The organism is Methylomonas sp. Kb3, from assembly GCF_002834115.1.
Taxonomy (GTDB): domain Bacteria; phylum Pseudomonadota; class Gammaproteobacteria; order Methylococcales; family Methylomonadaceae; genus Methylomonas; species Methylomonas defluvii.
This window is the reverse complement of record NZ_PIZT01000069.1, coordinates 229,443-344,785: the sequence shown is the minus strand read 5'-3', so window position 1 is coordinate 344,785 and position 115,343 is coordinate 229,443. Positions and strand designations below refer to the sequence as shown.

Annotated in this window: 103 protein-coding genes (1 of these 103 only partly in view); 32 read left to right on the top strand and 71 right to left on the bottom strand. The window is 49.7% G+C overall.

Going from position 1 to position 115,343, the window contains the following annotated elements; all coding sequences use genetic code 11:
* From CWO84_RS22695 to CWO84_RS22455, 49 genes are all read right to left on the bottom strand, one after another.
* Window positions 1-472 carry the 5' portion of an OmpH family outer membrane protein gene (locus CWO84_RS22695; protein WP_020485707.1) on the bottom strand. Its footprint begins 29 nt before the window's first position, so the window shows 472 of its 501 coding nt (coding positions 1-472); the start codon lies at window positions 470-472; its stop codon lies beyond the left edge, outside the window.
* An 83-nt stretch (window positions 473-555) separates the two neighbouring features.
* Window positions 556-2,904 carry an outer membrane protein assembly factor BamA gene (gene bamA / locus CWO84_RS22690; protein ID WP_101055411.1) on the bottom strand — a complete coding sequence of 783 codons (2,349 nt, stop codon included), beginning with the start codon at window positions 2,902-2,904 and terminating at the stop codon, window positions 556-558.
* 191 nt (window positions 2,905-3,095) lie between these two features.
* The gene (locus tag CWO84_RS22685; protein WP_101055409.1) at window positions 3,096-4,394 is read right to left on the bottom strand and encodes an NAD(P)/FAD-dependent oxidoreductase; all 1,299 of its coding nucleotides are present in this window, start codon (window positions 4,392-4,394) and stop codon (window positions 3,096-3,098) included.
* On the bottom strand, window positions 4,394-4,690 hold the full coding sequence (locus CWO84_RS22680) for a c-type cytochrome (RefSeq protein WP_051669598.1): 297 nt from the start codon (window positions 4,688-4,690) through the stop codon (window positions 4,394-4,396). The genes CWO84_RS22685 and CWO84_RS22680 overlap by 1 nt, the downstream gene beginning before the upstream one ends.
* Window positions 4,691-4,695: 5 nt before the next feature.
* Complete coding sequence (rlmB, locus tag CWO84_RS22675) at window positions 4,696-5,439, bottom strand: 23S rRNA (guanosine(2251)-2'-O)-methyltransferase RlmB (RefSeq protein WP_033155213.1); 744 nt, start codon at window positions 5,437-5,439, stop codon at window positions 4,696-4,698.
* Window positions 5,436-7,760, bottom strand: coding sequence for a ribonuclease R (gene rnr, locus CWO84_RS22670; RefSeq protein WP_101055407.1), 2,325 nt, complete (start codon window positions 7,758-7,760; stop codon window positions 5,436-5,438). Before rnr ends, rlmB begins: the two co-directional genes overlap by 4 nt.
* A 62-nt stretch (window positions 7,761-7,822) precedes the next feature.
* On the bottom strand, window positions 7,823-9,415 hold the full coding sequence (locus CWO84_RS22665; protein ID WP_101055405.1) for a hypothetical protein: 1,593 nt from the start codon (window positions 9,413-9,415) through the stop codon (window positions 7,823-7,825).
* A gap of 110 nt (window positions 9,416-9,525) precedes the next feature.
* Complete coding sequence (locus CWO84_RS22660; protein WP_240618130.1) at window positions 9,526-9,813, bottom strand: hypothetical protein; 288 nt, start codon at window positions 9,811-9,813, stop codon at window positions 9,526-9,528.
* Window positions 9,814-9,921: 108 nt separating this feature from the next.
* Window positions 9,922-10,368 (bottom strand): hypothetical protein, encoded by a 447-nt coding sequence (locus CWO84_RS22655; protein ID WP_101055401.1) that lies wholly within the window; start codon window positions 10,366-10,368, stop codon window positions 9,922-9,924.
* 94 nt (window positions 10,369-10,462) lie between these two features.
* Window positions 10,463-13,405, bottom strand: coding sequence for a DUF748 domain-containing protein (locus CWO84_RS22650; RefSeq protein WP_240618129.1), 2,943 nt, complete (start codon window positions 13,403-13,405; stop codon window positions 10,463-10,465).
* Window positions 13,406-13,427: 22 nt separating this feature from the next.
* Window positions 13,428-15,218 carry a hypothetical protein gene (locus CWO84_RS22645; protein WP_101055397.1) on the bottom strand — a complete coding sequence of 597 codons (1,791 nt, stop codon included), beginning with the start codon at window positions 15,216-15,218 and terminating at the stop codon, window positions 13,428-13,430.
* Window positions 15,219-15,452: 234 nt separating this feature from the next.
* Window positions 15,453-15,851: a S4 domain-containing protein gene (locus CWO84_RS22640; protein WP_101055395.1), complete on the bottom strand. Its 399-nt coding sequence runs from the start codon at window positions 15,849-15,851 to the stop codon at window positions 15,453-15,455.
* A complete protein-coding gene (locus CWO84_RS22635; protein WP_101055393.1) occupies window positions 15,844-16,200 on the bottom strand; it encodes a rhodanese-like domain-containing protein in 357 nt (118 codons plus the stop codon). Before CWO84_RS22635 ends, CWO84_RS22640 begins: the two co-directional genes overlap by 8 nt.
* Window positions 16,201-16,224: 24 nt before the next feature.
* A complete protein-coding gene (ispH, locus tag CWO84_RS22630) occupies window positions 16,225-17,181 on the bottom strand; it encodes a 4-hydroxy-3-methylbut-2-enyl diphosphate reductase (RefSeq protein WP_033155221.1) in 957 nt (318 codons plus the stop codon).
* 37 nt (window positions 17,182-17,218) lie between these two features.
* Window positions 17,219-17,704, bottom strand: a complete 486-nt coding sequence (rraA, locus tag CWO84_RS22625; RefSeq protein WP_033155222.1) for a ribonuclease E activity regulator RraA — start codon at window positions 17,702-17,704, stop codon at window positions 17,219-17,221.
* Window positions 17,705-17,718: 14 nt separating this feature from the next.
* The gene (gene yegQ / locus CWO84_RS22620) at window positions 17,719-19,074 is read right to left on the bottom strand and encodes a tRNA 5-hydroxyuridine modification protein YegQ (protein WP_033155223.1); all 1,356 of its coding nucleotides are present in this window, start codon (window positions 19,072-19,074) and stop codon (window positions 17,719-17,721) included.
* Window positions 19,075-19,185: 111 nt separating this feature from the next.
* Window positions 19,186-19,956 carry a glycosyltransferase family 2 protein gene (locus tag CWO84_RS22615; protein ID WP_033155224.1) on the bottom strand — a complete coding sequence of 257 codons (771 nt, stop codon included), beginning with the start codon at window positions 19,954-19,956 and terminating at the stop codon, window positions 19,186-19,188.
* Between the two features lie 136 nt (window positions 19,957-20,092).
* Window positions 20,093-21,124, bottom strand: a complete 1,032-nt coding sequence (locus CWO84_RS22610) for a glycosyltransferase family 2 protein (protein ID WP_101055391.1) — start codon at window positions 21,122-21,124, stop codon at window positions 20,093-20,095.
* A 7-nt stretch (window positions 21,125-21,131) separates the two neighbouring features.
* A complete protein-coding gene (locus tag CWO84_RS22605) occupies window positions 21,132-22,433 on the bottom strand; it encodes a hypothetical protein (RefSeq protein ID WP_101055389.1) in 1,302 nt (433 codons plus the stop codon).
* 71 nt (window positions 22,434-22,504) lie between these two features.
* Window positions 22,505-23,518: a glycosyltransferase gene (locus tag CWO84_RS22600; RefSeq protein WP_101055387.1), complete on the bottom strand. Its 1,014-nt coding sequence runs from the start codon at window positions 23,516-23,518 to the stop codon at window positions 22,505-22,507.
* A 51-nt stretch (window positions 23,519-23,569) separates the two neighbouring features.
* Window positions 23,570-24,721, bottom strand: coding sequence for a dTDP-4-amino-4,6-dideoxygalactose transaminase (gene rffA / locus CWO84_RS22595; RefSeq protein ID WP_240618128.1), 1,152 nt, complete (start codon window positions 24,719-24,721; stop codon window positions 23,570-23,572).
* A gap of 3 nt (window positions 24,722-24,724) precedes the next feature.
* Window positions 24,725-25,594 carry a class I SAM-dependent methyltransferase gene (locus CWO84_RS22590; protein ID WP_084153193.1) on the bottom strand — a complete coding sequence of 290 codons (870 nt, stop codon included), beginning with the start codon at window positions 25,592-25,594 and terminating at the stop codon, window positions 24,725-24,727.
* Window positions 25,591-26,016, bottom strand: a complete 426-nt coding sequence (locus CWO84_RS22585; RefSeq protein WP_033155741.1) for a GtrA family protein — start codon at window positions 26,014-26,016, stop codon at window positions 25,591-25,593. The genes CWO84_RS22590 and CWO84_RS22585 overlap by 4 nt, the downstream gene beginning before the upstream one ends.
* 1 nt (window position 26,017) lies before the next feature.
* Window positions 26,018-26,938 (bottom strand): hypothetical protein, encoded by a 921-nt coding sequence (locus CWO84_RS22580; protein ID WP_033155228.1) that lies wholly within the window; start codon window positions 26,936-26,938, stop codon window positions 26,018-26,020.
* A complete protein-coding gene (locus CWO84_RS22575) occupies window positions 26,935-27,372 on the bottom strand; it encodes an acetyltransferase (protein WP_205800450.1) in 438 nt (145 codons plus the stop codon). The genes CWO84_RS22580 and CWO84_RS22575 overlap by 4 nt, the downstream gene beginning before the upstream one ends.
* Before the next feature lie 228 nt (window positions 27,373-27,600).
* Complete coding sequence (locus tag CWO84_RS22570) at window positions 27,601-28,230, bottom strand: methyltransferase domain-containing protein (RefSeq protein ID WP_033155230.1); 630 nt, start codon at window positions 28,228-28,230, stop codon at window positions 27,601-27,603.
* A gap of 95 nt (window positions 28,231-28,325) precedes the next feature.
* The gene (locus CWO84_RS22565; protein WP_101055385.1) at window positions 28,326-29,318 is read right to left on the bottom strand and encodes a methyltransferase domain-containing protein; all 993 of its coding nucleotides are present in this window, start codon (window positions 29,316-29,318) and stop codon (window positions 28,326-28,328) included.
* Between the two features lie 30 nt (window positions 29,319-29,348).
* Entirely contained in the window at window positions 29,349-30,179 is an 831-nt protein-coding gene (locus tag CWO84_RS22560) for a phytanoyl-CoA dioxygenase family protein (RefSeq protein ID WP_101055383.1), read from the bottom strand.
* Window positions 30,176-31,120, bottom strand: a complete 945-nt coding sequence (locus tag CWO84_RS22555) for a glycosyltransferase family 2 protein (RefSeq protein WP_101055381.1) — start codon at window positions 31,118-31,120, stop codon at window positions 30,176-30,178. The genes CWO84_RS22560 and CWO84_RS22555 overlap by 4 nt, the downstream gene beginning before the upstream one ends.
* Window positions 31,117-31,812 carry a WbqC family protein gene (locus CWO84_RS22550; RefSeq protein WP_033155233.1) on the bottom strand — a complete coding sequence of 232 codons (696 nt, stop codon included), beginning with the start codon at window positions 31,810-31,812 and terminating at the stop codon, window positions 31,117-31,119. Before CWO84_RS22550 ends, CWO84_RS22555 begins: the two co-directional genes overlap by 4 nt.
* Before the next feature lie 129 nt (window positions 31,813-31,941).
* Window positions 31,942-33,561 (bottom strand): hypothetical protein, encoded by a 1,620-nt coding sequence (locus CWO84_RS22545; protein ID WP_101055379.1) that lies wholly within the window; start codon window positions 33,559-33,561, stop codon window positions 31,942-31,944.
* Window positions 33,562-33,603: 42 nt separating this feature from the next.
* A complete protein-coding gene (locus CWO84_RS22540) occupies window positions 33,604-34,257 on the bottom strand; it encodes a hypothetical protein (RefSeq protein WP_101055378.1) in 654 nt (217 codons plus the stop codon).
* The gene (locus CWO84_RS22535; RefSeq protein ID WP_101055376.1) at window positions 34,254-35,525 is read right to left on the bottom strand and encodes a hypothetical protein; all 1,272 of its coding nucleotides are present in this window, start codon (window positions 35,523-35,525) and stop codon (window positions 34,254-34,256) included. Before CWO84_RS22535 ends, CWO84_RS22540 begins: the two co-directional genes overlap by 4 nt.
* A gap of 30 nt (window positions 35,526-35,555) precedes the next feature.
* Entirely contained in the window at window positions 35,556-35,981 is a 426-nt protein-coding gene (locus CWO84_RS22530; protein WP_084153194.1) for a GtrA family protein, read from the bottom strand.
* The gene (locus CWO84_RS22525) at window positions 35,965-36,906 is read right to left on the bottom strand and encodes a glycosyltransferase family 2 protein (protein ID WP_101055374.1); all 942 of its coding nucleotides are present in this window, start codon (window positions 36,904-36,906) and stop codon (window positions 35,965-35,967) included. Before CWO84_RS22525 ends, CWO84_RS22530 begins: the two co-directional genes overlap by 17 nt.
* An 11-nt stretch (window positions 36,907-36,917) precedes the next feature.
* Window positions 36,918-38,699, bottom strand: a complete 1,782-nt coding sequence (locus CWO84_RS22520; RefSeq protein ID WP_205800446.1) for a thiamine pyrophosphate-binding protein — start codon at window positions 38,697-38,699, stop codon at window positions 36,918-36,920.
* 15 nt (window positions 38,700-38,714) lie between these two features.
* Complete coding sequence (gene rfbH / locus CWO84_RS22515) at window positions 38,715-40,028, bottom strand: lipopolysaccharide biosynthesis protein RfbH (protein ID WP_033155238.1); 1,314 nt, start codon at window positions 40,026-40,028, stop codon at window positions 38,715-38,717.
* 25 nt (window positions 40,029-40,053) lie between these two features.
* Window positions 40,054-41,166, bottom strand: coding sequence for a CDP-glucose 4,6-dehydratase (rfbG, locus tag CWO84_RS22510; protein ID WP_240618127.1), 1,113 nt, complete (start codon window positions 41,164-41,166; stop codon window positions 40,054-40,056).
* Entirely contained in the window at window positions 41,130-41,897 is a 768-nt protein-coding gene (gene rfbF, locus CWO84_RS22505; RefSeq protein WP_101055370.1) for a glucose-1-phosphate cytidylyltransferase, read from the bottom strand. Before rfbF ends, rfbG begins: the two co-directional genes overlap by 37 nt.
* A 32-nt stretch (window positions 41,898-41,929) precedes the next feature.
* Window positions 41,930-42,931, bottom strand: coding sequence for an NAD(P)-dependent oxidoreductase (locus tag CWO84_RS22500; RefSeq protein ID WP_101055368.1), 1,002 nt, complete (start codon window positions 42,929-42,931; stop codon window positions 41,930-41,932).
* A complete protein-coding gene (locus CWO84_RS22495; RefSeq protein WP_101055366.1) occupies window positions 42,931-44,007 on the bottom strand; it encodes a 3-dehydroquinate synthase family protein in 1,077 nt (358 codons plus the stop codon). Before CWO84_RS22495 ends, CWO84_RS22500 begins: the two co-directional genes overlap by 1 nt.
* On the bottom strand, window positions 43,991-44,683 hold the full coding sequence (locus CWO84_RS22490) for an SDR family oxidoreductase (protein ID WP_101055364.1): 693 nt from the start codon (window positions 44,681-44,683) through the stop codon (window positions 43,991-43,993). The genes CWO84_RS22495 and CWO84_RS22490 overlap by 17 nt, the downstream gene beginning before the upstream one ends.
* Before the next feature lie 13 nt (window positions 44,684-44,696).
* Window positions 44,697-45,500 (bottom strand): aldolase/citrate lyase family protein, encoded by an 804-nt coding sequence (locus tag CWO84_RS22485; RefSeq protein WP_101055739.1) that lies wholly within the window; start codon window positions 45,498-45,500, stop codon window positions 44,697-44,699.
* A 95-nt stretch (window positions 45,501-45,595) separates the two neighbouring features.
* Window positions 45,596-46,135, bottom strand: coding sequence for a dTDP-4-dehydrorhamnose 3,5-epimerase (gene rfbC, locus CWO84_RS22480; RefSeq protein ID WP_033155244.1), 540 nt, complete (start codon window positions 46,133-46,135; stop codon window positions 45,596-45,598).
* Entirely contained in the window at window positions 46,135-47,019 is an 885-nt protein-coding gene (gene rfbA, locus CWO84_RS22475) for a glucose-1-phosphate thymidylyltransferase RfbA (RefSeq protein ID WP_101055362.1), read from the bottom strand. Before rfbA ends, rfbC begins: the two co-directional genes overlap by 1 nt.
* A gap of 2 nt (window positions 47,020-47,021) precedes the next feature.
* On the bottom strand, window positions 47,022-47,918 hold the full coding sequence (rfbD, locus tag CWO84_RS22470; RefSeq protein WP_101055360.1) for a dTDP-4-dehydrorhamnose reductase: 897 nt from the start codon (window positions 47,916-47,918) through the stop codon (window positions 47,022-47,024).
* A 24-nt stretch (window positions 47,919-47,942) separates the two neighbouring features.
* On the bottom strand, window positions 47,943-49,013 hold the full coding sequence (rfbB, locus tag CWO84_RS22465; RefSeq protein WP_033155745.1) for a dTDP-glucose 4,6-dehydratase: 1,071 nt from the start codon (window positions 49,011-49,013) through the stop codon (window positions 47,943-47,945).
* 110 nt (window positions 49,014-49,123) lie between these two features.
* On the bottom strand, window positions 49,124-49,807 hold the full coding sequence (locus tag CWO84_RS22460) for a HAMP domain-containing sensor histidine kinase (RefSeq protein WP_101055358.1): 684 nt from the start codon (window positions 49,805-49,807) through the stop codon (window positions 49,124-49,126).
* 4 nt (window positions 49,808-49,811) lie between these two features.
* Window positions 49,812-51,440, bottom strand: coding sequence for a tetratricopeptide repeat-containing response regulator (locus CWO84_RS22455; RefSeq protein ID WP_101055356.1), 1,629 nt, complete (start codon window positions 51,438-51,440; stop codon window positions 49,812-49,814).
* Between the two features lie 126 nt (window positions 51,441-51,566).
* On the opposite strand from CWO84_RS22455, the gene htpG reads away from it, so the two are divergent.
* The 5 genes from htpG to recN all read left to right on the top strand — a co-directional run bounded on the left by htpG (window position 51,567) and on the right by recN (window position 58,393).
* Window positions 51,567-53,504 (top strand): molecular chaperone HtpG, encoded by a 1,938-nt coding sequence (gene htpG / locus CWO84_RS22450; protein ID WP_101055354.1) that lies wholly within the window; start codon window positions 51,567-51,569, stop codon window positions 53,502-53,504.
* Between the two features lie 131 nt (window positions 53,505-53,635).
* Entirely contained in the window at window positions 53,636-54,208 is a 573-nt protein-coding gene (locus tag CWO84_RS22445) for a hypothetical protein (protein WP_101055352.1), read from the top strand.
* A gap of 179 nt (window positions 54,209-54,387) precedes the next feature.
* The gene (locus tag CWO84_RS22440) at window positions 54,388-54,939 is read left to right on the top strand and encodes a transposase (RefSeq protein WP_101055350.1); all 552 of its coding nucleotides are present in this window, start codon (window positions 54,388-54,390) and stop codon (window positions 54,937-54,939) included.
* A gap of 885 nt (window positions 54,940-55,824) precedes the next feature.
* Window positions 55,825-56,706 carry an NAD(+) kinase gene (locus CWO84_RS22430; protein WP_101055348.1) on the top strand — a complete coding sequence of 294 codons (882 nt, stop codon included), beginning with the start codon at window positions 55,825-55,827 and terminating at the stop codon, window positions 56,704-56,706.
* A 4-nt stretch (window positions 56,707-56,710) separates the two neighbouring features.
* The gene (gene recN / locus CWO84_RS22425; protein ID WP_101055346.1) at window positions 56,711-58,393 is read left to right on the top strand and encodes a DNA repair protein RecN; all 1,683 of its coding nucleotides are present in this window, start codon (window positions 56,711-56,713) and stop codon (window positions 58,391-58,393) included.
* 7 nt (window positions 58,394-58,400) lie between these two features.
* Here recN and CWO84_RS22420 read toward each other — a convergent pair whose 3' ends face one another.
* Both CWO84_RS22420 and CWO84_RS22415 read right to left on the bottom strand, forming a co-directional pair.
* Window positions 58,401-59,312 (bottom strand): DMT family transporter, encoded by a 912-nt coding sequence (locus CWO84_RS22420; protein ID WP_101055344.1) that lies wholly within the window; start codon window positions 59,310-59,312, stop codon window positions 58,401-58,403.
* A 208-nt stretch (window positions 59,313-59,520) separates the two neighbouring features.
* On the bottom strand, window positions 59,521-61,128 hold the full coding sequence (locus CWO84_RS22415) for a methyl-accepting chemotaxis protein (RefSeq protein WP_101055342.1): 1,608 nt from the start codon (window positions 61,126-61,128) through the stop codon (window positions 59,521-59,523).
* A 323-nt stretch (window positions 61,129-61,451) separates the two neighbouring features.
* Here CWO84_RS22415 and CWO84_RS22410 point away from each other — a divergent pair, with 323 nt between their 5' ends.
* Together CWO84_RS22410 and CWO84_RS22405 are read left to right on the top strand one after the other, a co-directional pair.
* Complete coding sequence (locus CWO84_RS22410) at window positions 61,452-63,965, top strand: DUF2339 domain-containing protein (RefSeq protein ID WP_101055340.1); 2,514 nt, start codon at window positions 61,452-61,454, stop codon at window positions 63,963-63,965.
* Between the two features lie 2 nt (window positions 63,966-63,967).
* Window positions 63,968-65,350, top strand: a complete 1,383-nt coding sequence (locus CWO84_RS22405) for a DUF3999 family protein (RefSeq protein WP_033155746.1) — start codon at window positions 63,968-63,970, stop codon at window positions 65,348-65,350.
* Window positions 65,351-65,464: 114 nt separating this feature from the next.
* Here the strand turns inward: CWO84_RS22405 and CWO84_RS22400 are convergent, their stop codons facing one another.
* From CWO84_RS22400 to CWO84_RS22385, 3 genes are all read right to left on the bottom strand, one after another.
* Window positions 65,465-68,359: a hypothetical protein gene (locus tag CWO84_RS22400; RefSeq protein WP_033155256.1), complete on the bottom strand. Its 2,895-nt coding sequence runs from the start codon at window positions 68,357-68,359 to the stop codon at window positions 65,465-65,467.
* 428 nt (window positions 68,360-68,787) lie between these two features.
* The gene (locus CWO84_RS22390; protein ID WP_033155747.1) at window positions 68,788-69,144 is read right to left on the bottom strand and encodes a hypothetical protein; all 357 of its coding nucleotides are present in this window, start codon (window positions 69,142-69,144) and stop codon (window positions 68,788-68,790) included.
* 32 nt (window positions 69,145-69,176) lie between these two features.
* On the bottom strand, window positions 69,177-69,626 hold the full coding sequence (locus CWO84_RS22385; protein ID WP_033155748.1) for a TerB family tellurite resistance protein: 450 nt from the start codon (window positions 69,624-69,626) through the stop codon (window positions 69,177-69,179).
* A gap of 181 nt (window positions 69,627-69,807) precedes the next feature.
* Between CWO84_RS22385 and CWO84_RS22380 the strand changes: the two genes are divergently transcribed.
* Window positions 69,808-69,993 (top strand): hypothetical protein, encoded by a 186-nt coding sequence (locus CWO84_RS22380; protein ID WP_033155258.1) that lies wholly within the window; start codon window positions 69,808-69,810, stop codon window positions 69,991-69,993.
* Between the two features lie 257 nt (window positions 69,994-70,250).
* On the opposite strand, the gene CWO84_RS22375 is transcribed toward CWO84_RS22380, so the two are convergent.
* Window positions 70,251-71,141, bottom strand: a complete 891-nt coding sequence (locus CWO84_RS22375; RefSeq protein ID WP_101055338.1) for a LysR family transcriptional regulator — start codon at window positions 71,139-71,141, stop codon at window positions 70,251-70,253.
* Between the two features lie 165 nt (window positions 71,142-71,306).
* On the opposite strand from CWO84_RS22375, the gene CWO84_RS22370 reads away from it, so the two are divergent.
* The 8 genes from CWO84_RS22370 (at window position 71,307) to CWO84_RS25080 (ending at window position 79,605) form a co-directional block, all read left to right on the top strand.
* A complete protein-coding gene (locus CWO84_RS22370; protein ID WP_101055336.1) occupies window positions 71,307-72,026 on the top strand; it encodes a pirin family protein in 720 nt (239 codons plus the stop codon).
* A gap of 6 nt (window positions 72,027-72,032) precedes the next feature.
* The gene (locus CWO84_RS22365; RefSeq protein ID WP_033155261.1) at window positions 72,033-72,611 is read left to right on the top strand and encodes an antibiotic biosynthesis monooxygenase; all 579 of its coding nucleotides are present in this window, start codon (window positions 72,033-72,035) and stop codon (window positions 72,609-72,611) included.
* A gap of 110 nt (window positions 72,612-72,721) precedes the next feature.
* Window positions 72,722-73,546 (top strand): AraC family transcriptional regulator, encoded by an 825-nt coding sequence (locus tag CWO84_RS22360; protein WP_051669601.1) that lies wholly within the window; start codon window positions 72,722-72,724, stop codon window positions 73,544-73,546.
* A 250-nt stretch (window positions 73,547-73,796) separates the two neighbouring features.
* Entirely contained in the window at window positions 73,797-74,462 is a 666-nt protein-coding gene (locus CWO84_RS22355) for a hydrolase (RefSeq protein ID WP_101055334.1), read from the top strand.
* 42 nt (window positions 74,463-74,504) lie between these two features.
* Window positions 74,505-76,382: an amidohydrolase gene (locus CWO84_RS22350; protein WP_033155264.1), complete on the top strand. Its 1,878-nt coding sequence runs from the start codon at window positions 74,505-74,507 to the stop codon at window positions 76,380-76,382.
* A gap of 44 nt (window positions 76,383-76,426) precedes the next feature.
* Window positions 76,427-77,785, top strand: a complete 1,359-nt coding sequence (locus CWO84_RS22345; protein WP_084153196.1) for an alginate export family protein — start codon at window positions 76,427-76,429, stop codon at window positions 77,783-77,785.
* Between the two features lie 93 nt (window positions 77,786-77,878).
* A complete protein-coding gene (locus CWO84_RS22340; protein ID WP_101055332.1) occupies window positions 77,879-79,300 on the top strand; it encodes a mechanosensitive ion channel domain-containing protein in 1,422 nt (473 codons plus the stop codon).
* Between the two features lie 62 nt (window positions 79,301-79,362).
* Complete coding sequence (locus CWO84_RS25080; RefSeq protein ID WP_051669603.1) at window positions 79,363-79,605, top strand: hypothetical protein; 243 nt, start codon at window positions 79,363-79,365, stop codon at window positions 79,603-79,605.
* A gap of 73 nt (window positions 79,606-79,678) precedes the next feature.
* On the opposite strand, the gene CWO84_RS25075 is transcribed toward CWO84_RS25080, so the two are convergent.
* Both CWO84_RS25075 and CWO84_RS22330 read right to left on the bottom strand, forming a co-directional pair.
* Complete coding sequence (locus CWO84_RS25075) at window positions 79,679-79,981, bottom strand: hypothetical protein (protein ID WP_240618126.1); 303 nt, start codon at window positions 79,979-79,981, stop codon at window positions 79,679-79,681.
* A gap of 147 nt (window positions 79,982-80,128) precedes the next feature.
* Complete coding sequence (locus CWO84_RS22330; protein WP_033155266.1) at window positions 80,129-81,676, bottom strand: cation:proton antiporter; 1,548 nt, start codon at window positions 81,674-81,676, stop codon at window positions 80,129-80,131.
* A gap of 257 nt (window positions 81,677-81,933) precedes the next feature.
* Here CWO84_RS22330 and CWO84_RS22325 point away from each other — a divergent pair, with 257 nt between their 5' ends.
* Window positions 81,934-83,061, top strand: coding sequence for an aminotransferase class V-fold PLP-dependent enzyme (locus CWO84_RS22325; RefSeq protein ID WP_033155267.1), 1,128 nt, complete (start codon window positions 81,934-81,936; stop codon window positions 83,059-83,061).
* Between the two features lie 106 nt (window positions 83,062-83,167).
* On the opposite strand, the gene CWO84_RS22320 is transcribed toward CWO84_RS22325, so the two are convergent.
* Window positions 83,168-84,568, bottom strand: a complete 1,401-nt coding sequence (locus CWO84_RS22320; protein ID WP_101055330.1) for a hypothetical protein — start codon at window positions 84,566-84,568, stop codon at window positions 83,168-83,170.
* Window positions 84,569-84,924: 356 nt separating this feature from the next.
* Here CWO84_RS22320 and CWO84_RS22315 point away from each other — a divergent pair, with 356 nt between their 5' ends.
* From CWO84_RS22315 to CWO84_RS22290, 6 genes are read left to right on the top strand one after another with little or no spacing between them, the layout of a single operon-like run.
* Window positions 84,925-85,014 (top strand): potassium-transporting ATPase subunit F, encoded by a 90-nt coding sequence (locus CWO84_RS22315; RefSeq protein ID WP_033155269.1) that lies wholly within the window; start codon window positions 84,925-84,927, stop codon window positions 85,012-85,014.
* On the top strand, window positions 85,014-86,822 hold the full coding sequence (gene kdpA, locus CWO84_RS22310) for a potassium-transporting ATPase subunit KdpA (RefSeq protein WP_101055328.1): 1,809 nt from the start codon (window positions 85,014-85,016) through the stop codon (window positions 86,820-86,822). Before CWO84_RS22315 ends, kdpA begins: the two co-directional genes overlap by 1 nt.
* Window positions 86,823-86,841: 19 nt before the next feature.
* On the top strand, window positions 86,842-88,953 hold the full coding sequence (gene kdpB / locus CWO84_RS22305; RefSeq protein ID WP_101055325.1) for a potassium-transporting ATPase subunit KdpB: 2,112 nt from the start codon (window positions 86,842-86,844) through the stop codon (window positions 88,951-88,953).
* Window positions 88,954-88,963: 10 nt separating this feature from the next.
* The gene (gene kdpC, locus CWO84_RS22300; RefSeq protein WP_101055324.1) at window positions 88,964-89,554 is read left to right on the top strand and encodes a potassium-transporting ATPase subunit KdpC; all 591 of its coding nucleotides are present in this window, start codon (window positions 88,964-88,966) and stop codon (window positions 89,552-89,554) included.
* Window positions 89,551-92,289 (top strand): sensor histidine kinase KdpD, encoded by a 2,739-nt coding sequence (locus tag CWO84_RS22295; RefSeq protein WP_101055322.1) that lies wholly within the window; start codon window positions 89,551-89,553, stop codon window positions 92,287-92,289. The genes kdpC and CWO84_RS22295 overlap by 4 nt, the downstream gene beginning before the upstream one ends.
* 24 nt (window positions 92,290-92,313) lie before the next feature.
* Complete coding sequence (locus tag CWO84_RS22290; RefSeq protein WP_101055320.1) at window positions 92,314-93,012, top strand: response regulator; 699 nt, start codon at window positions 92,314-92,316, stop codon at window positions 93,010-93,012.
* A gap of 40 nt (window positions 93,013-93,052) precedes the next feature.
* On the opposite strand, the gene CWO84_RS22285 is transcribed toward CWO84_RS22290, so the two are convergent.
* The 6 genes from CWO84_RS22285 to CWO84_RS22260 form a co-directional block, all read right to left on the bottom strand.
* Window positions 93,053-93,940, bottom strand: a complete 888-nt coding sequence (locus CWO84_RS22285; protein WP_033155275.1) for a GGDEF domain-containing protein — start codon at window positions 93,938-93,940, stop codon at window positions 93,053-93,055.
* A 167-nt stretch (window positions 93,941-94,107) separates the two neighbouring features.
* Window positions 94,108-94,656: a putative Fe-S cluster assembly protein SufT gene (gene sufT, locus CWO84_RS22280; protein ID WP_033155276.1), complete on the bottom strand. Its 549-nt coding sequence runs from the start codon at window positions 94,654-94,656 to the stop codon at window positions 94,108-94,110.
* 7 nt (window positions 94,657-94,663) lie between these two features.
* Window positions 94,664-95,392 carry an SDR family NAD(P)-dependent oxidoreductase gene (locus tag CWO84_RS22275; RefSeq protein WP_033155277.1) on the bottom strand — a complete coding sequence of 243 codons (729 nt, stop codon included), beginning with the start codon at window positions 95,390-95,392 and terminating at the stop codon, window positions 94,664-94,666.
* Window positions 95,383-96,054, bottom strand: coding sequence for an HAD-IA family hydrolase (locus CWO84_RS22270; protein WP_033155278.1), 672 nt, complete (start codon window positions 96,052-96,054; stop codon window positions 95,383-95,385). The genes CWO84_RS22275 and CWO84_RS22270 overlap by 10 nt, the downstream gene beginning before the upstream one ends.
* A gap of 6 nt (window positions 96,055-96,060) precedes the next feature.
* A complete protein-coding gene (ubiG, locus tag CWO84_RS22265) occupies window positions 96,061-96,768 on the bottom strand; it encodes a bifunctional 2-polyprenyl-6-hydroxyphenol methylase/3-demethylubiquinol 3-O-methyltransferase UbiG (RefSeq protein ID WP_084153198.1) in 708 nt (235 codons plus the stop codon).
* A gap of 142 nt (window positions 96,769-96,910) precedes the next feature.
* A complete protein-coding gene (locus CWO84_RS22260) occupies window positions 96,911-98,233 on the bottom strand; it encodes a TRZ/ATZ family hydrolase (protein WP_101055318.1) in 1,323 nt (440 codons plus the stop codon).
* Between the two features lie 400 nt (window positions 98,234-98,633).
* On the opposite strand from CWO84_RS22260, the gene mtnA reads away from it, so the two are divergent.
* From mtnA to CWO84_RS22240, 4 genes are all read left to right on the top strand, one after another.
* Window positions 98,634-99,671, top strand: coding sequence for an S-methyl-5-thioribose-1-phosphate isomerase (mtnA, locus tag CWO84_RS22255; protein WP_101055316.1), 1,038 nt, complete (start codon window positions 98,634-98,636; stop codon window positions 99,669-99,671).
* Window positions 99,665-100,387, top strand: coding sequence for a sulfate transporter CysZ (cysZ, locus tag CWO84_RS22250; protein ID WP_101055314.1), 723 nt, complete (start codon window positions 99,665-99,667; stop codon window positions 100,385-100,387). Before mtnA ends, cysZ begins: the two co-directional genes overlap by 7 nt.
* 338 nt (window positions 100,388-100,725) lie before the next feature.
* The gene (locus CWO84_RS22245) at window positions 100,726-101,265 is read left to right on the top strand and encodes a hypothetical protein (protein ID WP_101055312.1); all 540 of its coding nucleotides are present in this window, start codon (window positions 100,726-100,728) and stop codon (window positions 101,263-101,265) included.
* Window positions 101,258-101,818: a hypothetical protein gene (locus tag CWO84_RS22240; protein ID WP_101055310.1), complete on the top strand. Its 561-nt coding sequence runs from the start codon at window positions 101,258-101,260 to the stop codon at window positions 101,816-101,818. The genes CWO84_RS22245 and CWO84_RS22240 overlap by 8 nt, the downstream gene beginning before the upstream one ends.
* A 298-nt stretch (window positions 101,819-102,116) precedes the next feature.
* On the opposite strand, the gene CWO84_RS22235 is transcribed toward CWO84_RS22240, so the two are convergent.
* Window positions 102,117-104,516, bottom strand: coding sequence for a TonB-dependent receptor (locus CWO84_RS22235; protein WP_240618125.1), 2,400 nt, complete (start codon window positions 104,514-104,516; stop codon window positions 102,117-102,119).
* Window positions 104,517-104,936: 420 nt separating this feature from the next.
* Between CWO84_RS22235 and CWO84_RS22230 the strand changes: the two genes are divergently transcribed.
* Window positions 104,937-105,143: a DUF1289 domain-containing protein gene (locus tag CWO84_RS22230; RefSeq protein WP_101055306.1), complete on the top strand. Its 207-nt coding sequence runs from the start codon at window positions 104,937-104,939 to the stop codon at window positions 105,141-105,143.
* Between the two features lie 98 nt (window positions 105,144-105,241).
* Here the strand turns inward: CWO84_RS22230 and CWO84_RS22225 are convergent, their stop codons facing one another.
* Both CWO84_RS22225 and CWO84_RS22220 read right to left on the bottom strand, forming a co-directional pair.
* On the bottom strand, window positions 105,242-105,802 hold the full coding sequence (locus tag CWO84_RS22225) for a hypothetical protein (RefSeq protein ID WP_101055304.1): 561 nt from the start codon (window positions 105,800-105,802) through the stop codon (window positions 105,242-105,244).
* A gap of 12 nt (window positions 105,803-105,814) precedes the next feature.
* The gene (locus CWO84_RS22220) at window positions 105,815-106,273 is read right to left on the bottom strand and encodes a hypothetical protein (RefSeq protein ID WP_101055302.1); all 459 of its coding nucleotides are present in this window, start codon (window positions 106,271-106,273) and stop codon (window positions 105,815-105,817) included.
* A gap of 318 nt (window positions 106,274-106,591) precedes the next feature.
* Here CWO84_RS22220 and CWO84_RS22215 point away from each other — a divergent pair, with 318 nt between their 5' ends.
* Together CWO84_RS22215 and CWO84_RS22210 are read left to right on the top strand one after the other, a co-directional pair.
* Window positions 106,592-107,554, top strand: coding sequence for an AraC family transcriptional regulator (locus CWO84_RS22215; RefSeq protein ID WP_101055300.1), 963 nt, complete (start codon window positions 106,592-106,594; stop codon window positions 107,552-107,554).
* A gap of 121 nt (window positions 107,555-107,675) precedes the next feature.
* The gene (locus CWO84_RS22210; protein WP_240618124.1) at window positions 107,676-109,097 is read left to right on the top strand and encodes an Nramp family divalent metal transporter; all 1,422 of its coding nucleotides are present in this window, start codon (window positions 107,676-107,678) and stop codon (window positions 109,095-109,097) included.
* A 9-nt stretch (window positions 109,098-109,106) separates the two neighbouring features.
* Here CWO84_RS22210 and CWO84_RS22205 read toward each other — a convergent pair whose 3' ends face one another.
* Both CWO84_RS22205 and CWO84_RS22200 read right to left on the bottom strand, forming a co-directional pair.
* Complete coding sequence (locus tag CWO84_RS22205; RefSeq protein WP_101055298.1) at window positions 109,107-109,505, bottom strand: PIN domain-containing protein; 399 nt, start codon at window positions 109,503-109,505, stop codon at window positions 109,107-109,109.
* The gene (locus CWO84_RS22200) at window positions 109,505-109,747 is read right to left on the bottom strand and encodes a DUF2281 domain-containing protein (RefSeq protein WP_033155290.1); all 243 of its coding nucleotides are present in this window, start codon (window positions 109,745-109,747) and stop codon (window positions 109,505-109,507) included. Before CWO84_RS22200 ends, CWO84_RS22205 begins: the two co-directional genes overlap by 1 nt.
* A 300-nt stretch (window positions 109,748-110,047) precedes the next feature.
* Here CWO84_RS22200 and CWO84_RS22195 point away from each other — a divergent pair, with 300 nt between their 5' ends.
* Window positions 110,048-110,320, top strand: coding sequence for a type II toxin-antitoxin system ParD family antitoxin (locus CWO84_RS22195; protein WP_033155291.1), 273 nt, complete (start codon window positions 110,048-110,050; stop codon window positions 110,318-110,320).
* A 15-nt stretch (window positions 110,321-110,335) separates the two neighbouring features.
* Entirely contained in the window at window positions 110,336-110,623 is a 288-nt protein-coding gene (locus tag CWO84_RS22190) for a type II toxin-antitoxin system RelE/ParE family toxin (protein WP_033155292.1), read from the top strand.
* 581 nt (window positions 110,624-111,204) lie between these two features.
* Here the strand turns inward: CWO84_RS22190 and CWO84_RS22185 are convergent.
* Window positions 111,205-113,652 (bottom strand): TonB-dependent receptor, encoded by a 2,448-nt coding sequence (locus CWO84_RS22185; protein WP_033155293.1) that lies wholly within the window; start codon window positions 113,650-113,652, stop codon window positions 111,205-111,207.
* Between the two features lie 358 nt (window positions 113,653-114,010).
* Window positions 114,011-115,282: a FecR family protein gene (locus tag CWO84_RS25070; protein ID WP_240618123.1), complete on the bottom strand. Its 1,272-nt coding sequence runs from the start codon at window positions 115,280-115,282 to the stop codon at window positions 114,011-114,013.
* Window positions 115,283-115,343: the final 61 nt, after the last annotated feature.

The following is a 115,343-nucleotide window of genomic DNA, read 5'->3' as shown; positions in this document are numbered from 1 at the left end:
GAACGCGGCTGGTAACATCAATCTGATCGTTGGCGTAAATAACACCGTCGGTCAGCAACAGATCAAAAGACTCTTCTTTGGCTAACGCTCTTACTGCTTCTACGATGCGTTTTTGCAGATTGCCCAACTCTTCGTTTCTACGCATGTTGAAATCTTCGCTGAACTCTTGTTGCGCACGAGCGGCGTCGCGTTTTTTATCCAGAATGTCTTTTTCGATTCTATGACGTTCTTCTTCGCCCATTACCGCAGTGTCACGGCCTAACTTCTCTTCCAGCGATTTGATTTCTTTTTGCTGAGAAACCAGCGCTTTGTCTCTTGGTGAAAATTCAGTTTCCAAGCGAGTTTTTGCTTTGGCGGCTTGTGGCGCTTTTTCCAAAACCTTCGCCACATTGACAAAACCGATTTTCAGCTCTGCGTGACTCACGCCAGCAAAAATCATCAGCATTAGAAACAAAGAAATTCTATTTTTCATGGTCAAAACCATCTCCGGTTAATTTTTTTGAGTTTAAGACAGAACGCAAAAGCGATTATAGGGCAAAACAGGCTCAAACTAAACTAAAATCCCGAGCCGAAGGTGAACTGGAAGGCTTGAGTTCTGTCGGTACTTTCCGAATTTAGGGGCTGGGCAACACTCACTGCCAAGGCACCAAATGGCGACAACCATTCCCCAGACAAGCCCACCGAATAGCGGAAATACTTGCGCAAATCGCCGGAATTAAGTCCAGGGGCCAGCGTGCCGGCGTCAACAAACGAGCCAATCCTAACCGATTTCATATCGCTTAAGAACGGCACAGGGAAAAACAGCTCGGCCTTGCCAATCAGCTTGGTGGAGCCCCCGATGGGTCGATTGTAGGTATTGGCGGTATTGATTTCGTTTTGGTCAATGACACCCAAGGTATTTTGCATAAAACCGCGAACGTCACCGGTACCACCGGCAAAATAGTTTTCAAAAAACGGCAAGCCGGAACTACCACCGTAGCTACCGCCATGCGCCACCTCACCTAACAAGCGGAAGGTAAAGTCGTTGGACAAGGGAAAATAATGCTGATGCTTATAGCCGACTTTGAAATATTCCAAATCACTACCGGGTACGGTAATCAATCCGGAAAGCCTTTGCTGACCACCGCTATGTGCGAATGTGGCTCTGTCTAAAGTATCGTGAGTCCAGCCCGCAGAAGTTGACAACGTATCAAAGCTTTTCGACCGGATTGCAGAAATGTCGTCGCCCTTTTTAAACCCTAGGAATTTTAGAATCGTGTCCGAAGACAAGGTGGTGTTTTCGATCTCGGTACGCTTTAGATCAATATCAAAACCGATTCTGTCGAACTCGTTCAACGGGATACCAAAGTTGATACCGGCGTTTGTAATGGTTGTATTGTAAGCCGCCAAGTTAGCCGCGTAGGCATTTCGAGAGGTGTAACCAAGGTTGTAGCCCATCGCCACGCCATCCAACGTGTAATAAGGATCTGAAAAGCCCAGGTTGTAACGTGTCAAAATACTGCTGTTGTTGAACGCGAAATCCACCCGCTTACCGGTACCGAAGATATTGTCTTGCGACACGTTGGCGTTAAAGATAATTCCTTGCACCTGGGAATAACCGACACCGGCCTGCAAGTTACCGGAGGCTTTCTCCTTGATCGTGTAATTGACGTCGATCTGATCGGCCGAACCGACCACAGGCGGCGTTTCCACGCCCACTTCCTCAAAATAACCCAATCTATCCAGACGGGTCTTGGTCCGTTCAATCTTGCTGCTGGCCGCCCAACTGGACTCCATTTGCCGGGCTTCCCGGCGAATCACTTCGTCACGGGTCTTGGTGTTACCTTTGACGTTGATGCGCCGCACATACACACGCTTGCCCGGATCAACAAAAAAGGTCATCGCCACGGTTTTTTGCTGCTCGTTAATCTCCGGCACCATATTCACGTTGGCAAAGGTATAACCTTCGTCACCCAGGCGATCAGAAATGGATTTGGAGGTTTCCGTAGCGTTCTTCCGGGAGAAAATCTCGCCTGGGCCAACCTTAACCAACTTGATCAACTCTTCAGGCGGCACGATCAATTCACCGGACAATTTGACCTTTTCCAAGGTGTACACGTCGCCTTCCTTGACGTTGATGGTGATGTAAATTTCCTTCTTATCGGCCGTAATATCAACCTGAGTGGATTCAATGGAGAAATTGATATAACCGCGATCCAGATAAAATGAACGCAGCTTTTCCAAATCAGCAGACAGCTTTTGTTTGGAATATTGGTCGTCTTTGGAATAAAAAGACAGGAAGTTGGTGGTGCTTAATTCGAACTCTTTCCGCAAGACATCGTTAGCAAAGGATTTGCTGCCGACGATATTGATTTGCTTGATCTTGGCAACCCGGCCCTCGGAAATATCGATATGAATGCCGACCCGGTTGCGCGTCAATTCCGAAACTTCGGTTTTAATTTTCAGGCCGTATTTACCATGGCTGAAATATTGCCGCCTTAGCTCTTGTTCGACCTTGTCCAGGATTTGCTTGTTGTAAACCTTGCCTTCCGCCAGCCCGATTTTTTTCAAGGCTTCGGTCAAATCTTCCTTTTTAATGTCTTTGTTGCCTTCGATAACCACTTTCGCTACCGAAGGCCGCTCGACCACATTCACCACCAGCGTGCCACCATCGCGTTCCAGCGATATATCCTTGAAAAATCCGGTATTGAATAAAGCCCTGATCGCCGCGGCTTGCTTGTCTTCGGAAAAGGTTTCGCCAACATTAACCGGCAAATAGTTGTAGACGGTACCGGCGGAAATTCTTTGTAAGCCCTTAACCTGAATATCCTCAACTACAAAGCTGCTTGCATGAGCGGCCTTGCCGGACAGCATACTCAGCAACAGTATTTGTAATAGTGGGTTTTTCTTCACGCAGTCAACCATGGAAAATGAACAGGCGCGATTGTAACACGCTGTTTTCGGATTCCCGCGCCTTCAATGGTAAATACTCGTAAATACTGGCCGAAAAATTGCTTTCTTATTCAGTTTCAATTGCAAGGAAAAACAATTCAAAAAAAATTACAAAAATCCAATGCAAGCTATTGAAATAAAATATTTTTGATCAAAACATCAAGTTAACCAAACGTATCGGCAATCAAGTTCCGATAAACGGCTCGCGTGTAATCCGCTTCCGCAGCGGCAACTTGGGCATCGACTCGCGCACTTACTCCACCGGCGCCTTTCACCGGAGCAATCGCATCGGCTGCATCCAGCTTGTAAACACCGGCCACGGAGATACCGTGGTCAGGCGCGATTAGGCTATAGCAGGTATTCAGCCAATGTGCTTCGGGGACTGGGGTCTGATTAAGCAAGCTCGTCACCGCCAGCGCACACGCTTTAGCTTCGGAATTAGCGGCAAAAGCAGACTTAGGGATAGGTGCATAATGCGCAGCGTCGCCAATGACATGGATAAAGTCGTCAAATAACGATTGGCCGGTCAGCGGCCGAACCGGACACCAACCGGTGCTATCGGCCAAGCCCTGCTGCAAAGCGATATGCGCAGCCGTTTGCGGCGGAATGATGTTCAACACGTCGCCTCGGAATCGGTCGCCGAATTCGCTAGTTAACACCCTATTCGGCTTATCCAGTTCAAGTAAAGGATTATCTGCCAAGCTATGCCACTCGATCAGGCTATTGGCGGTGCCGTAACCGTAATGCTTAGTCCAGCCGGCTTCGAATAGAGCCTGCTTGGAAAAGCTGCGTTTGGCATCGAGGATGAGTATTTTCGAACGCGGTTTATGCTTTTTCAGCCAATACGCCATCATACTGGCTCGCTCGTAAGGGCCAGGCGGACATCGATAAGGATCGGCAGGCACCGCTAGTAACACTACCCCACCGTCCGGCATCGCTTGCAGTTGCCGCGCCAGCATTAAGGTCTGCGGACCGGCCTGCCAGGCATGCGGAAATTGCTCCGCGGCGGCCTGATCGTAACCAGCCATCGTATCCCAACGAAAATCGATGCCGGGCGACATGATTAACCTGTCATAGCTCACACTCTGCCCGCCGGCCAATCGCAATCGCCGTTGCCCAGCATCTAAACTGCTGACGCGATCAATTAACAGTTTGATTCCATATTTGTCTTGCAAAGCCTGGTAATCGACCGTCAACTGGTCGAGGCCCGCCAAACCGGCAAACAGCCAATTACTGCCGGGGCAAGTGATATATTTGGCTTTAGGTTCGATCAGCGTGACTTGAATATTCGCATCCAGCAAGCGCAGATATTTCGCCGCCGTCGCACCGCCAAAGCCACCACCGACCACTACGACATGCGCTTTGGCACCCGAAAAGAACGGCAATCCGCCACAACCGCTAAGAACACCAGCCCCAACTCCGGCAAAGCCTTGTAAAAAACGTCTGCGGGATAATCCGGTCATTAATGGCGACTCAAATACTCGGCAACCGCCGCCAGCTCGGTGTCGCTGTAACCTTTAGCCAAACGCGGCATCAATGTGGCCGGCCTTTTGTCGTATTTAAAATCCAGCAAGGCCTGCTGGATCTGCTGAGCGGATAAATTTTTTAGCGAAGGGATTGAGCTTTGGGCATCTAAGTTTGAATCGGTGTGACAATTCCAGCAATTAAAGGCCATTGCTCTCGCATCGATTTCAGCATAAGCCATCGAGCTCAATGCGCTGGCAAGCAACGCCGCCGAAACATAGCCCATGCGCTTCATGCCGCTTAAGCAAGCAGTTTCTGCCGAAACACTTCGTACAACAATACGCCAGCAGCCACCGATACGTTCAGGCTTTCCACCTGTCCAGCCATAGGAATTTTCACCAGAAAATCGCAATGCTGACGGGTCAGATGGCGCATGCCAGTACCTTCCGTACCCATCACCACCGCCAAAGGCATATCGAGTTCCATCTGAAACACAGTTTGTTCAGCTTCGCCGGCCGCGCCCATGATCCAGATATTCTGCTCTTTCAACCAGCGCAGAACTCTGGCCAGATTGGTGACCTGATACACCGGCACCGTTTCCGCTGCACCGCTGGCTACTTTACAAACCGTCGGCGTGATACCGGCGGCATTATCTTTAGTAACGATCACACCGTGCGCGCCCACGGCATCTGCGGTACGCAGACAAGCGCCGAGATTGTGCGGATCTTGCACTTGATCCAGCACCAGATAAAACGGCGTCTGGGTTAGCGCTTCAACATCTTGTTTGAGCTGGTCTTCGCTGCGCATCGCCGGCAATTCCACGGCCACCACAATCCCTTGATGATTTTTGCCGTCGGCCATTTTTTCCAGCTTTTTACGCTCGGTTTTTTCCGGGTTGATACCCAACTTGACGAGATCGTCTATCACTTGCTTCAGGCGTACATCCTGGCGTTGGCTATCCACCCAGGCACGGCGAATTTTTTGCGGTGAATAATCCAGCGCGGCTTGTACCGCGTGAATACCAAACAATTGGGTTAAATTCATGAGCGACGGCGTTTTTTGGCTTTTGGCTTACTTGAGGATTTTTTATCTTTATTCGACTTCGTCGCTTTAGCGCCGGCTTCGGCTTTTTTGCGGCCCGAAGAGGATTTGGTTTTAGCGATTTTTTTACCTGATTGTAGCAACTCAAAATCGATTTTCTTGTCGTCCAGATTAACCCGCACCACGCGAATTTTCACCATATCGCCCAAGCGGTAACGTACGCCGGTGCGCTCGCCGTACAACTGATGTTTACTGGCGTCGAAAGCAAAATAATCCTGTACCAGGGAGGCGATATGCACCAAGCCTTCCACGTAAATGGATTGCAATTCAACGAAAAAGCCAAAACCGGTCACGGCGGAAATCACGCCGTCGAACTCTTCGCCGATCTTGTCCATCATATACTCGCATTTCAGCCAGCTCACCACATCGCGGGTGGCGTCGTCGGCGCGGCGCTCGTTCGCCGAACAATGCTCACCCAACAACACCATGTCAGGATGCGTGTAATAAAAACTATCAACCGACTTACCGGCCAGACAATGCCTGATCGCCCTATGCACCAACAAATCTGGATAACGGCGAATCGGCGAGGTGAAATGCGCGTAAGCATCCAGCGCCAAACCGAAATGGCCTTTGGTTTCCGGGCTGTAAACGGCTTGCGACATGGAGCGCAGCAAAATAGTCTGAATCAAATGCGCGTCGGGACGTTCCTTTACCGACTCCAGCAGATGCATGTAATCCAATGGCGTGGGTTGCGCCTTACCCCCCAGAAACAGGCCCAGTTCGCCCAGAAAGGTTTTCAGTGCCAGTAATTTTTCCGGGCCGGGGCCATCGTGGATCCGCAGCAGGCGCGGCATTTTTTTCTTGTTCAGAAACTTCGCCGCTGCCGTGTTGGCGGTAATCATAAATTCTTCGATCAGCTTATGGGCATCGTTGCGCTGCAAAGGCACGATTTCAGCGATTTTGCGCTCCGGCCCAAAGACGATTTTGGTCTCCTGGGTGTCGAAATCCATCGCCCCGCGCAACTCGCGCTGCTTACGCATCACCTTGTACAAGTCGTACAGAGTCTGTAAATGTGGCAGCAAAGCGGCGTGTTTTTTTGCCAACTTCTGATCGCCATCCACCAGCATTTTTGCTACGTCGGTATAGGTCAAACGCGCATGGGAGCGCATCACCGCTTCAAAAAACCTCGAACGTAGGACATTTCCTTCATCGTTGATCAGTAATTCGCAGACCATGCATAAACGATCCACTTCCGGGTTCAACGAACACAAACCGTTAGACAGTATCTCCGGCAGCATCGGAATGACTTTTTCCGGAAAATATACCGAGGTACTGCGATTTTTGGCTTCGGCATCCAAGGCCGTATCGACTTTTACATAATGTGAGACGTCGGCAATCGCCACCAATAACTTCCAGCCTTTTGGGGTCTTCTGCGCGTAGACGGCATCGTCGAAATCCCGGGCATCTTCGCCGTCTATGGTGACCAAGGGCAACTTGCGAATATCTTCCCTGCCCTGCTTGGCGGACTCAGGCACTTGCGGCGTAAGCTCCTTGATTTCTTCCAATAATGGGTCCGGCCACTGATTGGGCAAGTCGTGCGAGCGAATCGCCATTTCGATTTCCATGCCCGGCGCCATATGCGCGCCCAGTACTTCGATGATGCGGCCCAAGGGCTGGCAATGCTGGCTAGGTTGCTGAATTATCTCTGCGACCACGATCTGGCCTTGTTTGGCATGGCCGACGTCTTCCTTGGCAATCAGTACTTCGTGGGCAATCTTTTTGTTATCCGGCACCACATAAGCCACGCGGCCCTCGGTAAAAAACCGACCGACCACTTGATGCGTATTGCGTTCGCTGATTTCAATCACTGCCGCTTCACGGCGGCCACGCCTATCAATGCCAGCCACGCGCGCGATGACTCGGTCATTGGGCATCAGCGGCTTCATTTCCCGCGGCGACAAAAACAGGTCCTCGCTACCGTCATCGGGTTTCAAGAAACCGAAGCCTTCCGGATGGCCAAGCACCCGTCCGGCGATAGTGTTGCCGCCGGAGCCCAGGCAATATTTTTGCCGGCTGTTAAAACTTAGCTGGCCGTCGCGCTCCATGGCGCGCAGCCTGCGGCGCAGCGCCTCCAGGGCATCAGGTGTTTCCAGGGCAAATTGTTGGGCGATTTGTTGGCGGCGTAGCGGCTTGCCGGCTTCTTGAATAAGCTGGAGGATCAGCTCGCGACTGGGGATGGGATTCTCGTATTTTTCGGCCTCACGCTGGGCGTGCGGATCGACGAGGGCGTTAAAATCAGATGTCTGATCGGTATTTGCTGTCATTGAGTCTGTTTGCTGGGTTCTGCCGCCTGTTCCCTATCGGAACCGGGCGGCAATCGTCTTTGTTATATAAAATCATAGCCTTTCTTCTTGTTCTGCGTGGGAACGACGTCGTCCAGAATACGCCGGCATTCGAACTGCCAATAGCCCAAGCCGATATTTCTACGGCCGTTCAAAATAATCGGAAAATTCTCATGCCCCATGAACATTCGCAATAAATCGCCGTCTTTCAAGCGAAAAGAATCCATGATGATAAAGCTCTTTTCGCCTTCATTATCTCTTATGCCATAGATCAAGGCTTTCTTGCGCTCCGCATCGGTATCCGCCTCAAGCGCCTGATAAGCCACCGGGAAAGCTTGCGCGGCGATGACCATCACCTCGAATATCAGCTTGGAATCCTGCTTGGGGAGCAGTATTTTGCAAACCACGCCGAGCGAACGTTGTTGCGGCATCGCGTCTATCTTACGAAAACTCACCAAGCTGCCGATAGACAGCACGCCTTCCTTGTGGAAATTACAGGACAAGGCGCGTTCGGAGTCAGTCTCGGCCCGAATTTCCAGACCGGTTTCCAGACCGGGTCTACCGGTTTCCAATAGATCATAGGTCGTTTCCAAACCAATAGCCACATATCTATCCAGCCTATCGGCAAAATAGACCGTCCCTTGCGGCTCCTTCCCTTGCCAGCGCTGCATCAGATAGTCGAACAGTTCCGCGGATAACTTTTGATGATTATTCTTATCGATCTCCAGCGAGCTAAAGCGCGCTTCCTCCTTGCTGCACAACTTGTCGGCCTGCTTGATGACTTTACCCAATTTGGTCAGATTCAGGTACAGCATGGCCGAGTCCGACCGGCGATCTGTCTGTGTGCCACCGAGCAAAAAAGCCGGCGGCAGGTCTTCGTCCATTAAAATCGCGCATTGCACGGCTTGTTCGGCTACCGGTTTGGTTTCGATTTGCAGAAAATCGCTGATTTTCTCCAGAAACTCATAAACCAGTTGAAACTCTTTCTGCATCAAGCCGGATGGATAAGCCAAACTTAACAGCAATATTTGTTTATAGCTGTCTTCGACTGACGACAGTTTACTGAATATACCGCCCTGGTCGGCCACCTTGGAGCCCGCCTTATCCAGCTTCACGGCGAGTTTATATAACGAATGCAAATCGATCCAGATCCAATCCGGTACCGGATAGCTCATCATGTAGTGACTTATCACGATGCGGCTCAAGCCCCGGATAGTCCGCTGTATCGCCAAGGCCGTGGATTTACCCTGCAACCAACCGATTTCGCGGCGGGTCAAATCCTTGACCACGCTCCAATAGCCGATGGTAAATTGTCTTTCGATTGCGCAGGCCAAGCCGAAGATTTTTTTTTCGCTTTCGCCCTTTGGAAAACCGAACTTGATCAGCCGCGAGCGCAAATAATCGTCAATCAAGTAAAAGCTGTCTCTGAGTAACTCCAAGGCATGCAAGCGTTTCGCCGCCGGCATTTCCACCGAAATTAATTCACCTAACAACTCGTAAAACAGCCGCGCCGCCAGACCGGGATTGGCAGTCGGCAGTTCCGCGATCCATTGCCGTAGCGCATCGTCGGTAAACGACGCCGACAATTGGGGATCATTTTTTTGCTGGGGTATGACCAGAAAAAACGAGTTTTTCACAGAGCATCCATTATTGATGAACGTGCTGCGAATCGCTCACTATTCAGGATGACATCCCAATAGGCGACAAAACCAACAGCGCGCTGTGTTGCTAAGCCCTCAACCATTGCCTAGAACAACCCTTCATCGTCTACCATCAAATTTTGCAAGGCATTCACATCCTTTCTGAGTTGCTTCCTTGCCAACAACTTGGTTTGCACGCGCTCAGGAAGCTCGGTAAAAATCAACACCTGATTGGCTACCAGTAAATCCACCAAGTCGTCTATGACCCTGACCATATCGTTATCGGTAGCTGACAAGGCTTCCCTTGCCTTATCACTTGGGACCTGCTGCAAGAATGCCGCTACTTCCGGGTGGTCGACATCGAGCCACTCATCGCCGCTGTCGCACAGCTGCACAATTGCCCCCGTCTGATCTCGGACTACAAACGGCACGGGTCACCTACCATCGACATAATCAGCAAAATCCCAGACCTTATCGGTAAGCACCGGCAACGCAAAAACCGATCATCTAGGTGAGATAGTCAAAGCGCCCAAGGTCACGCCAATGTCTATACCGCGACCCTTGCCGGACAGCGCCAAAGAAATTTCGCCTCGGGTTAACAATTGCCCGTCTATCGACTTGGTGGCGCCGGCATGGCCTTCGAAGGCGACAAAGCTGCCGTAGATTTCATTCAGATTTCTAACTTCGGAAAACACCCCGGTCCCCTCGATTTCCGATTTACCGATGGTAAAACCTATGCTCTTGGACGCCAGTGCAACTTGCGCCCGCTGTCCGTTACTGCAGCTGATATTACCCAGGCCATCGTATTGCTTATAAACGAGTGACCAACCGCTCAACTTGTAAGTCATCGTGCAGGATGTTAGCGATTGCGCAGCCGCCGGAGACACGAAAAACAGTCCGCCTAGGCTTAGCGCCAACAGCGGAATAAATCGAAAGAACTGGGTTGCCATTTGAATCTCCATTTTTATAAAACCTTAAACACAAATCGAAGCGCTACCGTCACTGCGGAAACACCATTATATTACAAACAGTGTAAGCTTCCGTTTACTGTGAAACGCTCAACGATAGCACCGATTTAATCCCATCGGCTGTTTCAGCCTGATTCAACTCGGTCGCCATCAGATACAGCCTATCTTTGCTAATCCCGCCAGGTTCGGCCAGATACTGCGCGATATGATTGGCTCTGGCAATCGCCAGATCGTTAAGGCGCTGAGGATCGGGTGGAAAAATGCCTTCCAGTTTCTGTTGCGCCAACGGGTAAAAATCAGAGTCCGGATTAGCCTTGATCCGCGGCTTGCCTAATAAGGATCTATCCATCTCCTGCGGGAAGACTTCGCCAAAAAACTTGGCCAGCAAGCGTTTGTAGTCATCGTCGGTCAATTCAATGTATTCGTGCCGAACTTTCTCACCTTTGTCGCGCAACTCGCCGGACTTCATTTTTTTCAATACATCCTTTACTGCTTCAAAGCGCATCGCCGGCCAATCCATGTTTTGGTAGGCAATACCTTTGATTTCCAGGGTCAACTCGGGTTTGCTGAGCAAGGCTTTATTAAGCTGATCCAGTTTGGCGGATTCTTCGACAGCCAATTCAGCACTACCCGGTGCGAAAGCCACCGCGCTAAAATCCTTGTCATCATCGAGCAGCGAACCCAGCGCTTTGAACGGCGACATCGCCACTTTGGTCACCAGATTAACCAACACATCGGCCAGCAAGGAACCAATACTGAATTTCGGATCTTCCAGACTGCCGGTGATGGGAAAATCCAGATTAATTTTGCCGTCCGCATCTTTCAGCAAGGCAATCGCCAAATGCAAAGGCAAGGACACCGCATTCGGATTTTCCACATGCTCACCCAAGGTCAACTGATCGATGAGCAATTTATTCTGGACTGCCAACTGCGCCTGCTTGATGGTGTATCGCAAATCCAACGCCATTTGGCCTTTTTCAATCCGGTAGCCGGCAAACTCAGCCATATAAGGCGTAATCAACGGCAAAGGCATGTTAGTAAAATTTAGGGCAATGTCCGAATCCCCCGTATCGAATTGATATTTGCCTTTGATACCGACCGAGGCCATCTCGTAAACCTTGCCTTTTAAAGCCAACTTGGCCTCGGCATCTTTGTCCGAGGAAAAACCGCTGACTTCGCCGTTGAGACTGTTCATGGCCGCTACGAACGGTAATATCAAGGAGTAGTCGGAGAAATCCGACTTACCCTCTTTCAGTTCGATTTTACCGATACTGACCCGCGGCTCGGTGGATTTGCCGGCCGCCGGTTTTGCAGGAGGTTTAGCTGCCGGCGCTGGTTTTGCGGGTGTTTGCGGCAGCATTAGATCGTCGATATTGGTTTTACCATCCTTTTTGATATTAAACCGCAGGTAAGGACGGTCAAACATTACCTTGGCGAATTTGAAATCCTGTTTCGCCAAATCGATGTCTATTCCCGACACCTCCAGATTGGACCATTTCAAGAAATCCACATTTTTGAGCTGATCCCGAGTCACCAAACCTTCTAAATTCGCGTCCCCTTGAAACGTGAGTTGCAGCTGTTCGGCCACCGCTAATTGCAAATTACCCTTCCCGCTGAAATCGCCATCCACCAATTCCAGTTTTAAAAAGGGGTCCAGATAAGATTGGAACACTTTCAGGTTAATATCGTGAATATACAGCGCCCAAGACCCCGCAAAAGGCTGCAAACTCATCTCGCCGTCCACTTTCAACCCGCCGGTATTATTGAACTTGCAGCTCAATTGCACCGGCAATTTACCACTGTCCTGCGTGCTAAATTTTTGCACCTTGCCACTCAACTCGCTCAGTTGCAGCTCCAGCGGCTTCGGCAAACTGTAATCGGTGAAATGAACGTTGTAGTTGTTGAATGCCAGCTCATCCACTTTAACCAGCCAGGGCTTGCTTTCCTCGGCAACCGCCGGCGGTGCAGTTGGTTGATTAACGTCTTGAGCCGCGGCATCTCCGGCAAACAAAGCCTGATAATTGACAACACCGTCCGCTTGCAACCATGCGCTAATCCCCGCATCGCTGCTGGATACCGCACCAATCTCAACTTGCTGCTGATTAACATCGACCGTAATGCCGTTGACCGCCAAGGCCGGCAGACTAACTAAGGGCTTACCGTGATTGTTCTCGGTGATCTCCAGCTGTTTGATCTCGACATTGCCGTTGCTTAGTTTTGTGAGCATCCCATCCGCTGCTTGGGCAAGCGTGTAATCGACTTGCAAACCCAGCACGCCGTTGACGATTTCCACCGGCAGGATTTGTTGCAAAAATAATTGCCAGCTTCTGGCGAGACCTATTTTTTCCAACTGCAACTGCCCCTTAGAAGCCAGCGGTGCAATCGAGAAATCGCCATGCCATTGGATAGTACCGCCCGATTCCAAACCCACACTCAATTCGCCCGGCGCACTGCTTGCCGCCTGAGTGCTGAATTCGTTGAGTGATAGATTAAGCGGTAACAGGTTTTCCGATAGCACTTGACCGCTGGTAGCATCCTGCCAGCCTATGCGTCCTTCTGTGATCGCGATTTGATGAACCAACAGCGCCAAGCTTTCGCCGTCACTGTCTGTTGTGTCAGGCTGCGACTCTGATTGCTTGGTTTTTATATCCGCAAAATTGAATGCGCCGTCGGCGCGACGTTCGATATTGACTTGTGGATTATGCAACTCAATGACATCTAAAACCACACCGCCCAGCTTTGCCGATTCCACTGCGTCCAAATCGACAAATAAACGCTCGAAACCCGCTAGATCTTTGCCGTCTTTCGCCGCCAGGGCAAAGCCTTCCAAGGTCAGTGTGAATTTGAAGGGGTTAAAGCGAATCGCCGAAAGCCGGGCTTGCTGTCCGGTTTCTTCCTGAATTAAAGCCGGCAGTTTTTTTAAGGCCAGTGCCGGCACCAGGTAAAACCCCAAGAAGGCGTAGATCGCCAAAAGCGCAATAAGCCCCAATCCTGCGATCAAGCCTTTTTTTCGATTCATTGTCACCACCACACGCTGGAAATTAGTGCAGCTTATTCAACAAATCGGCATCTATCCGGCATCCGCCGAGATCCGGATAATCGGCCAGGTTTTGTTCGAAATCTCGAAAGGACGGATGTTGAAAAGCCAAACGGGCAATCTTGCCTTGCACTAACTCAAACTCCAAAGCCCCGCCTTTTTCACGCGGGCTGCCGGGTTTGGTGACAAACAGCATGATGCCGATATTCGCCAAAGGCTGGCCTTGATCTTGAGCCGGACGCGCACAAGTGTAAGTCTCGACATTGAGCCCGCTAAACACACCCGCCAGCTGGCTGGCGTTGATCAGCACGCCTTCGTCAGCAACCGTCGGCACTTGCAGTAGCGCTTCCAAACCAAAGTTGCCCAAATGGTTTTGCAGTAGCACCGTGCCGTTCCCGCCTTTTTCGGTATTTAATAAAGGGTATAGCTGCCGAGCGGCTTCGTCTTTGTTGGGATTTTGCAAAGCCGACAAAAATTGCCGCGCCGCCGATTGAATTGGGTTGATGACGCCTTCTTTTTTCTGCCGGGAGTTGGTCAGCGCCTCCCAATCCTGCTCAGTGTTAACCGCCAGCTTCATGCTCTTCATGACGGCGTAGTCTTCGCTCGCCAGACAGCCGGCGAAGTCCTTAGCCCGATATTGTTCCAGCAACTTGGGGCGGATTTCGTCGGTCATGGCCCGCTGCGCGGAGATATTAAAGTTTTTCCAATCCGGCGAGGTTTTGCTCAGGAAATAGTACAACACCGCATTGCGATCAAATTTATTGAAGCCCAAATCTTTCATCGCCAGCTTCAAGCGCCGGCATTGGCTTTCCACATCCGGGTAATTCTGCCAATCCGGTTGCAGATTGGGTTTCGCGGCCGGGTCGACTTGGTCGATCAACTGCCGCAAACTGACTTCGCCATTGGCCGTTTGAATCGGTATCCGCCACCACTCATCAAGTGACAAATCATGCGCGTCGGGCGGCAGGTCACCCGAGGTTTTCAACAGTAATGAGGAGACTATTTCCGGGTATACCCGCAATTCGCCCAACAATTTGCTTTCGGAAGACCAAGCACTCAAACCACCTTCAACCACTTCATAAACGCCCAGACGGATTTGATTGAAACTACTACTGTCCCCCGCAAGTACCACACTGGCAGGCAAAGAATGCGTCTCGGAACTGTATTTACCGTTACCAGAAGTACCGGCTGCGGGAGTTTTGGCCACCACTTGCGGATTGCTCTCCACCCAGTTGCCGGCCAGCTTGCCCATCACCGCCATACCCGCGCCGACACCGGTGAATGCGAACAAACTGCTGGCGGCATTCACGTCGTTAATTAATTGGGAAAGATTGGCTTCGTGGCTGTTACTGGTCAGAAAGTTGTATTCGATCAGAGTGTCTTTGCTGGAATCGAGCCTTAACCAAGGGGTCAGATAAGATTTTTTGGTTTCCAGCTTGAAATTGCATTTGCCGGTCGTGGCTTGGTACAAAAAGCCGCTGGCTTCGCGCTTCAGTTTTAAGGCATCGTTATGCACACTGAATACCAGCGCCGCGGACAGGTCGCCGTTTTCGTAATGACCACCGACATCGCTGCAACCGCCTTTCAGGGCGTTATCCCCTTTGAAATCAAAGTCGGAGACCAATTGTACATAGTAGTCGTCACCGCTCACCATGGATTGACCGCGTAGCGGCTTGATCGGTAAAGACTCGGTTTTGGGATAATCGACGGCAATTTGCCGGGTTGTGGCGCAACCGGCCAGCAAACCGCTGGTTAGCAATGCAGTAGTCAGGACTGAAAAACAACGTATCGACATTAAATATCCTATGGTGTCGCGAAAGCCAGGCAGGCATGTGCCCGATGCAGTATCGTTTAAATGTAGAATCGAGTTCTTAGGCGCCGCTTAATCGTGACGCGATAAAATTTATCGTAAGGCATCTTGATGCCGCGGATAGACGCTATTCAAGCACTAATTCCATGCAAGTTAGCCGGGAATGATAAATTGAAGTGTGTTTTGTGGCTATTGTTTTGTTCGACGCGCCAATAGTGCTTAGAGCGCGTCCTGTTTGAAGCGATGGATTTGCCGGCGTTGTTTTTTGTTGGGTTTATGCTCGCGCTCTGACGGATGCAGCAAGGCTTGCTGCTGCTTGTGTAGCTCGATTTGCTTAAGCCGCTTATCGATACTGGCTTGGTCTTCGCTGTAAAGCGCCACAGCCTCTTTAGCCGGACGGCGTTGATTATTCAGATCAGTCACCGTAAGCTCCCAAGTGTATTGGTCTTTGGTAACGCTAATCAAATCGCCGACTTTCACTTCCTTGCCCGGCTTGCAGCGCTGGCCGTTGACGTGCACCTTGCCGCCATTGACCGCATCGGAGGCCAGACCGCGCGTTTTGAAAAAACGCGCGGCCCACAGCCACTTATCGATGCGGACTTGATTTAACTCACTCAACGCTTAAACCGCTCTCCGTCCAGGCTTTAAACCCGCCCGCCATGCTAACCGCACCGCTATAACCCATTTGATTCAAGACCTGAGTAGCCAGTGCCGAACGTCCGCCAGTCTGGCAATAAACCACTATGTCCGCCTGTTGCCGGCCTTGGAAATCCGGATGACTGTCGATCTTGAACTCCAGCAAGCCGCGAGGAATATTGACAGCCCCCGGCAAATGCCCGGCGGCGTATTCGGCTGGCTCGCGCACATCGAGCAATAAACTGCTCAAGCGCGTTTGCGCAGTCGCCACGTCGATTTCGGTAATCTGTTGTTTGGCGGCAGCTACCAGTGCTTGCGCAGTAAGGCTCATAAAATTCTCCAGTCGGAAACGGAATTAAGCTTCCATGTGTTTTTTCAATTCTTTCGGAATCGAGAAGACTACTTTTTCTTCGATACCTTTGTTTTCACGAACCTGGGTGGTTTCGCCGCCCCACTCTTTGAGTTGATTAATGACTTCCTGTACCAACACTTCAGGCGCGGACGCCCCAGCAGTGACGCCGACTACGTTGATGCCCTCCAGCCACTCTTGTTTCAAATCTTTGTAAGTATCGATCAAAAACGCCTGCTTACCCAGCTGTTCGGCGATTTCCCGCAAGCGGTTGGAGTTGGAACTGTTTGGCGAACCCACCACCAAAATCAAATCCGAAATCTTTGCCAGATCGTGGACCGCGTCTTGGCGGTTTTGGGTGGCGTAGCAAATATCGTCTTTTTTCTGTTCCTTGATCGACGGAAACTGTTCACGCAAGGCGTCGACCATTATTTTAGTGTCGGTCATAGACAACGTGGTTTGCGTCACATAGGCCAGGTTATCCGGGTTGTTGACCCTCAGGTTTTTCACATCATCCGGGGTTTCAACCAGATAGATATCGCCATGCTCGGTGCACTTATCGTACTGCCCCATAGTGCCTTCAACTTCAGGATGGCCGGCATGGCCAATCAGAATCACTTCCCTATCCTGTTTGGCATGTTTGGCTACTTGCATGTGCACTTTGGTAACCAACGGACAAGTCGCGTCGAATACCGTTAACTTGCGCTCTTCCGCTTCTTTTTGGACCTGCTTGGACACACCGTGGGCACTAAAAATCAGGTAGGACCCCACCGGCACGTCACTGAGTTCTTCGATAAAAATCGCGCCTTTTTCCTTCAAGCCGTCAACTACCGTACGGTTATGCACCACTTCGTGCCGCACATAAATCGGTGCACCGAAGGTATCGATCGCTTGATCGACAATTTCAATAGCCCGGTCTACGCCGGCACAGAATCCACGAGGGTTTGCGAGTACGATTTGCATATTCTTGAGTATTTTACTTGGTTAAGACAAAACGATTTTAATCCAATTTTGTTTCCGAGACGATAATTCCGTCGCTATCGGCATAAAGATAGTGATCTTTTTTGAAATTGACGCCGGCAAAAGTGATCATCGAATCCCGATGTCCATGTCCGTGCTTACTGCTGCAAAGCGGGTGAGTGTTCAGAGCCACCACACCAATCGGCATTTTGTTGATCGCTTCCGAACCGCGAATACTGCCGTAAACGACGATACCCTGCCAGCCATTTTCGACCGCCAAAGCAGTCAAGGTATCCCCCAACAAGGCGCAACGCTTTGAGCCGCCGCCGTCGATAACCAGCACCCGATCAGTGACTTTTTCTTCCAGCACGGTCCGCACCAAAGTGTTGTCTTCGAACACTTTTAAAGTCGTGATTTGCCCGCTGAACTGGGTTTTACCGCCGAAATACCGGAACAAAGGCTCGGCAATTTGAAAGTTTTCTTGGGCAGAAAAGCGGTCACATAAAGCGCCGGTAAGAAATGACATACAGCCTCCAAAGGCTAGAAATAACGCGCCAGCAGTCCGTACTGGCAATCAGCATCAGGCAGTGGAATTTTCACTTCATAACCGCCCCCAGAGGCTTCCTGCATGGGCTGACCGTATTTATCGACCATATTCTCCACGGTTATATCCCGATTGCCGTGCGGCAGGATCAATTCCAGCTTATCGCCCAGCGAAAACTTGTTTTTGACGCTAATGTCCGCCCAACCCGTTTCGGTGTCGTAATGGGTAATTTCGCCGCAAAATTGCTGCTGATGACTTTTGGAATAACCGGATAGGTAGTTTTGATGTTCGTGGGTATGGTGGCGCTGATAAAAACCGTCTGTATAACCGCGATTCGCCAAGTTATCCAAAATCCCCAACAACTCGGGCTGAAACGGCCGGCCCGCCAATGCGTCGTCTATCGCTTGCCGATAAGTCTGCGCAGTGCGCGCTACGTAAAAATGCGATTTGGTACGGCCTTCGATCTTCAGGCTGTCGATACCGATTTCCACCAAGCGCTGCACGTGCTCTATCGCCCGCAAGTCTTTGGAATTCATGATGTACGTACCGTTTTCGTCTTCCATCACCGGTAACAACTCTCCCGGACGTCCCTCTTCTTCCAGGAAATAGATATTGTCGGCCAAAGGATGCCGGTCGGCGCCGCCGCAACTGGCGGTATTGAGCCCGGCATTCAAATCATTCATCGAAATGACCGCACTATCAGCCAGCAAATAATCGCCTTCCGCATTTTCCACAGCCGGCTTAGTATCGTATTTCCACCGGCAGGAATTGGTGCAGGTACCTTGATTCGGATCGCGATGATTGAAGTAACCGGACAGCAAGCAGCGACCGGAATAGGCAATACACAACGCACCATGTACAAATACTTCGAGCTCCATATCCGGACATTGTTGGCGGATTTCGGCAATCTCATCCAGCGATAACTCCCGCGACAAAATCACCCGCTCCACACCCATACTTTTCCAGAATCTGACACTGGCATAATTCACCGTGTTGGCTTGCACCGACAAATGAATCGGCATCTCCGGCCATTGTTCCCGCGTCATCATGATCAAGCCAGGATCGGCCATGATCAACGCATCCGGCTGCATCGCAATGATCGGCACCATGTCTTTCAAGAACGTTTTAATCTTGGCATTATGCGGAATGACATTGGCGGCCAGAAAGAATTTCTTACCCAACTGATGCGCTTCGGCTATGCCTTTGGCTAGGTTGTCGGCCATAAAATCGTTGTTGCGCACACGCAGGCTATAACGCGGCTGCCCGGCATAAACCGCATCAGCGCCAAACGCAAAGGCGTACCGCATATTACGAATGGTGCCGGCGGGGGAGAGAAGTTCGATGTGTTTCATGTCTGTACTAAAAAATGAGCTAACAGGCATTCTAGCAAATTATCAACGGCTCCAGGGTATCGGAAGCATTGACCAAAGAACCCGTAAATCTTGGCCTGAACGAACGCGGAATTACTTAACGGGGACAGTCGGTCTATTAAAAAACTGCGGCATCCGGGAAAGAACCTTACGTAAAATAAACATCGGCATTCGCACGGGCAGGTTATTCTTTCGGCAAGCGTAATAAGCTTCTATGTTTCCTTTGATAATGCCGATCAGACTATTATTGGAAATACCGCCGATCCGCATTTTTATCCAGATTTTGGGAATATAAACAGCCTTAACCTTATTCACGGCTAGAAATCGCATAGTCAACTCAAAGTCTGCTTGTCTGGAAAACTGTAAATCGAATCCGCCCAACTGCTCATAGAGGCGGCGACGCACAAAAAAAGTGGGATGCGCCGGCATCCAACCTTTTTCGAATAAACCGCTACGATAGTTACAAGAAGTCCAATATCGAACAATTTTTGAAGCATCGTACCTATCGACATACAACAAATCTGCGTAGCAGACGTCTACAGTAGGGTCAGAAAAAATGTCGGCGACTTGGGATAATATCGTGTCATCCGCATACACATCGTCGGCGTTCAGTGTACCTATGACATCACCGGACGCCAGAAAAATACCTTTATTCATCGCATCGTAAATACCGTGATCAGGTTCGGAAATAAACTTGGCCAGATGCTGACCGTATTTACACACCATATCGACGGTGCCATCGGTTGAGCCACCATCAATGACGATATGCTCGATGTTATTAAAATTCTGCCTCGATACTGACTGCAAATTATCGTGAATAAACTCAGCCGCATTATAAGATACGGTGACAATTGATATTTTCATTGACTTGAGATAAATACTTAAGAATCTTGAAACAATTAATAGCCGTCTCCACCTTTAGCAAAAAGAAATCATCGGTATGTTAATAAGGTGAACTTTATCAATCTTTAATAAAAACAATTGCTCATAAGCCAGAACACTAATGCCTAATAAATTTACCTAACCGTACCCAAACAAAAGCGCAACCACGTCTGAAGTCGCCAGTCAACACTCTTCCGATAAAAACCGATATGGCACCGTAAATTATTGCCAATCCTTTTGGCAGCTTAAAAATTGGCGCGACAAAACAATGAAAAGTCCAATGCCGAGAAAATCTGGCATTAAATCGTGAATAGGCAATGCTCAAATCTTCAGTTCCCTGCAACCGTAACCTTAACACGTAGTATGGATAATAGCCTATCAGCATATCCGACTCGAGTTTATATTTGGTATCGACGGATAATCCACTATCAATATATTTATCAACAATAGCGCCAAACTTATCAACGAACACGTCGGAAAAGGAGTAGCCGCCGCTATTATTACGCTTATAAGCCACCAAATAGCTGTCTACATATAGATTAACAGGCGCCTTTAAAGCAGCACTGTAAATTAAATCAATGTGTACCAGATTGGTTCCGCAGTAATCGTTAGCATCGACACCTTGCAAATAATCCTTGGATATTATATTCACGGAAATCAACGTCGAAAACTTACCTAACTTGATAATAAACTCGTTTGAGTTTGCAAATTCGTACAACTTCTCGCTACCGCCAGGGTATTCAGCCCTAAAGTCGAAGTCGTAACCATATGCTCGGACTGACACCACACCATAATTTTTACGCGCCAATAAACTTTCCAGATGTTTTAACGAGCCATCTATCAGTAAGTCATCATCGCCAAAAATTAAAACGTATTGCCCAGCCGCCTGATTAAAGCATTGTGCAATATTTAGATCTGGACCTATGTTCTCCGAGTTTCTTATATATCGTATCGGAAGTCCTTTGTTTAAAAACTCGTCGACGCAGTCTTTAGTATTATCGCTGGAACAGTTGTCGGATACTAAAATCTCTATTGGATAAGTTAATTCACCAAGCTGAGATACAATTTGTTCGATATTCTTAACTAAATAATTTGCCCTATTCCAAGTTGGAATGGCAATAGTTAGCAAGGGCCTATTCTCTTTATTCATATTTTTATTATATTATCGCGTGCCACTTTTTACGAAGCATTACCCACATCACCAGCGATGTCGGAAAACCGAACCCAACATTCACTAAAAACAACACCAGCACAATACCCGCCGAACCCCAACTCGGCGCCAACCAAACCGAGCCACCAACGGTCAACAACGCTCCTGACAAGGACAACCAAAGAAAGGGCTCCTTACGATGCGCCCTGAGATAGATAGCTAACAGTCCGGAAATATGGGCAAACAAAATTGCACCGATGAGAACAAAAGTTTCCCAAAACGGTAAAAATCTTACGCCATACACCGTGTAATCGGCCGCATAGCGAATCAAAACAAAAAACACCGCCCCCAGGACAAATACCGCAAGTGAACGTTTAAAACCCTTTTTGAATTCCTTGTCCAGTAAATCCCAATCCTGTTGACCGGCAGCTTTCGCTAACACGGGGATTCGGCTCGTCATCCAAGCTAAACTTAACAAACCCAACATGTTGCAAACGGTCATGGTGACACCCATTTGCCCTGCAACCACAGCATTCTGAGTTTGAAACAATAGCGGAGTATGCATCTGCGTTAAAAAATATCCGCAGAGCCAACTGATTCCCAAACGCCATTGCATCGGCCAAAGCTCTCGCCACCAACCGAAGTCTCCGGAAATTCCAAACAACGCTGACACCCATAGTTTCGGATAGCGAAATAGTGCCCATACCAAAGCAATCAAGGCAGCCGATGCGGGCATCATAGCGACCGCATAAAGACCGCCCCCCTGCATTAGGGTGCACCAAATGGCGATAGCGCCAACAATACCTTGCACCAAGCGCAGCGAATAGACCTCCACAACTTTACCGCTGCCTTCCACTATAGCCAAAACCGGTAATAAGGCCAAACCTACTGCGGTACTGACAACTAGAACCAACCAAGGTTGCTGCCAGGCTAAATCCGACTCCTGGGGCCGATGACTAAAGAAATACAAACCGCCCGGATAAACCAACAAAAACAGCAACCCTGAAGCACCATACCAATACAACGCTTTTTTAGTCAGAGCCAGATAGCGGCCGACATTTTTACCAACGACCGCCCCGTGCGGCAACCAAGTCAATTCGGCAAATTCATGAGCCGCCTGCTGCACCAGTATGGTGGATAGACCCATATCCAATAACGCCTGCAAGCCGGCGAGACTGGCAAAGGTGTAGTAGTAGCCCTGTTCAGCAGGCGATAAATATCGTGCAATGCAAAACAGCGTAATCAGGCCAGCACCAGCCTGCCAGCCGCGTTGCGCTAAAACTGCTAACGTTTTCTTATCGACCTGCATATAGTTTTGCCTCGGGTTCCCTGTATCCAATGAATGGATTGGCTAGTTATAAATTCAATTCGGCAAAAAAATCAAAGCCTGGATCGATCAATAGATAAAGTTCTCTCGGGTAAATTAAAAAGCTTACGATAAAATCGCCGCAAGCCTCCTGCCAAACGGCCGGGCATTAAGCAATAGACCAGCAATACGATTAGGATGCGACCGCGCCAACCATCACCATATGCCAGCATAGACAACAAATAATTGAATTGATTTATACCTTGGGCTTTATAGTTTAAAGCGACTTTAACCAACCATAAGCAGCCGTTCTTACTATTCCTGTCCCTTGTCATATACCGAGTGATTTCCCCAATAAATTTTATACGGAGTTTTGTGTCCGTTAGAAACCTACTGGTTCTGAACCAAGCAGCATACCATTCCAAATCACCGAAATAATATCCTGGGCCGGTATTTGGAGTATGTGTCATTAAGTTATTTTTGGTACTATAAACAAGGAGAGGTGTTTGTTGCACGGCAAGGATGGCTGGTACTAATTGAGGGTAAGCATCGCCAATATTCATGTAAGAATTTGGCAAATAAGCCGCCAAAATAGAACGCCTAGTTATTGTTGCGGAAATCATGCTAATACTAGCAAAAAACAACGATTCATTTTGAGCCAAATCCAGTGCACTGATAAGTTGACCTCTATGCTTATCCTCTACCAGCCAACCCAAACGAATAATATCGGCATCGCTATTTTTCAGTGCAAAAATTAACTCTAAAATAAATTCTAGATGCCAGTCATCATCATCGCCGATAATCCAGCAATATTTTGAATCAGTTATTTCCACCGCTCGCAAAATATTACCGTTACCGCCAATATTATATTTGTTACGATGATATTGCAGATTAGGCCATTGCTCCTGATATGCAGCCACAACATCACCTGTCTCATCTGTCGATGCATTATCCAGAACATGCAGACGCATCTCGGTCAGACCGGCATCGAGAAAAGTTTGCAATGTTTCTTTTAAGCACGAGGCCCTATTATAGGTAATCAATACTGGCTCCAGTAGTTGATTATTCCATTGCCCAAAGTTGGTCATGCTTGCCTCATCAATTAATTTTCAATGAAGTAAACACATAGCAGGCAAAATCTACCCCTTGCTCGTAACATATTCCAGCACATCCACAACTCGTCTTTGCTGCTCCGAAGTAAGTCCAACCCAAAGCGGCAAACGTATCAATTTTTCTGAGCGCGAATTGGTAACTTCAAGTTCGCCGTGAACTCTTCCATATCGTTCCCCAGCCGGCGAAGAATGCAACGGAACATAGTGAAACACTGACGTGATGTCATTACGCTTGAACTCATTCAATACTTGTTGCCGATCAATATCAGAAGCCAATAGCACGTAGTACATATGGGCATTATGTTGACAACTATCAGGGACAATAGGTCGGCGTAGAACACCTTTCGATTCGAGAGGCTCCAATATCTCATGGTAACGCTGCCAGCTTACCAGCCGCTCATGTGTTATGCGCTCAGAATCTTCAAGCTGAGCCCAGAGAAAAGCAGCGATCAATTCACCAGGCAAAAATGATGAGCCAACTTCTTGCCAGGTATATTTATCAACTTCACCACGGAAAAAACGACTGCGATCAGTACCCTTTTCTCGAACAATTTCGGCACGCAATGCTAGGTCAGGATCGTTTACTAATATAGCTCCACCCTCTCCAGATATAACATTCTTGGTTTCATGAAAACTATATGTCCCAAGATCACCGATGCTTCCTAACATGCTCCCTTTATAACTGGCCATGACACCTTGCGCGGCATCCTCTACAACCTTAAGATCATGGCGCTTAGAAATAGCCATAATTGTGTCCATTTCGCACCCAACCCCAGCGTAATGAACTGGTACAATCGCCTTCGTTCGCGGCGTAATAGCTGATTCGATCAATCGCTCGTCCAGATTCAAGGTATCCTCTCGGATATCCACAAAAACTGGCACGCCACCACGTAACACAAAGGCATTGGCCGTTGAAACAAAGGTATAAGACGGCATAATGATCTCGTCACCAGGCTGAATATCCAATAGTAATGCAGCCATCTCCAGCGCAGCCGTGCATGAGTGAGTTAATAAAGCTTTACTACAATGGGTACGCTCCTCTATCCAGCCATGACATCTCTTGGTAAAAGGCCCATCACCAGCCAAGCTTCCATTGAAATGAGCTTCGGCTATATAGTACAACTCCTTGCCTGTCATATAAGGCCAATTAAAAGGAATAGTATTATGCATATTTTTCATACTTTAAATCTTCGTAGCAACTATAAGTCGGGATCCACCTAAGGGATAATTCATTCCAAACTTTATCCCTGCAAGCTCAATCCTTAACAAGCTAGCGAATAATATATTCAACCAAGGATCAATTTTAAGCTCAGATGTGGGATCAAATTTCTCGTCCTTATTCTTTTTAAAAAACCTAGAAAATATCATCGCAGGCAAAATCAAAGACACAAAAGACGTACTTCTGACGATTCTAAACCCCGCCATCTCTACCTTTTTATAAATCTCTATAGCAGAATAACGACGTTCATGAAGTGCATATTCGTCAGCAACGCTCCATAACCACGCATGCTGAGGCACAGTGAGCAATAGCACTCCTTTGGACTTCAATGCCTTATGAATCTGACTAAGAACAAGCTCATCTTCTTTGATGTGTTCGAGTACATCGAAAGCTCCAATAGCATCAAATTCATCCATAAAGGGAATTTGCCGAGCATCCATTTGCATGAGATTAGCTGAAGGAACTCGCTTCGCAGCAAATCCTAGCCCTTCGACGAAAATTTCGCTTCCATTAACTGCCACATCTGGAAAAGAATTTTGAATTGCGCTCAACACAAAACCAGTACCACAACCTATTTCAAGAAAATCTCTTAGGCTTGGAGAGTATTTTTTCAACGCCCACAAAATTATTTTATTTCTCGATTGGAACCAGAAATTAGATGATTCAAGACAAGCTAACTCCGAAAAATAACTTGCCTTAAAGCCTCCGCCACCACGAGCATAATCAGGCGCGTAAGAATCAAAACCGTCTATATTGCAGGGGCTAAATCCACAACTTAAACAGTTAGAGTTTTTAGTATCATATTGCGAGTTACAAGCTAAGCAATGTCTCATACCTTACCCGCATTAACACTTCCAGAAGCCGTAAAAACGAAAAACTTGAATGTAAAAAAAAGGAACAAAGCCACGATAAAAATCGCCGCCGCTTGAACTAACTCATGTGGGTATCCAAGCTTATCAACCATTACGATAAGTATCCCAAGGTTAATAAAATATCCTACGCAATGTACAATTGCGTAACGGACTCCAGCTCCAAGCAAACTTCCCGAGTGCGCGAATGTCAGTTTACGGTTGCCAATAAAGCCAATAACAGCCCCAACAGCATATAGACAAGTCATGGTTATCTTAGGAGCCCCTCCAAAATAAGTAACCAGTAAATAAACCATATAACCCACCGAGTTACTGAAAACTCCAACAACTCCGTAGCGAAATAATTGTTTTACTGAACTTCGACTTCTCTTTTGTGGCAAAGACATATTACCCATAAGTTAAAACAGCCAATCCAAACCCTGTCTTGCCAAAGCCATTGCCGTTATAGAGCATATATCGATGGCCTTTGTGCTCAAAAACAAATGGATACTCAATCATTTCAGAATCCCATCCATAAATAGAAACATCAATGCCCGCGTCTGCCAAGGATAACTCCCACTGCTTTCCATCATTACTAAAAGAATATCCAATTCGGTATTTACCTCCAATATCGCTTCGATAGGAGAACCACATCTTAAATCCGTTTTCTGAATCACCTATAACTGTGGGCCTAGAAAAGGCTTGCGCTCTTCCAATTTCGTAAGGTATTGCTAACCCTTTACGATTCCATTTGTGTCCGTCATGAGAAGAAGCGTATTTGATCGGAGCTAACATTTCTCCATTGCCAATATCCCAAGTTGTAACTGAGCTATACCACATGCTATAACCGTTCTCATCCTTTTGGACCCAAGGATAAGAAAGACTTATGGGATCAACATCATCAGATCCCATTAGAGGAATATCAGAATCTAGCTCTAAACTCCAATCCGGCTTTAAAATCAATCTACCAATATCGCCCCGCCAATGCCCCTGTTTAGGCGTCTGCCAACCCATAAAAAGCATATAGGTTATCCCATTAACCTCATAGCAATTACCGATGCTAACGCCGTCAGCATAAAAACAACCCTCAGGTCCATGTACAAAAAAGGGTTCACTATGCTCACAAACAAGTTCGCGTGTTAGGATATCGATATCAACTGCACCAACCGAAGAGCGATTATTCGCATCTCTGCCGCTAAAAAAAATACGGTATACATCATCTTTCAGTAACACGGGCAGAGGATTTGAAGCATGGGTCATGAGTTTGGGATGAAGCCCGTTACTAGGGGTACTGTAGAGCAGTCCTAGCTTTTGCCATTTGCTATTCATATTCCCCTTAATCTGGTACTTGGAATTTTTGATCGATCTGTTGCCATTCCCATGTAAACACCTTCGGGTTCAGCATTCACGAGCAACAATGCTCCAGCTCCAATAACGCATTTTTCGCCAATTTTAATGTGATCTCTGATTGTCGCGTTAACACCAACGAAACATTGCTCCCCAATTTCGACCCCTCCAGAAATAACGACATGAGAGGCGATGAAGCAATGATCTTTAATAGTAGAGTGATGACCGATGTGATTGCCGCTCCAAAGTGTTACGTTATTACCAATCGTAACGTAAGGCTGAATTGTGTTGTCTTCAAAAATAAAACAGTTATCACCAATTCGCCCTTCGTTTAAAATTGTAGCCCTGCTACTAACATAACTTGCTAACTGGTATCCTTTTGCTTTGGCCGACGAATACTTCTTTACGAACTGCATTTAGTTTCGAGTAACTAAGTGCGATAAAACACTCATACTCTTCTGGGCTATACTGCAGAATAATATCTTCAAATGCCACGACTGGAAGACCGCAAAAAAATGAGTCCGTTATATATGCTCTGTCAACTGTAAAAGCCACGACTTCATAATCTGAGTCATTACTGAAATAAAAATAGGCAAGCTGTGCTATTTCACCGCAACCGAAAATTACAAGCCGATTCTTCATAATTATTTCCTTACCAATATCGTGAACTCATACAGCCCATAATCATGCAGCAAAGCCACATTTCGCGAATAGCGGCGCTTACACAAATCAAACAAGGCACACGGGTCCGCATAATAGAGGTAATCGCGCATCTTATCTGCGTCCGAATAAGCGGTAAGACAATTAAACGCAAATCCTCGACTGGCATATTGGGACATAGCATCCAAAGTCGTATGAATATAATCAATCCAAGTATCGTCTGAATACTCAAGCTTGACGTTAAAAACGCCGCTTGCCAAACAATAATCTGTGACTTCTAGCATTTGACTTCCAACATTAAACCTAACATTTGACTGATCGCAATGCTCTATCCTCGCAGCATCGATCATTTCAGCGGAGACATCGTATCCGAGGTACTCAAATTTTTCGAAACGAGCTGCCAAATAGTCCGCCAATGCGGCATAACCACAACCATAATCGGTTATAGAAAACTCATCGCAGGCACCCGCGTCAAGCAATTTACATAATTGACTGAACCGCAAAACTTGGCTAGCCTCTCCATTCCAGTCCACACCCTTAGGACTTACCCCATGCTCGACAATCTTTCTACCGTAGTAATTCCCTATGTCTTTAATTAGTTTTTCAGCAGTCATGATATCGGGCAATCTAAACTATTAAACAAATGTATGAATCAAAAATAACCGCATCGTTGCGAGCAGGAGTCACGCCATAGCTATTAAACATTATGTTATATGCTAGACAGTTTATCATTAATAATTTCTTCCATTAAATCATGAATTGATATACCCCTTTTTTTTGCTTCACTTATTAATCTGTTTTTTGACAATTCAGTAACACCTTCAAGCATTCCAAAATACCTGGTCCTCGCCGTACCTCCACGCAATCCTTTATGAATAACATCTATATTCATTTTTGGAAACCCAATATACGGAGAAAAAGAAATAAGATAAAAGCAATTTCCTAAAACATAGGTTATCTCAATATTATCTGCATTGTATGGAAGCGCGTCCAAGGGAGCATTAGAGGCCCACAATCTATTATTATTAATTGCTATTTCTGCATACGGAGTACCTCTTAAATGTGATGCAATCCCTTCATCACCAAACAGCACTTTACCGCCAATCTTGCATACACGCTCCATCTCAGAAATAGCCTTCCCAATATCTCCAAATAAATTAATACCACCAAAATGATAAACCGCATCAAAATACCTAGATGCATAAGGAAGAGATTTGGCATTTGAAACAGAAAAACATAAATTATTAAATTTATTTATGTCACTGCTTTTTTTAACCATTGCCAAACTAAAATCCTGAGCATGTAATTCACCTTCTTCGCCAATAATATTCATAATCAGCGGAATATCCTCACCCAGGCCACACCCAGTAACTAAAACCTTCATACCTTTAGCAAGGTTTAAACGATTTATAGTTTTAACTCTGAAAAAGGACTCTTGCTCATCAAATGTTTCGAAAAGCCAGTTTAAAAAATTACGATAAATTTCGGTAGATCCCTCTGAATTATACATTTTCAGATTAATATCATCAGTTTCTGTTAAAGAATACGGCTCAATAAAATCGATAACCAACGGGTTGGAGTTTACAAATTTATACAATACACCGTTACTATTAACTAATCCGTTGCAGCCATCAAGCTTAAGCTCACTTTGTACAACAGGATCAGAAAATGCCTTATATAAGGAAATATTTTTGTTAACCATTTAGTTTTTCCTAAAATAGCGAGCCAATAATCAGTAATATTTATTTTTACGCATTGCGAAATATTGCCCAACGGAACTCGCTTCCATGTAATCATATCCAAGAATTTCTTTTGCCTCTTGAGATAATGTATTATCATTTATATTGTTTGGTATACTAATCTGTTGTTTAAAAAACGGGATATTATAGAGATGATTAACCGCGCGACGCTCATAATTTGTTTTATTAAACCCACCGGAATGAAACAGCATACAATCGAGCACAATAAATGAACCAGCTTTTGCCTCTACTTGTATAGCATTACGTTGAATATAACTTAACGAAGGAAATGGTTCTGATAAATGCGATGCAGGAAGTACAAATGTTGCCCCATTTTCAAATGTAAAATCGTCAACACAGAATAAGGCATTGATAGCGAGAGGTTTTGTAGACACAAAGTGCTGATAAGGCAAATCCCGATGCCAAGCTCCTTGATTATAAGTCTCTAGCGGAGGATTGATAACTCCATTTTGCTGATTAAGCACAAACTTTCCTGAAATCAAGCGCCGTAGCACTAACAGAAGATTTTCATTCAAAGCAAGACCAATAAAAACGTCAACTCCTCCATTATGAGTTAAAGGCGACCGAATAGTGTGATATTCATTTATATCTCTAAGCAATTGTTCTCCGTACATCGAAATATATCTCTTTCGAATACGATTAAATTCATCCGAAATGTCCTTCAGCTCAGATAACGAATAGCCCCCGTCAACAACTGCATAACCAACCCTTGTAACTTGCTCAACAACCTCATCAATCACTGACTCCACTTGACACTGCTGCCAAACTCCATATGAACCACTAGGTATACTATTAACTGTCATTTTGCACCTCGCGATTGTTGAACATGTCTATAAACATGCCGAATTATCGTATATGGCCGTTGTTTGACCTCGGAAAATACCTTTGATATGTAAATACCTTGCACGCCAATAAAAAAAATAATCAATCCAGAAAACAACCATATTGATGCAATAATTGAAGTGTATCCACTAGGCGGCGAAGCGATGAAAAAAAACCTGAAAGAAAGATAGGCAATGTAGATCAATGCGGAAATCGAGATAACGAATCCTGAGTAGAATGTGAATACTAATGGAAGACTACTAAAAGATGTTACCGCGTTGACGAAATGACTAAATCTTCGAGAGATAGAGTATGTCGAGGGGCTACTTGAGTGTTTTTTGACAATTGATTGACATTGTTTAAACCCAGTGATAATCCAAAGTCCGCCAATATTAATTTCCCGTTCCTGATGTAACAGCAAGGCTTCAACGTACCTTCGTGACATTAGCCGGGCAGTGACGATATTATTTGGCTGAGCTATTCCAGTAAAAACTCGAAATAAACCATAAAACAAAACACCAGTGATTCTTTCAAAAAAACCTCCTTTGCGTTTGGATTGAATGCCGTATACAACATCGCATGCCTCCGATTCCATTTGCCTTATGAAAGGTAGCAACCATTCTGGTTCTTCCTCAAGATCGCTATCAATCAAAAACACTCGCTCACCTTGCGCTATCGATAAACCGGTCATCATCGCTTTGTGATGGCCGAAATTACGCGACAGATCGACAACAATCACATGGGGGTCTCGCTCACTAAGCTTTACAGCAAGATCGAGACTGTTATCCGGAGAACCGTCGTTAACTAGTATTATTTCGTATTCACCACCTGTTAATTCAATCGCGGCAGCGGTTGCCCTAGCATGGAACTCATTAATATATAGTGCCGATTGATAAAGAGTGGCAACAATTGAAAGCTTCATGGGCTAACATACCTCATATAACTACGCGAATCTTTACCGCAATTGAACAAAAGATCCAGTATGGTAACACCATGCGTGAAATCACCCCAAAGTTGCGGGTACTCAGGATATCCAGCATAATCGAACCAAGTAAGCTTGATACCTATTTCTCCAAATACGTGTTCGTCAATATAGCCTTTAGCGGATGGACCTGAAATATATTCTGAACCACCAGCTTGAACACAAAGATTTGCAAGGCGTTCTGTTTTACCATCAATAAGATGGTAATCCCATGAATTAGATATTACAGTTTGTATACCTAAATATTTACAAACAACCTCAATAAACCTCCGGTTCAACTGGGAGATATATATGAAAGATTCGCCTTTATAGATAGGTTCAATAAGTGAGGCGATCTCATCAAAATAAGGAGTTCGACGATAGTTCTGCTCAAGTGCTTTCCAATGCATTCCCGACCAGTCATTGCCATCAATTTGGGTTTCTCGAATCTTCTGAAGATACTTACCTTTCACTTGCACGGGAATTGTTAACCATTGAAGACCTTGAGGCGTCTTAATTTGATTGCGATTCCGCCAATCTCGACGAGTATATTGCATATCGTCATATAGAATAAACTCATCTACTGCAGCAATAATGTCAAAATAGCCTTTCCAAGGGATATAATTTGATTGAAGGATGGCTACCTTTTTCATATTAACAAAATTCCTTATAAGCCAGATAAGCCTGCATGTTATAAATCAAACTATTTTAAATACTTATGAGCACAAGATATAAAACACGAAATAAACACCTACAAAACTAAGTTACCAAATAATTTATTTTTATAGATAGCTATAGTTTGCACAACACAACCCGTTATTTTTATGTTCATATACTAGCCCTGCGTGCTCAACATAACTACACCTAGCAATAACCCCTCTAGGCTTAGCAACATCAAGCACTCTTTTAGTGCCCAAGCCAGTCAACTGCCCCTGCAAGTCGAGATAGGTAATTGGAAATAGTATAGAAAAACGCTTCATGCTTTCATAGGTTAAATCGTCGACAATAATTCTGCCCTTATCCATATTCAGTTTACATGCACTAGCCAACTCCAAAATATCATCATTAACTGCGCCGAGACTATTCAACGCAATTGATGGACCCACAAAGCCTTCCTTTAAATATTTGTTGAATAATACAAAATTCACAAGTAGGGATGAAGCAACTACACAAATACAGACTAACGCATATATATTTATAAGATGCTTAAAGTATCCAGACCTAAAACCAGCAAGAGATAGACAAACAACAACAACAATTACATAATTTAGAAAAAAAGTCCTATAAAAATTATGAGCCGCGTCATAAACATACAAAAAAACAATCGGAGAAACAATCAAACACAGAAGCAAATATCTTATATCAAAATATTTTTTACAGGTGTATTTCGCCTTAAAATAACAAAATAACCCATTAATCACCTTAAAAACGCTAAAAAATAAAACTCCAAAAAATATAACAAGATTAAAAAACAGAATAATCCGTATAAACCAATTTAAAAACCTTAGTTTAATAAAATAAACTATAGACTCAGGTTCGACGGAGGGCAAGTAACCAATCGCATATTCATTATTATAAAGAAACGACTGAGAATAACCGACAAAGTTATTATTAACCCAGCTAAAGAATCCCTGCAATACAACTGCATGTATATCAACTGTCATAGAAGACAAATAACTCTGTATACCAGGGTAATTGTCGCATGACATGCCCCGACTAAACCCAATAATAGCTGCAATTGACATACCGAACAAATATGCAACAGATAATATCGTGGGAATAATTTTATACGTAAATGATCGACATAGTAATATTGCAAGAACTATAGACAGCGGAACAAATAACACCCCTTGAATATGCACATAAACCGACAATGATGCACTAGCCAGCAAACCAACCAATACAAAAATACCGATATAAAGCTTACGAACTTCAGAATTATCCCAATAAACAAATGAGAGTAAGCAGAAAAGCAAATTAAGCAAATGAATAAATTCAGGACGAGCCATCGTTAGCCCGGAGCCAGCAACCCCAATAAATCCTGTTGAAATAATTAGTACCGCAAGTGGATTTACACCCTTGACAGCCTTCTTAGCCACATATAATGCTATCGTCAAAGTAACCAGTAATGGAAAAATACGAAACTGTACGGGATTTACCAAAAGCATAGTTTTAGACAATAACCACGCTGGTAATGCAAGCAGCATCGGGACTTTCAGCCCCCAAGACGAGCAAAGTGCAAACAACCCGTGAGAAACGCCCTTATCCTGAATAAACCTTCCTGCATAGAATTGCAATGCAACTTCATCAGGATAATAAGGCATGTCACGCCAAACAATTAAAGACAGAATACACAAACCACTGACAGCGATTGCCAAATAGTTTTTTTGAGAAATCACCATGATTTGAATAGATTATCCGACTATAAAATACAACCTATAGACTCACGACCTATGATATTCAACAATTAGCAAACTTGAAAACATCCACATAAATAACGCCACCAAATATACCGTTATATAATCGATAGATACAATATCAAATGACTTTGACGCGGGAGCCACGATTTCTGTTGGCCTCATGCTCAAAATAATCAATTTTAGCTGGGAAATTGTTTCAACGACCTGACTATTGCATTCTTTCTTGTCTAAAATTTTCTCCCAATAAAGTATTTCACTTTTGACACTATTGAGTTCTTTGTTTAATTTTTGCTGATGATGATCGACAATTTTCTGAGCTAAAGCAGAAACTAAGCGTTCAGCATCGTCAACAGAATCCCAATGGACTAGTATCTTTATTGCTTTATTATTATCGATAGGATGCGTCCTAATTCTCTTTGAAAGGCCCGTAGGAGATACGTTATTAGCAGTCGCCACCGAAATTAAGGTTTCTGAGTTACGTAAATATTCGATGGATTCCGCCGCGCCAGCAATGGGCGTATTGTTATCAAATTGACCTAATTTAATTATAACTTGCGCCTCATATTTAACAGGCATTACTTCCAGTAAAATAAAGGCCATCAAAACCCACAATAGGAGATTTAAACCTATATATCCTTTATTTTGTATCAGCGCATCAACTAGGCTTTTAAATGTCATGAAAATTTCCTTAAAGATACTAAAACCGGGTAACTCATGATTATCAACATGAAAAGCAGACAAAATGGACGAATATACGCACCAAATGTCAATCCGGTTGATACATCCACGTAATGCTGCGAAAGAAAACTAAATTGATTGAACTCAATTATCGGACCAACCACAAAATCCAGAGGAATCAACAGCACAAACATGATTATCCTTCTATATTTATTAGCATAACTTCCAATTAAAATTGCACTTAAATATGGCAGTAACAAAATAACTGCATACCCACCTGGGGAATCAGTAGCGACCATCATAGAAAGCAAAACAACTACGCTTAATTGCTCCCAAGTAAAAAAATGAGCTTTTCGCGCCGATAAAAATAAAATAGACGCCGCAACAAAAAGAACAAACCACCTTAAAAAGTGCGCAGTCAAATAGAGGATTACCGGAATCCTGTCCTGATAGTAAAAGACAGCTTTCGACCATGAACTAAGCGAAGTTGTGTACCAAACTTTCTGAAAAAAATCCGAATTAACAGCGCCGGAAAAAGAAAACATATTTTCGAAAATTTGCCTATAGTTTCCATCTTCCAAGACAATCATACTTATTTGATTAATCAATAATGATGCAAAAAAACTTATCAGAAAGTATGTATATTCTCTTTTAAAAAACGGCACGAACCAGAGCACTATTAAATACTGCTTAATATTTATAGCCAACGCAAGAAATACTGCGCCTTTCCAATTGGCGCCAAAAGCCCGAGAAAAAGCCAACAACATAAAAGCAACTATAATATAGTTGCCTCTTTCTAACGCATAAAGCCCGGGAAATTGCATCAGCAACGCAAGAAATATAACAATCTCAACCGAAATATATTTTATACCCACCTGCTTTACGATTAATTTTGTACATACAAAAATTGCACAAAAATAAAACAAAAATAGCCAAGCGATAGAATATGGCGAGCAATCTCGTAACTCTGCCGGTAAAACAACGGAAGCACAATAATCCGGCACTAACATTTGCGCCAATGCAAATACGCTTATCGGATAAATTGATTGCCATATGTCATAACGCCCATCATTTAGACTCCAATAATTTGTATTATAGAAGTCCATAAATGTATCTAAAGGCGCAAAGAAAAATGGCGGCATTGCATAACCGCTGGATTCAAAATACTTGACAAAAAAGATCAAAAAAACCAACTCTGAAAAGATTATCCAGACAAACCACCAATGAATATTTTTATTTTTTACACAAACACTATCAGCTGAAGTCATTCAATATGCCATCCATACTAGATAGTAAATTTAAGATAACTTACTTTGCGCACCATTCTTTTTAAAAGAAAATCGGCGATGCAAGATATAACTGCTTATCACAGTAATAGATACTATAATTGCTTGGGCAATCAATGTATGTAGATTAAGTCTCTCGACCAAAAGAGGTAATGCTATTAAATTAAAACCAAAAGCACCAAGGTAAACCATATTAAACCTAAAAAATTCTTTCAACCACCGCCCTTTCACGCGAAACACATAAATCCTATAACCCAAATATGCATTAATCACCGATACAAAATGACTTATGATTAAAAGCCACACATAATGTAAATCATGGTGTAGGAAAAACCAAATAACTGCAAAAAAACCATACCCAAAAGCGGTATTGTACAAACCTACAAATAAATAACGAATTTTTTCGTTACCCCAAAAACGTTTAGTTATTGAACCCAACTTCCTTTCTCACGATAAAATTAGGGCGATTCTTCACTTCCTCGTATATCAAACCAATATATTCTGCAACAATACCCAACATAGTAAATAATATTCCGAACATCAAGAACATAACGGTCATAATGGTCCCATATCCAGCAAACGGCACACCCCAGAATATTGCTTTTACTATTGTCCATACTAATAGGATAAAAGACGCCGCAGATATGGTTATTCCCAATATTGTAATAAGCTTTAAAGGCACATAAGAATGGGCCAATATGCCTTTTAACGCCAGTTCGATAACCTTGAAAGTGTGAGCTCCCGATACGCCGGCAAAGCGTTCAGCCCGCTCATGCTCAATACCTATGGATTTATAACCCACCCAGGCAAATAGTCCACGAATAAAACGGTTACGTTCGTGTATGGAATTGATGGTTTCGTATACCTTTCTATCGATCAGCCTGAAGTCGCTAACATTTCTGGGAACCATGCCGTTGGTCAAACCGTTGGCCACCCAATAAAACAATTGCGAGTTAAAACGGCGAATTAAGCCCGTGCCATTACGTTTGGTAACAATACCGTAAACGTTTTCATATCCCTCTTCCCATTTTTTGATGAACTGAGTTATTAAATGTGGTGGATCTTGCAAATCCGCAGTCATGATCACGGCAGCATCACCAGACGCATAATTCAGTCCAGCGGTAATGCCGCCATCCATTCTAAAATTACGCGCCAGTTGCACAATTTTAAACCGCGGGTCTTTCTCATGTACCGCGCAGAGCTTTTCGTAGGTATTATCTTGAGAACCGTTCTCTACGATAATAGCTTCAAAATCGTAAGCGCTATTTTCCGCAAATACTGCTGTTAATTGTTTAGCCAATTCATCAACATTGTCCTGCTCGTTATAGGCAGGAATTACCACTGAGATTAGTTTTCTATTCATACTGGATATGTTTATTGCAAATATTGCGCTACTACGGAATATAGATTCTCATCCAAGTCCGGAGTCATTTGGTGCAAGGGATTTGATTGCATCGAACCTGTTTCCGTTACCCTACTGTTAATTTTGGGAAAATAGGTTTGTTCCGGATCTATCGGTACAACAAACCCAGCAGGTTCATCGCTTGCGAATAGGCGTTGGAATTCCGGGTCTTGCTCGAAATTGGCATCGAGTTTGATACAAGGCAGATTAAAGGCTTTAAATAAGGTTAGCCAATCCGGTAAACCCAATCCCGAGGACTGGTCGCAACCAATATAGGCACCATTAAAATAATTTCTTTGCGTCATGCGAATGGATGCATAGCCATTATCGTTAAAAATGAAAATTTTCAGATTTAACTTATTGACAGCAACCGTGCCCAACTCCTGTAAATTTTGGGCAAATCCACCATCGCCTTCCACTAGAACTGTCCTGCGCTGCGGATAGGCGAAAGCCGCGCCTATTGCTCCGCTCAAACCGTACCCCATCGATGCCAAGCCCTTGTTTGTCACAATGTGTTGGCCGCGCTGTTGGGCGAAGGTTTGCATCATCACGGTAAAGGCTCCGCCACTACTGCAAGGAATGACATTATCCGTGTCTCGGCAGTGTACCGACAAACGGCTGACAAAATCGTACGGCGATAAATAATGCTCTGCCGTGTTATTAATTGGCTCGATCAACGGCAATTGGGCTTTCACTTTTTGGCAAAAAGCCACCCATTCGGCATGATCGCCAAGGCTTGCTGCCGCCAATGCTTGTAACACTTGATTGGCATCGCCTTGCAAACCGCTATCGACGCGGGGATGGCCTTTGTTAAGCTCGGTTGGGTCGCATTCCACTTGCACTACTCTGCCGTTAGGTACGAACTCCTGCCAGTTAAACCCGGTTTGTTGCAGACCCAAACGGGTTCCCAGTGCGATCAGCAAATCGGCTTGTTGCATCAATAAATTGCTGTAACGTTGCCCCCAGGTATTGGGGCGGCCAAAATACAAGGGGTGATCCGCTGCCACCCTATCCGCGCCATTCCATGTGGTTGCCAAAGGAATACCCATAGGCTCCAAAGCCTCGTATATCTTTTCTACCGTCTGTCTGGCAACACCGGCTCCAATCAATAAAAACGGCCGTTTTGCCGTGCGAACATCGTCGATTAGACGTTGGATTTCGGCTGAATGTATAGGTGGGATAGCTTGCTTTGCGGCTGGAGCAAATTCGCATATTGGATCGCTTACGTCGACCGGTGCACCTTGAATATCCAACGGAATTTCAAGAAACACCGGGCCTTTGCGGCCTGTAACCCCGGCGTCGATAATCCGATTAAATGCCTCACAGGAAATCAAGCTATCCATCAGCACCGATTTTGAGGTGATCGGCTTGACTATATCGACACCATCAATCTCTTGAATGCCGCGCTGGCGTACTTGTTGCCGGCAAAGATCGGCGGTCTTTACTTGCCCACCTATCACCAATAATTCCCGGCTCTCCAAATAGGCACCCGCCACTGCGGTGACAATATTGGTTAAGCCGGGACCGGCGGTTACCAAAGCAAAGGCTTTACCATCGGTGCTTATTTCATTGAAATATTCCGCTGCGATTCCGGCCGCCACCTCATGCACCACGCTAACGCAGTTGAAATGACGATTTACGCTCGCGAGAATATGCATGATATTGCCGCCGGCCACGTAAAAGCAGTGGGTATATCCTCTTTCTTTTAACCAATCGGCCAATAGATCGCTATATTTTATGGTCTTGTTTTGCATTGCTTGTTTGCCAGCTTATTGACGGATACCAAAAAAGATTTCTATTTTTTCGGCAACGAATTCCAGCATCTCTGTGGTCAAGGCTGGATAAATACCGATCCAAAAAGTTTGCCGCATAATTCTATCGGTTACATCCAATGAGCCGGAAATTCGATATTGTCTGCCTTTCATATAGGGCTGACGGGTCAAGTTTCCGGCAAACAGCAAGCGGGAGCCGATTTTGTATTTATCCAGATATTTCAACAATTCCACGCGCTCGTGACCTGAGTCTTCCTTCAGCGTGATAGGAAACCCAAACCATGAGGGATCCGATCCCGGTGTGGCTTCCGGCAGAATCAAATACTGCTCGCAAGTAGCCAAGCGTTGCTTCAGGAATTTAAAATTACGTTTTCTGATTTCAATCAATTCCGGCGCACGCTCTAACTGCGCTAAGCCACAGGCCGCCTGCATATCGGTAATTTTTAAGTTATAACCCAAGTGCGAATAGGTGTATTTGTGGTCGTAGCCAGCCGGCAAATCGCCTAACTGCCAACCGAAGCGCTTTTTACAGGTATTATCTACGCCGGGGGCGCAGTAACAATCTCTTCCCCAATCCCGAAACGACTCGATGATAGTTTTCAGGCGGCGACTGCTGGTAAATACCGCGCCACCCTCGCCCATCGTGATGTGGTGAGCAGGGTAAAAACTGAGCGTACCAATATCGCCGAAGGTACCAACATTACGGCCCTTGTAGGTTGTACCCAACGCATCGCAGCAATCTTCTATCAACCAGAGATTGTATTTTTTTGCGATTTCGACGACTTTATCCAGGTCAAACGGATTGCCCAGCGTGTGGGCAATCATAATTGCTTTGGTTTTAGGCGTGATGGCCGCCTCGATTTTACTGGGATCGATGTTGTAGGTTGGTATTTCCACATCGACAAATACCGGGACCAGATCGTAAAGCAAGATAGGATTAACCGTCGTCGGAAAACCAGCCGCCACGGAAATGACTTCATCGCCTTTCTGTAAGGCACGATCACCCAGTTTTTCGGATGTCAAACAGGCAAAAGCCAGCAGATTCGCAGAGGAACCGGAATTGACCGTCAACGCGCTGCTAACCCCGATAAACTCTGCCAATTGCTTTTCAAACTGGTCGTTAAATCGTCCGGTAGTCAACCAACCGTCCAGCGAGGCTTCGACCATATAACTAAGTTCTTTAGCGCCGAGAATTTTACCCGAAGGCGGCACTACGGACTGTTCCGGAACGAAAGCTTTTTCGGCATAACGTTCGGCGGCGTATTGTTCAACCAAATCCAAAATCTGCGCTTTTAATGTATTTTCTGTCACTGTCTTATCTTTGTGTTCAATAAAATTAATGTTGATCAGCCGTCAAAAACTGCTCTAACTGCTCCGCGCAGACTTGCCGCATATCCTTGCCTTGTTGATAGGCCAGGTTCCAGTCGACAATCATCGCCAACGCTTGGGCCAGAGTCCAACGCGGTACCCAACCCAGAAGGGTCTTGGCTTTGGAGCAATCAAGCTTCAAATAGTGCGCTTCATGCGGCTGCTCACTACCATCGATTTGCCAACTTGCGCCATTGCCCCATAAATCCGCCAGTTTTTCCAATATCCACGATACGGGTTGCGCATCTGCTTCGCCAGGCCCGAAATTCCAGCCCTCCGCATATCGGCCACCTTGTTTATACAGTTGTTCTGCCAGCAGGACATAGCCGGTCACCGGCTCCAGTACATGCTGCCAAGGCCTGATGGCCGTAGGGTTACGAATCGTGACAGCCTCCCCTGCCATGAAAGCCCTCATAATATCGGGGATTAAACGATCTTGAGCCCAATCCCCGCCCCCGATCACATTACCGGCACGCACCGACGCCACCGCCACACCGTGCTCAGCGTAGCGTTCGCTGGGAAAAAAGGAATTACGATAGCTGGCAGTCACCAACTCTGAGCAGCCTTTGCTGTTGCTGTAAGGATCGAAGCCGCCCATCGGCTCGTTTTCACGGTAGCCCCACAACCATTCCTTGTTTTCATAGCATTTGTCGCTGGTGACTATAACAACTGACTTTACCGACGCAGTGTGCCTGACCGCCTCCAGTAAATTAACCGTACCCATCACATTGGTGGCATAGGTTTCCACCGGCTGTTGATAGGAATAACGAACAAGCGGTTGCGCGGCCAAATGAAACACAATCTCAGGTTGAAAACTTTGCATTTCCGCCATCACGCTGGCTAAATCGCGAATATCGCCTTCAACATGCTGCAGTACCGAAGCCACATCAGCCACTTGGAATAAACTGGGCGCAGTAGGCGCCGGTAACGCATACCCTTTGATCTCCGCACCTAACCGGTGCAGATATAACGCCAACCAACCGCCTTTAAATCCGGTATGCCCGGTTATAAAAACCCTTTTGCCTCGCCAAAAATCGCTATGCTCTACCATATTTTCCACGGTGCTTTTTGCTGTTGCCAAAGCTGTTCCAAATGCTGTTTATCTCTTAATGTGTCCATGGGTTGCCAGAAGCCTTTGTGGAAATAAGCGTGCAGCTGATTGCTGTTTGCCAGGCGCTCCATCGGTTCTTTTTCCCATAGCGTTTCGTCGCTATCGATTAAATCGAACACTGCCGGTGACAACACAAAAAAACCGCCGTTTATCCAGGCGCCGTCGCCCTGCGGTTTCTCCTGAAAACTTTTGATGCGGCTACCCATCAATTCCAAGGCACCAAACCGGCCGGGCGGTTGCACGGCGGTCACTGTTGCGGCGTCATTGTGAGAATGATGAAAATCGATCAACGCATGAATGTCGACATCGCCGACCCCATCTCCGTAAGTAAAACAGAATGTTTCATCGCCGACATAATCGCGAACTCTTTTTAAGCGACCGCCCGTCATGGTTAACTCACCGGTGTCAACCAAGGTCACCTTCCATGGCTCTGCATATTTTTGATGCACCTGCATCTCGTTATGCTCCATATCGAAGGTCACATCCGACATATGTAAAAAGTAATTAGCAAAATACTCTTTAATAATATAGCCTTTATAACCCAAACATATTATAAATTCGTTAATTCCATAATGAGAATATAACTTCATTATGTGCCATAAAATAGGCCTGCCACCTATTTCTATCATCGGCTTAGGCTTCACCGAGGTTTCTTCATTAATACGAGTGCCCAATCCACCCGCAAGAATAACCAACTTCATTAATATTTCCTCTTGGTTATAGACATAATCATCTATCCACTACATTTGCTCAAATTACGGATATACTCGGCAGTTTCCAAAATCTGCCGATCCAGACCTGTTACGGGAAATTCAAACCCCTTTATAATCTCTTTAATAGGCTGCTCATTTCCCAAATAGCTATCGGCCTCCCCATGTACGATATTCGGACGCTCAACTGTTAAATCAGAAGCATCCAGTAGCTTGCATACTTTTTCAGCCAACTCACCCACTTCCACCGTTTCATCACCCACGGTATCAAAACATACGATGTTTTCGAAACGTTCCGAAAACATCATGCGAATACAGATCAGCAGTAAATCCAGTATGTAAATATAAGACCGAAACACCGGCTTATTTGCCCGAATTAACACATTTTCTCGGGCAATGACGTTTGCTATAATCGAGGACAAGGCATAAGCGTTTAGCTTATTGATATATGGTCCGCTTAAATTAAATATTCTTGGGATAAGAAGTTTTATATCAGCTTTACGGCATATCTCTTGAAATCGCAACTCATCTTCATATTTTAATCTACCGTACAGATTTGCAGATTCATCTCTATTGCTATCGTTTAAATAATCGTAGACTGCTCCGGACGACGACAATAGCACAGCTTTTACCTGTGATTGATTCAATACCTGTACCACCAAGCCCTGAATAACTTTATTCAACCGAATATATTCATCGTCTGAATATCCGCCAACCTTATCCTTGGTTAAAAACGCAAAGTGAAACAAATAGAGAGTATGTTGCGTATGCCGATGGGTGATTTCCGCCAAAGGTCTAACGGATACCGTACGGCCATCAGCCAATACTATCTGCTGTTCGCGCGATCCATAGCCTGATACCCGCTGGTTAAATTCATCGCCGTACAAAGCGGAAAACAATTCCAGAGTTGCCCGGCCTAACCAGCCGCTGGCACCGGTGACAGCAATATGGCTTTGTTTACTAAATAGGTGATCTAATATAAATGAATAATCAGCGCCAAACGCTTTTTCGAAATCAAAAGCCATTATTTGTAGCTCTGACTAATGACTGAGCTAATCGCAGACTTCAAATTGATTATATTTGCCTCGATTTTATCGATAAATAACCGCTCTAACGCTCCGGAATCATTCACACTGATAATAATAAAATGACTGGTGGAATGCTTTTTATCGGATATAAAACACTCAAAGACTTTTTCCACATCAATTCGCTGGATAATTTCCTTCAGCATCGGAATTTCATCCAATAAGCCAATGACATAATCTTTCAACTGTTGAGTATCCGCCGGAATGTGCTCCAGGCCACCGCTCACTTGGGCATAGTTAACAGCAATCAGCATACCTAACCCAACCGCTATGCCATGGCTCACTTCAAAATTGGAAGCACCTTCCAAAGCATGCCCGAAGGTATGACCAAAATTCAGTAATAAACGCTCGGCCTTATCAAATTCATCAATTTCGATAAACCATTTTTTTGCTTTTAAACTTAATTCAATGACGTCCGCATACCCTTCTACATTCATATCCATTTGCGGATTTAACCGCATATACTCAGAAAAACACGAACTTCCTTTGGCATAGCAAATCTTCACGGCCTCGCACAATCCGGCGATTTTCTGTTCTGAGTTGAGGGTTTTTACTAAATTCGGATCAATTATAATGGTTTCCGGGGGATGGAAGTTTCCAACCAGATTTTTATAACGTCCAACATTGATAGATGATTTACCCCCAATACAAGAATCCACCATGCCCAATAGAGTGGTGGGAATATAATCCCATTTGATACCGCGCATATAAATCGATGCACAAAAGGTGGCTATATCCTGCAGGCTACCGCCACCGACAGCCGTCAATTTAGCTTGCCTTGTTAAGGCTAAATCTCGCATTTTTACGATTATCTCGGGTACGGATGTCAAACTCTTGGTTTCTTCATTCGCCGGCACCGCAATAACCTTGGCATTCCCGGAAAAAGCCGTTTCAAAAAAGTTATCGCATAACACGGCGCTATTCTCATCTTGCCGTTGTATTTCGGCAAAAGCACCGTTTTCTATTACCACGCGATAATTTGCAATACTGGATTGAATATCAAACGATACGGACATGACTAAACCCTAAGTCTGCACTAATAAATTGACCTGTTATACCGGTATTTTCCGGAGAACACAGAAAATAAACCATATTGGTCACATCCTCCAACGTGGCTAGTCGGTTAAACTTCGTCGCATCGATTATCTTTTTCAGCTGTTCCGGCGCAAGATTTTGATGAGTCATTGGCGTATCCAATGCTCCCGGCAAAACCGCATTAATTAAATAGCCGTCACGGGCAAGATCGGTTGCAGCGGAAAGCACTAATCCATGCAACGCGGATTTAGTCATGCAATACGATAACTTGTCCTGTCTGGCGATATTTTGCCATATTGAACTAATCACGGCTAAACGCGCATTTTCGGCTAATATATTTTCATTTAATAAAATATTTAATGCTTTGACAATAAACAAGCAATTAGCTTTATATAGTTCAATATTTTTATCTGTATCAACATTATAAACACTATCGTTACAATTCATCCCTTGCGCCCAACACACGGCATTGAATTGGCCTGCTGCTTTAAGCGCGGATAAATTCAAATTGTCATCGAATGGGTCAAATAAAATATGCTCAGGAAGCGCGCTTTGCTTTCTGGACGCTATAACGACCTGCCATCCCTTTGTATCGAATATTTGGCAAACATGTGCACCTATTGTACCGGTACCGCCGAAGACCAGAATTTTTTGCATTGCTTCGACCGAATTAATTGCTGTCTCTTAATACGTTCCAACGTCCCTCAAGCATCGCTATTCGAGACAGATCTTCCTTGGCAATAATGTCGTAATAATCGCGTTTATTCTGTAACCAAAGTAACTCAAAATGCACAGCGTTTAACAAGCCCTTTTCAATATCCGGCTTGTCTAGTGAATGGCCGGAAAATATGACTTTTCGAGTCTCAAATCGGGTAAGGTGAACCTGATTAATTTCTTTTAATGCGGGTAATGCATCAATGGAAACACCGCCGCCCACTACAAAATCCAAACCTTTTTCTTTACACTCTTTGGCAGTGGCAATGCAACATTCCGTTACTTGCGGCTGATTAATGGCATCTCTCGAATAACCTCGTGACAAGGAAAAATCTACACGGCCAAACACCATGCCATCGACACCGTTATCTTGCCTGGCTTGATCGGCCAAGCTTTTCACGACTTGAAACGCTTGTTCGGTTTCAATATTGAATAAAAAATCAGTATCTTGCTGCTCGTCTTCCGTGAATACTTTGTTCTTCGCGTCTATATACTTAGACAGCGCGTAAGTGCTTTCAATCATCGGCGCGATGATATGATCCACACCAATTAACTTACTCTCTAATAAATCCCGCATTGCTTCGCAACCGCCAATCTTCAAACCCACTTTCAGGTCAGCTCTGCGCACTATCTCAATCAGCCTCAACAGCTCGTCTGTTCTAGTACCTTCCGCTTCAAACTCGGCTTTAATGCCTTCGTATCCATACTCCTGCTTTCCCTTCTTTAAAAGGTCGAGCATTGAGCGTTCTCTTTTATTCATATAACTTCCTCTTTTATTGAAATCAAACCAAACGGCAGCGATAAACTGCATGCTGCAGTGCCAGCCCGGCGGATATAAACATGTTAAATGTTAGGCTAACAGGCATCCTTGAACGTTGCGCCCAGCAAATCCTTGCTCGAAAGTTGCGGCACGCCCTCAAATGGCCAGGCGATTTTCAAATCTGCATCATTCCAGGTAATGCAACGCTCATATTCGGGCGCATAATAATCAGTGGTTTTATATAAAAACTCGGCTGTTTCGGACAGCGTTAAAAAGCCATGCGCAAATCCTTCAGGTATCCACATTTGCTGTCGATTTTCCACAGAAAGTATCTCGCCGACCCACTTTCCGAATGTAGGGGAATTCTTACGAATGTCCACCGCCACATCGAACACCTCTCCCTGGACCACCCTCACCAACTTGCCTTGCGCCTTAGGCGGCAATTGGTAATGTAATCCGCGCAACACTCCTTTTTGAGATTTGGAGTGGTTGTCCTGAACAAAATTGACACTTAATCCTGTCAGCTCCTGAAAAACTTTTTGGTTGAAGCTTTCAAAGAAAAAACCACGTTCGTCACCGAATACTTTTGGTGAAAATAAAACGACATCGGGTATAGCAAGTCTAGTTGCTTGCATTAAAACACCTGCTTATTCAATAGGCCCAGTAAATACTGGCCGTAGCCATTTTTCGCCAATGGCTTGGCCAATTTTTCGATTTGCTCATCGCCAACCCAGCCGCTACGCCAGGCAATTTCTTCCGGACAGGCGATTTTCAAACCCTGCCGGGTTTCGATGGTTTCGATGAAATTGCTGGCCTCGATCAAACTGGCATGAGTACCCGTATCCAACCAGGCATAGCCGCGACCCATGATTTCGACGCTAAGCTGATTTAGGTCCAGATACATTTTATTGACGTCGGTAATCTCCAACTCGCCGCGCGGCGACGGCTGTAAATTGGCGGCTATATCGACGACTTGATTGTCGTAAAAGTACAAACCGGTGACTGCATAATTACTTTTTGGCTGCGTCGGTTTTTCCTCTAGCGAAGTTGCCCTACCCTGAGCATCAAAGCTGACGACACCGTAGCGCTCCGGGTCATTGACATGATAGGCAAAAACCGTTGCCCCTGAGGATTGATCGGTCGCGCGTTTCAATTGAACGTGTAAATCGTGGCCGTAAAAAATGTTGTCACCCAATACCAATGCACTGGGTTGCGAGCCGACAAAATCCCTGCCGATGATAAAAGCTTGCGCCAACCCGTCGGGACTGGGTTGTACGGCATATTGCAGATTAATCCCCCAATCGCTGCCGTCACCCAATAAATGCTGAAACAAAGGGGTGTCTTGCGGCGTGGAAATGATCAAAATATCGCGAATTCCGGCCAACATTAGCGTGCTGAGCGGGTAATAAATCATCGGCTTGTCGTAAATCGGCAGCAATTGTTTGGAAACCGCTTTGGTTACCGGATACAGCCGGGTGCCGGATCCTCCGGCCAGGATGATGCCTTTGCGCTGGTTCATAGTCACTTCCCGTAGAGTTCAGACAACATTCGCTCGACACCCTTTTGCCAAGCCGGCAGTTGTAAATCAAACACGCTTTGCAACTTTTCGGTGTTCATACGCGAGTTTAACGGTCGCTTCGCCGGCGTTTGGTAAGCGCTGGTGGGAATTGCCGTAACCGATTGTTTGTCGGTTTTCAGCGCCAGTCCGGATTGACGGGCATAATCAAGCACCAAATGTGCGTAGTCGTACCAACTGGTTTCGCCGCTAGCGGTTAGATGATAAACACCAGCCACTTCAGGTGTTTTCAAGGCATGACGAATAGCGTGAGCACTCACATCCGCCAGCAATTCGGCGCCGGTTGGCGTACCGATTTGATCGTTAATCACCGACAGCTGTTGCCGTTCTTGCGCCAGGCGCAACATAGTTTTGGCAAAGTTATTACCTCTGGCTGCATAAACCCAACTGGTCCGAAAAATCAAATGCCGGCAATCGCTGGCTTGAATGGCACGTTCCCCAGCCAATTTGCTTTGCCCATAGACATTCAACGGCCCAACCTGATCATCTTCCCGCCAGGGTTTATCACCGCTGCCGTCGAATACGTAATCCGTCGAATAGTGCAGCAACCACGCATCGATACGTTTGGCTTCTGCCGCCAAAACTCCCGGCACCACCGCATTGATCGTATTCGCCAAGTCGCTTTCAGACTCGGCCTTATCCACTGCGGTATAGGCAGCAGCATTGACGATGACATCGGGACGCAGCGCGCGAACCGTTTCGGCAATCCCGTTGGGGTTGCTTAAATCGCCGCAATAATGTTGGTCGAATCTGTCAAGCGCAAGCAATTCGCCCAAAGGCGCCAAACTGCGTTGCAACTCCCAACCCAGCTGGCCATTTTTACCGAACAATAAAACTTTCATTCACTCAACCATGCAAAGCATTGATCACGCAGTGCGCCCTGCATAGTTTTTATCGAGCCAGGACTGGTAGTCACCGGACAACACATTGCTAACCCAGGCTTGGTTATCCAAATACCACTGCACGGTTTTGCGAATGCCGGTCTCAAAGGTTTCCGCCGGTTTCCAGCCTAGCTCCCGTTCCAACTTGCCGGCATCGATGGCATAACGTCTGTCGTGCCCAGGCCGGTCGGTGACATAGGTAATCTGTTCGGCATAGGATTTGCCGTCGCTACGCGGCTGCAGCTCATCCAGAATACTGCATAGCGTGTTGACTACATCCAGATTGGCTTTTTCGTTCCAACCGCCGACGTTATAAACCTCGCCAAGCTTGCCGGCTTCCAGCACCCGGCGAATCGCGCTGCAATGATCCTTCACAAACAGCCAATCGCGAATCTGTTGACCGTCGCCGTATATCGGCAAAGCTTTGCCGGACAAGGCGTTTTGAATGCACAGCGGGATGAGTTTTTCCGGGAAATGATAAGGACCGTAATTGTTGGAGCAATTGGTAGTCAATACAGGCAAACCGTAAGTATGGTGATAAGCACGCACCAAATGGTCGCTGGCGGCTTTACTGGCTGAATAAGGACTATTGGGTTGATACTGGTGGGTTTCAGCGAACGGCGCATCGGTCTTTTCCAAAGAACCGTACACCTCGTCGGTAGACACGTGCAGTAAACGAAAAGCCTGCTTGGCCGGCTGTTCCAAGTTGTTCCAGTATTGCCGCACCGCTTCCAACAAACGGAAACTGCCGACGATATTGGTTTGAATAAAATCTTCCGGTCCGTGGATGGAACGATCAACATGTGATTCGGCAGCAAAATTGATCACGGCCCGAATCCGGTACTTTTGCAGTAAACTCAGCAGCAAGTCGTAATCAGCAATGTCACCTTGAACAAATACATGCCTGTCATCGTCATGTAGCGAAGCCAAATTCTGCAAGTTACCCGCATAGGTCAATTTATCCAAATTGACGAGCAATTCGTCGCTTTGCGCCAACCAATCCAATACAAAATTGCTGCCGATAAACCCGGCCCCACCGGTGACTAAAATACTCATTTTTAAAGTTTTCTTATTTTTTCTAACCGTCTGCCCGACGAAAAACGCTATTATTATCGGGGCCATTGTACCTTAGTACCATCCTTCAGTGTCTAATGATTCTGCAATCCTTAAGGCAAAAAAAGTTTAAACCTCGCCCCACCCAAACGACTTTCGTTGTCGATCCGCACAAATCCGTTTTTCCCGGCATTTTTGTGCAGGCCGGCCATTACCGACACAAAATACAAACCCAGGCCGGTATTTCCCGACACCCAGTCCAATTCGGCCGTATCGTTTAAGTCCGCGGTTAAAAAATGAGGCGGATAACCCGCACCGTCGTCTTCGATGGCGATGGTTAGATAGCCGTCCTCCTCAGTCACGGCAATCAAAACGGTTTTGTGGGTATAGCGCAAAGCATTATTCAAGACAGCTGCCAGCGCATTGCTGATGATGGCGTTATCGCAGTAGCACATCTCGTCATCGCCACAATCCACTTGTAGATCAATGTTGTGCAATCCAGCCAAGCGCGCCTGTTGATGAATCGCTTCATCGAGAATATCGGTTACCGGGCATTCTTCAATATGCAAACTAAATTTTTGCGAATCGACCTTATACATCACCAGCAATTGCATCAGACTGTGATTAATCCGAGCCGCCTCGAATTCCAACTGATTTAACTCAGCGGATGGGCCGTCTTGTTTGGCAGCAGTTTGCCTAACCAGCTCCAGCAAGGTACCCAGTGAGTTTTTTATATCGTGAACGGTTGACGCGAGAATAGTCGGAAACAAATCGTTGTTTTTAGGATGGGTTTGCATGGTTTTAAGCCTTGACCGCTTGAGACTGCCGCAATTTTGCATACTCCATTTGTAATATCCCCAGCTTATGTGGATCAACGCCAATTTGCTTGGCTTTAATAAATAAAGCTCTGATGCGCTGATTTTTTTCTTCGCAAAACTCATTAACCTTCAAATCATGAATCATGATCTTCAACATATTCACGATGATGGTTTTATTATCCGGCATAGTCAGAATGGCCTGTTCGAACAAATCCAATGCTTCGGAAAACTTACCCTGTTTATAAAGCGCCACCCCTTTGTTGTTAGTCGCAATCAAAGCCTGCTTGGTTTTTTGAATCAGAATTTCCGAGTGATTATCCATGCCAATGCCGCTTTGCATGCGGCGTAAATCGTTCAAAAATTGTTCGTCGTCGATATGTGCATGAATCAGATCGTAAAGTATTTCTTCGGCTTTATCGTGTTCATCGCTGAGGAAGCAGGTTTTCACGACCTCCAACTGCAAGTCCCTGGGCGCTTTATTACCCAAGCGGCTGCATATATCCACCGCTTTTAGCAACGCTTTCTGCGACAACTCGTCGTTACCCAGCGTTTTATACACATCCGCCTCCACAGTCGAGGCGCGTAATTCCGCCTCGGGATGATTGGCATATTCTTTGCGCATTTCCTCCAGCGTTTTTAATGCCTCGTCCGCGGCATTGGTTTTGGCATAAAGCTTGGCCAATCCGGCAAAATCACTGCAGGAACGATGCACGGAATGCTTGCCCAGCTTCACCACCGACTTATAGGCCTTCTCGGCGGTTTCCAGATTGCCGTTCCGGTCCGCCGCTTCGGCCAGTTTTTTTTGCCTGAGTATCGATTGCGGCGACAATTGCAAAGCCTGCTGCAACACACTTTCGACGTCGCTATACTGATCCAATGCTTCGTAGGCCTTGCCCAGCCAGTCGTAACACTCCATCAACATTGGATTGTCAGCAACCAGACTCTGAAAACCGGCAATCGCTTGTTCGATGTTATTGTTTTGAAAATCGATCACGCCCAAACCTAAGCGCGCCCAGGGCAGTTCTCTATGCTCCAGAACTTCATGATATATCTGCCTGGCCTTGTCGAAATCGCCGGCGGAAATCGCCAGCTCGGCACGCATTTTCAGCAAATGCAAATGCATTTTCTTGTCCCCGGACAGCAATAGTGCATCGCATAACTGAATGGCTTTAGACAAATCACCAGCGGCTAACGCCTTGTCGACACTGGCCATAAATTCCTTGCGGGCAAAATTCCGTGTCAGCCGACTCATTAGTTGCTGCGCGTTAAAGGGCTTGGTCAGATATTCATCGGGCTTGCTGTCCATAACCCCCAACACCGCACTGGTAGTCTGCTCGGCGCTGATCAATACAAACACGCAGCGATAATCGATTAAATTCCGGTGTCTGGCTTCCTCCAGCACCTGCTGCCCGTTCTTACCCACACCCAGGTTGTAATCGCACAACACAATATCGAAACTGCTTTTGCTCATAGCATTGATCGCGGCTATGCCATTATCCGCTTCGACAACAGCGACGGCTTGCAAGCTATACAGCATGTCGCGCATCGCTTTCCGAAACACGGGATTGTCCTCGACAATCAGGATACTTTTGCCGGCTAAACTAAAACTCATGGCAGAAAGGCTAATAAAACGCTCAAGAAATCGGCTCCATAAAATCCACGTAGCGGGCGGACTTGAAAAATAAAATTATCATCCCCAACTCGCCCGAGTCCACTTTACAACCAAATGAGTATAGACATGACTGTTGAAGCAAACAAACAAACCCTTGGTTTTCAAACCGAAGTAAAACATTTGCTGCACTTGATGATTCACTCCTTGTATAGCAACAAGGAAATCTTTTTGCGCGAGCTGATCTCCAACGGTTCCGACGCCGCCGACAAATTGCGCTTCGAAGCCTTGGCCAACGATAGCTTGTACGAAGGCGATAGCGAACTGAAAATCCGCGTCGATTTCGACGAAGCCAAAAAGACCATCACTATTACCGATAACGGCATCGGTATGACCCGCGAAGAAGTGCAGGACCACATCGGCACCATCGCCAAATCCGGGACCAAAGCCTTCTTCGAAAGGCTGACCGGCGATCAGGCCAAGGATAGCGAACTGATCGGCCAATTCGGCGTGGGCTTTTATTCATCGTTCATCGTCGCCGACAAAGTCACCTTGACCACCCGCAAAGCCGGCGCGCCAGCCAGCGACGGCGTACGCTGGGAATCCGACGGTCTGGGCGAATACAGCATCGAATCGGTCGACAAAGCCGGCCGCGGCACCGAAATCGTCTTGCACTTAAAAGAAGGCGAAGACGAATTTTTAAGCGCCTGGAAACTGCGTTCGATCATCAAAAAATACTCCGACCACATTTCCCTGCCCATCATCATGAGCAAGGAAATCCCGGCAGAGAAAGACGAGGAAGGTAACGAAACCGCACCAGCCCGCGTCGAAGACGAAACCGTCAACAGCGCCTCGGCGTTGTGGACCAAGTCTAAAGACGACATCACCGAAGAACAGTACAACGAGTTCTACAAACACGTCGGCCACGACTTCCAAGACCCATTGGCCCACGTCCATAGCAAAGTGGAAGGCACCAACGAATACACATTGCTGCTTTACGTACCGGGCCGCGCGCCGTTCGATTTGTGGGACCGCGACGCCAAACACGGCGTCAAGCTGTACATCAAGAAAGTCTTCATCACCGACGACGCAGAGCAACTGATGCCGCGCTATCTGCGCTTCATCCGCGGCGTGATCGACACCGACAGCCTGCCGCTGAACGTCTCGCGGGAAATTCTGCAACAAAGCAAACAAATCAACACCATCAAAGGCGGTGCGGTTAAAAAGGTCTTGGGATTGTTGGAAGACCTGGCCGAAAACGACGCGGAGAAATACCAAAAATTCTGGGAGCAATTCGGTAACGTCATCAAAGAAGGCCCGATTGAAGACCACAAAAACAAGGACCGCGTTGCCGGCCTGTTGCGCTTCTCCTCGACCCATACCGACGACAAAACCCAGAACGTGTCGCTGGCCGACTACGTCAGCCGTATGAAGGAAGGACAAGAGAAAATCTACTTCATCACCGCCGACAGCTTCGCCGCCGCCAAAAGCAGCCCGCATCTGGAGGTGTTCCGAAAAAAAGGTATTGAAGTGCTATTGCTGACCGACCGTATCGACGAATGGCTGGTGTCCAGCCTGACCGAATTCGACGGCAAGCACATGCAATCCATCGCCAAAGGCGAGCTGGACCTGGACAAATTCGATACCGAAGAAGAGAAAAAACACCAGGAAGAAGTCAGCAAGGACTTCGAATCGGTGGTTAAACAACTCAAAGAGGTACTGGCCGACAAAGTCAGCGAAGTCAAAATCAGCCACCGCCTGACAGACTCCCCTGCTTGCCTGGTCACCGGCGCTTACGACATGAGCCTTCACATGGAGCGGATCATGAAGGAAGCCGGCCACGCCGGCGGCATGTTCGGCATGGGCGGCAACAGCAAGCCGATCTTTGAAATCAACCCGGATCACGCCATCGTCCAAGCCCTGAAAAACGAGCAGGACGACGAGCGGTTTGCCGACATCAGCCACATCTTGTTCGACCAGGCCATCCTCAGCGAAGGCGGCCAGTTGGATGACCCGGCGGCGTTTGTGCATAAGTTGAATGGGTTGTTGCAGGGGTTGTTGAAGTAAGTTGTTTGAATTGAGAAAGGCCGGGGAACCGGCCTTTTTTGTGACTGTTATGCTACTTTCTTTCTGTATATCCGTTATTTTTGGATAATTTACATCCAGTCATTTGACTTTTTAAATCACAGGGAGGCTAGATGAATCCTGAACTTATAAATGCGGCTGTCACCTTCGCCGTTGGCCTTATTGCACTTATCGTTTACGGCCTTAAAAAGCGCGCCGAGAAAAGAAATGCAGCCACCATCGTCGTAATGGATATTCGTCACGCGGAGCAAGTTGTAATCTCAATTCTAGAGAAACAAGTGGTCGACAGGACTCTCAAAGACATCCTTTTGGAGAACAATTGGGCAAAATACAAACACTTGTTCGCATCTGATTTCTCGCACGACGACTTTGCAGCATTCAATCGATTCTTCGTCGCCTGCACTGAGATCGCAGACGCTCGTCGCCGAATGCTAGAGGTCTTCTACTCCAACCTGAACTCAAAGGCGTCAGTGATCCAGCAGAAAATACTTGAGATTGACAATCTGATGTCCCCTGAAGGACAAGCTAAAAAGCAAGAGCTCATTGCGGCAATTAACGCCGAGGACTTCGTGTTCGAACCCAACGAGCCACGAACACGAATTCTTTCAAGCTTACAGTTGATGGGGCGATTGTCGAATACCATCGCATTTGAGAAGCTCAAAAAACTCGGGGGCATTGATGGATAATTGCGCCAAGCAACTGCCTCGATGAAATCGAGTCCCGTAGGGTACGCACCGCGTACCTTCTGGCTTTTACACCGGGAATAGCCCTCGTTCGGTACGCGGTGCGTACCCTACCTTCAATTGCCGATGGGTTTAAACCGGTCCACAATTCGTAATATGGGTTTCTGCAAACGGGGTTTGCGATGGCGAATTATCGGCGCTGTTATGTACCGGGCGGCTCTTACTTCTTTACCGTGGTAACGGAACGGCGGGCGCCGATTTTGGCAAACGATGCGGCGCGCGATTTACTGCGCTCGGCCATTCGCGCTTGCCAACAACAATGGCCGTTTGCGGTTGATGCACTGGTATTGTTGCCGGATCACCTACACGCGATTTGGGCACTGCCACCTGGCGATGCCGATTATTCCAAACGCTGGGGCTTTATCAAAAAACATTTCACCCAACATTGGTTGGCGGCGAACGGCGCTGAACAATCAATATCTTCATCAAAACAACACCAACGGCGGCGCGGTGTCTGGCAACGCCGCTTCTGGGAACATGTGTTACGCGACGAACGCGACTACGCAAAACATCTGGATTACCTGCATTACAATCCGGTTAAACACGGCCTGGTGACATCGGTGGCTAATTGGCCTTATTCGTCGTTCCATCGTTTCGTAAACGAGGGGCTTTATCCTGCGCAATGGGGCTCGGATATGGCCGGAAAATTTGATACGTTCGATGGTGGTGAATAAACCCAAAGGTACGCGGTGCGTACCCTACTTTGAATTTTCCTCGTTCCCGCGCGCCGCGTGGTAATGCAGGGCTGGCCGCGCTGCGACACAAATGCACCGGAGCTTTTTTCCTCGTTCCCACGCGCCGCGTGGTAATGCAGGGATTGGCCGCGCTGCGGCACAAATGCACCGCAGCGCGGTAGATCTGAGTTCCCACGTGACACGTGGGAACTAGCAAGTAGTAAGTAGCCTCGATGCAATCGAGGATTCGAAGGCCAATCCCCTACCGTTTGTCGACGTTGCCCTGATGATCTGATGGCCAATTTCCCCAATTTCCGTCGTGGGCTTGATAACCGGATGGTCGTCGCCCTCGATTCCGCTGGCGCTCCATCGAGGCTACACTTGACTCGCGTCAAATTGATTATCCTCGTTCCCACGCGCCGCGTGGTAATGTAGGGCTTGGCCGCGCTGCGGCACAAATGCACCGCAGCGCGGTACATCTGAGTTCCCACGTGACACGTGGGAACTAGAGCAACTAGAGCAATTTAGCCTACTTAACGATAAATTCCGGAGTGGAGTCTCTCCCGCATGCCGCGCCGAGCACCGGAGCTTTCGGCGGGATCAGCCCGAAGGGGTGCGGCATGGATGCCGCACGTTGACGAAGGGGCAGGAAGCCCCTTTCGTCAACCCCCGGCGAAAGCTTCGGCGCGCAGGATCAAAGCGGGATCCGGGTGGCCTTTTCTTTGGACACTTTCTTTTGGCCAAACAAAAGAAAGTGTCGCGGTTGTCGGTCCGCGAACCGACATTAAAACCATCCGTCGCGCCAGCGACACAAATCACACAAGGCTACCGAATAAAAACACAATCCCCTATAATCGAACTTACTCAATATTAACCACCCCAACCATGCCAAGCCCCTTCCAGCGTATCGGTATCATCGGCAAATGCGGCGATCCCGGTATTGCCGTGACGCTGAACGAACTTTTCCGTTACCTAAAAACCCGTGGTCACGACATTGTCGTAGACAGCCAAAGTGCGGAGTTGATAACCGGCGCAGATATAAACGGCGTGCATATCGAGCGCCTGCCGGAATTGTGCGACTTGATTATCGCCGTGGGCGGCGACGGCACCTTTCTGGCCGCAGCCCGCGCGGCCGCTGATTTTGAAACGCCACTGCTGGGCGTTAATCTGGGTAGGCTGGGTTTTTTAGTGGATATTTCGCCGGAGCAGTTGTCCACCCGCCTGGATAAAATTTTGGCGGGGGAGTTCAAGAGCGAGCAGCGCCAGTTGCTCAGCACCCATATCATCCGCGATCACGAAATCATCCACCAGCAAACGGCCGTCAATGAGGTGGTGGTACACCGCTGGGTGACGCCGAGCATGATCGAGATTGTCACCAGCATCGACGGCGTGTATCTGAATACCCAGCGCTCGGACGGACTGATCGTCGCTACGCCAACCGGCTCTACCGCTTACTCGCTATCGGCCGGCGGACCGATTTTGCATCCAGCTTTGAACGCGCTGGTGTTGGTGCCGTTGAACCCTCATACCCTGTCCAATCGCCCCATCGTCATTGACGACAACGTGGTCATCGAAATCCGTTTCAGCCAGACCAAACAGATCAATGCCCTAGTGACTTGCGACCACATGGAGATTCCGGACGTGCGGATCAACGACAAAATCGTCATCAAAAAAGCCGCCAAACCGATTAAAATTTTGCATCCCGCGGATCACGATTTTTTCCATACCTTAAGAAGCAAACTTAACTGGAGCGGCTACCCCGCCTAAGGCCATGCTGTTAAACCTGAACATTATCGACCTAGCCGTTGTCGACGCGCTGGACTTGGACTTGGACCCCGGCATGTCGGTATTGACCGGCGAAACCGGCGCCGGCAAATCGATTTTATTGACCGCGTTGGGCCTGGCCTTGGGCGACCGCGCCGATTCCGGCTACGTGCGGCCGGGCAGCAAGCGAGCCGAAGTGAATATCGAATTTGATCTATCCAAGGCACCCTTGGTCAAACAATGGCTGATCGATAACGAACTGGACGACGACGGCCAATGTATGATCCGCCGCACCATCAGCGACGACGGCCGCTCCAAGGCTTACATCAACAACCGCCCGGTCAATCTGCAAACCCTGCAAGGCTTGAGCCGACAGCTGGTGGAAATCCACGGCCAACACGCGCATTTGACCTTGCTGGACAGCGAAGAACAGCGCCGACTGCTGGACGGCTTCGCCGGCAACCATGCCTTACTGGACGATCTGAATAACTGTTACCAAAGCTGGAAGCAAGCGCATAAGCAATTACAGCAATTGTTAAAAGCCGGCAGCGATCAGGCCGAGCGCGAGGAATTGCTGCGTTATCAACTGGAAGAATTGCAGCAACTGGATTTGGAAAATTTCGATTACCAAGCCCTGGCCGACGAACATCACAAGCTGGCCAACCTCGGCAAAATCCTCGTCGTCGGCCAACAGCAACTGGATATTTTGTACGACAATGATCAACAATCGGTGGCCGACATGCTGGGCCATGTGATTCATGCCATCAACGAACTGGCGCAATACGCCGGCGAGTTAAACGGCGTCTCCGAATTGTTAAGCGACGCGGAAATCCAAATCGGCGAAGCCACCCAACAATTGCGCCGCTTCCTGGAAAATCAGGAAGCCGATCCGCAACAACTGACTTGGCTGGAAAACCAGATCGGCGTGATTCAATCGCTGAGCCGCAAGCATAAAATCCAGCCGGAAGAATTGCCGGAATTGGCCGCGCGCTTCGCCACCGAGTTGGATAACCTCAGCCATAGCAGCGAACGTATCGAAAGCTTGAATGCCGATTGCGAGCGACTGTTAAGCCAATACCGCAAATTGGCCGGAGAATTGTCCGCCAGCCGCCGCGAAGCCGGCACGGAGTTGCAGCAACGCATTTCCGATGCGATCAAGGAATTGGGCATGCCGCACGGCGAGTTCCTCGTCAATCTGCGAACTGTGGCAGATGCCGAACCGCAACGCAACGGCGTCGACAGCATCGAGTTTTTAGTGAGCACCAACCCCGGCCTACCGGCCAAGCCGCTGGCCAAAGTCGCGTCCGGCGGCGAGTTGTCGCGGATTAGTTTGGCGATCCAGGTCACCACCAGCACCGACAAGACCACGCCGACCATGATTTTCGATGAAGTCGATTCCGGTATCGGTGGCGGCATCGCTGAGATCGTCGGCCAAAAACTCCGGCGTTTGAGCCTCAACCGCCAGGTCTTATGCGTGACTCATTTACCGCAAGTCGCGTCGCAAGCGCATCAGCATTTATTCGTCGCCAAGAATCAAAAAGCGGCGGTGACATCGTCCACGGTTCGCCGTTTGAGCGACGACGAGCGCGTGCATGAAGTCGCGCGCATGCTGGGCGGCGTAACGATTACCGAAAACACCTTGGCGCATGCGCGGGAGATGTTGGTATCGGGCGGCTTAGCGCCCGATTAACGGCCCCTCACTTCCAAGACAAACTCAATACTCCAACCATCACCAACGCCGCCCCGCCTATCTGCGCGGGCGTCAATTCTTCGCCCAACACATAACTGGCCATAAACAAGGTTGCCACCGGCCCCAGCGAGCCGATCAACGAAGTGTGGCTGGAACCGATCATCTTGATCGCTGCCGACAGCATGAACACCGGCAGCACCGTCGAGAAAATCGCCATCAGCAAGCTCAATTGATATACCCGCATCGGCAGCAGCAAAGCCTGCGGCGGATGGGTGAGTAAAAATTGCAGCAGCGTCGCCGCGCAAGCCACCAGCATCGCGTAAGCGGTAAAGCGTGAAGCACCGATGCGGACCACCGTTTCGCCGGTGCCGATCAGATAAGCCGAGTAAGTCAAGGTGCTGGCAAACACGAAACCGGCCCCCAGCAACAAATGTTCCGACTGAATATTGATTTCATCAAAAAACACCACGCCGATGCCAGCGTAACTGAGCACTAGCGCCACGACTTCCTTGCGGCCGAACGGTTTGCCCAACAGCAACGCCGACAGCACGACCACCAGGGTCGGATACAGAAACAGAATCAAGCGCTCCAGTCCGGCGGAGATGTATTGCAAGCCGACAAAATCAAACAAACTGGACAGGTAGTAACCCAGAAAGCCCAATATCAAGAGAGCCAGATAATCTCGCCGGTTTAATGGCCTTAGATCCTTTTGGCCGGCATGCCGCCAGGCGACAATCAAAAAAAACGGCGCGGAAAACAGCATGCGTAAGGCCAATAACGTCACTGCATCCACCGGCTGGTAATACGCCAGTTTGACCAAAATGGCTTTGCCGGAAAAACCGATAGCCGCCAGGGTGGCTAGGGCAAAGCCGAATAATCGGTTGCGGTTGAATGCTGCGGTGGATTTAGTCGTTGCCATTAGGCCTCCTGAGTGATGCGGGCCTTAGGCGAGTGTCGAAGCAACTGCGGCAAGACCCGCGGTTGCTTGATTGTTTAGAAAAACGCAAACACCACGGCGGTAGGCGATGCCCACAGCCATAGGTGTCTGTTTTTTGTATTGATAGGATTACTCATAGGTCGGACTATATAAGCACGCTGATACCAGTGTCAATCGCAGCTGAACAAGACTATCGCTTAAACTGACTCACCAACTCATTCAATTGCGCGGCCAATTTCACCAATTCGTTACTAGCGGCATTGGTTTGCGCGGCATCCTGCGCGGTGCGTTCGGTCAGTTGGCCGATATTGGCAATACTTTGCCCTACGTGCTGCGCAACGCGGCTTTGATTATCGGCCGCTTGCGACATCCGCGCGTTTAATTCGCGGATCTGCGTCACCCGCTCGGCAATCGCGCTTAGACCCTGGTCGGCGCTTTGCACTTGTTCACGGCGCTGCTCAGCGCTGTTTTTGGCATTGTTCATCACCGTGACCGCGTCTTTGGCTTCGCGTTGCAATTGATCGATGATGCTTTGAATTTCCTCGGTTGCTTTATGCGAACGTGTAGCCAAGGTGCGGACTTCATCGGCCACCACCGCAAACCCGCGCCCCTGCTCGCCGGCCCTGGCGGCTTCGATGGCGGCATTCAAGGCCAACAAATTGGTTTGCTCGGCCAAGCCTTTGATCACATCCAACACCGCGCCGACACCGTTACTTTTTTGATCCAGGCGTTTGATCACTTCGGCAGCGCGGTCGATTTCATTCACCAGCTCGTTAATGCCGTTGATGGCATTTTTAGTGGTCGCCGCGCCTTGCGCGGCTTCCTGGTCCGCTTCCACGGAGGCTTGCGCCGCGCCGGTCGCCCCGCCGCGCACGTCCTGCACAGAATTTTCGAGTTCGTGTATCGCTTGAATCACCGTCTCGGTTTCGCTACGTTGTTGCGTGGCCGCTTGCGAAGTTTGTCGAGCCACACCGGATATTTGGTTGGTTGCGGACGCCAATTGCTGGCTGACCGAAGACACCTGCCCCAAGCTACCAGCAAAATTTGCCAACATGGTATTAAACGACTCGCTGACCTGGCCGATTTCGTCGCCGGAATCGATTTGCAACCTTTGCCGTAAATCCGACTGTCCGGCGATAGCGTTAACCGTGTCGCGCATGGTCACTAGTGGATTGACTACAATTTTGCGCATCAACATATTGACCAGCAACAGGCCGCCGGCGAACATCACCAAGGAAATGGCCGAAGCAATCACCAAATCGCGATTGATCTGCGCATCGAGACTCGCCAACGAAAAACTCACCCGCCCCGCCCCCAACACCGTCCCCTCGCTCACCGTATGACAAGTCAGACAGTTGGTGCCGCGAAAATTGGCGCTAGCCTTGATCGGCTCCAACACGGTGATCAGACGTCCGTTTTTGTCATTGCCCGGTTGAATGATGCTTTCACCCGTCAGCGCGCGATCGTCCAGATTATCAAGGGGTCTTTGCTCGGTTTTGCCTGGACCGTAAAAATCGGTAATCTGCTTGCCGCGAATTAAGCGCACTTCGGTGACATTGCCATGCGAAAGGGCTTTTTCGCGCAATACTTCACCCTGCGCCATCGCGCCGGTCAGCATTAGCGTATTCACGCCGTCGAAATAGCTGTTGGCAATATCCCGAGCTTTATCGGTCGCCAGCGTTTGTATCATGTCTTTTTGCCTTTCCGCCATGAACAGTGTGCTGACAAACATCAGCAACAAAAATACACTGGCGATACTTAGCAATATTTTGGATTGGATTGTGGAGTTCTTGTTCATGAGATGAGCCAATGTATTGGAGTGTGTGGTGATACACCTTGGGTTGTCGGCAGCTTCTGGAAAATCTATATGTAATCTTAAGCTGACCCTTGTAATCCATGCATCAAGCATAGAACAAATCCCTACCACACGCGCTGGATATAGCAATCCGCCCGACAAGCGGTTATTCTGAATAGTGATGCCGCTCACGAATACGACTACTTTTACCACTTGACGCTTAACCCAGCGCCTTGCCTGCGTCACGCAGAAGACCCGGCCGTAACCTGAAAAGCTTGCTTGATAACCCCAATAACCTGCCGTTTGCCCAGCCTTGGAGAGTTGCCGTGGACGATTTCTTCGGTTTTATCGCTTTTGTCCTGATTTTGGTGCCCATCGTAATTATCGCGATGTTGACCGTTCTAATGGGCCGCCAAAGACGTAACCAGGATGACCTTAATCAGGCCTTGCGCAAGATAGAAGCAGCGCTGCGCGAAGACCGCAAACTGCTGTGCGAGCTGACAAAGGCGCAAGTAGTGCCCACCAGCGAAGTACCGCCGCAACCCGCATTATTTGAGGCGCAAACGCCGGCAATGGCAGAGGTGATATTCGACATTACCGACAGCCAACTCCCTACCGAACCGGTGCCACCGCCCCCCCCAACGCCGCCGGCACCGGTTGCAGAGCCAGCCCAGGAAAATCCCTGGAGTCAAAACACCTGGCAACCCGCAGAACCCAGCCGTTTCGAACTGGCGGCGCAGAAAATCCTTAAAGAAATCTGGAACTGGATCATCGTCGGCGAAGGCCATCGGCCTGAGGGTGTGGCGATGGAATACGCGGTCGCGAGCAATTGGTTGTTGCGCATCGGCGTATTGATTTTGGTGACCGGTATCGGCTTTTTCCTGAAATATTCCATCGACAACGGCATGCTCGGCGAGCAAGCGCGGGTAGCACTATCGGTGCTGGCCGGTGTCGGCATGATCGTCGGCGGCGTGCGCCTGGTCGGCGGCACCTATCATCTTTTCAGCCAGGGTTTGCTGGGCGGCGGCATCGCAGTGTTGTATTTCAGCGTGTTTGCCGCGCACAGTGTTTACCATCTGCTAGACGTCTACCCGACCTTTGCCTTGATGATTTTAGTGACCGCCTGCGCCGCATTTTTAGCGATCAAGCTGGACTCAATGTTGGTCGCCATCTTCGCCATCATCGGCGGCTATTGCACGCCGATTATGCTGTCCACCGGCCAGGTCAATTTTCCGGGGCTGTTTAGTTACATGTTGCTGTTGGGCTCCGGCATCCTGGCGATCAACTGGTACAAGCAATGGCATTTATTAAATTTCCTGAGCTTTTTCTTTAATTACCTGTTGTTCTTCGGCTCGATGCAAAACTATCAGGTCGAGTATTTCTGGCAGGTCTTGCCGTTCTTGACCGGCTTTTTTGTGCTGTATTCTACAACGGTGTTTTTGTTCTGCCTGGTCAATCAAACCAAATCGACCCTACTGGATTTAATCGGCCTGATCGTCAATGCCGCCATCTTCTTCGGCACCGCCTACCATCTGATCGACGACGCCTACGGGCAAATCTGGACCGCCTTGCTGACCGTGGCATTGGCGGCGTTTTATGTCGGCCATGTCTATTATTGCCTCGCGCGGAAGGTGGTGGATAAGGAACTATTGATCAGCTTCATTGGCTTGGCGGCATTTTTTGTGACCATCACCCTACCCTTGCTGCTGTCCAATCAATGGATTACCGTCAGCTGGTCGTTGCAAGCCTTGGTAATGCTGTGGATGGCGGGCAAATTGCGCAGCGCGTTTTTACAACAAGTGGCATATCTACTGTATGCGTTGGTGCTGGTGCGTTTTTGTTTCATCGACTTGCCCGGCCAATACGGCATGCAAATGGATAGCCAGCAATCATTCGGCGCCTTCTTGCTGGGCTTGCTGGAACGGGTAATCAGCTTCGGCATACCCATCCTGTCGCTGGCCTTGGCCTACACGCTGATCGAAAAACCGGCACCGGCTTCACCACTAGCCTGCGATGCCGGCAACGATGTGCCGCTGTGGCTGAAAGACAATCTGCTGTTGCAAATCATCCTGCTGGTCGGCGGCGGATTGTTGTTTGTGGTACTGCAACTGGAGTTGTTCCGCAGTTTTGCCTATCTGTATCCACCCTTGCAATTGCCGGTATTGACGTTGGTCTGGCTGGCCATGTGCTGGCTATTGTTGACCCGTTACGTGGCCGGTACGGGCGATTGGCTGCTACAAGCGCTTCGGCTGTTCCTGATCGGCGTGTTCCTGAAGATGCTGTTGTTCGATCTGCCGTCCTGGGACTTGACGCTGGGGCATATCGGCGTCGGCGACAGCGTCTGGACCTTGCGCTACGGCGGCGGCTATTCCTTCGAACTGGCATTGATGCGTTTGCTGGATTTCGCGGCGACCATAGCCTTTTTGCTGTTCGCCTTACGCCGTCTGGCGGACTACGAAACCGACACCGGCAATATCCGCCAATGGCTGGGTGGCGCGGCGCTGGTCTTGTTATTTACCTTTTTAAGTCTGGAAATTAACTCACTCTTGTATCAATATGTGCCGGGTTTGCGTTCCGGCGGCGTATCAATCTTATGGTCGATATTTGCGTTGACACTGGTATTCAACGGCATCAAGCGGCAAATTGCCGGACTGCGCCTGGTCGGTCTGGCGCTGTTTGCCTTGGTGGCCTGGAAGGTGTTTTTCATCGACCTGGCCCGGTTGGAACAAATTTACCGGATCGTCGCCTTTATCGTGCTGGGCATGCTAGCGCTGGGCGGGGCGTTTTTTTACATGCGTTATCAACAAACTTTTATCGGCAATGCCGAAAACAAAACATGATCATGATCGCCAAATTTGCAGTGTTATGCTGCCTGTTTTTGACCCAGGCTTGGGCCAACGAAGCGCCGGCCTTCCGGTACAGCCGACCAGCACTGGCCCAAGATAACGGGCAACAAAGCCTGCTGGCCGTTCCGCTGGACAGCGCGGTGTATGCCAACACCGCCGCCGACTTTCGCGACTTGCGCCTGATCGATCAAAACGGCGTCGAAACGCCTTATTTGCTGCAAAAAATCGCCAGCCGGAAGACCGTCAGTAAGCGCGTGGCCAGCACCAGCAAGACCATCGATTTGCAAAAATTCGGCGACGAGGACGAAGGCTTCGTCGTGACCGTGCAACTGGACAAAAACGCCGCCAACGCCGACGGCCTAAGCCTAGTCACCAACCAACATGATTTCGAATACGCCTTGCAGATTCACGGTTCCAACGACGGCCAAAACTGGCAATTGCTGGTCGAGAGAGCGCAGATTTACGATTATTCGCGTTATATGACTGTTGGAAACCGCGACGTCGAGTTGCCGGCGAATAGCTACCGGCAATTTAAAATCGTCGTCGCCAAAGCCAGCCAAACCCGGGTGGCCGAGCTCTTGGAACTGACCCGCACCGTGCGCGGCGGCGAAGAATTGCAACGCCAGGAAACCACGCAACAGTTCAAAGAACCTCTACATGTCGAGCGTATCGAGCTCTGGCACAACGCCAGCGAAACGGTTGCCGACACCGATCAACAATTTGATTACCCGGCCGGTTTTAAAATCAAACTCGATGCCGAGCAAAAAGCTACTATCATCGACGTAGACACACTGCGGCAACCACTGAACGGCTTGAAGCTGCAAATCATGACTCCAAACTTCAGCCGCCAAGCCGAAGTGCAAATCCCGCTGACGCAAGGCTTGGAAACCCAAATGCGCACCATCGGCAGCGGCACCCTGGAAGCTCTGCATTATCAAGACATCAATCGCGAGCAAACCACCATCAGCTTTCCGGAACAACGGCAATCGCGCTACCGCATTGTGATTCGTGACCAGGACAACCCGGAACTGCATATCAACACCGTCGCCGGCACCGGTCTCGGCTACCAATTGCTGTTCTTGCCGCAAACCGGCCTGAGCTATCAAATCCAATACGGCGCCGAAGCCGCCGAGGCGCCGCACTATGACACCGCACCGATCCAGGAATTATTACGCCGCGGTTACCAGAGCAATCGAGCCGGATTGGGGCCGGAAGCCGAGGCCACAATCGGCGAACAACACTTCAATGTCGCTAAACTGCTGAACAGCTCTTGGTTTCTGGGCCTGGTCATTACCTTGATGGTGGTCGTGCTGGCGTGGAGTTTGTTTCGGGTCGGCAAGCGCGTTGCCAATCTGTCTGATTCAACTGAGCGGGAATGAAGTGCGCTGTGATACCCCAGCAAATAAAAAAATGGGCGGATAAGCCTAGCGTCATCCACCAATCAACATAAATTAAAGCAATGCCACAGTGTCGACACTTGGCATCGCTTCGCCCTACTCCCCTTTTACGCTAGCCGCGCGATGGAGGGTGTGGCGGCGCGACTTGGCCAGTATGCCCAGCAAACCGCCCAGGAACAGCCAAGCCGTAGTCGGCAGCGGCACGGCGGCGACCCGCAGACTGCCGTTGGTTGCCAAGTTGGAAAAGTCGAGTAGCTTGCGGTCTATGCCGGCGACGCTGATGCGGTCCGGGTTTAAACTGCCGCTGAAGTCGGCGAAGTCGAATAACTTGAAAACATCGCCGGCGACCGGCGTGAAGTTACCGCCGAACACCAAGGACAGGGTGCCGTTAAAATCAAAATGGCCGATATTCAGTAATTGATCGTATTGGCTGCCCGGCTGATTACCGAAGATTTCCATCGTCAGCACCGAACTGGCACCAAAGCGGAGGCTGCCGCCGTGGAAGTCGATGGCGGCCGGGCTGTTGCCGGGATTGTAGCCGCCGCGAAAAACAACGTTGCCGCCAAACCCACCGGCGCCGTTGACATCGTTCAGGAAAGTCAAGGTGCCCCTCGATCCAGTCACCAGACCGTTGTTGGTGAAGTCGCCCAGAATGCTGGCGCTACCGGTGTAGCTCAGAGTGTCACCGTCGCCCAAATCGATGCCGTTGATGCTGCCCAGTTCGCCGCCCTTGCCCAAACTGGTGGAGACGCCCAACTGGGCTTTATCTTTATCCAGCAACGTCACTTGATTTGAGCCGACATCAAGCTTGCCGCCAAATTCGAAACCTTGATTGGAATTGACGTTGCCCAGCACCAGTTTGCCGCTATTGGCGCGGATGGTGTTGGCCGCCGTGCCGCCGCTCACTGTCGTTGTCAGCGTGCCGTAACCGGACAAGGTGCCGATGTCGTTCATATCCAGATGGCTACCGTTATGGAAGACGATTAGTCCGCCGTTCACTGCCAGCGTGCCGGCCTTTAGCGAGCCGCCGTTTAGCCATAATAGACTGCCGCTGTTGACGTTCAGGCTGTTGGTCACCGCCAAGGTTTTGCCGCTGGTCAGGGTCGTGAACGGGCTAGAAATCTCACTACGGCCCAAGGTCACGCCGTCGGCACCGGTGACGCTCAAGGTGCCGGCGAGCCAGTTAAACTGCCCGCCAGGCCCAGGGCGAACGTCGTCTTGATTGACGACTTCGAGCGTGCCGCCGTTCAGATTCACGACGCCGGTGCTTAAAATGCGTAAGCGTCCGCCAACCGAAACTAGGCCCTGGTTTTCGATATTAAGCAGCCCCTTTCCACCCCGGCCGATCAACAGATCGCCTTGGTTGCGCCATTGCGAGCCGTCGCCGTTGACCATAACCTTGCCCAAGCCGCCGATGGCATTGCCGATGACCGCGCTTGCGCTTTCCACTTTTCCGCCATTTTCCACATTCAGCGTGCCGGTGCCTTGATTGCCTACCATTAGTCTATCCCGGACAGTCCATGTCGACCCTTGGCCTTTGATGCTTGCCACCCCCACACCGCCACTGGCATTGCCGATAGTGCCTCTGTCGCTTTTCACGCTGCCGCCGCTATCGACGACTAAGATGCCATCACCCTGATCGCCGACCAACAGCTCGCTTTTGTTAAGCCATTGGGCGCCCAAACCCTGCACGTTTACCCGGCCGATACTTTGCGATTTTGCGCCGACGTAACCGAACTGGTTGCTGACGGTGCCGCCAGGACCGACGAGTAACTCGCCTCTGCCGCCGCGCTCGTATCCAACCGACAAATTGCCGATGATCAGCATACTGGAGCCCGAGTCCTCGATTAAAACTTCGCCCTTGCCCTGATTGCCGATAATGGTAGATTGGCTTTCCATGCTCCCGCCCTTGACGATATTCAATTCGCCCGCACCTTGATCGCCGATAACGCTTTGGCCGCTTACGACCATGCCGCCGTTAGCGATTTTCAAACTACCTTGGCCAGGCGAACCAATAAACAGGCTCTGATTCGTCCACCGCGATCCGGCGCCGTCGATGGTGACTAAGCTGGGATGCATGGAGTTACCGCCACCTATGGTGCTTTTGCCGGAGTTCAACACACCGCCATTGGTCACGCTCAGCGTGCCTTCACCAAGATAGCCAATGTGCAGATCGTTACTATTGGTCCAACTCGATCCCAGGCCATCGATGGCCACTTGGGCACCGTTGCCGAGAGACGCCGTCTTACTGATCACCGAGCCGGAATCGAGGATATTCAGGATGGCTTTGCCGTGCGTGCCTACATTCAAGTTCCCGCTATTGGTCCATTTCGATCCCGAGCCTTGGACGGTCATTTCCGCCGTGCTTCCCTGGCCGGCGCCGATGACAGCCGAGACACTGTCCAGCGTACTCCTGCCTTTCACCAGCAATTGTGCTTGTCCGGTTTCGCCGAGCATCAATGGGTTATCGCCGGCGGAAACCCTGGCGTAGCGTAGCAAGGTCAGGGAATGGTCGCGCAAACCGGCGAGTTGATTCACTTGCAAAAAACCGCCGGGGATATTGCCGCCATCCCATATCTGATCGGTGCCGATGATGATCGGCATATTGATGGTTTGCAGATTGCGGCTGGCGTTGACGATATTGCCGATGCTGAAGATGAGATTGCCGTTTAGGGTAAACGCCCTGGCGTCGGCCGCAAAGGTCATGCCCTTGATGGCCAGGCCTTCCGGACCGTCGTTAAGCGGCGTCAACCGGGTGTGGCCTTTGAAGACCAAGTTATCGTAATGTTTCGGCAGCAATAATGGGTCGTTGTTTAGCCAGTTGGTATTGGGATGAAGGAAATCGTTGTTCGAGAAAAACCAACTGTCGCTGTCGCCGCTGCCGTCCCAAACCAACTCAGAGGCAAGGACGGGGGAGGTCAAAAGGCTATTGGCTAGGATGCCGGCCAAGGCCAGCGCTAATGGGTGGGCTTTGAAACAAGGGCGGGACATGGTGCTGCTCCTGAGTAAACGTAAAAAGTATGGTCTCGGAGGCGGTTAGTCGCTAACCGATGTCCGATGGTTGGCGTTTACTGGTCATTTCTTGTGCCAATTGCCGCGTGTTTGCGGCTATTGCCCTGTAAGCGATTGTTTTAAGGTTGTTTTGGTCTTGTCGTTTAAGGCAATTCAGGTTGGCGGCAATGAGCCAGCGGGCGGAAGCGGCGACGATATGTCGTTCGAGTGACGAAATATCGTTGATTGCCGGGCCAATCAGCCCGGTACGCAAGGCCTAGCTTTTCGCTTTGGTCAACATACTCGTGTTTGAATGGTAAGTGGTGCTTACACCACTGCTGGCGTTGCCGAGACGTGGTTTCCAAACTCCCGTTTGCAAACCAGAAAAAGCAGGATTTCAGACTGTTAAAAATCTTTTCCAACGCACCTTATTCAGCCATCAACCCGGCGATTTGGGCTTTGGCGTTACATTGGCCGATGGCCTCGGCTATCTGAGACGGCGTGAGTTTATGTTTAACGGCAACCGTTCCATACCAATCGAATGCTTGATATTCCTTTTGCGCAAATGTGGCGATCTGGCATTTTTTAGCGGGCGAGTTGGCAAACGGCATTGGGCTATCGGCCGGCAAGGGTTCCATGCCTTCCGAGCTAGGTGCGTAAATCAAAAAATCGCCGTTCATCGCCAGGACTGCGCGGTATTGCTGGGCGGTGGTGAAATACAAATCACCGACCGCAATATCAGCTTCTGTTAGCCACAGATTTTTGTTTTTCTTAGTCTTTTTCATGGGGTGATTCATTTAAACAGGTATGGGGATTTTCAAGTATCGGGATTAGCGCGCAGTTTGGCCAGAATAAAATCGGTGTGCGAGACGCCAAGCAGGTCGGCAATCTTCCGCACCAGATACTCCTCTTGCGGGTCGATAGTGCCGTCGGCATAAGCGATTTGCCAGAGGGATTTAACAAACTTTATCTTTTCCTCAGGACCAAGGCATTGGTTGATTGTTGAGGTAAATTCGTAATAATCAACCGCCTGCTGACGCTTGTGTTGCGCCTTGGCCATCAAGGCCTCAGCCTGTTCGGTGGAGAGCGAAAAGCACTTTTGCACCAAGGACAGGATTTTGGTCCGTTCGACATCTTGACAGACATCGTCCATGGTCATCATTTCGGTCATTAAGGCAGTCAAAGCCTCTTGAAGCTTTGCTTCCGCAGCCTCCGGTGACGGTAAGGACAGGTGTTTTTCAAAAAACAGTTTAATTTGCTCGAGCATATTGGGTTTGGCATACATTGCAGATAATTAAAGAACCCGTTAATCCTATTACACGGCCCCTATTTCCGAAGATTGTCATTCCGCCCTGGATCGCCATAATCCAAATGCCATCGCGTGGTTAAGGCAGCAATAAGAAACCGGCAATAAAGTGAAATCTCCCAAGCTAACCAGCCTAAGCGTAATGAACACTCAAACCGCCAAAATCGACAATCACAAAGCCAAGTTGCCGAAAAAGCTTTATATCGCAACCGATGGCTCGTTGAAGTCATGCGTTACCGGGCCATTGCTGGAGCTGCCTATCGATTTTCAGGCGTGGCCGCCAATGGACACCAGCAACATCGTTTTGTTTGTCAGCAAAGCCGCGTAGAAGGCTGGTGAAAAACTCACGAATATTTCCCCTTACCCACGGTAACCTTGATTTTTTTGCGCTGAAATTGACCACGAAGTCGAGTTTCAGCGGTTATGCCCCCTGTTTGGAGAGCTTTTTATTCGCCTGAAGCCGTCTTTGAGCGGTTTTCAGGCGTACTCCACTCCGGTTTCGGCGTGAACCCAAAATGAGTTTACCGCGCCTCCGATAACCGGTAAAGCCGACGCTAAGCTTGGGCAATAGCATGCGCCGATATTTCAAACGTCGCTTAACAGCGGCCGGCTTAATGTTTGGTACCACCAACCGGCCGCTTCACCTTTATTTGCGGTGCGCATTGCCAGCCACACCGGTTCCGGCGGACGCGCTTCCTCAACCTGCAATTCCATCAGCGATCCGGTTTCCAGCTCTTGGGCGATTAATCGGCGCGGTAAAAAGCCAAAGCCCAATCCGGCCCGTTGAAATTGGATTTTGGTGTCTATATTCGGCACCGTAATGCGTTTTTGCCCGGACAATAAACCTACTGTTTTTGCCGGCAGCGACCGGGCGCTGTCGGCGACGGCGATAACGGTATGTCTATGCAGCATGTCGGTTTTAATTGGCTGATCCGCTGCAGCCAACGGGTGGACGGGCGCGACGCAAAATGCAAAATCCACGGTATCGATCTGCCTGACTTGATAGCCGCTCCAATTCGGACAATCGCCGACGGCTATGACGATATCAGCCCGTTCCTCACGTAATGCCTCCCATACCCCGCTCATCACTTCCGTGGTGAAGCGAATGCGGGTTCCGCATTCCAGGGTATTAAACTCATGCAAATCGTTAATAAACACCCTGCTGGGTATCAGCGAATCAAACACCAGGGTCAGTTCGGCTTCATATCCGGAAGCGATTTTATATAACCGAGATTCGAGGTCGCCAAAGGCGTGCACTAACCAACGCCCTTCGTTTAACAAGGCATTTCCGGCCGGAGTTAGCGAAAGCTTGGGGCCATTGCGTTCGAATAACTTCAGATTCAATTGTTCTTCCAATTTGCCGACGGCATAGGAAATGGTGGAGGGTACGCGATGCAGCAGTTCCGCCGCGCCCGACATCGATCCGGTGCGGTCGATCGCATCGATAATTTGAATAGCTTCCAGCGATAACTTCATTAGAACTCCAAAACCACTTTCGAAAAAATCGAATATTAAAAGCAAAATAACTCGTTTTAAATACTAAAAACTCAGGAGTATTCTAATTTCACTCGCTTAAAACCCCAATACTCCATACAAAAGCTGAGTGAATGTTAATTCGAAATTTTTGAAAGGAGCTCGATCATGCTGGAAATTCGTCCCGCCCACCGCCGAGGTAGCGCTCATTTCGACTGGCTATTCTCAAGACACACTTTTTCCTTCGGCAATTACTGCGATCCGCAGCAAAGCGGATTTTCCGATTTGTTGGTAATCAACGAAGATATCGTGCAGCCGGGTAAGGGCTTTGGCACGCATCCGCATCGGGACATGGAAATTTTTACCTATGTCATCGACGGTGCGCTGGCGCACAAAGATTCGATGGACAACGGCTCGGTGATCGAAGCCGGCGACGTTCAGTTAATGACTGCCGGAACCGGCGTGACTCATAGTGAGTTCAATCATTCGCAGAGCGAGTTGGTGCATTTTCTGCAAATTTGGCTGGTGCCGAGTAGCAAAGGCGTCGAGCCGCGCTATCAGCAAAGTCATTTTGGCCCCGCGCAAAAACAAGGCCGGCTGGCGCTGATTATTTCGCCGGACGGTGCAGAAGGATCATTGTCGGTTTACCAGGATGTGCGGGTTTACGCCGGCTGTTTTGATGTCGGCGAACAGGCGCAGTTAACGCTAGCGGATAATCGTTATGCTTACGTGCATCTGGTACGCGGCACTTTGACAGTGAACGGTACAGTGCTGCACGCTGGCGATGGCGCCCGCATCCGCGGCGAGCGCCTAATCGACATACAACAGGGTCACAATGCCGAAGTGTTGGTGTTTGATTTACGCCCGCATGAGAAACCCAGCCGGTAGAGCGCCATGAACGAAATCAGCCAAACGTCGCCCAACAACGAACAAGTTTTTTTCGCCATCCGCCATCGGCTGAAAAAAGGTAAGCGCAACCTTCAGCAATACGAGCGTTGGTTAAGCAAAATCATGCCGATCGCTGCGAGCTTTCCGGGGCATTTGGGCGTACAAGTCGTCCGGCCGCCGGACGGCCACAACGAGTATCTGATCGTGGTGCGCTTTGCCGGAATCCAGGCCTTGGAATTCTGGCAGCGGTCTCCGGAACGCCAGCAGTTGCTTCAGGAAATTACCGGGATTCTGGACAGCGAAGAAGCGATCGACATCAAAACCGGCATCGATTACTGGTTTACCCCGCCGGCGGTGGGTAAGCATCCGCGGCGTTGGAAACAATGGCTGGTGACGACGTCGGTGATCTGGCCGTTGACGATGTATGTGCCGCCAGCGATAGAACCCCTGTTTGTAAAGTATCCGCAGTTAGGAGAGTTCGGCATTCGCCAGGGTGTATTGGCTTTGGTTATCGTCGGTTTGGTGGTGTATTTGATTATGCCGCTCTATGTCCGGCTAATCGCGAAATGGTTTTTTAAAAGTTAGCGTCCGAATTATGCCTAGGGCGCAAGTCAACGGCAGAGGACTGTGGCAATCGTTACCGCAGTCCTGGCAAAGCCTATTAAGACCACTTTAATAACGGGACAGACTGAATTATGGGACAAACTCCTTCCAGCAAAATACTGAACTGGCAGATTGAAGGTTGCCATTTTTCTCGCTTCGATATATCGCCCGAGCAGTCGATTTCACTGGAAAAAATCTTTCACGATGAAATTGCCATTATCGGTTTTTCCGGTGTGGTTTGGAAAAGCCGGCAAAATGGTCAGAACTATCTTGAAACGCCAAATTGTCTAGTGATGCGCGATGCGGGGCAAATATTCTCCCTGAAATCGGCTTTTATAAACAAGGACGGTGCAATTTGTCGCGAAATCAAAATAAGTCCTCGGCAACTGATCGATTATTGCGAAAAACACGAGTTAAGCAAGTTTGTATTGGATTTCAAAAATCCGATTATTGATAACCTGTATTTACGAAATTACTTTGCCGATACGCATAGAGTTTTAGAAGCCAGCCAATGCGCTCTGGAACAATCGACTTGTCTGGCGCTATTCGTAAATCGGTTTTTGCAGCAAGTGACAGGCAATCATTACCGTTGCCCGCACTTATTAAAGCCTTGGAAAGTGAAAATATCCATTGAATATTTGCGGACTTTTTATAATCGAAACATTTCGCTGAACGAGCTTTCGGAAGTCACTAAATCGAATCCGTTTGTGCTATTAAGAAATTTTAAAAAATGCTTGGGAATTACGCCCCACGAATATCTGCAAGCGTATCGAATTATTCAAGCCAAAAAGTTTATTTCTACCGGAGTCGCATTAACCGATGTTGCGACATTGTGCGGTTTTGCCGATCAAAGCCATCTAAATCGCGTGTTTAAAAGAAAGGTCGGAGTAACGCCGGGCCAATTTCGAAACGTCTAATTGTTATTGTTTACCTGCCGAATTATTGTCGTTTTTACGGTAAAAATAGCATAGGCTTTGTAGCACTTTTCCTACCGGCTCCTCCATGTTTCGCTTTGCCTTTTGTTTACAGGAGAGATATTAAACCATTTTATTTATACGTTAATTTTTAAGAAAAAAGTCAATATTGTTCAATACCCAAGTCTTAGAACTTGGTCAAATGCAAGTCCGTGAATTCTAACTTAATCAATTTAGTTTAAAGGAGCAATCAATGAGCGCAGCCACCGAAAAACTTATTACCCCCGATAATTGTGCGTTTATATTTATCGACCATCAACCGCAAATGGCTTTTGGCGTGACCAGTATCGACCGCCAATTACTCAAGAACAACACCGTTGCGATGGCCAAAACGGCCAAGTTGTTTAATATTCCTACCGTTCTCACCGCCGTCGAAACCGAATCCTTCAGCGGCTATATTTGGCCCGAGTTGATGGATATGTTGCAGCAGGACCCAATCGAACGTTCCAGCATGAATAGCTGGGAAGACGAGGCCTTCGTCGCCGCCGTTAAAAAAACCGGACGGAAAAAATTGGTGATGGCTGCGTTATGGACGGAAGCTTGTCTGATCTTCCCAACCATCTGCGCGCTGGCGGAAGGCTATGAAGTCATCATGAATACCGATGCCTCGGGCGGTACTTCGCTAGAAGCGCACAATGCCGCCATCAGGCGCGCCGAACAACATGGCGCGGAGTCGATCACCTCGCTGCAGGTACTCTTGGAACTGCAACGCGATTGGAGTCGTAAAGAAACCTATGTCGGCACAACGGATATTGCCCGGGAACATTTTGGCGCGTACGGCATGGGTATCGACTATGCGGCCAGCATGGTGCACGACTATGGGCAACGCGCCAAATATCCGCACAAAGTCAATAAATAGGCAGTATTCCGTTCGTTAAATTCACAGATCGAGGCACCGCCCATGACTATCTCTAGCCCGGACACTGTTTTATTCAATGGCAAGATTACCACGCTAGACAAAGCACAGCCGGAAGTCAGCGCCATCGCCATCGCGGGCGGAAAAGTTGTTGCGCTAGGGGCTGATGCACAGATCCGAACGCTGGCAACGGCCGATACCGTTGTCATCGATTTGAACGGTAAACGGGTCCTGCCGGGCTTGAACGACTCGCACCTGCATTTGATTCGCGGCGGCCTCAATTACAACATGGAGCTGCGCTGGGAAGGCGTCGGCAGCATCGCCGATGCCTTGGCGATGCTGCAGCTGCAAGCGGCCAGAACGCCTGCACCGCAATGGGTGCGGGTGGTTGGCGGCTGGAGCGAGTTTCAATTTAAGGAAAGGCGGATGCCGACCCTAGCGGAAATCAACGCGGTTTCGCCGGATACGCCGGTGTTTATCCTGCATCTTTATGACCGGGCGTTATTGAACGGCGCCGCGCTACGCGCGGCCGGCATCGGTAAAGACACACCCGATCCGCCCGGCGGCAAAATTCAGCGCGACGCCAACGGCAATCCGACCGGGATGTTGATTGCCGAACCCAATGCGATGATTTTGTATTCGACCTTGGCCAAGGGTCCGAAATTGCCGCTAGACGATCAAATCAACTCCACCCGGCATTTCATGCGCGAGTTGAATCGCTTGGGCGTGACCAGTTGCATCGATGCCGGCGGCGGTTTTCAAAATTACCCGGAAGACTATCAGGTGATCGAACAACTGCATGCAGACGGACAGATGACCGTGCGCATCGCCTACAACTTGTTTACCCAAAACAAGGGCGGCGAGCTGGCGGATTTTCAGAAATGGGCCGGCGTTGTCAAACCTTACAGCGGCGACAGTTATTTTCGCCAGAATGGCGCGGGCGAGATGCTGGTATTTTCCGCCGCCGATTTCGAGGATTTTCTGCAACCCCGCCCGGACATGGCGGCCAGCATGGAAAAAGAGCTGGGCGACGTGGTTCGGTTTTTGGTGGAGAATCGCTGGCCGTTCCGGCTGCATGCTACTTACGACGAAACCATAGACCGGGCACTGGACGTGTTCGAGGCGATTGACCGCGACACCCGTTTCGACGATTTGCGCTGGTTTTTCGACCATGCCGAAACCGTCAGCGAAAAAAATCTGGCGCGGATCAAGCAGTTGGGTGGCGGCATTGCGGTACAGCACCGCATGGCCTTTCAAGGCGAATATTTTGTAGACCGCTACGGTAAAAAGGCAGCCGAGCATACGCCGCCGCTGCGAAAAATGTTGGAAATGGGCATCCCGGTAGGCGGCGGCACCGATGCCACGCGGGTTGCCAGCTTTAATCCCTGGGTTTCTCTGTATTGGCTGGTGACAGGCAGAACGGTCGGCGGCTTGCCGCTCTACGGCGAGAGCAACTGCCTGGAACGCGAGGAGGCCTTGCGTCTGTGGACCGCCGGTAGCGCGTATAAATCGAACGAAGAGACCGTAAAAGGCGCTTTGTCGCCAGGCATGTATGCCGATCTGGTGGTGACATCGCACGATTTCATGACAGTCCCCGACGAGGCCATCAAGGCTATTACCTCGCTGCTGACCATGGTAGGCGGTAGAGTCGTTTACGCGGCGGATGATTTCAGCCGGTTCGATACGCCGTTGCCGCCAGCCAGCCCCGATTGGTCGCCGGTGCGCTATTTCGGCGGCCATCAAACGCCGCAAACGCATTATGCGTTACCGGCCGCTTCATGCGCAGCGCACGCCTGTGCGATTCACGGTCATCACCCAGGCCAAGATGGAAAACTGTCGCGCTGGTTGGGGCTGGATAATGCTGGAAAACAAGCGCAGTTTGACAATCCGTGGGCACTGGGCTGCGGCTGTTTTGCCTACTGATAGCGGCTAGCCTTCATGCGATAACGCGAAAGAGGACATTGCCAATGAAACCCGGACTCATGCCATTGGCTTTATCGCTGGTTAGCGCAGCAGGGATCGCGCAAGCGTCCGAGCCGGGTTTTAACAGCAACCGCTGGCAGGAAAATTACCAATACCTTGCCAAGCAAACTCGGCGAAGCAGCTATGAATCGCTCAAATACCTGCCGCTGACCGCCGACCGCGAGGACGTGTATTTATCCTTGGGCGGAAATTTTCGGGAACGTTTCAATAGCTACGACAACGATTTGTTCGGACTGAAAACACGCGCCGACGGCCAGCAATTTTTGCATCGCTTTTTGCTGCACGCCGATCTGCATGTCACCGAACACTTGAGGGCCTTTGTGCAATTGGCCAGCTATCTGTCTAATAACCTAGGTCTGCAGAAAGGGCCTTTGGATAACGATAGCGCTGATTTGCAGCAGGGTTTTATCGACTTGCATTTTCAAGCCGTGACCGCTCGAGTGGGGAGGCAAGAGTTTGCGCTGGGTTCGTCCCGTTTGATCAGCGTACGTGAAGGCCAAAATGCGCGGCGAGCTTTCGATGGCGTGCGACTCTCGCTAAAGAACGACAGTCTGGACCTGGATGCGTTCGGCTTTGAAGAAGTGGCGATAACACCGGCGACTTTCGACGACCAGGGAAATACCCAAGAAAAACTCTGGGGGCTGAACAGCAAATGGTCGTTCAAGCCGACCGATGTCGAGATCTATTACATAGGCCTGCAGCGCAAAGACGCCCATTATCAAAACACCGTCGCCGACGAATCCCGCCATTCGTTCGGCAGCCGGGTGTTCGGCAAGCGGTTCGGCTGGGATTGGAATTTTGAAGGCATTTATCAACTCGGCAGCTTCGGACCGTTGACTATCAATGCCTGGACAGCGGCATCCAACACCGGCTATACCTTTGCCACCCCAAGTTGGCGACCGCGCTTGGGTTTAAGCGCCAATATTGCCAGTGGCGACAGGAATGCAAAAGACCGGCAGCTGAATACCTTTAATCCCCTATACCCCAATCTGTCGTATTTTGAGGAAGCGGCGATACTGGCGCCGCAGAACTTTTTTAATCTGATGCCGAATCTCTCCTTGCAGCCGTTGCCGGGCATCCGGCTGTCCGTTGATTGGAACTTTTACTGGCGATTATCAAAAAACGATGCGGTATATACGCGAGGACTCAACCCATTGAAGCAGACGCTAGGGACTAACGGTCGATTTGTCACCCAAGCCCTTTCCACCAATATAGAGTGGGAAATCGATAAGCATTTTTCGCTTGGTTTTAGTTACAGCCATTTTTTTGCGGAACAGGTGATTACCGAAGCGGGAGGAGGGGATACCGACTACGTCCGTACCCAATTCAACGCGGTATTCTAAAAACGGGTTCCGTTGCAGTTGGTTGATGCAATTGCCGGCGAGTTTGTCCCATAATCGGGGAAATTTCTCCGGCTTTTACGACTAAGTTAATTTATGGCTATGGATTCATCCGCCTTGCTGTCCCAACCTTTCCTATTCTTTGAAACGCCAATATTTACGCTGGGTACGCAATCGGTCAATGTCATTTGGTTGGCTAAATCCACGCTGTGTCTAGGGTTGATGCTGTTGGTCGTCCGCTGGATACGCCATATCCTGAATACGCGCTTGTTGGTCGGCCTGGTTGTCAACGAGGGCGATCGCAAACTGATCGCCAATCTCGCAGGCTTTACGCTGTTGGCGGTTGGTATCGTAGCGATCATGCAAGTCATGGGCATCAAATTCGAGACGCTGGCGCTCATTTTCGGCGGCCTGGGAGTCGCGGTCGGCTTTGGCTTGCAAGACATCACTAAGAACATCGCCAGCGGCATTACCCTGATGAGCGAACGCAAACTAAAAGTGGGCGATCTTATTTATTTTGCCGGTGGCGAAGGACGCATCAGGGATATTTTTCTGCGCTCGACCGTGATTACATCGTTCCGAGGTTCGGAACTGATCATTCCCAATGTTCAGCTCACCAACAATATCGTGGAAAAATGGGGGTATCAAGCCAAGCGTGGGCGGGTTGAAATTCCGCTTGTGGTCGAACAGCACAGCAATCTGGTATTGGTGACCGAGTTGTTATTGAAAGCCGCCAGCCAGGAACCCAACGTATTAAGCGATCCGGCACCTAAAGCCTTGCTTCAAGGGTTTGGCGATATCGGGTTGAATTTCGAACTTTGGGTTTGGACCGATCATGTCGATCAACGAAGCCTGATCAGAAGCGCTTTAAACTTTCGGATTGAATACTTATTTCGACTGCATGCCATTAAAATTCCCTATCATCCGACGAATAACCGGAACCTTTACCCGGCCATGGAGGCGGCCGCCAACCCGATCAACGGTTCGCCGGAAGCGGCAAGCATGCCGTCCATACACAATGCTCTCATTGAACTGCCTTATTTTCAGTATTTCGATGAACTGGAAATACGCGAACTGATAGAAAAGGGCTCGCCGCGTTATTTCAATCCTGGCGACATTTTGGTTAAACAGGACGAATACTTTCCATTTTTCTGCGTCATGCTCAAAGGCGAGGTCGATGCGATATTCGAGAACGAGAAAGTCAGTCAACGCCTGTTTAGCCTGGAACATCGCGATTTTTTCGGCGAGCTGCCCTTGCTTTTGAAGATTCCCTATCCGACATCGATGCGCGCCGTCGGCGAAGTTGTTTTGTTTACAATACCCGAGGATTGCTTTGCGGACCTGTTAAGCCGTTATCCGCAAATCAAGGCCGCCGTAAGCGAAGAAATGCTGAAGCGGCAGGAATACATTCGACTCTGTCAATCGTCGTTGAAAAAAATGGGTTTGCTCCCCGAAGAATTCGACAATAATCCGGTCACATGGCTAAAAAGCCGGCTAATGAAGCTGTGGGGAAATTGATCTTCTCCATTTTTGCAGACAAGCCGTAATCTCGGTTGTTGCTGAGGCTCGGATCATGCAATATGCCTTATCCCTCGCGCCGGATAGAAGAAGCGTTTTTTCAAGTCCGGGCCGATGCGGTTTTCGCCGAGCGCTTAGCGCGTAAAAGTGAAAGCGATGCCGCGATTACCTTATTGCTCCGCCACGTAGCCGAAAGTGTGAAAAGGATCGGAGTCTCCCATGCTATGCGCGTCTCCTGGGGGCAAAATGCACGCCGACTCGACCCGCACCCCATACCGAAACACGGCATCGGTCACTTCCACTAGTCAGCGGGGCAATTTTCTATTGGGTCTCCATAGGCATCGTTTCTTTTATTGGTGTTGTCCGGTAAAAACTTGTCTAACAGATGGCCATTGGCGCCGTGAATTTCCACGCCGTCAAAACCGGCACGTTTGGCGTTTTCCGCGCCCTTACGGTAAGTCTCGACGATACCTGGAATTTGCCATTGAGATAATCCGGATGCGAAACCCGGCCTACGCGCCAAAGCTGTAGAAAAATTCGGCCGCCGACGCCGTGAACGGCTTGGGTGACCTTGGTCCAGCCGTCGATTTGTTCTTCCGACCAAATGCCGGGTGTGTCGGGATAGTCCAAGCCTTGCGCGGAGACGCTGGTGGCCTCGCTTATCATCAGTCCGGTTTTCACTAAATTATGTCACCCGACACTTGGCAATAATCTTAGCACCAATCATCAATGGTTTAAGGAAAACCGCACTGACTCGGGTATCGTTAAAAATAAGACGCCTCTATAATCCGCTCCGGCATCCACCGCCCAACCAGCACCAGCAGCCCTTCACTGGCTTGATTGCTCACGGCGATTCAGCATCAGGTGGGCAAGACGATTGCCGGCTTCAATCAAGGGATGGATCACAAAATTGGCGCCCGCTTTTGATAATTGCTGTTCTTCCACACCGTGATAACAAATACTGCTGATTTGCCCCGTGAAACCGCGCTTCCTAAGCTGAGCCACCGCGGTCAAACGCACCTCGAATGCCGGCACCGTCAGGATAATGCCTTTAACCTTATGCAAGGGTAAACCGCTCCATAACTCGGTGTCCTCGGCGTCGCCGTAGAGCACGCGGCGGCCGGCGGCAAGATGATATTCCAACACGGTAGGGTCGGCATCCAAGCCAACCACCCTTTGCTCTTGCTGGCACAGGGTTTTATAGACCACGCCACCGGTTCGGCCCATGCCTATCACCAGCCATTCGGCGGCGCCGAACGAATCCGGCAGGCGGTCCGGGTGGTCGGACTTTCTTTCAAACCTCACCAGCAGTGGCTCTACCCAGGAAAACAAGCGATGGGAATAACGGTTTAACGGTGCGGCAATGGCCAGCGAACCGGCCACCGCCAAACTGATGATAGCGTTCCATTCCGCTGGCAACAGTTGAGCTTTGACGACGGCGCTGGTGGTAATCAGCGAAAATTCGCTGTACGTCGTCAAGGCCAAGGACGATACGAAAGCAGTACGCGCCCGGAGTCCGGCGACCACAAATAGGCCAAAGAACAGCGCACATTGCAAAGGCAACAACGCCAGCAATTGCAAAGCGTCCATAATCTGCGCCCGGTTCGGTAAGTCACTGACACCAATCTGCAAGAAGAACGCCACCAAAAACAGCTCTTTCAAACCCCAGAGTCTGTCGCTTAACTCCTTGATCCTGGGATGATTAGCCAACATCACGCCGGTCAACAAAGCACCAATATCCGCGGCAATACCGACGCTTTCCGCGGCGACGCCGCCGGCCAGCGCCAGGGTTACCCCCAACAGCAATTTCAGTTCCGAAGATCGGCTGACCGACAATACCCGATGCGCTATCGGCCGTAACAGCGGCACCAGTAACAAAGCCAATGCCCAAGGCGTAGGCTGTCTGCCTTCCGCCAGCGCCAGCAAACCGATTGCCACGATGTCCTGCAAAATCAGGATACTCATGACATCCCGACCATGCAGCGACGACAATTCGCCGTTATCTTCCAGCACCTTGATCGCCAACACGGTGCTGGAAAACGCCAAACTGAGCCCCAGCACCAAGCCGCCGGTGACTCGCTGCTCTAGCCACAGAAACACCAGCGCGGAAATCAATGCCATCAACATTAAATGCAAGCCACCGACGCTAAGCACTTCGCGACGAATCAGCGAACTGGGCTTGAGTTTTAAACCGACCGAAAACAACAATAATTCAATACCAATCTCCGCCAAATGGTGAAGATCCGGCAATACCGCAATGCCCAGGGCATGCAATACGTAACCAGCGACCAAATAACCAACCAGCGGCGGAAAAGACAGGCGGCTGGCTACCAAACCAGCGATATATGCCGTACTAATCCAAGTTAATTCCATCATATCTATCAACCAAAATAAAAACACCGTTTAATATATCGGGATCGTAACCTGTTTTAAAAGGTTACTGGCTAATTTTTAAACAGCTAGGCCACTTGCGCCTGGATTTTCCGGACGATCTAGGCCCAACTATTTTCGCGGAAATCCCAAATTTTAGCCGTCCGAGCAAGCCCATCATCTGTACAGAAGGTTGATAGGCCGAGTGTTTTACCGCATCATCCTTTATAGATTCACCCTCCGCCTTTTTACCGGTACGCACCATGAAACACCCCGAATTTTCGTTAACCGACGAGCTGATTTATCTCAACCACGCCGCCGTGGCCCCTTGGCCGAAGCGCACCAGTAAAGCGGTGATTCAATTTGCCGAACAAAACTGCCAGTTCGGCTCGCATTACTATCTGGATTGGTTGAAAAAAGAAAACGAAATCCGCCGCCAATTACAGGCCTTACTGAATGCGCCCTCGGCCAACGATATTGCCCTGGTGAAAAACACCTCGGAGGCCTTGTCCTTCGTGGCCTTTGGCTTACCCTGGCAAGCCGGCGACAACATCGTCTCCAGCAACGAAGAATTCCCGTCCAACCGCCTGCCCTGGCAAGCCTTGGCCGAGCGCGGCGTCGAGTTTAGAGAAGCCGATTTGCACAGCGCCGCAACCCCGGAAGATGCTCTGTTTGCGCGGGTGGATGGCAATACGCGCTTGCTGACCATCAGCTCCATTCAATTCGCCTCCGGCTTACGCATGGATCTGGAGCGCATCGGCGAGTTTTGCCGGCAACGCGGCATTTTGTTTTGCATCGACGCGATTCAAAGCCTGGGAGCGGTGCAGTTCGATGTGCAAGCCTATCACGCCGATTTCGTGATGGCCGACGGGCATAAATGGCTGTTCGGCCCGGAAGGCCTGGGGGTGTTTTATACCAACCCGGCCGCGCGCGACCGGCTCAAGCTCAGCCAATACGGCTGGCACATGATGAAAGACACGCATAATTACGAAAACCTGCCATGGGAGATCCATCCCGGCGCCCGCCGTTTCGAATGTGGCAGCCCGAACATGTTAGGCATTCACGCCTTGTCCGCCAGTTTGTCTTTATTACTGGAAACCGGCATGCCAAACGTCGAGTCGCTGGTTCTGGAACGCAGCGCCTACCTGCGCGAAGCCATCAGCACCAACGCCGAGCTGATTTTACTGTCGCAGCGGCACAGCCGTTTGCAGTCCGGCATCGTCAACTTCAAACACCGATCCATAGACAATGAGGTGCTTTATAAGCATTTGCAAAAAAATGGTGTGGTTTGTGCCCTACGCGGCGGCGGAATCCGCTTTTCCGCGCATTTTTACAATACATTGGCGGAATTGGATCGGGCGTTGGAACTGGCTACAGCCGTTACCGAATAGGCATTTGCAGCGACGATTTTATTGATAGCCATTGCTCCTCCTTAAGCAGGTTAGCATGCGTAAATTGCACTCTCTATGCTAAACGCACCTATGAAAACAGTTACGCTCAGTCGATTTTTGGAAGTGCCGTAAGAGGAATTAGCCAAAGCTCTCCAGTAACAGGTTTTCGTGTGTGCCTGTATTCTTCAATTGTCGGTTGCGGCCCGCATCTATCTGCAATTACAAGATGGGTTTTTGTAGTGTATATCGCCTCAGGTTGAAACCGAGCGCATTGCCCTCCCGTTTTGGGTTGTATCACCTGGACAAACCAGTCTAGCGTCCCATCATGCCGGTAACGGATTAACAATTTATTCCATTCTGTGGCTGTATTGACAACAAAAAAACCTTGACCCACTGCAGAGACTTTCCAGGCCCAGTGTTTGCCAGAACTAATTAGAGGATCAAGATTAATCAGCTTACGTTTCGACCAATCCACAATTCTTGATCCGTAAGCAGCAACCCCTTGGTTACGTGCAATGTCAACCGTCGCGCGCCACTCTTCCGGACGAATTTCCCTATTAAATAAGAACCAACTTTCAGCCTCGCTCCAAGCGCCATTTTCTGCAGTGACCTGAACCGGCGAAAGTGTCGTATTTAACGAGGAGATCGTTTCCGCAGCTATTTTCGCTTTTGCAGTCTCTGTATCAAAAGCATATTCAACCGCGTTGGAATCGAGCCGACTGTCAAAACGGAGCCGATCAACAAGGGTTGTAGCTGGCTTATTACAATCAGATAGGCGACGATCATTGTGAAAAGATAGGCTATCCAAGGGCACCGCTGGACGCGACTGGATGGTAGTCAACGAAGCCAAATCAGCACCCGAGGTTTTATCAATTAACTTCCACTTGCCATACACTCTTAATTCCTCATTTGCCGGCGGAGACAGAAGCAGAGCGACTCGGGCCGCGGGTGAGTCGATGTGGCGACGCGAAATACACGTCTCTGGTAAAAATGGGGCTTCATCGATTAGCACCGTTTTACCAGATGGCGATTTTGGGCATGCGGGATCCCCGTCGGTAGCGAGCTCCAGCCTAACCCAAGGTGAAGCAGTGGCTTCCATCAGTCGCTTGTTACTTTGTTCTTTTGTCATGCCTCCGTCAAATCCAATGAGTGCGGCTGAACTAGTTTCTACAAACAACAACTTTCGATCCCTAAAGAGCTGGATGAGTACATCCGGCTGCATAGCACCGCCTTCGTCGAGAAATCCATCGGTAACGATAACATCAGGTAGAGCCTGCAATTCACTTTTACACGTACCAATCCCTTCTGTTCTCCATCTGCCTGCCGCTTCCGGAACTATGTTCTGCAGGTAGTACGAATAAAACCATCCTCCAAATACCAAAACAATCGCAATGAGCCGAAACCTCCCTTTCAGAAATATGGCAGGTAGCAGAAATGAGCTTGCAAAAATAACAAAGAAAATTGCGGCAAGCGTGTAAGCCAAGTCGTTTAAATTGAATGGCGGCATACTCTTTTCCAAATATTAGTTCGTAAGGTTTAAAGGGCCGAATAGACCCCAGGATTTACCTGAGCAAGTAGCCCAGGTGAAGCTTAGCGAAATCTGGAGTAATAGAAAGGACACGCCCTGATGATAACCCTGCCCCACAGTAACTTCAGTGCATACTGCGCAAACAACCATGTTTATCGACTCCAGATGAGCTTTACACTTTCTTAACATCCCACCCCGGAATTTTTACGACATTTTTACCCGCCAATCGGTAGATTGTGACTCAGGCGATCAGCGGCAAAACCGCCAAAATTTTGGACTGTTTAACGTATTCGCCCGGTCTAAAAAATGCTTAAGCATCTTTGCAGGAGGTCTATATGAGCGGGATTTATTTATTAAGCGGCGGCTTGGCGCTGCTGGTGTTTATCTATCTGGTCGTCGCGCTGTTTTATCCGGAGAAATTCTGATGAACGAAACCGGCTTCCTACAAATATTTATCTATCTGCTGGCCTTACTGCTGCTGAGCAAGCCGCTGGGTACGTACATGGCACGGGTGTCTCAAGACGAATCCATCGTCGCCAACACTTGGTTTGCCGGGCTTGAGCGCGGGCTGTATCGGCTGTGCGGCATCCAAACCCAGCAAGATATGCGCTGGCAGCAATACGCAGGTGCATTGCTGGTCTTTAACGTGCTGGGTTTACTGGTGGTTTATGGCTTGCAAACCTGCCAAGACCTGTTGCCGCTCAATCCGCAGGCCTTACCGGCCATCAACTCCGACTCAGCGTTGAATACCGCGATCAGTTTTGCCACCAACACCAATTGGCAAGGCTATGCCGGTGAAGCCAGCATGAGTTACCTCACGCAAATGCTCGGTTTAACGGTGCAGAACTTTTTGTCGGCAGCCAGCGGCATGGCAGTGCTGGTGGCCTTGATACGCGGTTTCAGCCGGCGTAACACCAACAGCATCGGCAATTTTTGGGTGGATATGACCCGCTCGACCTTGTATATCCTGCTGCCGCTTTCGTTGCTACTGGCCGTCGTGCTGGTGGGGCAAGGCGTGGTGCAAACTGTTGATCACTACGCCACCGTCAAGCTGCAAGACCCGCTGACTTACTCGGCACCAGCGCTTGATGCGGGTGGACACGCTGTGCTGGATGCACAAGGCCAACCCATCACTCAAACCCAACAAAGCCAGGAACAAACCCTGGCCTTGGGCCCGGCAGCATCGCAAATCGCCATCAAGCAGCTTGGCACCAACGGCGGCGGTTTTTTTAATGCCAACTCGGCGCATCCTTACGAAAATCCCACGCCGCTGAGCAACTTTTTGGAAATGCTCGCCATCCTGTTAATCCCCGCCGCGCTATGCCATACCTTTGGTTTTCTGGTCGGCGATAGCCGGCAAGGCTGGGCGCTGTTGGCGGCGATGACGCTAGTGTTTGTGGCGCTGGTTTTCGTCACCGTGCCCGCCGAACAACACGGCAATCCGGCGCTGGCGAGTTTGGGCGTTGATCAAGCCGCGTCCAATCAGCAACCCGGCGGCAATATGGAAGATAAGGAAGCCCGCTTCGGCATCGTCAATTCCGCACTGTGGGCAGTAGCGACCACCGCCGCCTCCAACGGCTCGGTGAACGCCATGCACGATTCGTTCACCCCCATCGGCGGCATGATACCGATGTGGTTGATCCAGCTGGGCGAAGTGATCTTCGGCGGCGTGGGCTCGGGCCTTTACGGCATGATCGTGTTCGCGCTGGTCGCCGTGTTTATTGCCGGTTTGATGATAGGCCGCACGCCGGAATATCTGGGTAAAAAAATCGAAGCCTTTGAAATGCAGATGGCAGCGGTGATCATTTTGATTCCCCCACTGTTAGTGTTGGGCGGCACGGCGCTAGCCTTGATGACCGAAGCCGGCAAGGCAGCTATCCTCAACCCCGGTGCGCATGGCTTTAGCGAAGTGTTGTATGCCTTGTCATCCGCCGGCAATAACAATGGCAGCGCCTTCGCCGGCTTATCGGCCAATGTGCCGTTTTATAACTACTTGCTGGGCTTGGCCATGCTGGTATCGCGTTACGGGTTGATGATTCCGGTATTAGCCATCGCCGGCTCGCTGGCCGCCAAAAAACACGTACCGGTCGGCCCCGGCACCTTACCCACCCATACGCCCTTGTTCGCGGTGTTACTGATTATCACGGTGTTAATGGTCGGCGCGCTGACCTTTGTGCCGGCGCTGGCCTTGGGCCCTATCGTTGAGCAGTTACACATGCTCGCTCATTCTTGATTTCCAGGCAGGTAAGCATATGACTCACAAAGCGCTCTCTTCTTCCTTATTCGACTCGGACCTGCTCAAGCAAGCGGTTTGGGAAGCCTTTAAAAAACTGACGCCGCAGCAACAATGGAAAAATCCGGTGATGTTTGTCGTGTATCTGGGCAGCCCGCTCACTACGCTGTTATGGCTGCAAGCTTTGGCCGGTGATAGCGAGGAATCCGCAAGTTTTATCTTAACTATCACGGTCTGGTTGTGGTTTACGGTGCTGTTCGCCAACTTCGCCGAAGCGGCCGCGGAGGGCCGCAGCAAAGCGCAGGCGGCTTTCTTGCGCACCGCCAAGCGCGATATTGCCGCCAAAAAGCTGGATGAACCGCGTTACGGCAGTAACTACGCCAAAATCGCCGGCTCCAGCCTGGTGAAAGGCGATGTGGTGTTGATCGAAGCGGGGGATTTTGTACCCGGCGATGGCGATGTCATCGAAGGCGTGGCCTCGGTGGACGAAAGCGCCATCACCGGCGAAAGCGCACCGGTGATCCGCGAATCCGGCGGCGATTTCAGTTCGGTGACCGGCGGCACCCGGGTATTATCGGATTGGCTGGTGGTGCGGATTTCCGCTAACCCCGGCGAAACCTTTCTGGACCGGATGATTTCGATGGTGGAAGGCGCCAAGCGGCAGAAAACCCCGAACGAAATTGCCTTGACCATCCTGCTGGTAGCGCTGACGCTGGTGTTTTTGATGGCTACTGTAACCTTACTGCCTTTCTCGCTGTACAGCGTGGAAACGGCCGGCGCGGGCCACCCAATTTCGATCACCGTGCTGGTGGCTCTGTTGGTGTGCTTGATTCCCACCACCATAGGCGGCTTGCTGTCGGCCATTGGTGTAGCCGGGATCGGCCGGATGATGCAGAAAAATGTCATTGCCACCTCCGGCCGCGCCGTGGAAGCGGCCGGCGATGTGGATGTACTGTTATTGGATAAAACCGGCACCATTACTTTAGGCAATCGGCAGGCTGCGGCTTTCATACCAGCCAAGGGTATCAGCGAGAAGCAGTTGGCCGATGCCGCGCAACTGGCGTCATTAACCGATGAAACCCCGGAAGGCCGTAGCATCGTCGTGCTGGCCAAACAAAAGTTTGGTTTGCGCGAGCGCGACGTGCAATCCCTGGGCGCCACCTTTATCCACTTCAGCGCCCAGACCCGGATGAGCGGGGTCAATTTCCCCTCACCCCAGCCCTCTCCCGAAGGGCGAGGGAGCGAAAACATGCGGCAAATCCGTAAAGGTGCCGAAGATGCGATTAAGCAGTATGTGACCGAACAAGGCGGCCGCTTTCCCGACGAGATCCAGAAAATGGTCGTCGATGTGGCTAGGCGCGGTAGCACGCCGCTGGTGGTGGCCGATGGCAAGCAGGCCCTGGGCGTCATCGAGTTAAAAGACATCGTCAAAGGCGGCATCAAGGAACGCTTTATCGAACTGCGGCAGATGGGCATCAAAACCATCATGATCACCGGCGACAATCGTCTGACCGCTGCGGCGATTGCCGCCGAGGCCGGTGTCGATGACTTTCTAGCGGAAGCCACGCCGGAAGCCAAGCTGGCTTTGATTCGGCAACATCAGGCTGACGGCAGATTAGTGGCGATGACCGGCGACGGCACCAACGACGCACCGGCGCTGGCGCAAGCCGATGTGGCGGTAGCGATGAACAGCGGCACTCAAGCCGCCAAGGAAGCCGGCAATATGGTCGATCTGGATTCCAACCCGACCAAATTGATCGAGATCGTCGAGACCGGCAAGCAAATGTTGATGACGCGCGGGGCGTTGACCACCTTTAGTGTGGCCAACGACGTGGCCAAATACTTCGCCATCATCCCGGCCGCGTTTGCCACCACCTATCCGGCTTTGAACGTTTTGAACGTCATGGGTTTGGCCACCCCGGCCAGCGCTATACTGTCGGCGGTGATATTCAATGCGCTGATCATCATCGCCTTGATCCCCTTGGCTTTGAAAGGCATCAAATATCAGCCGCTCGGCGCTGAAAAACTGTTGCAAAACAATTTGCTGGTCTACGGTGTTGGCGGTTTGATAGTGCCGTTTATCGGTATCAAGGCGATTGATTTAATTCTGGTAACGATGAATCTGGTGTAGGGAGAACAACATGACAAGCTATTTCAGACCTGCTGCCACCCTCCTGTTGCTCATGACCTTTCTCACCGGCGGCCTCTATCCGGCGCTGGTTACTTTGCTGGCGCAAAGCGTTTTTCCTGCCCAAGCCAACGGTAGCCTGATACAAGACAAACAAGGCCAAGCCATCGGCTCTGCTCTAATCGGTCAAAGCTTCAGCCAGGCCCGCTATTTTTGGGGCCGGCCGTCGGCGACCGCGCCCTACCCTTACAATGCCGCCGCCTCCGGTGGTTCCAACCTCGGCCCGACCAATCCGGCCTTGAGCGACGCGGTAAAACTGCGCATTCAAGCACTACAGCAACTCGACCCGGACAATCGTGCTCTGGTGCCTGTGGATTTGGTTACCGCATCCGCCAGCGGCTTGGACCCGCACATCAGTATTGCGGCGGCCCATTACCAAATCAAGCGCGTAGCCAAAGCGCGCAAATTGCCGGAAAGTGTCGCTCGGGATTTGGTCGAATCGCATAGCGAGCCAAGGCAATGGCGAATATTCGGCGAACCTAGAGTCAACGTCTTGAGTTTAAATCTGGCTTTGGACGCCGCTACGCAAACTACTCGACCATGAACGAAGCACGCCTGGACCCCGATCAACTACTGGCCCGCGTCGAACGCGACAAAGCCAAGGCCAAACGCGGCCGCCTGAAGATTTTTTTCGGCGCGGCGGCCGGGGTCGGGAAAAGTTATGCGATGTTGCTAGCCGCACGGGAACGCCGCGCGGAAAATCTTGATGTGATCGTCGGTCTGGTGGAAACCCATGGTCGCGCCGACACCGAAGCGCTGTTGGCGGGCTTGGAAATCCTCCCAACCCGCAAGATCGACTACAAAGGCGCAGTGTTGCAGGAGTTTGATATTGATGCTGCCTTAAAACGGCGGCCGGCCATCATCTTGGTCGACGAGTTGGCGCACACCAACGCACCCGGCTCGCGCCATCCGAAACGCTGGCAAGATATTCGCGAATTGCTGGAAGCCGGGATTGATGTGTATACCGCGCTGAACGTGCAACATCTGGAAAGCCTAAACGACGATGTCGGCCAAATCGCCGGCGTCCGCATCTGGGAAACCGTGCCGGATACGGTATTCGAGGATGCCGACGAAGTCGAGCTGGTGGATTTGCCGCCGGACGAATTGTTGCTGCGCCTACGAGAAGGCAAAGTCTATTTGCCGCAGCAAGCCCAACACGCGATTCAGAATTTTTTCCGTAAAGGCAACCTGATTGCGCTGCGCGAACTGGCCTTGCGGCAAACCACCAATCGCGTCGACGCGCAGATGCTGGATTATCGTGAGGACAACGCCATCCGCGAAGTCTGGCAGGTCAACGAAAGGCTGATGGTGTGCATAGGCCCGAATGTGCTGGCTGAGCGTCTGGTCAGAGCCGGCAAGCGCTTGGCGACCAGCCTGCGTTCGGCCTGGATCGTGGTTTACGTGGAAACGCCCGAATTGGCGCGCTTGCCCGCCGAAAAGCGCGACGGGATTTTGCGGGTATTGCGGCTGGCCGAACAGCTCGGCGCCGAGACGGTGACGCTCAGCGCGCCGGAGATGAGCGAAGCGTTGATCCGTTTTGCCCGCGAACGCAATATCAACAAAATCGTGGTCGGCAAACCCAGCCGCCGCGGCTGGCGGCGCTGGCTGTTGGGTTCTGTGGTCGATGTATTGATCAGCCACGCTCACAATATCAATATTTACCTGCTGGGCAGCCCGCAACTGGGCGAACGCGAGGAACTGGAAGCCGAGCTGTCTTTATTCAAGAAATCACCCCTACCCGGCCTCCGACAACGCATCCCCAGTAAAACTCGCCGCCGCTATCGCGGCTATCTGTGGGCGATGGCGGTGACCTTGCTCTGCACGGCAGTGGGTAAAATGTTGTTCGGCAAGGTGGAACTGGCCAATGTGGTGATGGTGTATTTACTCGGCGTGGTGTTTGTCGCCACCCATTTCGGGCGCGGGCCTTCGGTGTTGGCGTCTTTGCTCAGCGTCGGCGTATTCGACGTGCTGTTCGTGCAGCCTTTCTACAGTCTGTCGGTAGCCGATAGCCAATATCTGATCACGTTGTTGGCCATGCTGGTGGTGGCATTTGTCATCAGCAATCTAATGGTCAACGTCCGTGCGCAGGCCAAGGTTGCCGCGCATCGCGAACGCCGCGCCGCTGCGCTATACGCCATGAGTAAGGAGCTGGCGGTGGCGCAAAGCGAACAGCAGATCGTCGCGACGGCGGTTAAACACCTATACGCCGAATTCAGCAGCCGCAATGTCATTTTATTTGCCAATCCGGGCGGACGGCTAGTCTATCCCAAACAACACGGCCTGCCTCAATCCTTGCGCGGCGCGGATTTGAGCGTGGCGCAGTGGGTCTACGATCACAACGAAATGGCCGGGCACGGCACCCATACCTTACCCGGCAGCGCGGCGATTTATTTTCCGATTCAAGACGAAGACAAAGCCATCGGCGTATTGGCGCTGTTACCGGTCAATTTACGCCGGGTGTTTTTGCCGGAGCAGCAAAAATTACTGGAAACCTTTTTGCGGCAAATCGGCCAGGCCGTCGCCCGTTTACGCTTTGCCGAACAGGCCAAATCAACGCAATTACAAATCGAGGCCGAACGGCTGCGCAACTCCTTACTCAGCGCAATTTCTCACGACTTGCGGACCCCGTTGTCGACGATCATCGGCTCAGCCAGCGCCTTAGTCGAAGACGAAGGCCATTTACAGGCCCAGCACCGGCTGGAACTCGGCCGTGCCATCTATGACGAAGCCGAACGGATGGCCAATTTGGTGAATAATATTCTGGACATGGCCAGACTCGACGCCGGCGTGGTGGAATTAAACAAACAGTGGCATCCTGTCGAAGAAATTATCGGCACCGTCCTAACGCGCTTGCAAAAACACCTGGCCGGCCGAAAAGTCAGCGTCAGTCTGCCGCCGGGGATTCCATTGGTGTTTGTCGATGCGGTGATGATAGAGCAGGTGTTGATTAATCTATTGGAAAACGCCGTGCGCTATACCGCTGCGGGCTCCGAACTTGAAGTGTTTGCCCAATACGTCGGCAATACGATGGAAATTTCGGTCGCCGATCACGGCCCCGGTATTCCCAAAGGTCTGGAGGATAAATTGTTCGAGAAATTTTACCAAGCCCGTCATGAATCGGCGCAAAGCGGCGTCGGCTTGGGGCTGGCGATTTGCCGAGCCATTGTCGAAGTGCATGGCGGCCGGATTCGCGCTAACAACAAACCGGGGGGCGGTGCGATCTTTACCTTCGCGCTACCCAACGACGAATCCCCTCCGCTTATGGAGCCGGAGGAATGAACATAATCCCACTGGATTTTGGCCATGGCTAAAACGCATCCCGTTATTATCGTGATCGAAGACGATCCACCGATCCGGCGCTTTTTGCGTACCAGTCTGGCGACGCACGACTTTGCGGTATTCGAAGCCGAGACCGGCAAACAAGGCCTGATTGAAGCCGGCGTGCGTAAACCGGATTTGCTGATTCTGGATTTAGGCTTGCCGGATATGGATGGCGTCGAGGTGATCAAGAGTGTGCGCGGCTGGTCGGCCATGCCTATCATCGTGCTGTCGGCGCGCAGTAACGAACAGCAAAAAATCGACGCCTTGGACGCTGGCGCGGACGATTACCTAACCAAGCCGTTTGGATTTGGCGAGCTGTTGGCGCGCATACGGGTGGCTTTGCGGCATGCCAGCCGACCGGCGGAACATGCTCAGGACGAGGTGTTTGTCGTTGATGCACTGAAAGTGGATTTGCGCAATCGGGTAGTCAGCGTCGATGGCAACGACATTCATCTGACGCCGATTCAATACCGCTTGCTCTGCGTGCTGATCAAGCATGCCGGCAAAGTTTTGACGCATCAGCAAATTTTGAAGGAAGTGTGGGGGCCGTCGTATCAGGAAAATCCGCATTACTTGCGGATTTACATGAGCCAATTGCGGCAAAAGCTGGAAAGCGATCCGACTCAGCCGAAATATTTGCTGACCGAGTCGGGTGTGGGCTATCGCTTTAAAGTGGGTTAAGCGACTATCGCCGTCTGATGGCCGCAGTGCGAAAACCGAATCAATATCCCACTTCTACCCGGTTTCTACCGCGTTGTTTGGCTTGATACATCGCGGCGTCGGCCCGTTTGAGCAAGAATTCCGGGCTATCGCTACCTTTTAAGGCTGCAACTCCCAAACTGGCGGTCAGATTCAACACGTCCATGCCATAAGCCAAAGTGTGCGATTCAATATCTGCGCGGATGCGCTCGCCTATCACCATCGCACCGTCGATGTCGGTATCGCTCAGCAAAATCACAAACTCTTCGCCGCCGTAACGAAACACCGCGTCGCTGCCGCGCACACTGTCTTTCAACCAGCCGGCCAATGACGACAAAGCCAAATCGCCGCAAGCATGCCCGTAATCGTCGTTGATATGCTTGAAGTGATCGACATCCACAAAAATCACCGACAAATGCTGCGAATTACGATGCGCACGTTTGATTTCGCGCAGCAAACAGTCGTTAAACGCGGTGCGGTTATTGGTTTTGGTTAAAGGGTCGGTGAATGCCATTTTCAATGCTTGCTGAAACAAGGTGGCATTTCTTAGTGGGTAAATCAGGCAACACAACAGGCTTTCCAGCATTTTCAGCTCATCTTTGCTGAAGCGATTGCTACGGGTTAGTTTCAACTCGCCCAGCTGCTGCTCTTCGACTTTTAGGGCATAGCTGCAAGAGTGGCGGGCCATCACGCCGCGTTTGAATTCCAAATCGAAATCTTCGTTGATGTATTCAAAGCCGTTATGCGGAATGGTATTTTGAATTTTGTCGCAGAAAATGGCGATCAACTCGTTGAATTCCAATGAAGTCTGCAAAGCACTACTGATATCGTAGTGATGCAAATTGACAGCGGTTGACGCTTCAAAGGTTTTATTACTGACTATCGCTAAATCGGCTGCTTTATCTCTCATGACGGTTCCCCGAGTCTTGAATCAAACTTCAAGGAGAATAAAGCCAAGAGCGTGCCAATTATTTTATATTTATAAAATACAATGACTTAAACACAAACAACCGCAGTTTTCTTCAGCAAGCGGCAATTTTCCGCCGCTTAACTGCCGCCGCCTCCCTTTGCCGACTTTTAAAACAAACCCAACTGTACTTGCGCGACTTCCGACATCATTTCCCGCGACCAGGGCGGATCTAACACCACTTCGACATCAACCGAACTGACGCCGGGCAAGGCGCGGATGCATTTTTCCACGTCGCTTTGGATGACCGGACCCATGCCGCATCCGGGCGCGGTCAAGGTCATCTGAATATGCACATCGTTGCCACCATCGGCGTTAGGCTTGGCGCTGCAATGGTAAACCAAACCCAAATCGACGATGTTGACAGGGATTTCCGGGTCGTAGACGGTTTTCATCACTTCCCAACAGTTCTTTTCCACCGCCTTGCTGTCGGTTTCCGACACTAGGGTATGCAAATGCTGGGTTTCCTTGCCCAAGGCATCGGCGTCAATCCCGGCGATCCGTACCATATGGCCGTAATCGGTCACCACGGTGTAATTGCTGCCCAAGGCCTGATGGATGGTCACTTCCTGACCTTTACTCAAGGTGCCGTGGTTGCCGTCCGGAATGGTGACGATGTTGACGTCGCGGGTTAAAAATACAACTTCTCTGTCTGCCATAAGTTTCTTAAGGTTTGAAAGTTTGGGCGTCAATAATTTGACCGGTCTTGCCGATACTGGCGTCGCTGAATAAGTAAACATACAGCGGGTCCAAGCTGTTCATGCTTGGCAGCCTGGTTTTATCTTCGGCCGGGAAAGCTTTCTTCCGTAATGGCGAATCCACCGGTCCCGGGACCAAAGTATTAACACGGATTTTTCCAGCTGCTTCCAGTTCTAGGGCCAGAATACCGGCTAAGCCTTCCAGCGCGATTTTCGCTACGCCGTAAGCACCTGAATAAGCCTGGACTTTACGCGCCGAGGAATCGGAAATAAACACGATGGAAGCATGCTCGCTGCGTTGCAGCAAAGGCAACAACACCCGGCACAACAGGAAAGGCGCACTGAGGTTGACGTTTAAGGCATGTCCCCAATCCTTGGTTTTGTAATTGGCGATGGGGCTGTAAGCGCTAAACTCCACGGCCGCATGCAATACGCCATGCAAAGCACCGTAGCGTTGCGCTATCGCTTCGGCCATTTCTTCGTATTGCGCTTCACTGGCACCGGCCAAATCGAAGGGATACATCACCGGTTCAGGACCGCCGGCAGCGACAATCGCATCGTAGATTTTTTCCAGCTTGGGAATGCTTTTATCCAGCAGAATGATTTGCGCGCCCTGCCCGGCTAATGCCAGCGCCGCCGTGCCGCCCAGACCGCCGCCGGCTCCGGTAATCAGTAAAACCTTATTGCTTAATGACATAAATTAGCGTGTATCCATTCCATCAATTGAGGCGGCTGTTCGATCAAAGCGTCGGCACCCCAGGTATCGGGCTGATCGTCGCTTTGCAAATAACCGTATAGTGCCGCCAGGGTTTTCATATTCGCGCGTTTGCCGGCGGTAATGTCGTGTATCGCATCGCCGATATACACGCAATTCTCCGGCGCTACCCCGGCTTGACGGCAGGCGGCCAACATCGGTTCCGGATGCGGCTTGCTATTGGCAGTGGTATCGCCACTGATAATGCAGGCGGCTCGGTCGCTGAGTTGCATCGCCTCCATCAAGGGCACGGTAAAACGGGATTTTTTGTTGGTGACTACGCCCCACTTCAAACCCAGTTGTTCTATCGCTTCCAAACTATCGGCAATGCCGTGAAAAAAACGGCTATGTTCGGCGATATTCTGTTCGTAGGTATCCAGCATAAAGGCCAGCATCTGCTGCGCCAAGCTGTCTTCAACGCTCACGCAATGCCTGATCATCGGCATGGCACCGTGGGAAATGAAGGGCCGCACTGTCTCCGCAGGCGCTTCCGGAAAACCGTGGGCCAGCAGCGTCTTGTTCAAACAGGCGATCAGATCGGGTGCGGTATCGACCAAGGTCCCGTCCAGATCAAACAGCACGCAATCCAGTTTAAATCCAGTCATGCTGGCTTACTCGGGGCGCTGAAACGCCGCTATATAGTTGACGTCTATATCTTTACCCAAACTAAAGCGCTTGCTGAAGGGGCTGTATTCGATACCGACCATCCCTTGTAACTCAAGCCCTACGCTTCTGGCCATCTGCCCCAATTCGGAAGGCTTGATAAAGGTTTTATAGTCGTGCGTACCTTTGGGTACCATTTTCAGCACATGCTCGGCGGCGACGATAGCCAGCAACCAGGCTTTCGGCACCCGGTTCAAAGTCGAGAAAAACACCATGCCGCCGGGCTTAACCAGTGTTGCGCACGCGGCAATGATGGACGCCGGATCGGGCACGTGCTCCAGCATTTCCATGCAGGTGACATGATCGAAGCCGGCCGGCTGTTCCTCGGCCAGTTGTTCGGCGCTGATTTTCCGGTAACTGGCGTTGACGCCGGTTTCCAGGCCATGCAAATCGGCAATATCCAGCAAGTCTTCGCTTAAATCCACACCCAAGGCATCCGCGCCGGCTTTCGCCAAACCTTCGGTAAGAATCCCACCGCCGCAACCGACATCCACCACCCGCTTGCCTGACAAATCAGCGTATTGCTGAATGAACTGCAAGCGCAAAGGATTGACGTCATGCAAGGTTTTAAATTCGCCGTTCGGATCCCACCAACGCTCGGCTTGCGAGCCGAACTTATGAATTTCGTGAGGATGTACGTTTTCTGTCGCTGTCATAATGCCAACCTGTTCATGGGGCTATAGTTTACTGTATTACTAGGTTATTCGTCATGCGCCAACTTCCGACCCTGATCTTGAATTCAGTACCACGGCTTGAATGGCCTTTAACAAGGCCTCTCGGCGACTTCTAAAATGGCTGTTAATTCGCTGGATGTTCTTGCAAGCGTTCTTGCCAAAGCGTGACTTTTTGTCGCAGAGCCGGAACATCAAACGAGGTCAATTCGCGCTTGCGCAGTAACTGCTTGCCGTTAATCCAAACATCAGTCACCTGATGCCGGCCGGCGGCATAGACGATTTGCGCCAGCGGATTGAACAAGGGTTGAGTTTCCAGTTCACTCAGATCTATCGCCACCACGTCGGCCGCTTTGCCGATAACCAGTGAACCGATTTCAGCGTCCAAACCCAAGGCCTTGGCGCCGTTAATAGTCGCCATTTCCAACGCTGTCGTCGCCGACACCGCGCTGGCATCGCCTGCTACCCCCTTACCCAGCAAGGCTGCAGTACGCATTTCCGACAGCACATCCAGATCGTTATTGCTGGCGGCACCGTCGGTGCCCAAGGCCACATTGATACCCGCAGCCAGACACGCCGCCACCGGACAAAAGCCGCTGGCCAGTTTCAAATTGGATTCCGGACAATGCACGATGTGGCCGCCGGTTTCCGCGTAAAGTTGGATGTCCTCGCTGGACAATTGCGTCATATGCACCGCTATAAACGATGGCGTCAGCAAGCCCAATTCATGTAAACGCTGTAGCGGCGTTTGGCCGTTTTTACTTTTTTGCTCGTCGACTTCGTGCGCGGTTTCGTGCAAGTGCATATGCACCGTCAAGTTCATCTCGTCGGCGTAGGTGATGACATTACGCAAAGGTCCGTCCGACACGGTGTATGGCGCGTGCGGCGCAAACGAGGTGCTGATCAAAGTTTCATGCCGGAGTTGCTCGTGCAGCGCCAAACCCTTGGTCAGATAGGCATCCGCGTTTTCCGCCCAGACGGTCGGAAAATCGAACACGATCAAACCGATATTGGCGCGTATGCCGTGTTGCATGGCTTGTTGCGCGACGATTTCCGGAAAGAAATACATGTCATTAAAACAAGTCGTGCCGCAGCGCAGCATCTCGGCAATCGCCAGATCGGTGCCATCCCTGACAAATGCTTCGCTGACCCATTTTTGCTCGGCCGGCCAGATATGGTTTTGCAGCCAATCCATTAAATGCAGATCGTCGGCAATCCCGCGCAGCAAGGACATCGCGGCGTGGGTATGGCAGTTAATCAAACCCGGAATCAGTGCATGCTGATCCAACACTTCGAGCTGTCGGGCTTGGTACTTTGACATGGCCTGCTCGGTCGGTAACAAATCGACAATTCTGCCGTCATCTATCACAAGACTGGCGTGCTCATGGATTTCGGACGCCGGCTCTACCGGTATTATCCAACGGGCTTGAATGAGAAGGTCGACCAGCATGGGTTCTCCCGATATGCAAAGCGGCGATTATACCTCGTTAGCCGGCTTGCTCGCCTGCGGAGAACAGCGCAGGCCGCCACCCACTCCGACCCACACTCCAATTTAATTTTGCTGAACGTCATGATGCCGGAATGGGACGGGGGCGCTTTACCGTCTCGCCTGCGCGAAAACCCAGCGCCCCGCCATCGTATCGACACGGATCGCAGCCAACGGGAAGTCAATATCCCCCGGCAGTAAGTGCAAAAACACCTTAAAATAGCACTCGTACAACGGACTACCGCCGCATCTGATTTGCCTTTTCAACGCAAATTCGCCGCGCTTTTACCTCAAGCGCATAGGGAAAAGAGCAGTTGCCGGGCATTTCATAACCTCCTCAAATATAGATTTAGACGAAATCATCATGACTACAACGCAAAAACTTTCCGTACATGCCTTGCAATGGAGCGGACACAGCATGAAAGTGTTGGACCAGCGCTTGCTGCCGGAAACCATCACCTACGACGAATACAGCGACGCCGCCGGCGTCACCGAGGCCATCGCCTCGATGCGGGTGCGCGGCGCCCCGGCCATAGGCATCGCCGCGGCTTACGGCGTGGTGTTATCGGCGATACAACATTATCCGAACGGCGATTGGCAATCTGCTGTAGAACAAGACATTCGACAGCTGGCCACCTCGCGGCCGACGGCGGTAAACCTGTTCTGGGCGCTGGATAAAATGCGCGGCCTGCTAGCGGAAAATCCGCCGGAACCCGTCGCCGCATTGACTCAATTGGCCGAGCAAATCCACGCCGAGGACATCGCTGCCAACCACGCGATGGGCGAGCGCGGCGCGGATGTCATCGGCAATGCTAAGGCTGTGCTAACGCATTGCAACGCCGGCGCGTTGGCCACCGGCGGTTACGGCACCGCGCTGGGCGTGATTCGTAGTTTGCACAAGCGCGGTCAATTGCAAAACGTCTACGCCGACGAGACTCGGCCTTGGCTGCAAGGCGCGCGTTTGACGGTATGGGAACTAGCGCAAGACGGCATCCCCGCCACGCTGATCGCCGATTCGGCGGCGGCCTGGCTGATGAAATCCGGCAAAATCGACTGGATCATCGTCGGCGCCGACCGCATCGCCGCCAACGGCGACGTCGCCAACAAGATTGGCACCTATTCGCTGGCGGTTTTGGCCAAACAACACGGGGTAAAAATGATGGTGGCCGCGCCCTCTTCCACCTTCGACTTCAGCATGGAGAATGGCGAAAGTATCGAAATAGAACAACGCAATCCCAAAGAATTGTTGGCGGATTGTTACTTAAACGACGGCTCGCTGGTGCACGCCTGGAACCCGGTGTTCGACGTCACCCCGGCCGCCCTGATTAGCGCCATCGTCACCGAACGCGGCGTGGTTATCGACCCCGGTCTGCACGGGGTAAGGAGTTTGGCAGCATGTTAAATTTACCGCGCGGCAATAACCCTGTCTTTGCGCTGAACTGCTTGTGGCAGGGCGTAAAAATGCTCACCCACCCCGAACTGCGCAAATACCTGTTGATACCCTTGTTCATCAATATGGTGTTGTACACCGGCGCTTTCGTGCTGGGCTACCATTCGGTATCGGCTTTGATTCATTCCTTTATCCCGGACTGGTTGTCCTGGCTGAATTGGATATTGTGGCCGCTGTTTTTTATCAGCTTTTTAGTGATTGGCTTCTTCACCTTCACCCTGTTCGCCAACCTGATCGCCGCGCCGTATTACAGCCAGCTTGCGGCTAAGACGCTGCAACTGATCAGCGGCGGCAGCGTGGTCAAAGCCGAACTGCCTTGGGATAAGGTGTTTTTTGGTGAACTGCGCCGGGTCGGCTATCTATTGTTGCGGGTACTGCCATTGCTGCTGCTGTTTCTGATACCGGTGGTCAATCTGATCGCACCCTTTATCTGGGCGGTATTTGCCGCCTGGGGCATCGCGATGGAATTTCTGGCGTATCCACTGGAAGAACGCGGCCTGTCGTTTCCAGAACAGAAACAATTCATGCAGCAAACCCGTTGGGGGGTATTGAGCTTCGGCGGCTTGACCGGCCTGGGCTTGACGCTCCCTATCGTCAATTTAGTGATGGGCCAGGCGGCGGTGATCGGCGCAACGATTTATGTCTACCGTTTAGCGGAAACCGAATAGCCAGCGGCCGAGCAACCGATTACTTAACCACCATGTTAGCTGCCCCGGCCAGACCGGGGTAAACAACGTGATGAGCATGTTTAGACCTGGGGCTGCGCTACCTGTAGTTTGCTTTCACCGACCGAATAAACCCGTAATAACGGTTTTAATATTGAGCAATATTGCTGAAAATTATTTTTCCCACAAGGGCTTTTTCGACGCAAACGACCCGTTGCGGTCTATCGCCTAACATTGGTTCAATGTCAGCGATTGATGTTTTCGAGCCATATGTACTTGGTTTCGATGATATACAGAACTTTCTAATTACAAGTTACGCATCAGATTACTGGAGCTTCTAATTGACCAACGAACTTTTGATTTCAGTAGTTTCGCTTGTCGCTGCGCTTTTTTCGGCCTTATATGCCGCTAGGAGCGTTCGTATCGCACAGAAAGCGCTATCAATTGCGCAAGAGGAGTTTAATTCCAAAAAGGAAAAATTGAAGCTCTATCTAATTGAAGGGATCAACTATCGATGTTCGGATGATGAATACATCTTTGGGTTTAATCTTTCAGTTATCAATCAGGCATCTGCGCCAAATGCCATCCAAAGAATTGAGCTATTAATTACATTTATTCGGAAAGATGGGACTATAGGTAATTTGATTCTTCAGCATTCTCCGGCCTTGAAAAATTCAATAATAGGACATGAGGTTACGCCCTTTGTCTCACCTGTAGAAATAGCAGAAAAATCCGCCGTCACTAACTGGTGTATGTTTCAGTTTGACCCTCACCTGATTCAATCTGGCCGTGTCGATAAATATACTCTGAGAGTTTCAGACTCTGTTGGTGAGGTAAGCGAAGTAGATTCATATTTGATAAAGGAGTATCGGATTGTTTGAGCGTTTAGTAACTATAACCACAGTCTCCATTATTGATGATGGCGTAATTATCGATCCAGAATGGGCCAATGGTAGGCCAATACCAGCAATTATTGTTGACGCAAAAGAACGTCAAGATATTGTAGAGTACATAAATGCTCACAGAACGCAGCCACCGGGAGATGTTTTAGTTCAGTGGGGTACGGCTTTAACCTCGAAAAATAAGATTCTTCTGATCATAAGAAGTTTTCGCCCTGTTGAAATAGAATTCGCAATTGGGTTTAGCGCAAATAAGCACCATGCTTTAGTTGACGGCGTTTTGCGGAATAACGGGTTTTATCTCTTGGAAGGCAAGTCGGGTGACAAGGTTAGCTCTCTAATGATGGAAGATAAAGGTAGAATCCTTATTGAGGTGCCAGCCACAGGTTTTGAGCCAACATGGGATAAAATACTACGAAAAACTATCAGTAAAATATTTAAGCAGCAAGGGCTTGGCAAGAAACAGGTTGAGAATGCTGTGAAGGACTACCTAAAAAGCATGAGAGAATTTTGGCATACCAGAAGAGATTCATAACAAGACAAATTAACTCTGACCGCAAAACCGCTGCGCGCTTTTTGCGTCGGGTTATTTGCGGCGTTAAATGAGCAGTTTCTGATATAAACCGGCCATTCAGAAATCAACCACGAAGGTCTCAAATTGGCCGATAATTGCCTCAACCCAAAGTCACAACAACACCACGCCGTAAAGATGAACTCCGATTAAGGCTAAAAACCCGGTATTTTCCAATCATTGTGTCAAAACCCACCTGGGTCGTGACACAACAATCAAATAGCTTCGTTCAATCAATTTCCACTGATTCTCACACCCGGCATCAGAACTTGATCGTCAAGCCCACAAACGCCGAGCGGCCCATGCCGGCGATGTTTCTGCCCCAGGGCACGGTGACATTGGCGGCTGCGGTTGGATTCATGCCGTAGCGGTCGCCCAGATAGGCTCCTGCTAAAGGATGGTAATACTGCTTATCCAGCACGTTATCCAGACCCACATCAAAACGCACTTTGCCCCACTCGTAACCGGTTCTGGCGTTTAACAAAATATACGCCGCCGTCTCGGTTTCGTTGCGGATGGCCTGCACGTCGTCCTTACCGTCGACGAACTGCATTTCTATCGCGCTTTGCCAACTGCTCAAGCGGTGATCCAAGCTCAGCTTCATGTTGAACGGCATCATGTGATACAGATTGCCGCCGTCCATGCGCTCGCCGCGCACGTAACTCATGGTGGTGTGGGCGGCAAATTCACCGACGGTTTGGTCTTTATAAATCCGCGTCCGGCCGGATACATCCATCCCCCACAGCCGGGCGTCGTGATTGGCATATTGCAGATAGACGAAGCTGTTGGTGGCGGTTTGCGGTGTGGCTTTGCAACCGCTGGCCGCCGCATTGGAGGCACTAATGCAGCGGTCCACGTCGATGAAGTTGTTCACATAGGTGAAATACGGCGTGACATTCACTTCCCACAGATTGTTTTTCGGTTCGTGGAATGCGGCGGTCAAGCTGACGGTGTGCGCGGTTTCCTCGGTTAAATCCATATTGCCGACGTAACCGTTGCCGTCGCCATGCCAGCCTATCATCGCCATGTCCATATTGCGCGCGCCCCAGACATAGCGTTCGTATAAATTAGGCGCGCGGTTTTTCCGGGCGTAACCCAATTCGTATTGGCTCATGTCGTTGGGGGTGAATTGCACCAGAGCGGTCACATCAAAGGTGTCGTTGCTACGCTCGCGGTCGCGGGCGTTGAAAGCATTGGCAGCATTTAACGCGGTAATCGCGCCGGCTCTATCCACGGCACGAGTCGGGCCGGTGTTGATCAAATCGGGGTTATAGGGTTGAACCTCACCGGTATTAGTGGTGGTGTGATCGTAACGTAGACCCAACAAACTGCGCCATTTGGCATCCCAATTGGCTTCCCACTCGCCAAAAAAGCCCACCCGGTCGCGTTCGCCGTTGTTGATATTCAAATACGCTTCCGGCGCCATCATCCAATACGCACTGCGGGCGTCGGTATTATTGGCGGCAATACTGGTATTGGTGTGGACCGCCGGCCAGTAATCGTTGATTTTGTTGCTGTGATATTCGTTGCCGATGCGGAAAGTGTCGCGTTTGTTGAAGGGAATTTCCGCTTGGATTTTATACCCCAGGTTGCGGCCACGGGTTTCCATCGGCATTTGATCGTTGGGCGGCGCAAATGTACCGCCACTGGCCGTGCCATCCAGAAACTGGCTGTGTTTGTCCTCGCCAATATCCATGCTGTGCTGGGTGCTTTCGAAATAGAATTTGCTCTCCAGCGAACCCCAATCGAAACTGCCTTTGTGCATGATATTGCCGAAGATGCTGTCGTTGTTGGTCAAGTCCATCCGCTGATTGGGAAAACCCTGGAACGGTATATGCTGCTGACCGCCGCGAATCACGACCAAATGTTTATCGGTTTTGAAGGATAAAGCCGCCGAGTGGTTTTGATTCTCGTAAGCGGTGGATTTGACGATCTGGCCGTTGCCGTCGTTGTAATTCATGCTTTCGGTGTGCGAACCGGTATAGTCCAGCCGCACGTTTTGCGTCGCCACGCCGGCAGCGATGCTGCCGCCAAAGGCGTCGCCGTTGCTGCGGTAAAACGAGGATACGCTGCCGTCCAGCAAAATATCCTTGCCCGGCTCGGCAAATACCGGATCGGGCGTTTGCACGGAAATCGTGCCGCCGATACTGTCGCCGCCCAAGCTCACCGGCGTCACCCCGGTCAAAATGGTGATCTTGCCGATATTGCTGCGGTCGATATATGACAACGGCGGATTCATATGATTGGCGCAAGCCGAGGTCAGCGTCATACCGTTGATGTCGATTTTCACCCGGTCGTCGTTCAAACCGTGTATCACCGGCAAACTGGAGACGCCGCCGGCACCGTATAAACTCACCCCCGGCGTATCTTCCAGGAGTTTAGCGGTGTCACTAACCGCCGCGCGCTTGCTGGTGAGAATATCCGCTTCCATGTCTGAAGCGTTTAAGGCCTTTACCCCGGGAAACTTGTCGGTGACGATGACTTTTTCCAGTACCACTTCATCAACCAGGGAGTTTTCGATTGTGTCATCGGCGCTAACCGCCGAGCTAAAGCCGAGAGGCAGCATGCCAGTCGCCAACAAACCCAATAAGCCGAGACCTGTTGTTACTGACGAGGGGACGTGCCGGACCGTTTGTTGATTGTCTGTGCAGATTTTTTTCATAATTCGCCTTTCGAAAGTCAAAAATAACGTCAATTTGCTATTGCTCCCTACCAAGATCATCAAGACCTTTCCGCCCTTGAAACCATCAAAAAAGCTGGAATTCTGTGAAATGTAGAAACAGTTTTTATGATTGACTACAGCCGGAAGCCTGAAGCGGTCAATTAGCTATAACAAATTAAAGCAAACTATATTGTAATATTAGAATTATTTAATTCAAGTTATTGAACTATGTTATTTAACTTAATATTTGATGAATTTCAATAACTTATGCTGCCATGACCACAGTGATCAAAATAACGTAAGCAGCAATTTGCCAAACATCAGAATCGACAGACCCGATGTTAGCGTTAAGTTTTGCGGTAACTCACTGCCGCCACTTACAATAATCACCATTTAGCCATTAACCTTTGAGAACACTCTATGAAATACCAACCTTGTATCGACCAATGCACATCCGAAGGCACCCACTGCGGCGGTTGCGGCAGATCGCACCAGGAAATCACCGACACCAAAAAATTGGTGTCATCGGTCGTGGAGTTTATCCGGGAGCATGACTACGAAAATCCCGAAGACTTTGTGGAACGGATCAGTAAAAGCATTTTGAAAAAGCTGCAAAAAACTGCCTGACCGTTACGAATTGATTGCGCCCCACTTCAACAAGGAGCGATCAGTAAAAAAAACGCCCTTAACGGGCGTTTTTGCTAACCAAGCCTTGCAACCGGCTATCAAGCTTTGCGCTGCTTCATACCGATAAACCCGGTCAGCACCGATCCAAACAACCAAACTGCGCCAGGAACCGGCACGGCGGCTGGCGTTACCGACACCAATTCGTAGCTGTAAGATGTTGCATTGTTGGCTTTATCGAATACCGCGCCGCCGAAACCGCCAAAGCCCATGCCGCTGTAATAATCAAAGCCAGTGGTGCCAAAGTAATTGGTGGCAATCAGTTCTTGTTGCGCGCCGTTAATCTCGTCGCCGAGATACGGGCTGTTGAGGTTGTAGACCATCGCCGACAAATCAGCCAGGTTATGAGTAAACGCAGCGACGATAGAGTTACCCGAGAACGACAAAGAAAACGCCGAGATTTCATTGAAATTCATCCCGAAATTGGCGCTTCCCACGTTAATTTGCCCGGAGTGATTGGCGTCATTCACGGTAAAACTACCGGAAATGGTCGCCCCGTCGTCAAAACCGGTTTGCACAAAATTGTAAACCGCCGCGTTAGCGCCGGGCGCCAATAATGCGGCCGCAACCGCCAAGGCCAGCTTTATAGATTTAGTTGTCATAATCAGCAGGCCTTATTGCGCGGGTGTGGAGGGCAGGAACGGCGAGAAACGGGTGCCGGAGGAGGTGCCCAATAAGCCGAAATTATTGGTCCATTGCCCGATAAACGATTGTTTGTCCGGGGTAAATTGCAAATCAAAGAATGATTGCACGGTGACATTCGGCGCCGGCGAAAAATCTAATTGCGCCACAGCCGAGCAATCGGTGTTCATCGTCGCGGTACCGCTGACCGGGCCGGCGAAACCCGGAGTGATCACCCCGCTTTGCGTGGTAGTGAATGCGCATGAACCGCCGACGACGCCGTTAAGAACCGTAATTTCACAACGTCCGGTATGCAGATTAGCCAGCGCTACGCTGTTTTGATACAGCACATAGCTGCCGTTCAAATTAGCGGCGCTACAACCTGGTGCGGCTTGAACTTGTGTAGATAGCCCCAGCGTTGCGGCTAACAGCAGGTATTTATAGTTTTTCATCGTGTCCTCTCGAAAATCTTGATAGTTATTTTGTAATTGGCGAATTACCCCTAATCATTCCTGCTGATTGCGATTCCGCGCAATCTGAGGTTTAAGTAGGGAAGCAACCCAAAACTACCTATCAATCCCTATGCCACCGATTTAGTAAAACATATAAAACAACAAGATAAGAAAAAACACGCATCCAATTCGTTCGGTAAAACAGACCGATTCAAACCGATTTATGCTAAAAATTAGTGTTATGTCACAAATTATTGTAAAAGTAAGTCGTATGCCCAAGAGGTGGGCAAATTTTCCAGGCCAAGGACATTTCACGACATGACCGACAGAAAAAAGGCAGGATACAAAAGGCTGCACAGTGACGAATTATCTATGCAACCCGGTCAGCAACAACATTGCTGGCGTCAATCCTTACCTTCTCAGCTTGGCGAGGGCAGATCGCTAATTTTTCAGCTCGATCCGTCCCTGAGTTACATAGAAACGACCTATCACCCCCTGCACGATCTGGCGATCACCAGCAAAATCGATTTCGGCGAACCACGCCTGGTAGTAACGCTTGGGATAACCGGTCACACCCGCTTCATCGACAGCGACAAGCAGGAGCTGACATTCAGCGCAGGCCATACCACGATTACCAGTTTCGACAGCAGTCACGGCGAACGCCGGTATCAAGCAAATCAGCCTATAAAGCAATTGCGTTTTTCAATCGGCAAGCGCTGGATGGACCGTTATTTGGGCGAAAATGAATCGGCATTTTTCTTCCGGAACAATGCCTTGCAACTGTTAAGCAGCCGGCCAAGCCATACTCAAAGCATGATTTCTGCCCGGCAATTACTGGGATGTGACCTCAGCGCCCCTTTAGCACCGCTAACCTTAAACGGCCATGTCATGACGATACTGGCTAACGAACTTAACGGACTGTGCCGACCTGAAAAATACGCTTATTCCAGATTCGACCAAGCCAGCCGGCACATGGCTGACCAAGCCCGCGAGATCCTCGAACTACATTACCAAGATCCACCCTCACTGGAAAACCTGGCAAAAACCCTGGGCATCACTCCATTCAAGTTAAAAAATCTGTTCCAACATTATTTTAATAATTCTCCTTATGGCGTAGTGACCGAGATCAGAATGCAGCATGCTTATCGCGCATTGGCGTCGACTCGGCAACCCGTCAGCTTGGTGGCAGAGATGGTGGGTTACAGGCACACCAGCAACTTCAGCCTGGCTTTTAGTAAACATTTTGGCGTCTCACCCAAACAAATTTCCAAGAAACGCTGAAAACCCCTGGTTTTCCCATTTCCACCAGTAACATCCACCCTATTGTTAACCGGATTTGCCAAATCCAGGCAAATTTGCGGAAATGGCGGCTTTTCCAACAAAGCTTTCATTTTTGCAAACCATGAACAATACCGACTTGCAATCTCTAACTCGCCACAGTGTCCCAGCCTTCCCCGGTTGGTGGGCGGCGCTTGGGCCCGGCGTGGTGTGGATGGCGCTAGCGCAAGGCAGCGGCGAGTTGATCTGGTGGCCTTACATGATTGCCAAATACGGCCTGACTTTTTTATGGCTGCTGGTCCCGGCCTGTTTGCTGCAATATCCGTTGAACCTGGAAATTGGCCGTTACACCATGCTGACCGGCGAAAGCATTTTCCACGGATTTATTCGTTTGCATCGCGGCTTTGGGATCTTTCTGTGGCTGCTGATGACCGTGTCGTTCTTGTGGTTCGGTGCGTTTGCTTCGGCCGGCGGCACGGCGATGGCGGAATTGACGCACTGGCCGGATGGCTGGACGCAACGCGGGCAAAGCCTGTTTTGGGGCTACACCTCGATTGCGGTGTTCGTTTCCGCTATTCTCGCCAGCGGCGTGGTTTATACGCTGATAGAACGCTTCATGAAACTGGTCGCGGTGGTCACCGTGGTCGGGCTGTTATCCGCATGCTTGCAAAGCGATGTGTTAAAGGCGTTGCCGGAATTCAGCATGGGCCTGCTCGGCCCGGTCGGCGACATGCCGCGCGCTTGGGATAGCGGCGATGCCAGCAAATTACTAACGGCCATTACTTTCGCCGGCCTCGGTGGCTTCTGGATTTTGTTTTATTCGTACTGGTTACGCGACAAAGGCGCCGGCATGGCCGGCCTGGTGGGCCGCATCACTGGTTTAGGTGGTGCGGAAGAAGCGGTATTGAGCGACGGCTTCCTGCCCGCCGACGAAGCGGAAAGCGCAAAAAACTGGTCGACCTGGCGGCGATTTTTAAGCGCGGACATATTGGTCGGCATTATCGGCAATCTACTTACCACGCTGATGACCTGTCTGCTGGCTTATGCGCTGCTGTTCCCAAAAGGTTTGCTGCCGCAGGAATACGAACTGGCGGTGGTGCAAAGCCAGTTTTTTGCGGTGAGTTGGGGCGAGATCGGTCGATTGCTGTTTTTAGTGGTGGCGGCCGCGTTTTTAACCGACACCTGGCTGGCCACCGCCGACGCGGTCAGCCGTATCCAGACCGATATTATTTTGACCTTGTTTCCGAAAAGCCGCCGTCTGCCGGCCCGGCGCTGGTATTACATCTTTCTGGGCTTGCTGACGCTCATCACCTCGCTGACCATGCAACTCGACGCCCCCGGCCCGCTAATTTTAACCAGCGCCATCATCGGCTTCGGCGGCACCATCATGTTTCCGGTGGCTTTGTATCTGATCAACCACAAAATGCTGCCGCCACATTTGCCGGCATGGGCCAGACCTAAAGGTAAGCCGTGGCTGTTGGGTTTGAGCTTTGTGGTGTATTTGCTGTTGGCATTGTTGTATTTAAAGGCCAGCCTTAAACTTTGAGCCGGTTCGTCACGACAGCCAATCCTCTAATTTGAGACCCGGCACCCGCTGAAATTCCCAGGTATTATTCGTTATAACCGTTAAGTCATTGGCAACAGCGATAGCGGCAATCTGCAAATCATACGGGCCTATGGATGTCCCTTGGCTAGCCAAAAAGGCCCGAATCTCACCAAAACGCTGTGTTGCCGGGCCTGCAAAGGGTAAGCTTGGTACCCATTCTAATAACGTAAGCAGGCGGGAGCGATTTTGTTCTTGCCGAACGCTTTTTGCCACACCGAACCACAACTCCGCTTCGACAGGCGCACACAGTTTTAATGATGTCCTACCTACGTGACGGACTTGATTAAGCAAGTTTGGATTTTCCTTCAACAGTGCAATGGCAGCATTGGTATCCAATAAGTAAGCCATCAGTCCCAAGTCTCTCTGAGTGTGTCAGTTCCTAAATCGGCATCACTAATATCATCCGGAAAATCTTCGCTTAAACCACCAGCCAATGCAGCCAGAAAGGCCGCTGTATCGTTCTTCTGCTCTGTTTGCGGCTGATCCATTGAATAACGTTGCTCCAGAAACTCGATAAAATCCAAGGCTTCGCGAGCAGCCGATTCCGGGAGATTTAAACTGTGTTTATAAATAGTTTCGGCTAGGTTCATTGGTCATTTCCTGAGCTAGGTCGGTATCACGTCTAAGAATATCCTATCCGCCAGTACTGGCAGCTACAAGCCTAAACCTATAGCGTAAATTCGTAAGAAGCACAAAGGGAATTTGCTAACTAAAACGCGATCTATTGAGGGCTTGGTACTATTCGCACCATCCAAACTTGCGAGGAATTAGCGTATGGATCTAGCCAACAGAGCTTAGATTGCAGACCAGAACCCAAAATCGGTAGTTGCTCAAGAATCATTTGCAGATAGTGTGAAACATTACTACCATCATCGCTGGAGGTAATAAACATGGCCAACGTCGAAAAAATATCTATCGCTTTAACACCCGAAATGGCGACTATATTGCGGCAATGTGTTGAAAGCGGTGAATACGCCAGTTCCAGCGAACTCATTCGTGAAGCACTGCGTGACTGGAAAACTAAACGGTTGTTGCAACAAAGTGAACTTCAAGAACTAAAAAGTCTTTGGCAGACAGGTATTGATAGTGGCTCTGGAACATTTACCGATATGGATGCCGTTAAGATGGAGGCCAGAAAACGCCTTGCATCATCCACTAAATAGTACGGCAAACTATCCATGGGTAGCGTCCAGCGTACTGCTCAATCCGAAGAGGATTTAATTGAGATATGGCTCTACATTGCCCAAGACAATCCCCATGCGGCTGATAGAGTATTGGATGATCTGGAACAGCGTTTCATCATGCTGGCAGACAATCCCCAGATGGGTCGTTACCGCCCCGATATTGCACCAGAGCTACGGTATTTTATATCAGGCAAATACCTTATCCTTTACAGAACCCTAACCGATGGGGTGCAGATAGTTCGCGTCATTCATGGCGCCAGGGATTTACCCAACGTGATCTAGTCGCCGATGCACATTGGTATTCCGCTTCGGCTTTTAGCCTTACCCGCAAGGCATTTAGACTTGCGCACAAAGTTTTTCGCTATCCTCGCCAGGCTTTAAGGCTCGCGAGTGAACCTGCATAGCCTTGCGAATTAAGCTCAAAGCCTCGCGCTCAAGGCAACTAAGCTTGCGCACGCGGTTATTTGCTATCCTCGCCAGGCATTTAAGCTTGGGAGCGGGCCACCACAGCCTTGCGAATCAAGCTAAAAGCCTTGAGGCCAAGGCATTTTGGTTTGCGCCCAAGCCGACGAAGCGTTTGCGAATAGCAAAACACCATTCACGCCAGGCTACGAGACTTGAAGTCCATGTTTCCTGGCGAAAATCAGTGATGTAGATGGATTAACTGCCGGGAAGCAAGCAATAGGCAATGCCGTAAGCAATTGCCGATACGATAGCCCCTAAAAACGACAGCCATAAAACCATCACACTATTCGCAAAGCGACAATAAAGTCATCGCTAATTTAGAGGCCATCAATATTAGGGCTCGCGCCTGACCCCAACGCTAAGCTGACGTAGGGCAAATCAAATAGCCGCTTGCCCGCTTAAAATTCAACTTTCACTGAGCCCAGGAAGCTCCTTGGGGTGCCAATCCCTATCCTAGTGTCACCATTGGTGCCGGTGTAGTAGGTTTTGTCCAAAAGATTGTTGGCATTGAGTTGCAAGGTCACCTTGGATTTCCCGACGTTTAAACCATAACTGGCCAGTAAATTAACCGTTGCGTAACCTGGCAACTGAAAGTCATTCAAATTTCTACCTTGGCTTTGATCGGCCGCGACTACGCCACCACCAATCTTGAGACCACGTAAAGCAGCGTTTTGAAATTCGTAGGTATTCCAAAGACTGCCAAAATTACGTGGTGTATTAGATATACGATTTCCGGTGTTACCAAAAGCACCGTCTTCGTTGATATTTGCGTAAGGCATATGGGTATATGCTCCAATGACGCGCCAGCCTGGCAAAATTTCACCCGATGTTTCAAATTCATAACCTCGCGTTTGCTGCTCGCCTATTGCTCTCGAAATATTTGGGTTACTTGGATCGACCACCGACATATTTCTTCTAGTCAAATCGAAATAAGCAAAACTGACCGACAAACGGCCATCAAGGAATTCAGTTTTCGCACCAAGCTCCCATTCTTCCGCAGTTTGCGGCGGCAAAGCAGGTTGGTTTGGCGCCCTAAAAAACAGAGTGTTGGACGGCCCAAAGTTTTCCGAATAGTTTCCGTAAACAGACAACCATTGAATGGGACGCCAAAGTAAACCGCCTCTAGGACTAACTCGGCTATCCTCAGCGTTAGTCAGGTTTCGCGTTTCATTACGACTAATCGCGTGGTCATAACGCAAACCGACATTACCATACAGGTTAAATGGCAGCTTGATTTGATCTTGGATATATAAGCCATACCACTCTTGATTTCTTCTCGGTGTCGGTGAATAACTGAATGTGGGAGCTGACGTTAAGTAACTTGGGTTATAAATATTGAAATTGGAACCGCCAGGGACATCACAACAAGCATTTACGCCACCTCCATTGTCAATAACAAAGTAATCAAATCCCCACAACATGCTGTGCTCAAGCATCGCGGTATTGAATTTGCCCGTCAGATTGAGAGTGGTATAGTACTCTTGTTGATGTGATTGACCATTATTAAATCCTCTTCCTGCCGAGGCTGATGATGGGAGATTGGCGAGATTGCCATCTGAACCAACTTTCCCGAAAAAGAAGGTGAAATTTTGCGCAGCATCAAAAAATTCAGCGCCAAAACGATGGCTAAGTTTCCAGTTATCGTTAAACGCATGTGACCAATTCGCGCTAACCAAGGTCCTGTCACCAATGTTGCTGTTATTGAATGGATCGGCTATTTGGCGATTTATTGGCACAGCGGCAGGACGATTTCCGACTACCGGTATACCAGAATCGGTGGTATCGTCAAAATGTTGGTAGTTAATATCCAAGTTGGCTTGGGTTTTATCGGAAATATTCCAAGTCAAGCTGGGGGCGAAAAACACCGTATCGGTTTTTACGAAATCGCGAAATGAGTTGGCATTTTCATAAGAGAGATTCACGCGATAAAGCAAACTGTTATCAGAGCTGATAGTCCCGGTTGAATCAACGGCCGTTCTGTAGAAGTCATAAGAACCGAACTGCTGCTGAATGGAATGATACGGGGTCGCTTGCGGCCTTTTGGTGACCAAATTTATAATCCCGCCCGGTTCGTTACGACCGAACAGAATTGAACCGGGCCCTTTAAGCACTTCTATCCTCTCAACATTGGCTGTTTGCAGCCGAGCGTCGCTAGCCCCCTGTCCTTCAGGCAATAAAAAGCCGTCTCTGTATAAATTCGTGTATTGAAAGCCACGCATGCTAAAAACATCAAATAACCCACCGCTAGTAAAGTTGGCTTTCACGCCTGCGACATTTTGTACAGCCTCTTCAACGCGGATTACTTGTTGGTCCTTTAATACTTGTTGAGGTACAACCGCCACCGAATAGGGGGTTTCCATTATCGGTGTATCAGTCTTAGTTGCGGTGGAAGCGTTCGGCAAACGGTAATCCGGATTATAAGGATCGGTCGAATCATAAGCCGCCTTGCCCACCACCTGCACCGCCGGCATGGTCTGCGGCCCCAGATTGTTGTGCAGTTCCGCCGCTCGCGGCTGCAAGGTGATAGCCCCTTCGCCGGTCGTCACCGCTTGTAGCGGCGCATCGCCCAATAAAATCCTGATCGCTTCATTGGCGGTGTAGTCGCCTTGCAAGTTACGGCTGCGCAGGTTGTCGGCGATGTCGGTGCCGTACATCAGTTGCTGCTGGCTTTGCCTGCCGAACATCAACAAGGCCTGATTCAGCGACTGGGCGGGAATGTCGAAATGGTGTTTGCCGGCGGCATCGCCGTGGGCGGTTTGCGAGATCAGCGCCGCGAGCAAGGCGGCTTTGGCAGCATGGCGCCGACCCTTGCCGGCTGTGGGGTTGCAATGCTTTGCGTTGGACATGGATTCTCCTGGTTTCGGTCTGATTACACGGCAGCAATTGGGCTGGTGTTAGTTAAGACGGAAACTTTTTGAAAACCCACATCAGTCGGCCATTGAATTTTTTACATTGGGGGGAAATAGGCAATGGAAAATTGAATTGGCGATGGCAAAGCGGGACAGTGTTTACCTAAGTAGTTGAGACTAAATCCCCCTCGGTCCCCCTTTTTCAAAGGGGGAAGTGGACGTCGCTGGCTCGGATTCGATGGTTTTATTTCCCCTCTTTGAAAAAGAGGGGCCAGGGGAGATTTTTTAGATAAATCCCCCCTCAATCCCCTTTATGCCCCCGAGGGTACTTTTTCAAAGGGGGAAGTAACAACGTCTAGCGCAGCACCACCAAATAGGGCGTAATACTTACAATCTGCAGCTCCGGTACTGCTGCTTTCAAACTGGCGATGGCTTGATCCAGCGCGTCCAAGCGAAACAGACCGCTGATGCGTTTGTCAGCCAACGCGGTATTCAGCAACACGACGCGGCCGGGACGGTATTGGTTGATTTGGGCAATGGCATCGCTTAGCGGCAAGCCGTCGAATTGCAGATAGCCGGCCCGCCACAGCGCCATGCTGTCCGGTTGGCCGGCGCTTTTTAGGGCAATGCTGTTGGCGCCTATCGACGCCGACTGTCCCGCCGTCAGGCGTTCTTGGTGTTGCTGCCCCGCGTCTTGTATTTCAACAATCCCTTCGACCAGTTCGACTTCGGTTTGCTCGGATTGTCGCTTTACGGCGAAGGCGGTGCCCACTGCCCGCACTTCGCTGCCGGCAGCAGTGACCACGAACGGCCGTTGCGGATTTTTAGCCACGTCAAAAAAGGCTTCGCCGGCTAATAGCTCCACCCGGCGCGTGCCGGCATCGAAGTGGATGGCCAGGGCCGTGGCGGTGTTGAGCATTACTCGCGAACCGTCGGCCAAGGTCACGCTGCGCTGCTCGCCCTTACCGGTGAGATAGTCTGCCCGCCAGAATGCCGGCGGATACAGCGCGGTGAGCGTGACTGCCAGCATTGCACAGCAGGCGACAGCCAAACGGAAAGATCGGCCACGGTGGCGGGTTCTGGTATTGACCCGGACTTTAAAATCCCTGGGGCTGTCATTTCCGCGTCGACGGGAATCCAGCATGGCAACCGGACTTGCGGCCAGCGCATCCGCTGCCTTAGCTTGCCTGCCGCCTCGCCCTGGAGACTGTCGTAAAAGCTCGCTTTCTTCTCGGGACGACTGCATCGATACAGAAGATAGGGTAATGTCGGGATCGATTACCGAGAGGCTTGGAGCGAGGGAATCAAAATGCGTCAAAGCGTTAGTTTGCATCCCCTCACCCTGCCCTCTCCCAGAGAGAGAGGGTTGTATTTTGGCTGCTAAGCTTCCCTCCCCCGGCAAGGGTTGCGCACCGGGAATGCTGCGGCGGCCGCGCAGTTGTCCCAAACCTGCCCACAGCGCTTGGGCGCGTTGCCACGCTTGTTCGTGGGCGCTGTCGGCGGCGCGCCAGGCATTCAGCTCTTGCCGCGCGGACGTGGAAAAATCACCGGAATGCAATTGGCTTAACCAAGCGCAAGCCTGTTCCAGCAAACGCTCGGCATCATCCGGCATCGGTTCGGTGGACATGGTTAATTCCTGGTTAAACGGTGGGGGAGATATATCATAGACGAGGCCGGAGGCCTAAACC

Coding starts and splice junctions, on each gene's coding strand:
- CWO84_RS22290 (WP_101055320.1), top strand. CDS start 92,314: ATGGCTAAAACGCATCCCGTTATTATCGTGATCGAAGACGATCCACCG.
- CWO84_RS22590 (WP_084153193.1), bottom strand. CDS start 25,594: ATGAGACATTGCTTAGCTTGTAACTCGCAATATGATACTAAAAACTCT.
- CWO84_RS22650 (WP_240618129.1), bottom strand. CDS start 13,405: ATGAATCGAAAAAAAGGCTTGATCGCAGGATTGGGGCTTATTGCGCTT.
- mtnA (WP_101055316.1), top strand. CDS start 98,634: ATGACTACAACGCAAAAACTTTCCGTACATGCCTTGCAATGGAGCGGA.
- CWO84_RS22345 (WP_084153196.1), top strand. CDS start 76,427: ATGAAACCCGGACTCATGCCATTGGCTTTATCGCTGGTTAGCGCAGCA.
- CWO84_RS22275 (WP_033155277.1), bottom strand. CDS start 95,392: ATGTCATTAAGCAATAAGGTTTTACTGATTACCGGAGCCGGCGGCGGT.
- CWO84_RS22385 (WP_033155748.1), bottom strand. CDS start 69,626: ATGCTCGAGCAAATTAAACTGTTTTTTGAAAAACACCTGTCCTTACCG.
- CWO84_RS22235 (WP_240618125.1), bottom strand. CDS start 104,516: ATGAAAAAAATCTGCACAGACAATCAACAAACGGTCCGGCACGTCCCC.
- CWO84_RS22520 (WP_205800446.1), bottom strand. CDS start 38,699: ATGCAAAACAAGACCATAAAATATAGCGATCTATTGGCCGATTGGTTA.
- CWO84_RS22540 (WP_101055378.1), bottom strand. CDS start 34,257: ATGACATTTAAAAGCCTAGTTGATGCGCTGATACAAAATAAAGGATAT.
- CWO84_RS22200 (WP_033155290.1), bottom strand. CDS start 109,747: ATGAACCTAGCCGAAACTATTTATAAACACAGTTTAAATCTCCCGGAA.
- CWO84_RS22500 (WP_101055368.1), bottom strand. CDS start 42,931: ATGGCTTTTGATTTCGAAAAAGCGTTTGGCGCTGATTATTCATTTATA.
- CWO84_RS22440 (WP_101055350.1), top strand. CDS start 54,388: ATGGCGAATTATCGGCGCTGTTATGTACCGGGCGGCTCTTACTTCTTT.
- CWO84_RS22415 (WP_101055342.1), bottom strand. CDS start 61,128: ATGAACAAGAACTCCACAATCCAATCCAAAATATTGCTAAGTATCGCC.
- kdpC (WP_101055324.1), top strand. CDS start 88,964: ATGACAAGCTATTTCAGACCTGCTGCCACCCTCCTGTTGCTCATGACC.
- CWO84_RS22285 (WP_033155275.1), bottom strand. CDS start 93,940: ATGAGAGATAAAGCAGCCGATTTAGCGATAGTCAGTAATAAAACCTTT.
- CWO84_RS25080 (WP_051669603.1), top strand. CDS start 79,363: ATGCCTTATCCCTCGCGCCGGATAGAAGAAGCGTTTTTTCAAGTCCGG.
- CWO84_RS22580 (WP_033155228.1), bottom strand. CDS start 26,938: ATGAATAGCAAATGGCAAAAGCTAGGACTGCTCTACAGTACCCCTAGT.
- CWO84_RS22525 (WP_101055374.1), bottom strand. CDS start 36,906: ATGAATAGAAAACTAATCTCAGTGGTAATTCCTGCCTATAACGAGCAG.
- CWO84_RS25070 (WP_240618123.1), bottom strand. CDS start 115,282: ATGTCCACCGAACCGATGCCGGATGATGCCGAGCGTTTGCTGGAACAG.
- CWO84_RS22635 (WP_101055393.1), bottom strand. CDS start 16,200: ATGAGCCTTACTGCGCAAGCACTGGTAGCTGCCGCCAAACAACAGATT.
- kdpA (WP_101055328.1), top strand. CDS start 85,014: ATGAACGAAACCGGCTTCCTACAAATATTTATCTATCTGCTGGCCTTA.
- rfbC (WP_033155244.1), bottom strand. CDS start 46,135: ATGCAAGCAACTAGACTTGCTATACCCGATGTCGTTTTATTTTCACCA.
- CWO84_RS22455 (WP_101055356.1), bottom strand. CDS start 51,440: ATGAGTTTTAGTTTAGCCGGCAAAAGTATCCTGATTGTCGAGGACAAT.
- rfbD (WP_101055360.1), bottom strand. CDS start 47,918: ATGAAAGTTTTATTGTTCGGTAAAAATGGCCAGCTGGGTTGGGAGTTG.
- CWO84_RS22645 (WP_101055397.1), bottom strand. CDS start 15,218: ATGTCGATACGTTGTTTTTCAGTCCTGACTACTGCATTGCTAACCAGC.
- CWO84_RS22190 (WP_033155292.1), top strand. CDS start 110,336: ATGGGTAGCGTCCAGCGTACTGCTCAATCCGAAGAGGATTTAATTGAG.
- cysZ (WP_101055314.1), top strand. CDS start 99,665: ATGTTAAATTTACCGCGCGGCAATAACCCTGTCTTTGCGCTGAACTGC.
- CWO84_RS22565 (WP_101055385.1), bottom strand. CDS start 29,318: ATGGTTAACAAAAATATTTCCTTATATAAGGCATTTTCTGATCCTGTT.
- CWO84_RS22550 (WP_033155233.1), bottom strand. CDS start 31,812: ATGAAAAAGGTAGCCATCCTTCAATCAAATTATATCCCTTGGAAAGGC.
- CWO84_RS22230 (WP_101055306.1), top strand. CDS start 104,937: ATGAAATACCAACCTTGTATCGACCAATGCACATCCGAAGGCACCCAC.
- CWO84_RS22355 (WP_101055334.1), top strand. CDS start 73,797: ATGAGCGCAGCCACCGAAAAACTTATTACCCCCGATAATTGTGCGTTT.
- CWO84_RS22315 (WP_033155269.1), top strand. CDS start 84,925: ATGAGCGGGATTTATTTATTAAGCGGCGGCTTGGCGCTGCTGGTGTTT.
- CWO84_RS22600 (WP_101055387.1), bottom strand. CDS start 23,518: ATGACCAACTTTGGGCAATGGAATAATCAACTACTGGAGCCAGTATTG.
- CWO84_RS22420 (WP_101055344.1), bottom strand. CDS start 59,312: ATGGCAACGACTAAATCCACCGCAGCATTCAACCGCAACCGATTATTC.
- CWO84_RS22295 (WP_101055322.1), top strand. CDS start 89,551: ATGAACGAAGCACGCCTGGACCCCGATCAACTACTGGCCCGCGTCGAA.
- CWO84_RS22560 (WP_101055383.1), bottom strand. CDS start 30,179: ATGACAGTTAATAGTATACCTAGTGGTTCATATGGAGTTTGGCAGCAG.
- CWO84_RS22495 (WP_101055366.1), bottom strand. CDS start 44,007: ATGTCCGTATCGTTTGATATTCAATCCAGTATTGCAAATTATCGCGTG.
- CWO84_RS22325 (WP_033155267.1), top strand. CDS start 81,934: ATGAAACACCCCGAATTTTCGTTAACCGACGAGCTGATTTATCTCAAC.
- rlmB (WP_033155213.1), bottom strand. CDS start 5,439: ATGAATTTAACCCAATTGTTTGGTATTCACGCGGTACAAGCCGCGCTG.
- CWO84_RS22340 (WP_101055332.1), top strand. CDS start 77,879: ATGGCTATGGATTCATCCGCCTTGCTGTCCCAACCTTTCCTATTCTTT.
- CWO84_RS22390 (WP_033155747.1), bottom strand. CDS start 69,144: ATGAAAAAGACTAAGAAAAACAAAAATCTGTGGCTAACAGAAGCTGAT.
- CWO84_RS22370 (WP_101055336.1), top strand. CDS start 71,307: ATGCTGGAAATTCGTCCCGCCCACCGCCGAGGTAGCGCTCATTTCGAC.
- CWO84_RS22215 (WP_101055300.1), top strand. CDS start 106,592: ATGACCGACAGAAAAAAGGCAGGATACAAAAGGCTGCACAGTGACGAA.
- rfbB (WP_033155745.1), bottom strand. CDS start 49,013: ATGAGTATTTTAGTCACCGGTGGGGCCGGGTTTATCGGCAGCAATTTT.
- CWO84_RS22575 (WP_205800450.1), bottom strand. CDS start 27,372: ATGCAGTTCGTAAAGAAGTATTCGTCGGCCAAAGCAAAAGGATACCAG.
- CWO84_RS22545 (WP_101055379.1), bottom strand. CDS start 33,561: ATGGTGATTTCTCAAAAAAACTATTTGGCAATCGCTGTCAGTGGTTTG.
- CWO84_RS22460 (WP_101055358.1), bottom strand. CDS start 49,807: ATGCAAACCCATCCTAAAAACAACGATTTGTTTCCGACTATTCTCGCG.
- ispH (WP_033155221.1), bottom strand. CDS start 17,181: ATGCAAATCGTACTCGCAAACCCTCGTGGATTCTGTGCCGGCGTAGAC.
- CWO84_RS22685 (WP_101055409.1), bottom strand. CDS start 4,394: ATGACCGGATTATCCCGCAGACGTTTTTTACAAGGCTTTGCCGGAGTT.
- CWO84_RS22400 (WP_033155256.1), bottom strand. CDS start 68,359: ATGTCCCGCCCTTGTTTCAAAGCCCACCCATTAGCGCTGGCCTTGGCC.
- rffA (WP_240618128.1), bottom strand. CDS start 24,721: ATGAAAAATATGCATAATACTATTCCTTTTAATTGGCCTTATATGACA.
- rfbA (WP_101055362.1), bottom strand. CDS start 47,019: ATGAACCAGCGCAAAGGCATCATCCTGGCCGGAGGATCCGGCACCCGG.
- CWO84_RS22430 (WP_101055348.1), top strand. CDS start 55,825: ATGCCAAGCCCCTTCCAGCGTATCGGTATCATCGGCAAATGCGGCGAT.
- rfbF (WP_101055370.1), bottom strand. CDS start 41,897: ATGAAGTTGGTTATTCTTGCGGGTGGATTGGGCACTCGTATTAATGAA.
- CWO84_RS22220 (WP_101055302.1), bottom strand. CDS start 106,273: ATGAAAAACTATAAATACCTGCTGTTAGCCGCAACGCTGGGGCTATCT.
- CWO84_RS22375 (WP_101055338.1), bottom strand. CDS start 71,141: ATGAAGTTATCGCTGGAAGCTATTCAAATTATCGATGCGATCGACCGC.
- CWO84_RS22225 (WP_101055304.1), bottom strand. CDS start 105,802: ATGACAACTAAATCTATAAAGCTGGCCTTGGCGGTTGCGGCCGCATTA.
- CWO84_RS22350 (WP_033155264.1), top strand. CDS start 74,505: ATGACTATCTCTAGCCCGGACACTGTTTTATTCAATGGCAAGATTACC.
- rraA (WP_033155222.1), bottom strand. CDS start 17,704: ATGTCATTTCTTACCGGCGCTTTATGTGACCGCTTTTCTGCCCAAGAA.
- CWO84_RS22380 (WP_033155258.1), top strand. CDS start 69,808: ATGAACACTCAAACCGCCAAAATCGACAATCACAAAGCCAAGTTGCCG.
- kdpB (WP_101055325.1), top strand. CDS start 86,842: ATGACTCACAAAGCGCTCTCTTCTTCCTTATTCGACTCGGACCTGCTC.
- CWO84_RS22610 (WP_101055391.1), bottom strand. CDS start 21,124: ATGAATAAAGAGAATAGGCCCTTGCTAACTATTGCCATTCCAACTTGG.
- CWO84_RS22570 (WP_033155230.1), bottom strand. CDS start 28,230: ATGACTGCTGAAAAACTAATTAAAGACATAGGGAATTACTACGGTAGA.
- sufT (WP_033155276.1), bottom strand. CDS start 94,656: ATGGCAGACAGAGAAGTTGTATTTTTAACCCGCGACGTCAACATCGTC.
- CWO84_RS22585 (WP_033155741.1), bottom strand. CDS start 26,016: ATGTCTTTGCCACAAAAGAGAAGTCGAAGTTCAGTAAAACAATTATTT.
- CWO84_RS22330 (WP_033155266.1), bottom strand. CDS start 81,676: ATGATGGAATTAACTTGGATTAGTACGGCATATATCGCTGGTTTGGTA.
- ubiG (WP_084153198.1), bottom strand. CDS start 96,768: ATGACAGCGACAGAAAACGTACATCCTCACGAAATTCATAAGTTCGGC.
- CWO84_RS22360 (WP_051669601.1), top strand. CDS start 72,722: ATGGGACAAACTCCTTCCAGCAAAATACTGAACTGGCAGATTGAAGGT.
- CWO84_RS22320 (WP_101055330.1), bottom strand. CDS start 84,568: ATGCCGCCATTCAATTTAAACGACTTGGCTTACACGCTTGCCGCAATT.
- CWO84_RS22605 (WP_101055389.1), bottom strand. CDS start 22,433: ATGCAGGTCGATAAGAAAACGTTAGCAGTTTTAGCGCAACGCGGCTGG.
- CWO84_RS22260 (WP_101055318.1), bottom strand. CDS start 98,233: ATGCTGGTCGACCTTCTCATTCAAGCCCGTTGGATAATACCGGTAGAG.
- CWO84_RS22555 (WP_101055381.1), bottom strand. CDS start 31,120: ATGAAGCTTTCAATTGTTGCCACTCTTTATCAATCGGCACTATATATT.
- CWO84_RS22680 (WP_051669598.1), bottom strand. CDS start 4,690: ATGAAGCGCATGGGCTATGTTTCGGCGGCGTTGCTTGCCAGCGCATTG.
- CWO84_RS22615 (WP_033155224.1), bottom strand. CDS start 19,956: ATGAAAATATCAATTGTCACCGTATCTTATAATGCGGCTGAGTTTATT.
- CWO84_RS22205 (WP_101055298.1), bottom strand. CDS start 109,505: ATGGCTTACTTATTGGATACCAATGCTGCCATTGCACTGTTGAAGGAA.
- rnr (WP_101055407.1), bottom strand. CDS start 7,760: ATGACAGCAAATACCGATCAGACATCTGATTTTAACGCCCTCGTCGAT.
- CWO84_RS22195 (WP_033155291.1), top strand. CDS start 110,048: ATGGCCAACGTCGAAAAAATATCTATCGCTTTAACACCCGAAATGGCG.
- recN (WP_101055346.1), top strand. CDS start 56,711: ATGCTGTTAAACCTGAACATTATCGACCTAGCCGTTGTCGACGCGCTG.
- CWO84_RS22365 (WP_033155261.1), top strand. CDS start 72,033: ATGAACGAAATCAGCCAAACGTCGCCCAACAACGAACAAGTTTTTTTC.
- htpG (WP_101055354.1), top strand. CDS start 51,567: ATGACTGTTGAAGCAAACAAACAAACCCTTGGTTTTCAAACCGAAGTA.
- CWO84_RS22185 (WP_033155293.1), bottom strand. CDS start 113,652: ATGTCCAACGCAAAGCATTGCAACCCCACAGCCGGCAAGGGTCGGCGC.
- CWO84_RS22445 (WP_101055352.1), top strand. CDS start 53,636: ATGAATCCTGAACTTATAAATGCGGCTGTCACCTTCGCCGTTGGCCTT.
- CWO84_RS22655 (WP_101055401.1), bottom strand. CDS start 10,368: ATGGCAACCCAGTTCTTTCGATTTATTCCGCTGTTGGCGCTAAGCCTA.
- CWO84_RS22270 (WP_033155278.1), bottom strand. CDS start 96,054: ATGACTGGATTTAAACTGGATTGCGTGCTGTTTGATCTGGACGGGACC.
- CWO84_RS22405 (WP_033155746.1), top strand. CDS start 63,968: ATGATCGCCAAATTTGCAGTGTTATGCTGCCTGTTTTTGACCCAGGCT.
- yegQ (WP_033155223.1), bottom strand. CDS start 19,074: ATGAAACACATCGAACTTCTCTCCCCCGCCGGCACCATTCGTAATATG.
- CWO84_RS22485 (WP_101055739.1), bottom strand. CDS start 45,500: ATGAATAAAAGAGAACGCTCAATGCTCGACCTTTTAAAGAAGGGAAAG.
- CWO84_RS22490 (WP_101055364.1), bottom strand. CDS start 44,683: ATGCAAAAAATTCTGGTCTTCGGCGGTACCGGTACAATAGGTGCACAT.
- CWO84_RS22210 (WP_240618124.1), top strand. CDS start 107,676: ATGAACAATACCGACTTGCAATCTCTAACTCGCCACAGTGTCCCAGCC.
- CWO84_RS22535 (WP_101055376.1), bottom strand. CDS start 35,525: ATGACTTCAGCTGATAGTGTTTGTGTAAAAAATAAAAATATTCATTGG.
- bamA (WP_101055411.1), bottom strand. CDS start 2,904: ATGGTTGACTGCGTGAAGAAAAACCCACTATTACAAATACTGTTGCTG.